Annotated in this window: 110 protein-coding genes, 3 tRNA genes, 1 other RNA gene, 2 pseudogenes and 1 riboswitch (2 of these 117 running past the window's edge); of the genes and pseudogenes, 52 read left to right on the plus strand and 64 right to left on the minus strand. The window is 65.0% G+C overall.

What is annotated here, in order from left to right; all coding sequences use genetic code 11:
• From F562_RS0111975 to F562_RS0112005, 7 genes and pseudogenes are all read right to left on the minus strand, one after another.
• Positions 1-142: the beginning of a hypothetical protein gene (locus F562_RS0111975; RefSeq protein ID WP_018157207.1), read on the minus strand. The gene continues 965 nt to the left of window position 1, outside the view; the window shows 142 of its 1,107 coding nt (coding positions 1-142); its start codon is at positions 140-142; its stop codon lies beyond the left edge, outside the window.
• A complete protein-coding gene (locus F562_RS0111980) occupies positions 135-2,183 on the minus strand; it encodes a Z1 domain-containing protein (RefSeq protein ID WP_018157208.1) in 2,049 nt (682 codons plus the stop codon). Before F562_RS0111980 ends, F562_RS0111975 begins: the two co-directional genes overlap by 8 nt.
• Positions 2,180-3,469 carry a sigma factor-like helix-turn-helix DNA-binding protein gene (locus F562_RS0111985; RefSeq protein ID WP_018157209.1) on the minus strand — a complete coding sequence of 430 codons (1,290 nt, stop codon included), beginning with the start codon at positions 3,467-3,469 and terminating at the stop codon, positions 2,180-2,182. Before F562_RS0111985 ends, F562_RS0111980 begins: the two co-directional genes overlap by 4 nt.
• A gap of 397 nt (positions 3,470-3,866) precedes the next feature.
• A pseudogene (locus tag F562_RS21375) lies at positions 3,867-4,091 on the minus strand (IS1634 family transposase); the annotation flags it as partial.
• Positions 4,092-4,280: 189 nt separating this feature from the next.
• Positions 4,281-5,090 carry an ATP-binding cassette domain-containing protein gene (locus F562_RS0111995; RefSeq protein ID WP_018157211.1) on the minus strand — a complete coding sequence of 270 codons (810 nt, stop codon included), beginning with the start codon at positions 5,088-5,090 and terminating at the stop codon, positions 4,281-4,283.
• Positions 5,087-6,076, minus strand: a complete 990-nt coding sequence (locus F562_RS0112000; RefSeq protein WP_026181229.1) for an ABC transporter permease — start codon at positions 6,074-6,076, stop codon at positions 5,087-5,089. Before F562_RS0112000 ends, F562_RS0111995 begins: the two co-directional genes overlap by 4 nt.
• 2 nt (positions 6,077-6,078) lie before the next feature.
• Entirely contained in the window at positions 6,079-7,107 is a 1,029-nt protein-coding gene (locus tag F562_RS0112005; RefSeq protein WP_018157213.1) for a substrate-binding domain-containing protein, read from the minus strand.
• Positions 7,108-7,263: 156 nt separating this feature from the next.
• Between F562_RS0112005 and F562_RS0112010 the strand changes: the two genes are divergently transcribed.
• The 3 genes from F562_RS0112010 (at position 7,264) to F562_RS20240 (ending at position 10,014) form a co-directional block, all read left to right on the plus strand.
• A complete protein-coding gene (locus F562_RS0112010) occupies positions 7,264-8,310 on the plus strand; it encodes a LacI family DNA-binding transcriptional regulator (RefSeq protein ID WP_018157214.1) in 1,047 nt (348 codons plus the stop codon).
• Positions 8,307-8,936, plus strand: coding sequence for a nucleoside/nucleotide kinase family protein (locus F562_RS0112015; protein ID WP_018157215.1), 630 nt, complete (start codon positions 8,307-8,309; stop codon positions 8,934-8,936). The genes F562_RS0112010 and F562_RS0112015 overlap by 4 nt, the downstream gene beginning before the upstream one ends.
• Before the next feature lie 85 nt (positions 8,937-9,021).
• On the plus strand, positions 9,022-10,014 hold the full coding sequence (locus F562_RS20240) for an OmpA family protein (RefSeq protein ID WP_018157216.1): 993 nt from the start codon (positions 9,022-9,024) through the stop codon (positions 10,012-10,014).
• Between the two features lie 19 nt (positions 10,015-10,033).
• On the opposite strand, the gene F562_RS0112025 is transcribed toward F562_RS20240, so the two are convergent.
• Positions 10,034-11,020, minus strand: a complete 987-nt coding sequence (locus tag F562_RS0112025; protein WP_018157217.1) for a Bug family tripartite tricarboxylate transporter substrate binding protein — start codon at positions 11,018-11,020, stop codon at positions 10,034-10,036.
• 109 nt (positions 11,021-11,129) lie between these two features.
• Here F562_RS0112025 and F562_RS0112030 point away from each other — a divergent pair, with 109 nt between their 5' ends.
• The gene (locus F562_RS0112030; protein ID WP_018157218.1) at positions 11,130-12,728 is read left to right on the plus strand and encodes a sensor histidine kinase; all 1,599 of its coding nucleotides are present in this window, start codon (positions 11,130-11,132) and stop codon (positions 12,726-12,728) included.
• Between the two features lie 17 nt (positions 12,729-12,745).
• On the opposite strand, the gene F562_RS0112035 is transcribed toward F562_RS0112030, so the two are convergent.
• Complete coding sequence (locus F562_RS0112035; protein WP_018157219.1) at positions 12,746-13,996, minus strand: ATP-binding protein; 1,251 nt, start codon at positions 13,994-13,996, stop codon at positions 12,746-12,748.
• Between the two features lie 156 nt (positions 13,997-14,152).
• On the opposite strand from F562_RS0112035, the gene F562_RS0112045 reads away from it, so the two are divergent.
• Positions 14,153-14,836 carry a response regulator gene (locus F562_RS0112045; protein WP_018157220.1) on the plus strand — a complete coding sequence of 228 codons (684 nt, stop codon included), beginning with the start codon at positions 14,153-14,155 and terminating at the stop codon, positions 14,834-14,836.
• 18 nt (positions 14,837-14,854) lie between these two features.
• On the opposite strand, the gene F562_RS0112050 is transcribed toward F562_RS0112045, so the two are convergent.
• Positions 14,855-15,241: a universal stress protein gene (locus F562_RS0112050; protein WP_026181230.1), complete on the minus strand. Its 387-nt coding sequence runs from the start codon at positions 15,239-15,241 to the stop codon at positions 14,855-14,857.
• A 185-nt stretch (positions 15,242-15,426) separates the two neighbouring features.
• Between F562_RS0112050 and acs the strand changes: the two genes are divergently transcribed.
• The 4 genes from acs (at position 15,427) to F562_RS0112070 (ending at position 20,271) form a co-directional block, all read left to right on the plus strand.
• Complete coding sequence (acs, locus tag F562_RS0112055) at positions 15,427-17,403, plus strand: acetate--CoA ligase (protein WP_051080237.1); 1,977 nt, start codon at positions 15,427-15,429, stop codon at positions 17,401-17,403.
• Positions 17,404-17,526: 123 nt separating this feature from the next.
• The gene (gene nhaA / locus F562_RS0112060; RefSeq protein WP_018157223.1) at positions 17,527-18,837 is read left to right on the plus strand and encodes a Na+/H+ antiporter NhaA; all 1,311 of its coding nucleotides are present in this window, start codon (positions 17,527-17,529) and stop codon (positions 18,835-18,837) included.
• An 81-nt stretch (positions 18,838-18,918) separates the two neighbouring features.
• Positions 18,919-19,320, plus strand: a complete 402-nt coding sequence (locus F562_RS0112065) for a phage holin family protein (protein WP_018157224.1) — start codon at positions 18,919-18,921, stop codon at positions 19,318-19,320.
• 36 nt (positions 19,321-19,356) lie between these two features.
• Positions 19,357-20,271, plus strand: a complete 915-nt coding sequence (locus tag F562_RS0112070) for an alpha/beta fold hydrolase (protein WP_018157225.1) — start codon at positions 19,357-19,359, stop codon at positions 20,269-20,271.
• Between the two features lie 14 nt (positions 20,272-20,285).
• On the opposite strand, the gene F562_RS0112075 is transcribed toward F562_RS0112070, so the two are convergent.
• Positions 20,286-20,927, minus strand: a complete 642-nt coding sequence (locus tag F562_RS0112075) for an NUDIX hydrolase (protein WP_018157226.1) — start codon at positions 20,925-20,927, stop codon at positions 20,286-20,288.
• Positions 20,924-21,661 (minus strand): endonuclease III, encoded by a 738-nt coding sequence (gene nth / locus F562_RS0112080; protein ID WP_018157227.1) that lies wholly within the window; start codon positions 21,659-21,661, stop codon positions 20,924-20,926. Before nth ends, F562_RS0112075 begins: the two co-directional genes overlap by 4 nt.
• A 103-nt stretch (positions 21,662-21,764) precedes the next feature.
• Between nth and F562_RS0112085 the strand changes: the two genes are divergently transcribed.
• The gene (locus F562_RS0112085) at positions 21,765-22,442 is read left to right on the plus strand and encodes a Crp/Fnr family transcriptional regulator (protein ID WP_018157228.1); all 678 of its coding nucleotides are present in this window, start codon (positions 21,765-21,767) and stop codon (positions 22,440-22,442) included.
• A gap of 18 nt (positions 22,443-22,460) precedes the next feature.
• Here F562_RS0112085 and F562_RS0112090 read toward each other — a convergent pair whose 3' ends face one another.
• Complete coding sequence (locus tag F562_RS0112090; protein ID WP_018157229.1) at positions 22,461-23,264, minus strand: MBL fold metallo-hydrolase; 804 nt, start codon at positions 23,262-23,264, stop codon at positions 22,461-22,463.
• A 152-nt stretch (positions 23,265-23,416) separates the two neighbouring features.
• Here F562_RS0112090 and F562_RS19005 point away from each other — a divergent pair, with 152 nt between their 5' ends.
• Entirely contained in the window at positions 23,417-24,253 is an 837-nt protein-coding gene (locus F562_RS19005) for a lysozyme (RefSeq protein ID WP_018157230.1), read from the plus strand.
• Here F562_RS19005 and F562_RS0112100 read toward each other — a convergent pair.
• Genes F562_RS0112100 through F562_RS0112115 form a run of 4 tightly spaced genes read right to left on the minus strand, consistent with a single transcriptional unit; the run spans position 24,250 to position 27,111 of the window.
• Positions 24,250-25,146: an NUDIX hydrolase gene (locus F562_RS0112100; protein WP_018157231.1), complete on the minus strand. Its 897-nt coding sequence runs from the start codon at positions 25,144-25,146 to the stop codon at positions 24,250-24,252. The two genes, F562_RS19005 and F562_RS0112100, sit on opposite strands and share 4 nt — an antisense overlap.
• A gap of 5 nt (positions 25,147-25,151) precedes the next feature.
• The gene (locus F562_RS0112105) at positions 25,152-25,616 is read right to left on the minus strand and encodes a RidA family protein (protein ID WP_026181231.1); all 465 of its coding nucleotides are present in this window, start codon (positions 25,614-25,616) and stop codon (positions 25,152-25,154) included.
• An 8-nt stretch (positions 25,617-25,624) separates the two neighbouring features.
• The gene (gene sp36 / locus F562_RS20805; protein WP_018157233.1) at positions 25,625-25,783 is read right to left on the minus strand and encodes a Sp36 family protein; all 159 of its coding nucleotides are present in this window, start codon (positions 25,781-25,783) and stop codon (positions 25,625-25,627) included.
• Between the two features lie 41 nt (positions 25,784-25,824).
• Complete coding sequence (locus tag F562_RS0112115) at positions 25,825-27,111, minus strand: NAD(P)/FAD-dependent oxidoreductase (protein ID WP_018157234.1); 1,287 nt, start codon at positions 27,109-27,111, stop codon at positions 25,825-25,827.
• Positions 27,112-27,231: 120 nt separating this feature from the next.
• On the opposite strand from F562_RS0112115, the gene F562_RS19010 reads away from it, so the two are divergent.
• The 3 genes from F562_RS19010 to bagB are packed head-to-tail and all read left to right on the plus strand — an operon-like array spanning position 27,232 to position 30,158.
• Positions 27,232-28,005: an alpha/beta hydrolase family protein gene (locus F562_RS19010; RefSeq protein ID WP_169333384.1), complete on the plus strand. Its 774-nt coding sequence runs from the start codon at positions 27,232-27,234 to the stop codon at positions 28,003-28,005.
• 11 nt (positions 28,006-28,016) lie between these two features.
• The gene (bagA, locus tag F562_RS0112125; RefSeq protein ID WP_026181233.1) at positions 28,017-28,988 is read left to right on the plus strand and encodes an ATPase BagA; all 972 of its coding nucleotides are present in this window, start codon (positions 28,017-28,019) and stop codon (positions 28,986-28,988) included.
• Positions 28,989-30,158 (plus strand): ArsA family ATPase, encoded by a 1,170-nt coding sequence (gene bagB, locus F562_RS0112130; RefSeq protein WP_018157237.1) that lies wholly within the window; start codon positions 28,989-28,991, stop codon positions 30,156-30,158.
• 6 nt (positions 30,159-30,164) lie between these two features.
• On the opposite strand, the gene F562_RS0112135 is transcribed toward bagB, so the two are convergent.
• Complete coding sequence (locus tag F562_RS0112135; protein WP_018157238.1) at positions 30,165-30,482, minus strand: WhiB family transcriptional regulator; 318 nt, start codon at positions 30,480-30,482, stop codon at positions 30,165-30,167.
• A gap of 258 nt (positions 30,483-30,740) precedes the next feature.
• Between F562_RS0112135 and F562_RS19015 the strand changes: the two genes are divergently transcribed.
• Both F562_RS19015 and F562_RS0112145 read left to right on the plus strand, forming a co-directional pair.
• Positions 30,741-33,074, plus strand: coding sequence for a transglycosylase domain-containing protein (locus F562_RS19015; protein WP_018157239.1), 2,334 nt, complete (start codon positions 30,741-30,743; stop codon positions 33,072-33,074).
• Between the two features lie 317 nt (positions 33,075-33,391).
• Positions 33,392-33,859 (plus strand): hypothetical protein, encoded by a 468-nt coding sequence (locus tag F562_RS0112145; protein ID WP_018157240.1) that lies wholly within the window; start codon positions 33,392-33,394, stop codon positions 33,857-33,859.
• Between the two features lie 444 nt (positions 33,860-34,303).
• Here F562_RS0112145 and F562_RS0112155 read toward each other — a convergent pair whose 3' ends face one another.
• Positions 34,304-34,759, minus strand: a complete 456-nt coding sequence (locus F562_RS0112155) for a GatB/YqeY domain-containing protein (protein ID WP_018157242.1) — start codon at positions 34,757-34,759, stop codon at positions 34,304-34,306.
• Between the two features lie 71 nt (positions 34,760-34,830).
• Here F562_RS0112155 and F562_RS0112160 point away from each other — a divergent pair, with 71 nt between their 5' ends.
• Positions 34,831-35,766, plus strand: a complete 936-nt coding sequence (locus F562_RS0112160; RefSeq protein ID WP_018157243.1) for a metallophosphoesterase — start codon at positions 34,831-34,833, stop codon at positions 35,764-35,766.
• Here the strand turns inward: F562_RS0112160 and F562_RS0112165 are convergent.
• The gene (locus tag F562_RS0112165) at positions 35,763-37,199 is read right to left on the minus strand and encodes a short-chain fatty acyl-CoA regulator family protein (RefSeq protein WP_018157244.1); all 1,437 of its coding nucleotides are present in this window, start codon (positions 37,197-37,199) and stop codon (positions 35,763-35,765) included. The two genes, F562_RS0112160 and F562_RS0112165, sit on opposite strands and share 4 nt — an antisense overlap.
• 130 nt (positions 37,200-37,329) lie before the next feature.
• On the opposite strand from F562_RS0112165, the gene prpC reads away from it, so the two are divergent.
• The 7 genes from prpC to F562_RS0112205 all read left to right on the plus strand — a co-directional run bounded on the left by prpC (position 37,330) and on the right by F562_RS0112205 (position 43,397).
• On the plus strand, positions 37,330-38,475 hold the full coding sequence (gene prpC, locus F562_RS0112170) for a bifunctional 2-methylcitrate synthase/citrate synthase (protein WP_018157245.1): 1,146 nt from the start codon (positions 37,330-37,332) through the stop codon (positions 38,473-38,475).
• A 46-nt stretch (positions 38,476-38,521) separates the two neighbouring features.
• Positions 38,522-40,000, plus strand: a complete 1,479-nt coding sequence (locus F562_RS0112175) for a bifunctional 2-methylcitrate dehydratase/aconitate hydratase (protein WP_018157246.1) — start codon at positions 38,522-38,524, stop codon at positions 39,998-40,000.
• Positions 40,001-40,007: 7 nt separating this feature from the next.
• Positions 40,008-40,871 carry an isocitrate lyase/PEP mutase family protein gene (locus tag F562_RS0112180; RefSeq protein ID WP_018157247.1) on the plus strand — a complete coding sequence of 288 codons (864 nt, stop codon included), beginning with the start codon at positions 40,008-40,010 and terminating at the stop codon, positions 40,869-40,871.
• 69 nt (positions 40,872-40,940) lie between these two features.
• Positions 40,941-41,014: transfer RNA gene (locus F562_RS0112185), tRNA-Pro, on the plus strand.
• A gap of 363 nt (positions 41,015-41,377) precedes the next feature.
• On the plus strand, positions 41,378-41,845 hold the full coding sequence (locus F562_RS0112195) for a DoxX family protein (protein WP_018157249.1): 468 nt from the start codon (positions 41,378-41,380) through the stop codon (positions 41,843-41,845).
• A gap of 363 nt (positions 41,846-42,208) precedes the next feature.
• Positions 42,209-42,892, plus strand: coding sequence for a hypothetical protein (locus F562_RS19020; RefSeq protein WP_156822640.1), 684 nt, complete (start codon positions 42,209-42,211; stop codon positions 42,890-42,892).
• Positions 42,893-42,908: 16 nt separating this feature from the next.
• Entirely contained in the window at positions 42,909-43,397 is a 489-nt protein-coding gene (locus tag F562_RS0112205) for a hypothetical protein (RefSeq protein WP_018157251.1), read from the plus strand.
• Positions 43,398-43,585: 188 nt separating this feature from the next.
• Here the strand turns inward: F562_RS0112205 and dinB are convergent, their stop codons facing one another.
• Together dinB and F562_RS20245 are read right to left on the minus strand one after the other, a co-directional pair.
• The gene (dinB, locus tag F562_RS0112210; RefSeq protein WP_018157252.1) at positions 43,586-44,773 is read right to left on the minus strand and encodes a DNA polymerase IV; all 1,188 of its coding nucleotides are present in this window, start codon (positions 44,771-44,773) and stop codon (positions 43,586-43,588) included.
• A 62-nt stretch (positions 44,774-44,835) separates the two neighbouring features.
• The gene (locus F562_RS20245) at positions 44,836-46,038 is read right to left on the minus strand and encodes a DUF2207 family protein (protein ID WP_051080168.1); all 1,203 of its coding nucleotides are present in this window, start codon (positions 46,036-46,038) and stop codon (positions 44,836-44,838) included.
• 151 nt (positions 46,039-46,189) lie between these two features.
• Here F562_RS20245 and F562_RS0112220 point away from each other — a divergent pair, with 151 nt between their 5' ends.
• The gene (locus F562_RS0112220; RefSeq protein WP_026181237.1) at positions 46,190-47,857 is read left to right on the plus strand and encodes a long-chain fatty acid--CoA ligase; all 1,668 of its coding nucleotides are present in this window, start codon (positions 46,190-46,192) and stop codon (positions 47,855-47,857) included.
• Between the two features lie 24 nt (positions 47,858-47,881).
• Here the strand turns inward: F562_RS0112220 and F562_RS0112225 are convergent, their stop codons facing one another.
• The gene (locus tag F562_RS0112225; protein ID WP_018157254.1) at positions 47,882-49,465 is read right to left on the minus strand and encodes an acyl--CoA ligase family protein; all 1,584 of its coding nucleotides are present in this window, start codon (positions 49,463-49,465) and stop codon (positions 47,882-47,884) included.
• Positions 49,466-49,629: 164 nt separating this feature from the next.
• Between F562_RS0112225 and F562_RS0112230 the strand changes: the two genes are divergently transcribed.
• Positions 49,630-49,884 (plus strand): type II toxin-antitoxin system Phd/YefM family antitoxin, encoded by a 255-nt coding sequence (locus F562_RS0112230; protein WP_018157255.1) that lies wholly within the window; start codon positions 49,630-49,632, stop codon positions 49,882-49,884.
• On the plus strand, positions 49,881-50,333 hold the full coding sequence (locus F562_RS0112235; protein WP_018157256.1) for a type II toxin-antitoxin system VapC family toxin: 453 nt from the start codon (positions 49,881-49,883) through the stop codon (positions 50,331-50,333). Before F562_RS0112230 ends, F562_RS0112235 begins: the two co-directional genes overlap by 4 nt.
• A gap of 58 nt (positions 50,334-50,391) precedes the next feature.
• Here F562_RS0112235 and F562_RS0112240 read toward each other — a convergent pair whose 3' ends face one another.
• The 8 genes from F562_RS0112240 to F562_RS0112275 form a co-directional block, all read right to left on the minus strand.
• A complete protein-coding gene (locus tag F562_RS0112240) occupies positions 50,392-51,447 on the minus strand; it encodes an aspartate-semialdehyde dehydrogenase (protein ID WP_018157257.1) in 1,056 nt (351 codons plus the stop codon).
• 5 nt (positions 51,448-51,452) lie between these two features.
• A complete protein-coding gene (locus F562_RS0112245; RefSeq protein WP_018157258.1) occupies positions 51,453-52,496 on the minus strand; it encodes an aspartate-semialdehyde dehydrogenase in 1,044 nt (347 codons plus the stop codon).
• Positions 52,493-53,767 carry an aspartate kinase gene (locus tag F562_RS0112250; RefSeq protein ID WP_018157259.1) on the minus strand — a complete coding sequence of 425 codons (1,275 nt, stop codon included), beginning with the start codon at positions 53,765-53,767 and terminating at the stop codon, positions 52,493-52,495. The genes F562_RS0112245 and F562_RS0112250 overlap by 4 nt, the downstream gene beginning before the upstream one ends.
• A gap of 120 nt (positions 53,768-53,887) precedes the next feature.
• Positions 53,888-54,589 (minus strand): cache domain-containing protein, encoded by a 702-nt coding sequence (locus tag F562_RS19030; protein ID WP_051080169.1) that lies wholly within the window; start codon positions 54,587-54,589, stop codon positions 53,888-53,890.
• The gene (locus tag F562_RS0112260; RefSeq protein ID WP_211206453.1) at positions 54,576-55,448 is read right to left on the minus strand and encodes a FadR/GntR family transcriptional regulator; all 873 of its coding nucleotides are present in this window, start codon (positions 55,446-55,448) and stop codon (positions 54,576-54,578) included. The genes F562_RS19030 and F562_RS0112260 overlap by 14 nt, the downstream gene beginning before the upstream one ends.
• 133 nt (positions 55,449-55,581) lie before the next feature.
• Complete coding sequence (locus F562_RS0112265) at positions 55,582-56,154, minus strand: DUF5063 domain-containing protein (protein ID WP_018157262.1); 573 nt, start codon at positions 56,152-56,154, stop codon at positions 55,582-55,584.
• A complete protein-coding gene (gene recR / locus F562_RS0112270; RefSeq protein WP_026181239.1) occupies positions 56,147-56,746 on the minus strand; it encodes a recombination mediator RecR in 600 nt (199 codons plus the stop codon). Before recR ends, F562_RS0112265 begins: the two co-directional genes overlap by 8 nt.
• 60 nt (positions 56,747-56,806) lie before the next feature.
• Positions 56,807-57,529 carry a flavodoxin family protein gene (locus F562_RS0112275; protein WP_018157264.1) on the minus strand — a complete coding sequence of 241 codons (723 nt, stop codon included), beginning with the start codon at positions 57,527-57,529 and terminating at the stop codon, positions 56,807-56,809.
• A gap of 71 nt (positions 57,530-57,600) precedes the next feature.
• On the opposite strand from F562_RS0112275, the gene F562_RS0112280 reads away from it, so the two are divergent.
• Positions 57,601-57,864 (plus strand): glutaredoxin family protein, encoded by a 264-nt coding sequence (locus F562_RS0112280; protein ID WP_018157265.1) that lies wholly within the window; start codon positions 57,601-57,603, stop codon positions 57,862-57,864.
• An 8-nt stretch (positions 57,865-57,872) separates the two neighbouring features.
• On the opposite strand, the gene F562_RS19035 is transcribed toward F562_RS0112280, so the two are convergent.
• Positions 57,873-59,567: an ATP-binding cassette domain-containing protein gene (locus F562_RS19035; protein WP_211206454.1), complete on the minus strand. Its 1,695-nt coding sequence runs from the start codon at positions 59,565-59,567 to the stop codon at positions 57,873-57,875.
• The gene (locus F562_RS21060) at positions 59,509-60,075 is read right to left on the minus strand and encodes a P-loop NTPase family protein (RefSeq protein WP_211206455.1); all 567 of its coding nucleotides are present in this window, start codon (positions 60,073-60,075) and stop codon (positions 59,509-59,511) included. The genes F562_RS19035 and F562_RS21060 overlap by 59 nt, the downstream gene beginning before the upstream one ends.
• Positions 60,076-60,158: 83 nt before the next feature.
• Here F562_RS21060 and F562_RS0112290 point away from each other — a divergent pair, with 83 nt between their 5' ends.
• Positions 60,159-60,566 (plus strand): hypothetical protein, encoded by a 408-nt coding sequence (locus F562_RS0112290; protein ID WP_018157266.1) that lies wholly within the window; start codon positions 60,159-60,161, stop codon positions 60,564-60,566.
• Between the two features lie 9 nt (positions 60,567-60,575).
• Here F562_RS0112290 and F562_RS0112295 read toward each other — a convergent pair whose 3' ends face one another.
• The 6 genes from F562_RS0112295 to F562_RS0112315 all read right to left on the minus strand — a co-directional run bounded on the left by F562_RS0112295 (position 60,576) and on the right by F562_RS0112315 (position 66,464).
• Positions 60,576-61,244, minus strand: coding sequence for a lysophospholipid acyltransferase family protein (locus F562_RS0112295; RefSeq protein ID WP_018157267.1), 669 nt, complete (start codon positions 61,242-61,244; stop codon positions 60,576-60,578).
• A 48-nt stretch (positions 61,245-61,292) separates the two neighbouring features.
• Positions 61,293-63,584 (minus strand): DNA polymerase III subunit gamma and tau, encoded by a 2,292-nt coding sequence (locus tag F562_RS0112300; RefSeq protein WP_040385889.1) that lies wholly within the window; start codon positions 63,582-63,584, stop codon positions 61,293-61,295.
• A 28-nt stretch (positions 63,585-63,612) separates the two neighbouring features.
• Positions 63,613-63,709, minus strand: an RNA gene (gene ffs / locus F562_RS20615) — signal recognition particle sRNA small type.
• A gap of 50 nt (positions 63,710-63,759) precedes the next feature.
• Entirely contained in the window at positions 63,760-64,509 is a 750-nt protein-coding gene (locus tag F562_RS20250) for a LytR C-terminal domain-containing protein (RefSeq protein WP_169333385.1), read from the minus strand.
• A 235-nt stretch (positions 64,510-64,744) separates the two neighbouring features.
• Positions 64,745-64,834, minus strand: a tRNA-Ser gene (locus F562_RS0112310).
• A gap of 52 nt (positions 64,835-64,886) precedes the next feature.
• The gene (locus F562_RS0112315; RefSeq protein WP_018157270.1) at positions 64,887-66,464 is read right to left on the minus strand and encodes a helicase HerA-like domain-containing protein; all 1,578 of its coding nucleotides are present in this window, start codon (positions 66,462-66,464) and stop codon (positions 64,887-64,889) included.
• Between the two features lie 163 nt (positions 66,465-66,627).
• On the opposite strand from F562_RS0112315, the gene F562_RS20255 reads away from it, so the two are divergent.
• From F562_RS20255 to F562_RS0112335, 4 genes are all read left to right on the plus strand, one after another.
• Positions 66,628-67,149, plus strand: coding sequence for a LytR C-terminal domain-containing protein (locus F562_RS20255; RefSeq protein ID WP_083915541.1), 522 nt, complete (start codon positions 66,628-66,630; stop codon positions 67,147-67,149).
• A gap of 1 nt (position 67,150) precedes the next feature.
• Positions 67,151-68,041 (plus strand): ABC transporter substrate-binding protein, encoded by an 891-nt coding sequence (locus F562_RS19050; RefSeq protein WP_018157272.1) that lies wholly within the window; start codon positions 67,151-67,153, stop codon positions 68,039-68,041.
• Positions 68,042-68,072: 31 nt separating this feature from the next.
• Complete coding sequence (locus tag F562_RS0112330; protein ID WP_018157273.1) at positions 68,073-69,374, plus strand: alpha-hydroxy-acid oxidizing protein; 1,302 nt, start codon at positions 68,073-68,075, stop codon at positions 69,372-69,374.
• A gap of 44 nt (positions 69,375-69,418) precedes the next feature.
• Positions 69,419-69,508, plus strand: a tRNA-Ser gene (locus F562_RS0112335).
• 36 nt (positions 69,509-69,544) lie between these two features.
• On the opposite strand, the gene F562_RS0112340 is transcribed toward F562_RS0112335, so the two are convergent.
• From F562_RS0112340 to F562_RS21380, 6 genes are all read right to left on the minus strand, one after another.
• Positions 69,545-70,729: an IS481 family transposase gene (locus F562_RS0112340; RefSeq protein WP_040385895.1), complete on the minus strand. Its 1,185-nt coding sequence runs from the start codon at positions 70,727-70,729 to the stop codon at positions 69,545-69,547.
• 123 nt (positions 70,730-70,852) lie between these two features.
• Positions 70,853-71,170: a hypothetical protein gene (locus F562_RS20810; protein WP_026181241.1), complete on the minus strand. Its 318-nt coding sequence runs from the start codon at positions 71,168-71,170 to the stop codon at positions 70,853-70,855.
• 87 nt (positions 71,171-71,257) lie between these two features.
• Positions 71,258-71,866 carry an ATP-binding cassette domain-containing protein gene (locus F562_RS19055; RefSeq protein WP_018157276.1) on the minus strand — a complete coding sequence of 203 codons (609 nt, stop codon included), beginning with the start codon at positions 71,864-71,866 and terminating at the stop codon, positions 71,258-71,260.
• Positions 71,863-72,708 carry an ABC transporter ATP-binding protein gene (locus F562_RS0112355; RefSeq protein ID WP_018157277.1) on the minus strand — a complete coding sequence of 282 codons (846 nt, stop codon included), beginning with the start codon at positions 72,706-72,708 and terminating at the stop codon, positions 71,863-71,865. The genes F562_RS19055 and F562_RS0112355 overlap by 4 nt, the downstream gene beginning before the upstream one ends.
• Positions 72,705-75,377 carry an ABC transporter permease family protein gene (locus F562_RS0112360; protein ID WP_156822642.1) on the minus strand — a complete coding sequence of 891 codons (2,673 nt, stop codon included), beginning with the start codon at positions 75,375-75,377 and terminating at the stop codon, positions 72,705-72,707. Before F562_RS0112360 ends, F562_RS0112355 begins: the two co-directional genes overlap by 4 nt.
• 307 nt (positions 75,378-75,684) lie before the next feature.
• Positions 75,685-75,990 (minus strand): transposase, encoded by a 306-nt coding sequence (locus F562_RS21380; RefSeq protein WP_211206456.1) that lies wholly within the window; start codon positions 75,988-75,990, stop codon positions 75,685-75,687.
• A 431-nt stretch (positions 75,991-76,421) separates the two neighbouring features.
• Between F562_RS21380 and F562_RS20260 the strand changes: the two genes are divergently transcribed.
• Together F562_RS20260 and F562_RS0112375 are read left to right on the plus strand one after the other, a co-directional pair.
• Positions 76,422-77,480: an HIRAN domain-containing protein gene (locus F562_RS20260; RefSeq protein ID WP_169333386.1), complete on the plus strand. Its 1,059-nt coding sequence runs from the start codon at positions 76,422-76,424 to the stop codon at positions 77,478-77,480.
• A gap of 130 nt (positions 77,481-77,610) precedes the next feature.
• Positions 77,611-78,270 carry a hypothetical protein gene (locus tag F562_RS0112375; protein ID WP_018157279.1) on the plus strand — a complete coding sequence of 220 codons (660 nt, stop codon included), beginning with the start codon at positions 77,611-77,613 and terminating at the stop codon, positions 78,268-78,270.
• Between the two features lie 290 nt (positions 78,271-78,560).
• Here F562_RS0112375 and F562_RS19070 read toward each other — a convergent pair whose 3' ends face one another.
• On the minus strand, positions 78,561-79,358 hold the full coding sequence (locus F562_RS19070) for an alpha/beta fold hydrolase (RefSeq protein WP_018157280.1): 798 nt from the start codon (positions 79,356-79,358) through the stop codon (positions 78,561-78,563).
• Between the two features lie 110 nt (positions 79,359-79,468).
• Here F562_RS19070 and F562_RS0112385 point away from each other — a divergent pair, with 110 nt between their 5' ends.
• Genes F562_RS0112385 through F562_RS20265 form a run of 10 tightly spaced genes read left to right on the plus strand, consistent with a single transcriptional unit; the run spans position 79,469 to position 87,676 of the window.
• The gene (locus F562_RS0112385; RefSeq protein WP_018157281.1) at positions 79,469-80,509 is read left to right on the plus strand and encodes a DNA polymerase IV; all 1,041 of its coding nucleotides are present in this window, start codon (positions 79,469-79,471) and stop codon (positions 80,507-80,509) included.
• Between the two features lie 35 nt (positions 80,510-80,544).
• A complete protein-coding gene (locus F562_RS19075; protein ID WP_018157282.1) occupies positions 80,545-80,961 on the plus strand; it encodes an ArsR/SmtB family transcription factor in 417 nt (138 codons plus the stop codon).
• Positions 80,961-81,863, plus strand: coding sequence for a cation diffusion facilitator family transporter (locus F562_RS0112395; protein ID WP_018157283.1), 903 nt, complete (start codon positions 80,961-80,963; stop codon positions 81,861-81,863). Before F562_RS19075 ends, F562_RS0112395 begins: the two co-directional genes overlap by 1 nt.
• 32 nt (positions 81,864-81,895) lie before the next feature.
• On the plus strand, positions 81,896-82,291 hold the full coding sequence (locus tag F562_RS0112400) for a TOBE domain-containing protein (RefSeq protein ID WP_026181243.1): 396 nt from the start codon (positions 81,896-81,898) through the stop codon (positions 82,289-82,291).
• Positions 82,288-83,085 (plus strand): molybdate ABC transporter substrate-binding protein, encoded by a 798-nt coding sequence (gene modA / locus F562_RS0112405; protein WP_018157285.1) that lies wholly within the window; start codon positions 82,288-82,290, stop codon positions 83,083-83,085. Before F562_RS0112400 ends, modA begins: the two co-directional genes overlap by 4 nt.
• On the plus strand, positions 83,082-83,891 hold the full coding sequence (locus tag F562_RS19080; RefSeq protein WP_018157286.1) for an ABC transporter permease: 810 nt from the start codon (positions 83,082-83,084) through the stop codon (positions 83,889-83,891). Before modA ends, F562_RS19080 begins: the two co-directional genes overlap by 4 nt.
• Positions 83,888-84,967 carry an ABC transporter ATP-binding protein gene (locus tag F562_RS0112415; protein WP_018157287.1) on the plus strand — a complete coding sequence of 360 codons (1,080 nt, stop codon included), beginning with the start codon at positions 83,888-83,890 and terminating at the stop codon, positions 84,965-84,967. The genes F562_RS19080 and F562_RS0112415 overlap by 4 nt, the downstream gene beginning before the upstream one ends.
• A 15-nt stretch (positions 84,968-84,982) precedes the next feature.
• On the plus strand, positions 84,983-85,945 hold the full coding sequence (locus F562_RS0112420; protein WP_018157288.1) for a threo-3-hydroxy-L-aspartate ammonia-lyase: 963 nt from the start codon (positions 84,983-84,985) through the stop codon (positions 85,943-85,945).
• A 32-nt stretch (positions 85,946-85,977) separates the two neighbouring features.
• A complete protein-coding gene (locus tag F562_RS0112425; protein ID WP_018157289.1) occupies positions 85,978-86,748 on the plus strand; it encodes an enoyl-CoA hydratase-related protein in 771 nt (256 codons plus the stop codon).
• 34 nt (positions 86,749-86,782) lie between these two features.
• Positions 86,783-87,676 (plus strand): GNAT family N-acetyltransferase, encoded by an 894-nt coding sequence (locus tag F562_RS20265; RefSeq protein ID WP_018157290.1) that lies wholly within the window; start codon positions 86,783-86,785, stop codon positions 87,674-87,676.
• Here the strand turns inward: F562_RS20265 and F562_RS0112435 are convergent.
• Complete coding sequence (locus F562_RS0112435) at positions 87,671-87,985, minus strand: EthD family reductase (protein WP_018157291.1); 315 nt, start codon at positions 87,983-87,985, stop codon at positions 87,671-87,673. The genes F562_RS20265 and F562_RS0112435 overlap by 6 nt on opposite strands.
• A 62-nt stretch (positions 87,986-88,047) precedes the next feature.
• Here F562_RS0112435 and F562_RS0112440 point away from each other — a divergent pair, with 62 nt between their 5' ends.
• Positions 88,048-88,818: a thioesterase family protein gene (locus tag F562_RS0112440; RefSeq protein ID WP_018157292.1), complete on the plus strand. Its 771-nt coding sequence runs from the start codon at positions 88,048-88,050 to the stop codon at positions 88,816-88,818.
• Positions 88,819-88,903: 85 nt separating this feature from the next.
• Here the strand turns inward: F562_RS0112440 and F562_RS0112445 are convergent, their stop codons facing one another.
• The 4 genes from F562_RS0112445 to F562_RS0112460 all read right to left on the minus strand — a co-directional run bounded on the left by F562_RS0112445 (position 88,904) and on the right by F562_RS0112460 (position 94,971).
• Positions 88,904-91,063, minus strand: coding sequence for a bifunctional metallophosphatase/5'-nucleotidase (locus tag F562_RS0112445; RefSeq protein WP_018157293.1), 2,160 nt, complete (start codon positions 91,061-91,063; stop codon positions 88,904-88,906).
• 93 nt (positions 91,064-91,156) lie between these two features.
• On the minus strand, positions 91,157-92,179 hold the full coding sequence (locus F562_RS21385) for an ABC transporter ATP-binding protein (protein ID WP_018157294.1): 1,023 nt from the start codon (positions 92,177-92,179) through the stop codon (positions 91,157-91,159).
• Positions 92,180-93,820 carry an ABC transporter permease gene (locus F562_RS0112455; protein WP_018157295.1) on the minus strand — a complete coding sequence of 547 codons (1,641 nt, stop codon included), beginning with the start codon at positions 93,818-93,820 and terminating at the stop codon, positions 92,180-92,182.
• A gap of 86 nt (positions 93,821-93,906) precedes the next feature.
• Positions 93,907-94,971, minus strand: a complete 1,065-nt coding sequence (locus tag F562_RS0112460) for a thiamine ABC transporter substrate-binding protein (RefSeq protein WP_018157296.1) — start codon at positions 94,969-94,971, stop codon at positions 93,907-93,909.
• 54 nt (positions 94,972-95,025) lie between these two features.
• Positions 95,026-95,129: riboswitch (TPP riboswitch) on the minus strand.
• A gap of 89 nt (positions 95,130-95,218) precedes the next feature.
• Here F562_RS0112460 and F562_RS0112465 point away from each other — a divergent pair.
• Together F562_RS0112465 and F562_RS0112470 are read left to right on the plus strand one after the other, a co-directional pair.
• A complete protein-coding gene (locus tag F562_RS0112465; RefSeq protein WP_018157297.1) occupies positions 95,219-95,521 on the plus strand; it encodes a DUF4235 domain-containing protein in 303 nt (100 codons plus the stop codon).
• Positions 95,522-95,524: 3 nt separating this feature from the next.
• On the plus strand, positions 95,525-96,883 hold the full coding sequence (locus F562_RS0112470; RefSeq protein WP_018157298.1) for an amidase: 1,359 nt from the start codon (positions 95,525-95,527) through the stop codon (positions 96,881-96,883).
• A 15-nt stretch (positions 96,884-96,898) separates the two neighbouring features.
• On the opposite strand, the gene F562_RS0112475 is transcribed toward F562_RS0112470, so the two are convergent.
• Positions 96,899-97,312 (minus strand): PPOX class F420-dependent oxidoreductase, encoded by a 414-nt coding sequence (locus F562_RS0112475; protein ID WP_018157299.1) that lies wholly within the window; start codon positions 97,310-97,312, stop codon positions 96,899-96,901.
• Positions 97,313-97,426: 114 nt separating this feature from the next.
• Between F562_RS0112475 and F562_RS0112480 the strand changes: the two genes are divergently transcribed.
• From F562_RS0112480 to F562_RS0112490, 3 genes are all read left to right on the plus strand, one after another.
• On the plus strand, positions 97,427-98,530 hold the full coding sequence (locus F562_RS0112480) for an NAD(P)-binding domain-containing protein (protein WP_018157300.1): 1,104 nt from the start codon (positions 97,427-97,429) through the stop codon (positions 98,528-98,530).
• 13 nt (positions 98,531-98,543) lie between these two features.
• Entirely contained in the window at positions 98,544-98,816 is a 273-nt protein-coding gene (locus F562_RS0112485; protein ID WP_018157301.1) for a VHS/ENTH/ANTH domain-containing protein, read from the plus strand.
• Positions 98,817-98,909: 93 nt separating this feature from the next.
• Complete coding sequence (locus F562_RS0112490; protein WP_018157302.1) at positions 98,910-100,763, plus strand: acyl-CoA dehydrogenase; 1,854 nt, start codon at positions 98,910-98,912, stop codon at positions 100,761-100,763.
• Positions 100,764-100,861: 98 nt separating this feature from the next.
• Here the strand turns inward: F562_RS0112490 and F562_RS0112495 are convergent, their stop codons facing one another.
• The 11 genes and pseudogenes from F562_RS0112495 to F562_RS21390 form a co-directional block, all read right to left on the minus strand.
• Complete coding sequence (locus F562_RS0112495; RefSeq protein ID WP_018157303.1) at positions 100,862-101,533, minus strand: 3-oxoacid CoA-transferase subunit A; 672 nt, start codon at positions 101,531-101,533, stop codon at positions 100,862-100,864.
• 136 nt (positions 101,534-101,669) lie between these two features.
• On the minus strand, positions 101,670-102,155 hold the full coding sequence (locus F562_RS0112500; RefSeq protein WP_156822643.1) for a hypothetical protein: 486 nt from the start codon (positions 102,153-102,155) through the stop codon (positions 101,670-101,672).
• A gap of 178 nt (positions 102,156-102,333) precedes the next feature.
• Entirely contained in the window at positions 102,334-102,666 is a 333-nt protein-coding gene (locus tag F562_RS0112505) for a hypothetical protein (RefSeq protein WP_018157305.1), read from the minus strand.
• Positions 102,663-103,922 (minus strand): MFS transporter, encoded by a 1,260-nt coding sequence (locus tag F562_RS0112510; RefSeq protein ID WP_018157306.1) that lies wholly within the window; start codon positions 103,920-103,922, stop codon positions 102,663-102,665. The genes F562_RS0112505 and F562_RS0112510 overlap by 4 nt, the downstream gene beginning before the upstream one ends.
• Positions 103,912-104,538, minus strand: coding sequence for a hypothetical protein (locus F562_RS0112515; RefSeq protein WP_156822644.1), 627 nt, complete (start codon positions 104,536-104,538; stop codon positions 103,912-103,914). The genes F562_RS0112510 and F562_RS0112515 overlap by 11 nt, the downstream gene beginning before the upstream one ends.
• Before the next feature lie 198 nt (positions 104,539-104,736).
• Entirely contained in the window at positions 104,737-106,473 is a 1,737-nt protein-coding gene (locus F562_RS0112520) for an ABC transporter ATP-binding protein (protein ID WP_018157309.1), read from the minus strand.
• Positions 106,470-108,110, minus strand: coding sequence for an ABC transporter transmembrane domain-containing protein (locus F562_RS19090; protein WP_018157310.1), 1,641 nt, complete (start codon positions 108,108-108,110; stop codon positions 106,470-106,472). The genes F562_RS0112520 and F562_RS19090 overlap by 4 nt, the downstream gene beginning before the upstream one ends.
• Complete coding sequence (locus F562_RS0112530) at positions 108,107-108,919, minus strand: ABC transporter ATP-binding protein (RefSeq protein ID WP_018157311.1); 813 nt, start codon at positions 108,917-108,919, stop codon at positions 108,107-108,109. The genes F562_RS19090 and F562_RS0112530 overlap by 4 nt, the downstream gene beginning before the upstream one ends.
• The gene (locus F562_RS0112535) at positions 108,916-109,992 is read right to left on the minus strand and encodes a FecCD family ABC transporter permease (protein WP_018157312.1); all 1,077 of its coding nucleotides are present in this window, start codon (positions 109,990-109,992) and stop codon (positions 108,916-108,918) included. The genes F562_RS0112530 and F562_RS0112535 overlap by 4 nt, the downstream gene beginning before the upstream one ends.
• On the minus strand, positions 109,989-110,696 hold the full coding sequence (locus F562_RS19095; protein ID WP_245553645.1) for a FecCD family ABC transporter permease: 708 nt from the start codon (positions 110,694-110,696) through the stop codon (positions 109,989-109,991). The genes F562_RS0112535 and F562_RS19095 overlap by 4 nt, the downstream gene beginning before the upstream one ends.
• Before the next feature lie 49 nt (positions 110,697-110,745).
• Positions 110,746-111,036 (minus strand): annotated as a pseudogene (locus F562_RS21390) (iron chelate uptake ABC transporter family permease subunit); the annotation flags it as partial.
• Between the two features lie 77 nt (positions 111,037-111,113).
• On the opposite strand from F562_RS21390, the gene F562_RS0112545 reads away from it, so the two are divergent.
• Positions 111,114-112,193 carry an ABC transporter substrate-binding protein gene (locus tag F562_RS0112545; RefSeq protein WP_018157315.1) on the plus strand — a complete coding sequence of 360 codons (1,080 nt, stop codon included), beginning with the start codon at positions 111,114-111,116 and terminating at the stop codon, positions 112,191-112,193.
• Here F562_RS0112545 and aroQ read toward each other — a convergent pair.
• Positions 112,181-112,449 carry the 3' portion of a type II 3-dehydroquinate dehydratase gene (gene aroQ, locus F562_RS0112550; RefSeq protein ID WP_018157316.1) on the minus strand. The gene runs 187 nt beyond the window's last position, so the window shows 269 of its 456 coding nt (coding positions 188-456); the start codon falls outside the window, past its right edge; the stop codon is at positions 112,181-112,183. The two genes, F562_RS0112545 and aroQ, sit on opposite strands and share 13 nt — an antisense overlap.

The following is a 112,449-nucleotide window of genomic DNA, read 5'->3' on the forward strand; positions in this document are numbered from 1 at the left end:
CCATCTCCAGCAGAGTTGCGAGCTCGGCAGTGTCCTTCGTCCGGCGCGTCTCTGGAATTCGTGGATTCTCCGGGTCGAGACGCAGCGCCGAAAGCGGAATGCTCCCAGAACGACCGGCACTCACCGGCAGGGACTCAGACATTCGATTCCTTTCGAACAACGAGACCGGAGCCGAGGTAGACGGCCAGGGCCAGCACCTCGCCTTCGTCTTCATGGTTCCGTACTTGCGTGCGGTGGATCTGGATCACAATCTGATTCGGCTCGTGCTCGACGTTCTCAACGAATCGGTCTCCCGGATAGAAGTCGCCATTCGGCTGTGGCTTGAGGTCGCGGCCCTGGAAGAGATTGACGAACCCGAGGTCACCTGACCATTTGCGCTTCCGAGGTTCGTTCCCATCCTCCATCAGCATGATGGTGGCCTTTTTCAGGTGGGCAAAGCCTCGCACCAGGGCGTCGACAAACTCCTCGTGTAGCCACCCCGGGCTGTAGCTCGGCCGCGCCCAGTCCCTGAGCAGGTTCTCGAGGGGTTCGACCGAGTCGAGGTAGACCGTTCTGAATGCCAGTCGGCCCTGCGGAGTGTGGGGAGCGCTCATGAGGCCGAGGTGCTCGAGCAACGCGCGGTTGTGGGCGGTGTCCACCGACAAGCGCGAAGGCGTTCGCATCTGGTGCCATCCCAACCCCATCGTCGAGAGTGCGGTCACTACGCTCGATCGGGTTGGTGTCATTCCTTCCGGCAGTAGAAGGCCGATCTCCCGAGCCCAGGTGTGGACGGAGCCACCGTTCTCGACGTGGTCGCGCAGGCGAGCTCGCAGGTCCTCCTCGGTGTGGACGACCTCCGTCAAAGACCGGATCGTCTTCTTGCTTGCGAAGAACTGGCAGTACGGCAGGAGATCGCCGCGGTATCCGAATGCTCGTGCCCGCTGCTCGAGTGTGTCGACCTGGGGACTTGCAGGTCGGTTCATGTAGGTCACGGTCAGTCCTTCGACTGTGAATCCGCGGTCGAGTTTGTTGCCCCCTACGAGGATGTGAATCGGCGAGACGTGCCAGTCGACCTTGTTGACGTCGGCCGTGCTGTTGACGAGCCAAGTCATCGCTTCGGAGATGACGACCTTGAGCTGGTGGACGAAGGTGGAGTCATCCACATCGCCGGCTCCATTGGCCACGATGCGGTTGCGCTCCTCGGTTATCGCGTCGGGGATGGTGCTGATGTCGTCCGCAACGATCGTCTTCTTCCACTGTTCGAGCTGGCGGCGGACCAGGAACTCATACCTGGCTTGGACATCGTTGCGAGCAGTTGAGTGCACGAGCATGCTGATCGGCGGGCTTGCCGCATCGTGGAGGAGCAGCAGCGCAGACCCGGCAATGAAGGCCGAAAGCGCGTGGTACAGGCTCTTCTGCAGCTGGAGTGGCGGCGTTTTGGATGCCTGTTCGTCAAGCAGCGGAACGTTTCGCACGACGCGATCAGCGTTGTCGATGAAGAACTGCTTGCCCCCGGTGTACCCATTGCCGGGAGTGAGGAACTCGACGTGCTGCGGGCTGAGGATGTCCGCGGCGTCCAGGAGGAGGGGCGCGTAGGGAGTGGCTGTGTATTGAACGTAGAGGTGACTAGGTACGGACTTCCGGAGCTCTCGGATGGCTGCGTAGGTGCTGCTCTCAGCATCCTTGCTCGTGTTCAGAGACGACTGATCCGCCTCGTCGTCGATGATGAGGACGCGCAGGTCGTCTGGGATCTTCTCCATTTGCTTTGCCACGGCGCGGATGCGCCCTGCGTGCTTCAGGACGGGGATAAGGCACACCCTTCCCATGTCGACGAACCTTCGGAGCTTCTTCCCGGACGTCTCGCTCGCAGGGTTGGTCTCGCTGATCCACACGTAGTCGGACCGCGTTGTGATACCCAACGAGGCTTCCAGACGGTCGCTGTTCTGGTCGAGCAGAAGGTTGGTGGAGCCGAGGAGCGCAACGATCACCTGATATCCGACGTCCGCCGCAGCCGCGGCGAGAGCGGTGATGGAGGTGGTCTTTCCCGACTGCACATAGCCGAGAGCAAGGACCGTCGACTGTGACGAAGTGCCCTCCGCTGGACCCTGCTCCAGGATCTCCTTCACGGCGTGCCATATGCCGGCGCGGGTCTCTTCGTCGATGGATGACGCGAGCACCCCGTCGAGCCTTTCGATCTCGCTCATCCAGCCACATCCCCCTGCGCGAGCGCGCGTCGCTTTACCTCAGTCCAGGACCCAAACCGGTTGCGCAGCGTCTGAAACGACGGGCCGTCGGGAGCGAACGCGCGCTTCCACTCATCGAAGCGACGTGCGGAGTTCGGTGAATCGGGGTCGAGCAGGTACCGCCGAGCGATCTGAAGCAGATCGTCGTCAGACCATCGAGATTCATAGTGCGGTCGCATCGTCTGTCCCGTCACGACACCGGCGGCCTCGCATGCCGCCGTCCAAGACTTGAACCGCTGCCCGATACGAGGCATCGAAGGCCCCTTGACCTGTCCCTGTGCCACCAGATCGGCATAGGCGTTCGCCGTCAGCGGGAACTCGTACAGCGCGGCCTCGCGGATCGCATCCAGGATCGCGTCGTCTGACCAATGGCTCTCGTAGTTTCCAGTTACGTGCAGCCGCAGGTGGGCGAGCTCATGCGGCCAGAACTTGGAGACGTCGCCCGCCTCGGCACCCGTGGCCTCAACGACCTCCGCAACGGTCATGGGCCCGCGACCTTCCAGCGCGCCACGGACCACCGCGGCGATGGCCTTTTCGTGGTCGTGCTGGGCGGCCAGTGCCGCCGCCGCTCGCAGATCGCGTACTTGCTCGGCGCTCGGACCCCCATACTTCATGAGCAGCTGCCGAATCCGCTCGCGGGTCACGCCATGGGCAGCGCCGATCTCATCGAGGGTTTCCCCGCGCCACCGCCGATCGATCATGTCTGCAACGTGCGGCGGCGCTGGCGGCGGCGGAATCACCCCGTCCGGTGCCCAGGCGTACGCTTCGCGACCAATCTTCACGAAACGGCCGTCGGCCTTGGCCAGGGTTCGCAAACTGTCGCGCACATCCCCCTCAGGCGGGACGATCTCAAGTCCGTCGAAGACCTCCTCGTAGACCTGGTTGACTGTCATGGCGGTCCCGCTGTGCGCAATCACGACCTCAAGGACAGCCTCGCCGATGACCTGGCGTTGGGCACGAGCCTTCGCTCGTCGCCCACCCTCAGGGAAGCCCTTGGTCCCGCCCTCCGCGACGGTCCCGCCCTCCGCGACTCTGGGAGCGGCGATCTTTGCACCGCTTAGTCGCTCGTCTCGGCATCCGCGGCACTCACCAAAGCGGGTTCCCGGCCGGCCGCTCACAGTCGGAAAGCACGCAGTGGGCTTGGCCTCCCCACATGGTCCCGAACACATCCGCACCGCGTCTGGGGCCGTCGGGAAGAAGAGGTCGGCAGTGCGGTCGCTCGCATCGACGTCAGCTTTGTCGGCCACGCTCCAGCCCCCCGTTCAGCCCTTCAACTGTTGACTTCCGCCACAGTAGTGGTGTGGTCCGACTGAATGGTCGAAACCCGGAAAGTTAGCTCGGAGTCAGGGCAGGATGTCGGGGCTCCCCCACCAGTCCCCCACAGAGACCAATTGGGACGGATCCCCGGGACCACAAGAATGACAGAAACCGCAGGCTGAACTGCGGTTTCTCGTGGTGGAGCCTAGGGGGCTCGAACCCCTAACCCCCTGCTTGCAAAGCCATATGTTAGGTCGCATCATGCGACCTGAGCTCTGCCATTTGTCTTAGTGCCTTGGCCGCGGGTCTGCGAGGGCGTCGAGGACGGCCTGCTGTTCGGCGGGGATCGCGGGCGGGAAGGTCTGCTGGGAGCCGTTGATGCTGATGACCGGTGATCACCGAGGGGCCGACCCCGGCGGTTCCGGGACTCAGATCGAGCTCGCCCTGCTCGGGGTGCATCTTGTGCCGTGCGGTCTCCAGCAGCGCCGTGAGCTCACCGTCGGTGTGAGCCGATCCCAGGTGCTCGATAACCCGGTCGCGGCCACCAACCCGCTCAGCAATCTGGACCGCGGTCGCGCCCGAGCCAGTCTTGACCTTCCGCACGAACACCACGCGCCGACCCTACCCACCCGCTTAGTGGGTCAACTCGACCAACAGCAAGCCCCTGACCAGCACAAACGCCGTCCCGAATCGCCAGATCGCCCAGAGTGGCACGAGTCAGGTGCGCGCGGGGCACCGCGACGCGTACGGCCGCGGCCCCTGACAAGGGACCGCGAGCCGTTCGTGCGTCTAGACGGATCTCTACTGCGGCACTTGCGCGGCGCCGGTGATGAACGACACCACGTCACTCATCGTGACGTCGGACGGCTTGACGATGCCGGCCCGCGTACCGAGACGGTGGACGTGGATGCGATCGGCGACGTCGAAGACGGCGGGCATGTCATGGCTGATCAACACCACCGGGAGACCGCGTGCGCTGATGCGCTGAATGAGGTCCAGCACGTGTCGGGTCTCTCGCACGCCAAGGGCCGCAGTGGGCTCGTCCATGATGACGACCTTGCTGCCGAACATCGCCGCCCGCGCGACGGCGACTGCCTGACGCTGGCCGCCGGAGAGCGCTTCGACCGGAACGGTGATGTCTTGGACGGTGCCAATGCCGAGCGCGTCGAGCTGGCGTCGGGCCTCTTCACGCATGCCTTTGCGGTCCAGAAAACCCAACGTGCCGAGGAGTCCTGAGCGTCGTTGCTCGCGACCGAGGAACAGGTTGTTGGCGATGTCCATCGCTGAGGCGACGGCCAGTTGCTGATAGACCGTTTCGATGCCCAAGGCGCGCGCTTCGTTGGGGCTGCGGAAGGTGGTCGGGACGCCATCGAGCAGGATCTCGCCTTCGTCGGGAGTGACGGCGCCGGTGATCGCCTTGATCAGGGTCGACTTTCCGGCCCCGTTGTCGCCAACGACGGCGAGCACTTCGCCCGGCAATAGCTCGAAGTCAGCGCCGTTCATCGCCGTGACATGGCCATACCGCTTGACCAGCCCGCGAGCCTCCATGACCGGCACGACCGTGTCGGTGTTCGCCTCGCCCTGCTGATCGTTCGCTGTGGTCGGTGTCATGACTTGACCCTCCTGGTCGCCTGGTCGAACGCGACAGCCAGGATGACGAGCGCGCCAGTTGCAAGGTTCTGATAGTTGCCGTCGATGCCCAGCGCGGTGAGACCGCTGCGCAGCACCGCCACGATGAGCGCCCCGACGACCGTTCCCCAGACGCTGCCGCGCCCACCGAACAGGCTGGTTCCACCGATGACCACTGCGGTGATGCTGTCCAGGTTCGCGGTCTGGTAGGCGTTGGGATCGGCAGTGGGCGTTCGACCTAGCGCCAGCCACGCGCCGATGCCGTAGATCAGTCCAGCAAGGGCATACACGCTGAGCAGAACGCGGTTGACCGCGATACCGGTCAGCCGGGCGGCCTCCGGCGCGTCGCCGACGGCATAGACGTGCCGTCCCCAAGCCGTCTTGACCAACATGATCCAGACCAGCAGGAAGAGCAATCCGGCCACGATCATGCCGACAGTGAAGGGGTAGCGCCCGAAGAGATAGCGCGTCGTGCCCATCCAGCGCAGGATGCCGTCAGGGACGCTCGTGGTCGTGCCGCCCGAGTAGAGCGCGCCGACCGCGGTCACGATCGTCAGCATGCCCAGGGTCACGATGAACGGGGGTAACCGCAGGGAGGTCACCAACAGCCCCGACAGCGTGGCCACACCGACGCACCCGGCCAAACCGACCACGAGTGCGAGCACTCCGTTGAGTCCGCCGGTGACCAACTGGGTCATCAACAACGTGCCGAGCACCAACGTCGCGCCATTGGCCAGGTCGATACCGGCAGTCAGGATCACCAACGTCTGCCCTAAGGCCAGCGTCGCGATCACCACGGTCTGCTGCAGGATCAGGGAGAAGTTGGGAATGCTGGCAAAGGTGTCGGTCGACAGTGAGAAGACCACGATGGCAGCCACGAGGGCGGCGGCCGGCCCCAGAACAGGGCGGCGGGCGAAGAGGTCACGCCAATTAGTACGGCCCGCTGACCCCGCAGTAGTGCTCGTCATGATCAGCCCCAGCAATTCTTCAGGCCCCAGGCGGAGTCCTTGGAGGACATACCGGGGAGCGGCTTGTCGGTGATGAGTTGAGCGCCGGTGTCAACAAAGCCCTTGGGCGTCTCGCCCTCTTTGGCATATTTGATGACAGCCGAAACTCCTTGCTGCGCCATCGTCTTCGGGAACTGCATCACGGTCGCGGCGAACTTTCCCGACTTCACGTCCTTCACGCCAGAGCAACTGCCGTCGATGGCGCCGATCGTGACCTTGTCGGTCAAGCCCTTGTCCTTCAGCGCCTGGTACGCGCCGCGCGCCGCTGGCTCGTTGATGTTGTAGACGACATTGACTTTGGTGCCGACCCGCTGCAGCAGGTTCTCCATCTGCTGCTGCGCCTTGCTCTGGTCACCTTGGGTCAGAGCCGCGCCGATGACGGCCGGTGATTTCGCCGATAATCCCATTCCGGCAAGGAAGCCACTTCGTCGCTGCTTGCCGACCGCCGAGCTGGGGTCAAGGTCCATGGTCACCAACTGGGGCGAGGTCTTGCCCATGCTGGCTTTGACGTACTTGCCAAGGACGCGACCCGCGGCCGTGTTGTCGGTCGCATACGTCGCGCTGACCGCATCCTTAGGGTCTGTCTCGGAGTCAAGAGCGATCACGACGATGCCTTGCTCCTGAGCCTTCTTCAGCGCACCGATGACTCCGCCGGAGTTACTCGGGGTGATGAGGATTCCTTTGACCCCCTGCTGCACCAGATTCTCAATCGCAGCGACCTGGCCATCGTTGTCGCCGTCGAACTTTCCCGAGAGCGCGATCAACTCCCCGCCCTGCTTCTTAGCCTGAGCCCGAGCAGAGTCGCGCAGCTTGACGAAGAAGGGGTTGCTCTCGGTCTTCGTCACCAAGCCAACCTTGATCGGCCCGTCGCCACCGCCATTGCTCTCAGCCAGCGGTCCGTTGGTGGGGACTTTCGTACAGCCGGTGACGGTGGCACCGACGACCAGGAGGAGCGCGACATGACGTCGCGCTCGCGGGGGAGTAAACCTCATGGTTGACCTCGATCGTCCTTCGGAGACCGGCGCCTTCGGCAGCGCTCAGTCACGCCCTTGGAGTGACGCGACTCACACGCTAGGGCGACTCACCACGCAACACCATGCGTTGCGCAACAGATTGCCAAACTCACGTATTTAGCGGAGATTGCCCCTATGCCCACGCCCAGGAAGCGCGTCCGGCTCCGGGATGTTGCCGACCACGCCGGCGTGTCCACGAGCACGGTGTCGCACGTCATCAACGGGACGAGATTCGTTGCGCCAGAAACGCGTACGGCCGTCACCGCGGCCATGGAAGTCCTCGAATTCCAGGCGCCTCGAACCGCTGGGCTTTCCGGTGGCGCGGGCGGCGGGCGCACCGTCGGTCTCGTCGTCACGGGGGCCTCCAACCCCTACAACGGTGAACTTCTTCAGGGCGTCGAGCAGGAAGCCGTGCGCAACGGTTTCGCGGTTATGTTGTGCGATTCGCATGACGACCCGCGTCGAGAAGCGGACGGACTGACCACACTGGTCAAGCACGCCGTCGACGCCATCGTCCTGGCACCCACCGCAGACTGGCAGGAACTCGCGCTGCCGATCTTGCGTAAGCACCAACGACCCTTCGTCTTGGTCGACCGCTCCAGCGAGGTGCGCTGCGACCAGGTCAGCACCGAGAACGAGGCTGTCTCGGCTGCCTTAGTCGAGCACCTCACCGATCTCGGCCACCGCAGGGTGGCGATGATCGCCGGCATCGAGGGAATCTCGACCACGCGGGACCGCGTCAGTGGTTTTCGTGCCGCGTTGACTTCGGCGGGGGTCGACCACGAAGCGGGACAGGTCGTCCCGGGTCACAGCAGCGTGGCCGGCGGCCGGGCCGCAGCGCTTCAGCTGCTGGGTTCGGGCAATCCTCCAACGGCCCTCTTCAGCGGAAACAATGCGATGACCGTTGGCATCCTCTTGGCAATCAACGAGCTCAGGCTGAGCATCCCCGACGGCATCGCGGTCGTCGCGTTCGATGACTTCGAGTGGGCGGACGCCATGACGCCGGGCCTCACCGCCGTTGCGCAACCTTTCTTCGCGATGGGCGCCCAAGCGGTCCAACTCCTAATGCGCCGGCTCACCGACCCGATGGCTCCCCGCCGCACCATCCGCCTCCCCGCGGAGGTGGTTCACCGCACGTCCTGCGGGTGCCCCCGTCTCGACTGTCCGAAGGACCGCTGGTGACCGACCTCGACCTCGCCGTGCGTGATCTCATCCACCACCACCGCCCCGGAGAACGCGTGATCCTCGGCATCGCCGGGGCACCCGGATCGGGCAAGTCCACTGTCGCGGCGCAGATCGTCGCGCGCGCCCAGGCTGGTGGGATCCGGACCGTCTTAGTGCCGATGGACGGCTTTCACCTCGCCCAGGAGGTCCTGGACGCCCGAGGCCTCTCCGACATCAAAGGCGCGCCAGTGACCTTCGATGCCGCGGGTTATGTCGCCATGCTCCAGCGCCTGCGCGAGCGCCCGTCAGAGACGGTCTGGGCTCCCACCTTCGACCGCGCACTCGAGCAGGCGGTCGCTGGGTCCATAGCCGCAGAACCCGACGTGGACCTGGTGGTGACTGAGGGCAATTACCTTCTGCTTCAAGAAGATCCGTGGTCACAAATCCGGAACTTGCTCGACATCTCGTGGTTCTTGGACCCTCCGTCTGAGGACGTACGCCGCGCACGGCTCATCGCCCGCCACGTCGCCTTCGGTAGCACACCCGAGCACGCACAGCGACGCGCGGATGGACCCGACGGCGGTAATGCGGCGCTGGTCGCGCAAAGCCGTGCCCGTGCGGGTTTGGTCATCAACGGCCGATAACCACCGCGCACGGAACCGGCGGACGCGGCTGCGCGTCGGACTCGAGTCGTTCGCCAAGTCTCGTTCGCCAAGTCCAGGAGTCCCCATGCGCCGCACATCCCAGATCACTGCCGCCGTCACAGCCCTTGCCGGCGTGATGACGCTCACCGCCTGCCAAGACACTGGCGCAACGTCCACGGCTCCTACGGAGACCTCCAACGCTTCCTCTGCTGGCGTCACGACCGGATCAACCACGGCAGGCGATGTCGGACCGGACGGTACCGATGCCGGACGACGCGAGCACCTGACCCAAGACGGTGGATATGTCCTTCAGGGCTCGACCATCACCTTCGTGTATCGCAACGGTATGCGCCACGCGGTCGATCTCGGCCAGGACATTCCCGAGGGCGACGTGAGCCTGCCGACGAGCAAAGGCAGGCTCCTGATCAACCAGAGCGGTGCCACCCTGACCACGGCGCGCGGAGTCACGACGGTCAATCGCCAAGGCGTGGGAGCCGTTGCCGACGCGACGGGCGTCGTGCTCGTCGCGGCTGACGGCAGCACTACGTGCGGCAACAGCAAGGGAATCCAGTTCGTCGGCTCGAACGGCAGTAAGGGTGCACTCGACACAGGGGGCTATTTCTATGCCGAGAAAGACGGAACCCAGGTCTCCGGCGGCAAGAGCCCTGCGGTCAACTCACTCGCGGGGCGATTTACCGTCTGCAATGTCGGCAACACCTCGAGTGTCGACCTCTACTCCGACGTCCTGTTCCGCTTCGACAGCGCCGAGCTCACCCCGGCGGGGCGGGCCGTCATCGAGAGCGCAGCCCGCAGCATGCGTACGAGCGTCAAGGGCAAACCGGTCAATCTCGTGGGACACACGGACAGCAAGGGGAGCGCGACGTACAACGAGACACTTGGCAAGCGTCGCGCCGACGCGGTCGCCGCTGAACTCAGTCAGGACATTCCGGGCATCGATCTGCGGGTACGCAGTGCTGGCGAGACGGAGCCGGTGGCCGCCAACGTCACGTCCGACGGCCAAGACAACTCCGACGGACGAGCCAAGAATCGCCGCGTCACGATCTCCTGGACGAGGTGATGGTCACCCCTCGTCCCGCTCAGGGCAGGTCGAGGCCATCCATCACTCGCCACATCCGTCGGTCTTGCGACCGCAAATAGCCCGCGAACTCATCGCCCGCCAACCATGAATCGCTCCATGAGCGCGACTCCATGGCCCGTTTCCAGGCCGTCGAATCCCGCATCTGGCGCACGATATGCACCATCTCGCGCCGTCGGGTGGCACCGATCCCCGGTGGGGCGAGCAGACCGCGCCAGTTGGTGAAGGTCAGGTCGACACCTTCCTCCCGCAGCGTCGGAATGGCGGGAAGGGTGGGTTCACGCCGCGCTCCCGAGGTCGCAAGAAATCGCAGCTGCCCGTTGTCTACCTGCGCCTGGAACTCGGCCATGCCACTCGTGGCGAAGTCGATCCGGCCACCCAGGAGGGCAGATAGCAGTCGCCCGCCCCCGTCATAGGTCCGGAATGACACCGAGCTCGGGCTGATCCCGACCGCGCGGGCCAATTCCATCGCGAAGACATGGTCGGGCCCGCCGGGGAACGAACCACCGCTCACGACCAGCGCGCGCGGGTCAGATCGCCATGCAGCCAGCAGTTGGGGCAGCCGTCGAAAGGGCGAATCCGCCTGGACCACAATGCCTTCCGGCTCACTTAATAGCCGAGCGATTGGCGTCGCATCGGCGACTCGGGCAGCACTCTTCTGCGCATAGGTCGCTCCGATCAAGCCCAACCCCATCGTCATGATCAGGTTGCCGTTACCCCGCTCGTTGAGCAATCGGGACAGTCCGACCGCGCCCCCGGCTCCGATGACGTTGAACACCTCAACCCGCCCGGTGGCCCCGCTGTCCTCGAGCTGCATTGCCACCGCACGGCCGGTCTGGTCATATCCGCTGCCGGGGCTATTCGGGACCATCATCCGAAGCTCGGAGGACGCCCCGCCCGCCCCGCGTGCGCACCCGGCAACGGCAGGTGCCATGGCCAGGGCTGGTCCGGCGGCCAGAAGGCGGCGTCGGGTCAGTCGACTGGTCATGAATCTCGGCCTCTCGTGGTTCGGGTGCTTCGTGGCCCGGCGTACGGTTCGATGGTCTCGCACACATGCCCCGCCGACCCGCCGGATGCCAGGAAGGGGGTGAGGTCGGATGACGCGCCGCGGTCTTCGCCATGGTCCCCGAACACTCGCCGGGCAATTCTTGATGCTTCAACTCGTCGTACTCGGACTCGTGCTGGCCGCCGTCGCGGTGGTGACCGTGCAGCAGTCGACCCAGGACTTCCGCGCCACGCGCAGCACCCGCATGGTGGCGGTCGCCGAGAGCCTCGCGGCAGCGCCACTGGTGCGAGATGTTCTGGCCGAAGACCGCAATCCGCGCCAGCTCGACGGCGAGATCGCGCGCGCCACCTTGTTGTCCGGTGCACGGCAAGTGCTCATCCTCAGCGCGGGCGGCACCGTCGAAGCGGCGTCGGACCCCGCCGCCAACGGCACCGAACCACAGCTGGGATCTCCTGCCTCGCAAGGGCGTTCGTGGACAGGCGACCTCGAAGTCGATGGGCGACGTTCAGTCGGCGGGCAGGCTCCTGTCCTGGACGACAGCGGTCGCACCATCGGCGCAGTCCTGGTCTCCGAGGAATACCCGTCGTGGTGGTCCCAGTTGGTCGGGTCGGCGCCCGACCTGCTGCTCTTCCTTGGCATGGCGGCACTCCTGGGCAGCGCTGGTGCGTATGCCCTTTCGCGCCTGATCCGGCGCCAGACCCGCGGCCTGGAACCGGTCGCGATCGCCAGCCTCGCCGACCACCAAGAGGCTCTTCTGCGCGGCATCCGGGAGGGCGTCGTCGGGGTGGACCGGGACGGCGTGTTCACCGTGGTCAACGCCACCGCGACCGAACTGCTCGACCTGCCTTCCTCGTCCACCGGGAGCGCCGTGGCCGACCATGCACTTCCCGAACACGTCCGTGACTTCCTCACCGATCCCGCAGACAGCGCCAGCACGGTTCTGGTCCACCAAGGCCGCGTCCTTGTGCTCAACCGCCGACGGGCGCTCGACGCCGGGCGGTTCGTCGGGACTGTCACGACCTTTGTCGACCGCAGCGACTTGGTTGCTCTGGAGAGCCAGATCGCGGCGCAGGCCAGCATCACTGAGACGCTGCGCGCGCAGACCCACGAGTTCGACAACCGGCTGCACACCATCTCCGGGATGCTCCAGCTCGGGGCGTACGACGACGTGGTCGGACTGGTCAGCGACCTCAGTCGACAACGCACGGAGATCTCCGAAGCAGTGACCCGCGTCATCCGCGACCCGCGCGTCGCGGCGCTCGTGATCGCCAAGACGTCTGCCGCCGCCGAAGCGGCCATCGAACTGCACCTCGAGCCGGAGACCGACCTTCCACGCCTTGCCCCCGAGCACGCAGCCGACGTCCTCACCGTGCTCGGCAATCTCATCGATAACGCCCTGGACGCCACGCGCGGGCATGGTGGCGAGGTTTCCGTACGCCTGCGCCATCGCGAGCAAGGCAACGTGACCGAGGTCCGAGTCGCCGACACCGGACCCGGCATCGACCCCGCCCACCTGGGAAATGTCTTCCTGCGGGGCTGGTCCACCAAGCCGTCGGACGCGGTCGGACGAGGAGTCGGGCTGGCGCTGGTGCGCGCGGTGTGCGAGCGCCATGGCGGTAACGTCGAAGCGATGAACGGAGACCACGGTGCGGTGTTGACCGCGGTCGTGAGCGGAGCTGGGCAGCCATGACATCCGACGACCGCCGGTCAGGGCCCGAAGGCCCCGATCGGGATGACGTGCACGCCGTCGGGGCGGAGGCCACCGGCGCCGGTGCTGGTGATGACGCCGAGGCAGGACGGCTCACCTTGCCGACTCGTGTCCACCTTGGCCTTGAAGCGCAGTAGTGATGCGGCCGCCTCATCGACGGCCTTGGGGTTGAGCTTGACCTCGAAGGCTCCCCACGAATTGGGTCCGACGCTGACGATGGCGTCGACCTCGTGGCCGTCGGCGTCTCGCCAGGAGTCCACGCGGGCGTCGAGCAGTTGGGCATAAATCCGTAGGTCGCGGATGACGAGAGCTTCGTAGTGGAGCCCCAACGCCTCGAGATCGTAGGTGAGGTCGCTCGTGCCGATGCCGAGCGCTGCGGTGCCGATGGACGGGTCGGCGAAGTAGCGAACCGGCGCAACGCGAAGGCGGGCGCGCGACCTCATGTGGGGAAGCCAGGCCGGGGAGTTGTCGAGGAGGTGAAGTCGATCGAGGGTATTGAGGTACGCGGTCAAGGTTTCCTTGGCAATCGGCCCGCCCTCTCCGCCGACGTCCCTCGCGAGTTCAGCGGCCTTGGTGGCCTGCGCGACGGACCTCCCCAAGGATTCGAGGAGCCGGCGGAGGTTCGAGGGGTCGCGGCGTGAGCCGAGCTTTTGGATGTCGACCTCGACGAGATTGGTGAGGTAGTCACGAAGCCACCGCCGGGCGCTGGCTTCGTCGGCATCGACCAGTTCGGGCCATCCCCCGACCACGATGCGCTTGAGCAGTTCCTCGAAAGAAAGGTGCGTGTCGAGGCCCGTCTGCGGCTGCCCCTTCAGGAGAGCGCGCAGCGACATCTCTCCATTCGAGTGGCCTGACTCGAACAGGCTCATCGGACGCATCTTCATGACGGAAAAGCGCCCTGCCCCTGAGTGTCGCGACGCGTCGTCTGTGGGCGTCGCCGATCCGGTAAGGATGAAAAGACCCTTACCTGGGCGATCGTCCACCTGGCGCCGGACCCGGTTCCAGATCAACGGCGCGACCTGCCACTCATCGAACAGGATCGGAGTGGAGCCTTCGAACAGCCGATCCGGGGCAAGGTCCAGCAACTGGCGAGCCCGCTGGTCCTCGTCGAGACGGATGACGGTCCGGGCGTGCCGGGTCGCCGTCGCGGTCTTGCCGCAGGCCTTCGGGCCCTCAATCAGGACCGCGCCGATGTACCCAAGTCGCTCCACGAGCTCCTGGTCGGCGATTCGAGGGTGGTAGGTCTCCATGGTGTCATTCTACCTTTTGCAGAAAATCTAACTGTCTTTCTGCGGAATGAGCGTTCGACTCTTTGTAGTGTGCGAGGGCCATGGCGGTAACGTCGAAGCCATGAACGGAGACCACGGTGCGGTGTTGACCGCGGTCGTCAGCGGAGCCGGGCAGCCATGACATCCGACGACCTGCGCGTCCTCATCGTCGATGACGACACCTGGATCGCGGCTCTCCATCAGAAGTTCGTCGAACAAGCCGGTGGGTGCGTCGTGGTGGGCCTGGCACATCTTGGCGCCGATGCCCTGCGACTCGCCATCGACGAGCAGCCGGACCTCGTCCTGCTCGACATTCATCTACCTGACCGGTCTGGACTTGAGGTCCTCCGCCAAATGCGCTCAGCAGGAGTCGCCGCCGACGTCCTGATGGTGACGGCTGATCGCGAAGCCGAAGCCGTCCAACTGGCTCGCGCTAGCGGAGCCACCGGGTACCTCGTCAAGCCATTCACCCAGGACGAACTTCACGAGCGCCTGCGCGAAGTGCGCCGAGCCCGCAAGCGCCTGCTCGGCCTGAGTGCCGCAGCCCAACCCCAGCAGGCGGATATCGACCGGGTCTTTGGCGTGGCGTCGCACCAGCCGGTTCCTGCGCTCCCCAACGGACTCAACCGCACCACCGCGGACCTGGTCCTCAAGGCAATCGACGAGGGTGAGTTATCTGCGACCGAGTGCGCCACGACGCTGGGTCTGGCCCGGGTGACCGCACGTCGCTACCTGGAGTACTTCGTGGACAGCGGCATGGCAGTCGCACGCCAGCAGTACGGCAAAGTCGGCCGACCCCAGCGTTACTACACCCGCGCCTAACTGCCAGCGCGGGTCGGCTCAGGGCCGTATCGATAGCACCGGACAGGGCGCGCCCAACAACACCTGCTGGGCGATGGAACCCAGGACCAATTTGCCGACCGGGGTACGACGGCGCAAGCCGATCACCAAGAGGTCCGCCTCGAGTTCGACGGCCGCCTCAATGATCAGCCTCGCGACGTCTGGGCCCTCGAGCTCTCGGACCTCGTGTTCCACCCCGGACGCGGCGACCTCAGCCGTGACTTGTTCCCAGGTGCGGTCGGCGGCGCGCCAGGGATCAACCATGCGGTCGCTCTTGGCTCCGTGCACCACCACCAGGCGCTCACCGCGCGAAGAGGCTTCTTGGATACCTCGGGTGAGGGCGGCGTCGCCTGCATCATCGGGCGCGTAGGCCACTAATACCGTCACAGTTTCCTCCTCGCCGGCGAGTCCCGGCTGACAGTGGTCATCTCAGATTTGGACGAGTTGTGGCCCATCGGACCACGGCAGCACGCTGCGTGACTAGCGTTGTGCCACGAGTCGGTCGGCCCCGCCGCGACGATGGCTGGGAGTCGCTGGCTCGTGCAGGAGCTGAAGACGAGGAAAAGGAGTTTGTGGTGACGCAGGACAGCAGCGCCAAGACGTACGCCCCTGACGAGGCATTCACAGCGCAGGCGGTGGGTCAGTCCACCCTGTTCGACGATGCCGAAGCCGACCGCGAAGGGTTCTGGGCCACGCAAGCTCGCGAGCGCATCAGTTGGAGCACTGACTTCGACCAGACCCTCGACTGGAGCAACGCCCCATTCGCTCGGTGGTTTGTCGGCGGCGAACTCAACGTCTCGTACAACTGCGTCGACCGCCATGTCGAGGCAGGCAACGGAGAGCGCGTCGCGATTCACTTCGAGGGCGACCAGGGCGACACCCGCACCATCACGTACGCCGACCTCCAGCAGGAGGTCAGCAAGACCGCCAACGCCCTCGCCGAACTGGGCGTCGGCAAGGGTGACCGGGTCGCGATCTACATGCCGATGATCCCTGAGACGGTCTTCACGATGTTGGCGTGCGCAAGGCTGGGCGCACCGCACTCCGTAGTCTTCGGCGGGTTCGCTGCTGACGCGCTGCGCACCCGCGTCATCGATGCTGAGGCCAAGGTCGTGGTCACCACCGACGGGCAGTGGCGCCGCGGCAAGCCCGCACCGCTGAAGGCAACGGTCGATGAGGCACTGGCCGTCACCGAGGGCAAGGAGGACGCCGACTCAGTGACGAACGTCCTGATCGTGAAGCGGACCGATTCGCCGGTTGACTGGGTCGAAGGCCGCGACGTCTGGTGGCACGAGTTCGTCGACGGTCAGAGCGCTGAGCACACGCCGGAGCCGATGGACTCCGAGCACCCACTGTTCATCCTTTACACCTCCGGCACCACCGGGAAGCCCAAAGGCATCCTGCACACCAGTGGTGGCTATCTAGTGCAGAACGCCTACGCCAATGCTGTCGTACACGACGTCCACCCCGAGACCGATGTCTATTGGTGCACCGCTGACGTCGGTTGGGTGACCGGCCACAGCTACCTGGTCTATGGCCCGCTCGCCAACGGCGCCACTCAGGTGGTCTACGAGGGCACGCCCGACACCCCGCATCAGGGACGGTGGTGGGAGATCGTCCAGAAGTACGGCGTCTCCATCCTCTACACCGCGCCCACGGCGATCCGGACGTTCATGAAGTGGGGCGATGACATCCCCGCGAAGTACGACCTGTCCTCCATCCGGGTACTCGGCAGCGTCGGAGAGCCGATCAACCCCGAGGCATGGCGTTGGTTCCGCGACCACATCGGCGCAGGCAAGGCCCCCATCGTCGACACCTGGTGGCAGACCGAGACGGGAGGCATCATGATCAGTCCGCTGCCGGGAGTCACCACTCTCGAGCCGGGCTCGGCGCAGCGTCCGATTCCTGGCATCAAGGCCGAGATCCTCGACGACGAGGGTCAACGACTGACCGACCCGGGCGCCGTGGGATACCTGGTGCTCACTGAGCCGTGGCCCGGAATGTTGCGGACGATCTGGGGTGACGACGAGCGCTACAAGGACACCTACTGGAGCCGCTTCGGGCCGGAGTTCTACTTCGCCGGCGACGGTGCGCGCTACGACGAGGACGGCAACATCTGGGTCCTAGGCCGCGTAGACGACGTGATGAACGTGTCCGGCCACCGCCTCTCAACAGCCGAAATCGAGTCAGCGTTGGTCAGCCACCCCCGGGTTGCCGAGGCCGCCGTCGTCGGCGCGACCGATGAGATGACCGGCCAGGCCGTCTGCGCCTTCGTGATCCTGCGCTCGGAGGGCGCGGATGCGGGCGGCGCCGAGGGCGAGGAACTCATCCAGGAGTTGCGCAGCCACGTCGGCAAGGAGATCGGACCGATCGCCAAGCCGCGCCAGGTCATGATCGTCCCCGAGTTGCCCAAGACCCGCTCGGGAAAGATTATGCGGCGCCTGCTGAAAGACGTTGCCGAGAACCGCGAGGTGGGCGACGTGAGCACGTTGGCCGACTCCTCGGTGATGAATCTCATCCAGGACGGCATGGGCAAGCCCGCCTCATAAGACACGCGGCGCACCGTCGCCCACCCGCGGTTAGGGTGGGCGACGGTGTGCCGGGAAGTCTGGTCGGCCATCCACGCGGGTGACCGGTGGATGCTGTGAACGAGTCCGACCCGAAAGGCCCTCATGACCGAGAAATCCAGCCAGAACCGTCTATTCAGCCGCGGTAGTTGGCCCGAGGCACAGCGCATCGCCGAGCGGCTCCGCGCCGACACCGTCGGCGGGGTCTTGCTCCTGGTGGCCTCGCTCGCGGCTCTGGTATGGGCCAACTCGCCCTGGCGCGACGCGTACACCTCGCTCGGCCAAGCCCACCTCGGCAAGGACTTCCTCGGACTTCACCTCGACCTGAGCCTGGCGCACTGGTCGGCGGACGGCCTGCTCGCGGTGTTCTTCTTCGTCGTCGGGCTCGAACTCAAGCACGAGTTCGTCGTCGGGGACCTCAAGGACAAGCGCCGGGCCGCGGTGCCGATCATCGCCGCAGCCTGCGGCGTCATCGTCCCCGCGCTGGTCTACGTCCTCATCAACGTGGTCGGCAACGGAGATCTCGCGGGGTGGGCGATCCCGAGCGCCACGGACATCGCATTCGCCGTCGCGGTGCTGGCTGTCATCGGAACGCACCTGCCCAGCGGTTTGCGGTCCTTCCTGCTGACGCTGGCGGTGGTGGATGACCTCATCGCCATCCTGATCATCGCGATCTTCTTCACCGAGGAGATCAAGATCGGCTTCCTGCTGGGAGCCCTCCTGCTGGTTGCGCTCTTCGGCTACCTCGCGCACCGTGGCGTGCGCAAGCCGCTCATCCTCATCCCGATCGGCGTCATCTGCTGGGTCTTCATGCTCAGCTCGGGGATCCACGCGACCATCGCCGGAGTGCTCCTCGGGCTGGTCGTCCCGGCCGCGACGAACCGCTTCGGAACCCCGGCCCTGTGCACCGAGTGGGCGCACCGTTGGCAGCCGATCTCGGCCGGACTCTGCGTGCCCATCTTCGCCTTCTTCGCCGCCGGAGTGACCTTCATCGGGGGCGGGTTCACGACGGCGCTGTCCAACCCGATCACGCTCGGCATCATCTTCGGTCTGGTGCTCGGCAAGGTGATCGGCATCTTCGGTAGCACCTTCCTCCTGGCCAAGTTCACCAAGGCCGACCTCGACAGCGACCTGTCCTGGTCGGACGTGTTCGGCATGAGCCTGCTCGGCGGAATCGGCTTCACGGTCGCGCTGCTGGTCGGCGAACTCGCCTTCGGCACCGGTAGCGAGGCTGACGAGTTCGTCAAGATCGGTGTGCTGACCGGCTCGTTCGTGTCGGCCATCCTCGGAGCCATCGTGCTGACCCGACGCAATCGGCACTACCGGACCATGCACGAGAAGGAGACAGTCGACTCCGACTCCGACGGCATTCCCGACGTGTACGACGATCAGCCCAACACCCCGAACAATCTGTAGGGTGACAACGAAGTAGGGTCCTGTGCAGTCCCTTCCCGGGAGCCGCACACGGCTCCGTACCCGGCCACACCAGGAGTAAAGATGGCAGAGCACACCAACGGTGCCGAGCGCACGCTGGGGCAGCTCGTCGCCGACGCGTCGTCCGACCTGTCGGGCATCGTCAAGGGCGAGCTCGATCTGGCAAAGATCGAGCTGAAGTCCGAGGCGCAGAAGGCTGGCAAGGGCGGAGCGATGCTCGCCGTCGCAGGAGTCCTTGCCCTCTACATGCTTGGCTTCTTGCTGACCGCCGGGGCGTGGGGTCTGTACGCCGCGGGGCTCTCCCCCTGGCTCGCGTTCTTGATCGTGGCGCTGGTGCTGCTGGTGATCGTTCTGGTCCTTGCCCTCGTCGGCAAGAAGCAGTTCGACAAGATGCAAGGCGGGCCCAAGTCGGCCATTGATAACGCCCAGAAGACAGTGCAGGCAGTTAAGCCCGCCAAGGGCTGACTGGCCACGCGCCTCTAGACGTCGTCGGGGACTTCCATGACCGAAGACGTCTCGAGCGTCCTGATTGACGGACCCTGGAACCACCGCATGGTGGCTGCCAACGGCGCACGTTTTCATATCGCCGAGGCCGGCACTGGCGGACCCGACCGCCCGCTGGTGCTGTTGCTGCACAGCTTTCCCGAGTTCTGGTGGGCCTGGCGCCATCAGATCCCCGTTCTTGCCGACGCGGGCTACCGGGTTGCGGCCATGGACTTGCGGGGTTATGCCGCCTCCGACAAACCACCGCAGGGTTACGACACGTTCACCCTGGCGGCAGACGCGGCGGCCCTGGTCCGGTGTCTCGGCGAACGTCGAGTGGTGGTCGTCGGGCACGGTTGGGGTGGCTGGATTGCGTGGGCCATGGCGACGATGCAGCCGGATGTCACGACCGCCGTGGCCTCCTTCGGGATGCCGCACCCCCTGGTCATGCGGCAAAGTTCAGCACGCGTCCCGGCTCAAGTGCGGGCCAACCGCTATCTGCACTCCATGCAGATGCCGTTCGTTCCGGAGCGCCAGTTGGTGGCTGGGCCGCGCTACACCCGCAGGGTGATGCGCGCGTGGTCTGGCAGCGACTGGCCCGCGGAGGACCTGGTCCAACGCTACGCGGCCGCGCTCACCCTGCCGTTTGTTGCGCATTCCTCGGCGGAATACTTCCGTTGGATCGTACGGTCGGTGCTGCGCTCCGATGGCCGCCGATTCGTCAATCGGCTGAGTCAACAGAGCCGACTTCCCACCTTGTTCGTCCACGGTGAGGACGACGGATGTGTCCTCCCGGCGTCGACGCTCGGGTCGCAGACCTACTGTCGCGGCCCATACCGCGAGGTTCGGCTACCAGGCGTCGGGCATTTCGTGCCGGAGCAAGCTCCCGAACGCACCAATGAGCTGCTGCTTCAGTGGCTCGCGACGATCTGAAGGACGCGGCGCCGCTAGCGCAGGAAGCGCTGGGGTACCGGCCTCTCATCCTCGAGGTTCCACGGCACGGTGAGTCCCGCGACGTCAAAGAACTCACTGAGCACGATGGCCGTGAAGCCCCAGACGTAGAGATCCCCCACTTCGAACGCTGGCGCAGCGAACTCTCGCGCTGGATGCACGGCCATGAAGCGGTGGGCCGGATCGAGCAACTCGGCTATCGGCACCACGGCGACCCGTTCAACCTCGGCGGCGTCCACCACTCCGACCGGCCGCGGTCGCGCCCACCAGCCGAGCACGGGCGTTACAGAGAAGCCGGTCACGCTCAGCGGAAGCTGCGGCAGCAAGCCAACGACCTCGACGCCAGCCGGATCGACACCGACCTCCTCCTGGGCCTCGCGAAGGGCTGCCGCCACCGGTCCGTCGTCGGTTGGGTCGACGCCGCCGCCAGGAAACGACACCTGGCCCGGGTGCTGGCGCAGGGTCTGCGCGCGTTCGGTCAAGACGACGGTCACGCCGCGGGCGGATGGCCCGAACAACATCAGCACGGCTGACTCCCGACCACCCGTCAGATGTGCACTACGCCGCACGAGGTCGATGTCCTCGGCCGCCGTATCGGCAACACGTTGCAGCCAGTCCGGGACCGTCACCTCCGTCACGACGGTCCAGCCACGGCGCCCGGCGCCAACTCAAACTTCAGCAACGCCGCGGCCTTCTCCGGATCGGTCTCACCGATGCCGTAGGACGGGCACCAGCGCGCGACCGGGCAGGCACCGCACGCCGGTCGCTTGGCGTGGCACATCCGTCGGCCATGAAAGATCAGCACATGACTGAGCATGACCCAGTCCTTACGTGGGAACAGGTCGCCCACCGCGTGTTCGACCTCCACCGGGTCGGTGAGCTCGGTCCATCCAAGTCGCCGAGCCAACCGCCCAAAGTGTGTGTCGACGGTGATCCCAGGAACGCCAAACGCGTTGCCCAACACCACATTGGCCGTCTTGCGGCCGACGCCAGGGAGCGTGACCAGGTCTTTCAGCCGGACGGGAACCTCACCGTCGTAGCGCTCGAGGAGGGCCTGGCCAAGCTTGAGGACGGAGTTGGTCTTCGCGCGATAGAAGCCCGTCGGACGGAGGAGCTCTTCCATCTCACTCCGGTCGGCGCCCGCAAGGGCGGCGGCGTCTGGATAGCGCCGAAACAACTCTGGAGTGACCTTATTGACCCCCACATCGGTGGTCTGCGCCGACAGAATGGTGGCCACCAACAGCTGCAGCGGAGTGTCGAAGTCCAGTTCGCATCGTGCGTACGGGTAGGTCTCACCGAGTACGCGATAGATTTTTCGGGCTCGCCGGGTCAGGCCCACGGGGGTCTCGGCCTGGGTATCGAGGGGGTTCACTCCCCCGACCCTAAGCCGTTCCACTGACACCAGGTGACCCCCGGCATCGAGGCATCTGGCGGGTGACCGCTACTCAGCCCCGGCTCATGGCAGGATGTGTGACGTGGACCTCGATGTACTGCGCAAGGCGCCCTTGTTCTCAACCCTTGACGACGAAGCGGCCGAGGCTCTCCTTGCCTCGATGACGCGGACTCAGTGCGTGCGTGGCACCGCGCTGTTCGACGAAGGAGAAGACGGTGACCGGCTCTATGTCATCGTCGAAGGCAAGGTCAAACTCGGACGTACCTCACCGGACGGTCGCGAAAGCCTGCTCGCCATTCTTGGTCCCGGTGAAATGGTCGGCGAGTTGTCCCTCTTGGATCCGGGTGCGCGTACGGCCACCGCGACGGCGGTAGCCGACTCGGAGTTCGTGGCCCTCGACCACGCCGAGTTCACTAAATACCTCACCGAGCGCCCTGCCGTGGCAGTCAGCATGCTCGGTGCCCTCGCGCGACGGCTGCGACGCACCAACGAGGCGCTGGGCGATCAGGTGTTCACCGACGTTCCCGGTCGCGTCGCCAAGGCGCTCCTCGATCTTGCCGACCGCTTCGGACGACCCAGCGACGAGGGTGTTCTCGTCGCGCACGACCTCACCCAAGAAGAACTCGCTCAGCTCGTCGGCGCCAGCCGCGAGACGGTCAACAAGGCGTTGGCTGACTTCGCCGGACGTGGATGGCTACGCCTCGAAGCACGTGCCGTGCTGCTGCTCGACGTCGAGCGTTTGCAGCGACGCGCCCGCTGATCCCCCGCGGGGTACGACTCAGGCTGGTTCGCCGAACGTCCGCAGGTACTCGATCTGCGCACGCACGGTGAGCCGGGCCGCGGGCCACACGTCCTGAGGAACGTCCGCGTAGACCTTTTGCACGACCGCCTCGACCACGTCTTCGGTGCTACCGGCCTGCTGGGCGCCGTCGTCCAGACAGGCGGCGACCTGGTCGAGGCGGCGACGACGATGGTCCCGGTAGTGCTCCAGTAGCGCTGCCGGTTCCGTGACGACCGGACCGTGGCCTGGCGCGATGACGTCGACAGGCGCCAGTGCCGCCATGCGCTGCAAGGAGTTCAAATAGGCGCCGACTTCGCCGTCGGGGTAGGCAACGACGGAGGTTCCCCGTCCTAGCACCATGTCGCCGGTCAGCAAGACCCCGTCATCCGGCAGGTGGAACGAGATCGAATCGGCCGTATGACCGGGTGTGTGGACCACTCTGATGTCGACTCCGCCAACCGCCAACTGCTCCCCGTCATGAAGCGGATCACCGATGCCCGCTCCGCGCACCGGAGCCCCGGTGAGTTCAGCCCACCGCTGCGCGGCTTCGGTGTGATCGAGGTGGCTATGCGTCAGCAACGTGAGCCCGACGCGCGAGCCCAGCGACTCCACATGATCGAGGACGGCCTTCAGGTGGCCCTCGTCTCGCGGCCCCGGGTCGACCACAGCGACCGCGTCACTGCTGGAATCACCCAGGACCCATGTATTAGTGCCATCAAGAGTCATCGGCCCCGGATTGGGCGCCAAAAGAGCATTAACCCGAGGCGCTGCGTCACCTCGCCACGGTTCACTGTCGGTCATTGCTCCACCGTAGGCCAGGCGTTTGGGTGCACGCTCCGCGGTCGCAGCCAAGACTGAACCTTTACGTTCTGTTGACTCGCCGTTGAATCACCATGCCTTAGCGTGGAAATGCCCGTCGGGGGATCCCGTCCCTTCCATTTGAGGTGTTTCGCATGGATATCACCCGTCCGACTTTGGCTGCCCTGGCCACCGCATTGACATTCACCTTCGCATCCACCACATCCGCAACCGGCGGCACAGTTGAGCCCCATCAGAAGTCAGAAGCTGAGCGTGCCGGCATCGCCCAAGAAGGTGACGCCTTCATGGGCTGGAACAACCCCGCCGAACCCAAACGGTCCAGCAGCCAAACCAGCCCGGGCCGCGCCGCTGCCGCGTCAGTTGAGGGCATTGACGTCTCCAAGTGGCAGGGGAACGTCGACTGGAAGGCCCAATGGGGCCTCGGCCACCGATTCGCCTACGTCAAGGCAACGGAAGGCACCTACAACAAGAGTGCGACTTTCGCCCAGCAGTACAACGGGTCGCACGACGTCGGCATGATCCGCGGCGCGTACCACTTCGCCAACCCGACGGACTCCAGCGGCTCGGTCCAAGCCGATTACTTCGTCAAGAATGGAGGCGGCTGGAGCAGCGACGGCAAGACTCTTCCTGGTGTCCTCGATATCGAATGGAATCCATACGAAGGCAATGACTGCTGGGATATGTCGGCCTCGGCGATGGTGTCCTGGATCAAAAGTTTCACCGCGCGCTACAAGACACTGACTGGTCGAGACGCCGTGATCTACACCAACACCAATTGGTGGAAGCAGTGCACCGGAAACTCCAGCGCCTTTGCAAAGAACCCCCTGTGGATCGCGCGCTACAACTCCACGGTGGGCACCCTGCCCGCGGGGTGGAGCACCTACACCTTCTGGCAGTACACCGATACGCCGATGGATCAGGACGTCTTCAATGGCGACCTCACTCGGCTCAAGGCACTCGCGAAGGGCTAGGTCGGCTCGCTGTTTTCCGGCAGCTGGGCCCGCAGCACCACTGAGTCGCCCTCAACCACTGGCTCTGGCATCACGCGGAGCACCTGTGGCTGATGAGCGACGAACGCGGCGGCGCTGCGGGCCCGTCCGACGCGCTCCACATTGACGATGGTCGGCGGCATCATGCGGTCCTGTTGTGCGGCAACTCTGGCGAGCGCGTCCTCGGGACGCACCCAAGCCACCTGATCGGCTTCGGTGGTTGCATCATCAGCGATCTGCCCCGTGGGGAGCAGCGCGGCGAAGAAGTAGGTGTCGTAGCGCCGCGGTTCAAAGGGTGGCGTCACCCAGTGATCGCGCAACGACAACAGGTCCGAGCGCAGGACCAACTTCCGCCGCGACAGCATCTGGGCGAGGGATTGTTCCTTGGCCAGGAGCGCAGCTCGTTCGGCAGCCCACTCGGCTGCTGTGAGATCTCCGACGACTGAGTCGGCGTGGGGCCCTGCTAGCAGGACCCCACATTCTTCGAAGACTTCTCGGACGGCCGCAATGACGAGTTGCCGGGCGACGGGTTCGGCGACATCGATCCGCGCCGCCCATTCCTGCGGGGACGGGCCTGCCCACGGGATCGCGGTCTCGGCGTCCCGCGCGTCCACGCCACCGCCCGGAAAAACCCACATCGAGGGAGCGAACTCCATCGTGGGCACCCGGCGGATCATGAAGACCTCGACACCAGAGGCGCCACTGGATGCGCTGTCAGGCTCGCCGTCGCGGACCAGCAGAACCGTCGAGGCCAGCCGCGGCGGCACGATGTCCACCTGCTCTCGTGGGTTCGCGAGGTGGGCGCTGGCCTTCTCGGAGAGCCCGCGGCCGACCCGGAAGTCGCGAGGGCGAGCACCCGGGTCGGTCGCACTCATCTCGATCAGTCCTGAACGGCGACGATGACTTCGACCTCAACGGGTGCGTTGAGCGGGAGGGCGGCCACACCGACAGCGGAGCGAGCGTGAATACCCTTGTCGCCAAACGCTTTTCCGAGGAGTTCGCTCGCGCCGTTGATGACCTGCGGCTGGCCGCTGAAGGCGGGGTCGGACGCCACGAACCCGACGACCTTGACCACCTGGACCACCTTGTCAAGATCACCCACCACGGATTTCACCGCAGCGATCGCGTTGAGCGCACAGACCTGCGCGAGGTCTTTTGCTTCCTCGGCGGTGACCTCAGCGCCGACCTTGCCTTCGGTCACGAGCTTTCCGTCAACCATCGGCAACTGGCCGGAGGTATACACCAGGTTGCCTTGCTGCAGCGCCGGGACATAGGCCGCCACCGGCGTGACCACCTCGGGCACGCTCAGTTCGAGGTTGGCGAGGTTCTGCTCAACGGTCGACATCAGATCAGTCATCCCTTCGTTCGCTTGAGGTAAGCGACCAAACCATTCCCGTCGGGCCCTGGCACCACCTGCACCAGTTCCCATCCGTCCTCGCCCCACTGGTCGAGGATCTGCTTGGTCGCGTGAATCATGAGGGGGACGGTTGCGTACTCCCATTTCGTTGCCATGGGGCCACGCTACCGACGTGGGTCGTCCTCGCGCGGCGCGGTCAGCGGGTTGGCTTGAACGGCTGCAGCTCTGGGGTGGCCTGACCGGTGACCATCTGGTCGGCGAGCATCTTGCCGGTCAGTGGGCCAAGAGTGATACCCCACATGCCATGACCACCATTGGTCCAAACCCGCGGTACGGCCGTCTGGCCCACCACGGGCAACCCGTCGACGGTCACCGGACGCGACCCCACCCAGACGTCCCGACGATCTTCGAAGTCGACACCGGTCAGGAGGCCGCGCGCAGATTTCACGATCGCGTCGACGCGATCAATCGACAGGGGTGCATCGGCCTGCTCGAAGGCCATGGTCCCGCCTACGCGCAACCGGTCGCCGTACGGCGTGCAGGCCACCCGCTCAAACGGGAAGTAGATCGGGCCCGCGACGGGGCGGTGGCCCTCTTCTGGAATGCCCACCGACATCGAGTACCCACGGCCGGCGCGCATCTGAACCCGGACGCCGCAATCGCGCGCCAGGTCGGGCAACCACGTGCCGGTCGCCAGCACGACGCCGTCGCCGCTGATCGGCTCACCAGAGACCATCTCAACGGTGACACCCCGCGGGCCGTGCCGGAGGGCGTGCGCGTTGGATCCGACGACGATGCGACCGCCGCGTGCTGCGACTGAGGCGCTCAGCGCCTCGACATAAGCGCCGGGGTCGATGTAGCGCTGGCCAGCAATGCGGATCGCCTTCTCGACCTGATCGGACACGATCGGGTGGCTGGCCCGCAGCGTTGCGTTATCGACTTCGCTGGTTTCCAGTTCCAGGCCGGCATCGTGAATGAGCTCAATCTCGTGTTCAAGCCCGGATGCGTCGCCCGCGCGCAGGAAGGCGGCCATGATGGGCGCCTCGTGGGACGTCGCCTCGACACCACCGTTTTCCAGTTGGTCGAAGGCACTCAGGGCGCGGCTATTCACCGGCACGAACTTCTTCATGGTGGCCATCCACTGGCCCGGGGTGCACCGTCGTCCGAACCCGATAAGGAACCTCATGAGCTGAGCGTCTGGCTTCAGCGGGAGGTAGAGCGGCGAGTCGGGGTCAAGGACAGCCTTCAGGCCGTACTTCAGCACCGAGGGGTCAGATAGGGGTACCGCTAGTCCGGGTGAGAGCCATCCGGCATTGCCCCAGGAACTCCCGGCTGCGATCCCACTGCGCTCGACGACGGTGACCCGCACGTCGTGCTCTTGCAAGAACCACGCGGTCGATAGTCCGACCATGCCGCCGCCGATCACCACGACGTGTGGTTGACCGCTCCCCGCCACTGGACGAAGACGCTCCACCTGTGCCATGCATACCTCTTCTCAAAGCCACCCCGAACGCCGTTGTCCGGGAACCGTGTGCCGCTATGGCCGCTGCACGTCAGCGAGCGTGTCATCCTTCACCTCCAACGCGCCAGTAGGGTCGTTCGGGTGAGCACTCGACTCGAGCGGCTGGGCTCTTGCGCCTCCGCTCCGGCCCGGACCATTTCGTATGGCCAAGACCCTGATCAGGTCTACGACGTACGCGAGCCGCGGCGCCCGCGCGAGGTGACGGTCCTGCTGATCCACGGTGGGTTCTGGCGCCCCGCCTACGACCGTGCCCATACCGCTGCCATGGCAGATTCGTTGGCAGGTAACGGTTTTCACGTTGCGGTCGTCGAATATCGCCGGGCGGCGCGCGGTGGCTGGAACCAGATGCGAGAGGACTTGGTCAGCGCGACCAGGTCCATTCGGCACGAGGCGGACCTGCCCGACCCGCTGCTCACGATGGGTCATTCCGCCGGTGGGCACCTTGCGCTCTGGTTGCAACACCACCCTGTTGCGGACGGACTCCTCGGAACGGTGGCTCTCGCGCCGTGCGCGGACCTCAGGCGGACGTACGACCTCAATCTCGGCGACGGGGCAGCGCAGGCACTCATGGGGTCTGCACCGGACGAGGCTCCTTCAGAGTGGCTGGCCGCCGACCCCGCACGGTGTGGTCAGCCACCGGCCCCGGTGCGCATCGTGCACGGTCGCGCCGACACCATCGTTCCGCTGGAGGTCTCCCGTGCCTACGTCGACCACGTGGGAAGCGCCCACGTCAGTCTCGACACCGTGGCTGGGGCAGGTCACTACGACGTGATCGATCCGGAGTCGGCAGCGTGGGGACGGGTAGTCGAGGCAACCTCGGCGGGACCACCTTCGCCCACCACACTCACCACGTAGGCTCCGATGGCATGACAGGCCCGCGGCTCCACATCGTGAGCGGAAAGGGCGGCACTGGGAAGACCACGGTGGCCGCCTCCTTGTCCACTGCGTTGGCCCGGGCAGGACAACGCGTCCTGCTGTGCGAGGTGGAGGGCCGCCAAGGCATCAGCCAGACGTTCGATGCCCCGCCGTTGGGGGCCGAGGAGGTACGCATCGCGCGGGGTTGGGGAGACGGTGAAGTCGTCGGGCTGTCCGTCGATGCCAAGAGCGCCCTCCTGGAGTACCTGCACCTGTTCTACAAACTCGGTCGCGCGGGCGGACTTCTGGAGCGATTCGGCGTGATCGACTTCGCCACCACCATCGCTCCTGGCGCGCGGGACGTCCTGCTCATCGGCAAGGTTTATGAAGCCGTGGGGCGTACGCCAACCAAGCGTCGCGGGCGCTCCTACGACGCCGTCGTCTTGGACGCTCCGCCCACCGGTCGCATCGGACGCTTCCTCAACGTCGGGGAAGAGGTTGCCGACCTGGCCAAGGTCGGCCCTGTCCGCCAGCAGGCCGACTCAATCATGACCATGTTGCGCTCGCCACGCACGATGGTCCATCTCGTCACGCTGCTCGAAGAGATGCCGGTCCAAGAAACTCTGGAAGCCGTCGAGGAACTGCGCGCCATGCACCTCACCGTCGGGTCCGTGATCGTCAACCAGGTGCGCGAGAGTCCGCTGCGCTCCGAGGCCATGGACGCGCTGCACGAGCCGGATGGGCCAGCACCGCTCGTCGATGACCTCACGAACGCGGGCCTACGTGTCGGCCCGGTCTTGGTCGACGGCCTCACCCAGGCCGGGCGCGACCTTTCAGCTCGGCTCGATCTGGAGGGCCGCGAGCGCCAGCGGATTGCCGAGCTGGAGCTGCCGACCTACGAACTCCCCCTTCTGCCACACGGCATGGACGCTGGCGGCTTGCACGAACTTGGCGAAGCACTCACTGAGCAGGGACTGGTCTAGATGCACACGGCTCCTCCCCTCGATGCCGACCACCTTCTCGGCGACCTCGACCTGCGCACCATCGTGTGCTGTGGCTCTGGCGGCGTCGGCAAGACGACCACCGCGGCCGCGCTAGCCGTACGCGCCGCTGAGGCCGGGCGGCACGTCGCCGTCCTCACCATCGACCCCGCACGACGCCTTGCCCAGGCGCTCGGCCTGGAAGAGATGGGCAACGAGCCCACCGCGGTCACCACGATCGACACCTCAGCCGGTGGCAGCCTCGACGCGATGATGCTCGACATGAAGCGGACCTTCGATGAGGTCGTCATGACTCACGCGGACGCGGACAAGGCCGAACAGATCCTCGCGAACCCCTTCTACCAAGCGGTATCCAGTTCCTTTGCCGGCACCCAGGAATACATGGCCATGGAGCGACTCGGCCAACTCATCGCCGAGCAGGTCGAAGGGCAGCCGCGCTGGGACCTCATCGTGGTCGACACTCCGCCGTCGCGTTCAGCCCTGGACTTCTTGGACGCCCCCAAGCGCCTGGGGTCGTTCCTGGACGGCCGCTTCATCCGGTTGCTGATGGCGCCGGCGCGGGTCGGGGGCCGGGCCTACGTCCGGGTCATGTCGGTCGGCATGTCGGCGGTGACCAGCGCGATGACCAAGATTCTGGGTGCCCAGCTCCTGCAGGACGCCCAGACCTTCGTCGCCGCGCTCGACACGATGTTTGGCGGGTTCCGCGAGCGCGCCGACCACACCTATGCGCTCCTCAAGGACCCCGGGACCGCCTTCGTCGTGGTCGCCACCCCCGACCGGGACGCGCTGCGCGAGGCGTCCTACTTCATCGAGCGCCTCGCCGAGGAGGACATGCCCCTGGCCGGCCTGGTGGCTAACCGGGTGCAGATGACTTATGTGCCATCGCTGTCCGGCTCGCGGGCCATCCTCGCCGCTGAGTCGCTGGAAGGATCCGAAGACAACGGATCTGGCACCTGGAGCGCAGCTGACACCGCCAGCCTGTTGCGCTTGCACGCCAACCTCGATGACCTCGGACGCCGCCATGCGGCGGCAATCGGCCGATTCATCGCAGCCCACCCGACTATCCCGCTGGTTCAGGTGCCGACGGGCGCTCACGACATCAACGACGTCGACGAGTTACGAGAGATCGGCGGCTACCTCACCGGAGACTAGGGAGGATCAACGCTCCTTGGCTTCGGCCAGTTCGTCGGCGCGCGCGGCCTTGAACAGGCTGGCCCACGACGGGACATCCGGGCGGCGCCGCAGCAGGGCGCGGCGTTCACGCTCAGTCATGCCGCCCCACACGCCGTATTCGGTGCGGTTGTCGAGTGCGTCCGCGAGGCACTCGGCGACCACCGGGCACCGTTGACAAATGACCTTCGCAGATTGCTGCGCCGCTCCTTTGGCGAATAACTCATCGGGCGCTCCGTTTCGGCATACGGCCCGAGCCGTCCAATTCGCGTCCCACACCTTGGGGTCTGGCAGCACTGCTGTCATCGTCTTGGTCCTCCTGTCATGTCATCCGGACGGGCATCCGGATGCCTCCCCCACGGGAGAGGTCCCGAGGTGACTCTACGAAGGTGTGGCCCAGATCACCAACCCTTGGAGGGGTGCACAAGGTCATTTGTTATGAACTAGTTGCCTTCCTCACCCCCAAAAGGGTCTGAGATGTGTATTCGGCGGTCGAAGATGTGCTTCCGGCGCGCCTAGATCTGTGTCCAGGGAGTCGCCAGGGTCGCGGGTTACGCTGGAGCTATGCCGTCAGAATCGCGTGTCGCCAAGGTGCTCAGCCTGCTTGGAGCCTTCGTCGCGACCTCCGTGGTCCTCGGTCTCTTGGGTGCTGGCCTCGTTTTGCCTGCTGTCGGCGCCACGGGCCAGGCGACCAAAGAGGGCGTCTCGATGTTCAAGAACTTGCCGGGCGAGTTGGAGGTCAACCCCCTCAACCAGCAGTCCCGCATCCTTGCCATCGACGGCAGCACCATCGCGACGCCGTACGACGAAAACCGCATCGTGGTTCCGATGTCGAAGATCGCGCCCGTGATGCGCCAGGCGCAGGTGGCTATCGAAGACCACCGGTTCTATGAGCACGGCGGCGTGGACCCCGAGGGGATCATGCGGGCGTTTGCCTCTAACGCGGTGAGCGATTCGACCCAGGGCGCCTCCACGCTCACGCAGCAGTACGTCAAGGTGGTCCTGCAGGACCAGGCGCTCAAGCGTGGCGACAAGGACGCAGCCGCCGATGCCGTGTCGCGGACCGGCACCGAGGGATACCTGCGCAAGTTGCAGCAACTGAAGTTCGCGGTCTCGCTCGAGACCAAGATGACCAAGGACCAGATCCTCGGCGGCTACCTCAATACCGTCTATATGGGCGACCAGACCTACGGTGTCGAGGCTGCGGCTCGCAACTACTTCAACGTCTCGGCCGCCAAGCTCAACCTGCAGCAGGCCGCCACCCTGGCGGGCGTGGTTCAGCGCCCCGGCGCCACGGACCCGATCCGCAATCCTGAGGCAGCCAAGGCTCGCCGCAATGTCGTCATCCAGCGGATGGTCGAGCAGAAGATGGTGACGCCGGCCGAGGGCGAAAAAGCCAAAGCCAGCCCGCTGGGGCTCAAGGAGGGCGGGCGGACTGACCAGAGCTGCGCATCCGCCAAGTACGCCTATTACTGCTACTACGTCCAGACCTGGTTGTCTCAGCAGCCTTCCCTGGGCAAGACGCCCAAGGAACGGATGCAGAAGCTGCGTAGTGGCGGCTTGATCATCCAGACCGCGCTGGACCCGAAGAAGATGGCGATCATCGACCGGGAGATCAAGAAGCGGGTTCCGGTTGGCAACGCACAGGACGTGCAGTCCTCAGCCGTCATGGTGGAGCCGGGCACCGGACTCGTCCAGGCGATCGGCCAGAACACCGAATACAGCAACTCCGGAGGTTCGGGGAAGACTTCGGTCAACTACTCCGCACCCTCCGGCGGTACCTCGGCAGGATTCCCGGTCGGGTCGGCTATCAAGATCTTCGCGATCGTCGAAGCCCTGAAGCAAGGTCGCTCGATCAACTCCACGATCAACGTGCCCCGGATGACCGCGAAGAGCGACGAGGGGTCGCCTCGCGCAGTCTTCACCCGCAGCTTGTTTAACGACGACTGCGGTCTGGGGTCAAGCGAGTTGTGGAAAGTCGGCAACTCCCACGCCTCGCCCGCTGGGCCGATGAAACTTGACCGGGCCACCGGTGAATCGGTCAACACGGCCTTTGCGCAACTCACCGGCGAGCTCGGGGCCTGCAAGGTGCGCGACACCATGACCCAACTGGGATTGACCCGGCCCACCGGCGCCCCGATCAAGGCCACCCCGTCCAACATCGTGCTCGGCAGCGACAGTTCTTCGCCGCTGGCGCTGGCCAACGCGTACGCGACCATCGCCGCCGACGGTAAAGAGTGCACCCCGCGCCCAGTGCGTGCGATCAAGACTGCCCAGGGCAAGGAAGTACCCGTCGAGGTCGCGCCGTGCAAGCAGGTCCTCAGCAAGGACGTCGCGCGCGGGACAGCGCAGCTCTTCCACGCGCCGTTCACTGAGCGTCTCGGCACCGCCCGCAAGGTCAAACTTGCAGGCGGTCGGGACGCCTTCGGCAAGACGGGAACGACACAGAACGCCATCGCGTCCTGGTTTGTCGGGTCGACGCCACAACTGACAACAGCGGTGTTCGTCGGACGCGCCAACAACCAGAAGCCCATGAAGGGGATCTCGCTCGGCGGCAAGTACTACCCGGACTTCATCTTCGGAGACACCATTGCCGCGCCGATGTGGAAGGAGATCATGGACGCCACGCTGAAGGGGACACCGAAGAAGTCTTTCCCCAAGCCAAGCGGCTCCATAGCTCAGAACTCGGACAGCGACACTGAGGTCCAAGTGCCGAACACGGCAGGCATGACGCCCGACCAGGCCCAGTCAGCGCTATCGGCCGTCGGACTGGTGCCCATCGGGCCGTGGGGTGACAACGCAGTTGGTGGCTCCAACCCCAAGGCCGGCACCGAGGTGAAGGCAGGCACCCAAGTGCGCCTGCTGACACCGGCTCAATACAGCCGCGATTCAGAGTGATCCCCCGTCCTCGGGGCTAGAGAAGCGCTCGCTTAACGGCCGCCGCGATCCGGCGCTTCTTGGCTCGAAGCAGGCCAGCCCGGTGACGTCGCCAGTTAGGAACTCGCTGGTGTTGTCCCACCACAACCCAGTCTGGGTGCACTCCGAAGGTCCACCTGGATACGGCCGCAGCATCTGTTTCGCTATGGCAATCACGAACGTGGCGTCGATATCCAGTACTGCCGTCGCGCCAAGTTACTCCTCCGCTATCCCTTGACACTCCAGCGCAGGAAAACCTAAACTGATTCCCGTTATACAGATCTCGGGAGGATTTAATAATGCGCTCAAAATTTCTGGCAACTGCTTCGATCGTCGCCTTGTCTGCCATGGTCACACCTTCGGTCGCCCAGGCATCATCGATCACAACTTCTCCGGCGGCAAATGCTTCAAACGCAAGCACTGCAATCACCGAAGAGCAGATTCGGTTCCTTGAAAGGATTGGGAAACCCACTCTCGACGAGATTTCCCGCACTCAGGCGAAGAACTCGGCATCAAGGGCTTTCCCGATCGCGGCAGTCGCTATTGGTGCCGCCGCGTGGTGCGCCAAGGGAGCGCTTGCGAGCGTGCCAACCTCGGTGATCGACGACGTTGCTAATGGAGGCGAAGGCACGGACTACGTCCGAAACGCAATCATTGGCTGCATCGGTGGGGAAATCGGCGGCTTCGTATGGAAGGTCCTTCCGGGGGCAGTCAAGAAGAAGGCCGTCGAACTGGTCGCGGCGTTCATTATTAAGTACATCCGGTAGCCCCATTGAGTTCAGCGGTGCCTTTCATTTTACTTGCACTATTTGGTTTACTTCTGGTCGCATGCAGTCTTATGCTCATCACCGCGCGACGCGGGCTCGTGTGCTCCCCTGAAGACGGGTACGACTATGTGCCTGAATCCGTTCGCTCTAACCCGGACTTGGCTGCGCGCGCAAACTCCGACGTAGGTCGCCACGCTACGTACGGCGCGCTTCTTACCCTTGCGCCCATCGGCTACGCGGTTTGGATGCTTGTGCGGGATGAAGTTGGGGAGACGCCAACCAGTGTCCTCGTGGCTGCCGCAGTGTATGCCGCGGTTATCGGAATGGTGATACTGCTTCCCTTCGAGCGGATGAAGAACTGGTAAGTCGACACCGATGCGGGCGATGACCTCGCGCGTGAAGCACCGGAAGCCTCAGATGATTCCCGCGGCAGGACGGCCGTCATCAACCCGCGAGCGCTCGCTTGACGGCCGCCGCGATCCGACCGCCCTCGGCGCGACCGGCCACCTTGGGCTGGACGAGTTTCATCACCTGACCCATCTGTGCCATGCCGGTCGCACCCGATTCCCGGACCGCCTCGGTGGCGAGCCGGTCGAGCTCGGCGTCATCGAGTTGTGCGGGGAGGTAGCCCTCCAACACGGCAAGTTCGTTGCGCTCGCCGTCGGCGAGTTCTGGGCGGTTCGCGCCGTCGTACGCCTCGGCCGCCTCGCGGCGCTTCTTGGCTTCCTTGGTGATGACCTTCAAGACGTCGTCGTCGGAGAGTTCCCGTGCTTCGGTGCCCGACACTTCAGCGTTGCTCACCGCCGTCAGAGTCATCCGCAAAGTAGCGGTGCGCACCTGGTCGCGTTCGCGCATGGCGGAGGTCAGGTCGGAACGAAGTTGGCTCTTGAGGTCACTCATGCCGTGATTGTCTCCTACCGAAGCCGACACTGCAGACGGGATTTTCAGGGGAGCCTGCGAAGATCGCTCGCATGCCATCTCTGCAACGTGCTGCCGCCGCCACCGTGGGCGTCGGCGCAGCCAGCCTTGCGTGGGCTTCGCTGGTCGAGCGTCACCTCTACGCGGTACGCCGCGCGGTCCTTCCAGTCCTGGCCCCTGGGTCACGCTCGATCCGGGTGCTGCACCTATCCGACCTGCATCTGGTCCCCCGGCAACAACACCGCACCGACTGGGTCCGTTCGCTCACTGGCCTGTCTCCCGACTTCGTCGTCAACACCGGGGACAACTGCTCGGATCCGGATGCCGTACCCGCGGTGCTGCATGCCATGGAACCTCTGCTGGCGGTGCCTGGCGTCTTTGTCCTCGGGTCGAACGACTATTACGCCCCGGTCCCCAAGAACCCGTTCCGGTATCTCATCGGTGGCCACAACGGCCCCGGTGATTCAGCAGAACCCAATTTGCCCGTCGATCGCCTCATCGCGGGCTTTGAGCAGGGTTGGACCAACTTGAACAACCAGCGCGCCGAGGTCACCGTGCGCGGTGTCGATCTGGATCTGGTGGGCGTGGATGACCCGCACATTGGTCGGGATCGCTACGCCGAGGTCTCCCGTCGCGCCGACTCGGGTGCGGGTCTCACCCTTGGCGTTCTGCATGCGCCGTACACACATGTGCTGGACCCCATGAGTGCCGATGGCGCACGGCTCATTCTGGCTGGGCATACGCACGGGGGGCAGGTGGCCGTACCCGGCTTTGGCGCCTTGGCGACCAACTGCGATCTCGACCTGCGCCGCGCGAAGGGCGTCTCCCGTTGGTGGCCCGGGGCCAACGGTCAGCGCTCCGCCCACGCACCGGAGAACGCGTCGTGGATGAATGTCTCCGCGGGACTAGGCCACAGCAAGTACGCGCCGGTTCGGTTTGCGTGCCGCCCGGAAGCCTCGCTCCTGACGTTGGTGCCGCGCTCGGCCTAGCCTGCGTAGGGGTCGCGCGGCTCCGGCTCGTGCACATACGGAAAGAGCTGTGCCCGGTTTTCATCGACCTGAAGTTCCCGCCCCGCAAAGGGGAAGGCGCGCTGCGGGCAGGCGGGTCGTTCGCAGACTCGGCAACCCATGCCGATGGGTGTTCGCGCGCGCGGGTCATCGAGGTCAAGACCATCGGAGTAGACCAGTTCAGAGGCGTACGCCAGGTCGCACCCGAGGCCGACGGCGAACGTCTTGTTGGGTGCGCGAAAGCCGCCGACGGTGCTGGTGACCGTGCGCGCGACCCACAGATAGGCGCGCCCGTCGGGCATCTCGGCCACCTGCCGCAACAGTTCGTCCGGCCGGGAAAAGGAGTCGTAGACCGTCCACAACGGGCAGGTACCTCCCGATTGCGAGAAGTGGAATGGCGTCGCCGACTGCCGCTTAGAAATATTGCCGGCACGATCCACGCGGACCAGTGCGAAGGGCACGCCTCGGCTGTCGGGCCGCTGCAGGGTGCTGAGGCGATGGCAGATCGTCTCGAAGCTCACTTCACACCGCTGCGACAGCAGGTCAATGTCGTAGCGAACTCGTTGCGCGGCCGCGAGGAAATCGGCGTACGGCAAGACCAGCGCCCCCGCGAAATAGTTCGCCAGGCCGATTCGTGCGAGGCGACGGGTGACTGGGCTTTCCATCAGTTCGTCGGTCACCAGGTCATCGATGAGACCTGACACCCGCAACAGTGCGATCTGGCTCGCGGCCTGAAAGGCCTTCTGGTCTGGGCGCAGTTCGTCGGCGATGAGCAGCGTACGGCCGTCCGGATCGAAGCGTCGCTGGCCCTTCACGAGCGAGCGCGGACGTTCCAGCACGTCGACACCAAGGCTGTGCAGGTGCCGGCTCAACTGGTCGTAGCGCTGCCGCGGCACCAGCCCCAGCTCATCGGCCAAGGCCTCGGCATCGCGGTCAAGTTCGTCGAAATAGTTGCGGTGGTGGGCGAAGTAGTCGCGCACGGATTCGTACGGCATCACGGAGGCAACCGGGCCACGTTGGTCACCGAGCCGGGACTCCAGTGCCTCGATGCGCCCCAGGTCACGGCGTCGAGTCGCGCCCAGCCGCAACATCGCGTCGGCGACGTCGGGCATCTGGTCGGCGACCGCCCGAAGGTCAGACGTGGAGGGCCGGGTGAGTTCCGGTTGCGCAGCGAACAGGTCGACCAGAGCCGCGGCAGTGCGCGCCTGTTCATCGGCCGACAACGCCTGCGCTTCGATGCCGAGCACCTCAGCGAGCCGCAGCTGGACGTGCGGGGTGAGCGCGCGGCGATTGTGCTCGATCTGGTTCAGATAGCTGGCCGAGATGCTGGCCCGGCGCGCGAGTGCAGCCTGACTCAGCCCGGCCCGCTCCCGCTCCCGGCGCACCACGAAGCCCGCAAGGTCACTGGTCGCCATAGAGCCACCTTCACAATCTTTACAAGTTGGAGCATCGAACTGTCCGATTTTCGCACTGCGTCTGGGCTTTCGCAGACCAATCACAGTGCATATGTTGTGAAGAGTCCCATTCACGAACCGAGGAGTCGCCATGACGACCGAGACGCCCAAGCCTAAGAAGTCCGTCGCACTGTCCGGCGTGGCCGCGGGAAATACCGCGCTGAGCACGGTCGGACGTCACGGCAACGACCTGGCCTACCGCGGCTACGACATCACCGACTTGGCGGAGGCATGCACCTTCGAGGAGGTTGCGCACCTGCTCATCCACGGGACGCTCCCGACGGCCGCCCAGTTGGAGCAATACACCAAGCAGTTGAAGGCATACCGCGGCCTTCCGTTGGCCGTACGCGGCGCACTAGAGGCACTGCCGGCCGCGAGCCACCCCATGGACGTACTACGGACCGGTGTGTCAGTGCTGGGCTGCGCGCTTCCGGAGCAGGAGGACCACAGCGTCGCCGGCGCTCGGGACATCGCCGATCGGCTCGTTGCCTCGCTCGGCTCGATGTTGCTCTACTGGTACCACTGGTCCAACCATGGGCGTCGGATCGACGTCGAGACCGACGACGCGTCCGTGGGCGGGCACTTCCTGCACCTGCTGCACGGCACGCCGCCCTCCGATGAGGCCGTCCGCGCGATGCATACCTCGCTCAATCTGTATGCCGAGCACGAGTTCAACGCCTCGACCTTCACCGGCCGCGTCGTCGCTGGCACCGGCTCGGACATCTACTCCGCGATCACCGCAGCCATTGGCGCGTTGCGCGGACCCAAGCACGGCGGCGCCAACGAGGCAGCCCTCGTTATTCAGCAGCGCTACGACAGCGCCGATGAGGCCGAGGAAGACATCCGTCGCCGCATCGCCGAGCGCGAGGTCGTCATCGGATTCGGCCACCCGGTCTACACGACCTCCGACCCGCGCAACTCGATCATCAAGAACGTTGCGCTCGAGCTGTCCGAGGCCAACCAGGACCGTCGCATGTTCGATGTCGCTGACCGGATCGAGTCGGTGATGATGGAAGAGAAGAAGATGTTCGCCAACCTCGACTGGTTCAGCGCGGTGGGCTATCGGGCGCTGGGCATTCCGACGGCGATGTTCACCCCGTTGTTTGTGATCTCGCGGGTCACCGGCTGGGCGGCGCACGTCGTCGAGCAGCGTTCCGACAACAAGATCATTCGCCCCAGCGCCAACTACATCGGCCCGGACCCCCAGACGTTCGTTCCGCTCGACGCCCGGGTCTAATAGGCCACGCCGCTCTCTCCCCAGCCCAAGACAAAGATTGGCTCCGATGACTGCAGCATCTGACACCTCCGCTCCCACCGGCCGTACGTGGGATGACGTCATCGTCGACATCGTCGACTACGCCCGTGACGCCACGATCGACTCTGACATCGCACTCAACACGGCCCGCAACATCGTGCTCGACGCCATCGGGTGTGGGCTCGAGGCCCTCGAATACCCCGCAGCCGTCAAGATGCTCGGGCCGATCGTGCCGGGGACAACGGTTCCCCACGGCGCGCGAGTGCTCGGGACCTCGTTCGAACTCGACCCGGTGAAGGCGGCGTTCGACAACGGCGCGCTCATTCGCTGGCTCGACTTCAACGACACCTGGCTGGCGGCCGAATGGGGCCACCCCAGCGACAACCTGGGTGGCATCCTGACCGTTGCCGACTGGGTGTCCCGCACCAACGTCGCCGAGGGCAAGGCGCCTTTGACGATGGAGGACGTCGTCATCGGTGTCGTCAAGGCGCACGAGATCCAGGGCGTGCTCGCGTTGGAGAACTCGTTCAACAAGGTGGGCCTCGACCACGTCATCCTGGTGAAGGTCGCCACGACGGCGGTCGTGTCGTCGCTCCTTGGCCTCGACCGAGACCAGACGCTTGCCGCGGTGTCGCAGGCGTTCGTCGATGGGCAGTCGTTGCGCACCTACCGGCACGCGCCCAACGCCGGCAGCCGCAAGAGTTGGGCCGCGGGCGATGCGACGAGCCGCGCCGTACGCCTGGCACTGATCTCCAAGACTGGCGAAATGGGCTACCCGAGCGCGCTCACCGCGCCGACCTGGGGTTTCTACGACGTCAGCTTCGGCGGCAAGCCCTTCACCTTCCAGCGTGAATACGGCAGCTATGTCGCCGAGAACGTGCTGTTCAAGATCAGCTACCCGGCCGAGTTCCACTCCCAGACCGCTGTTGAAGCCGCGCATACTCTCAAGGCCCAGCTCGATGAGGCGGGCAAGAGCGCGGAGGACATCGAATCGGTGAGCATCCGGACGCACGAGGCGTGCATCCGGATCATCGACAAGCAGGGTCCGCTGAACAACCCCGCCGACCGCGACCACTGCATCCAATACATGGTCGCCGTGCCGCTGATCTTTGGTCGCCTGACCGCCGCCGACTACGAGGACGACGTCGCGGCCGACCCTCGCATCGACGCACTGCGCGAGCGCATCACCTGTGTGGAGGACCCGGCCTTCACGACCGACTACCACGACGCCGAAAAGCGCAGCATCGCCAACGCACTCACCGTCACGCTGAAGGACGGCACCGTGCTGGACGAGGTCGTCGTCGAGTACCCGATCGGGCACCGCCGTCGCCGCGAGGAGGGCTGGCCGCTGCTCGAGCAGAAGTTCCGCACCAACTTGGCCCGCCGCTTCGACAGCGCACAGCAGGAAGCCATCCTGGCAGTCTCGCTCGACCACGAAAAGCTCATAAGCACACCGGCGCACGAGTACGTCGACCTGTTTGTCACCGACGACTCGCAGGGGGCGTGAGCACCTGATGTCGACTCGTACAGATCTGCGCGCCCTGACCGAACAGCGTTCTGGCTTGGTCGTCCCCGGGTCGTTCAACGCGTTGTCGGCCAAGGTCATCGCCGACCTCGGCTTCCAGGCGACCTATGTCACCGGTGCGGGCGTCACCAACATGTCGCTCGGCCTGCCCGACCAGGGCTTCATGGGCCTGGCCGAGATCGCCGAGCACACCGGCCGCATCCGGGATGCGGTCGACCTTCCGCTGTTGGTCGATGCTGACACCGGGTTCGGCAACGCGCTTAATGTGCGGCACGCGGTCAAGGTGCTCGAACGCGCCGGCGCCGACTGCATCCAGCTCGAAGACCAGGTCAATCCCAAGCGGTGCGGCCACTTCGACGGCAAGGCCGTGGTGTCCAGTGAAGAAGCGGTCAGCAAGGTCAAGGCTGCGGTGGAGGCGCGTACCGACCAGGATTTGATGATCATGGCCCGCACCGACGCGGCTGCGGTCGACGGCTTCGATGCTGCGGTGGAGCGTGCCCGCGCCTTCGGTGAGGCTGGCGCCGACATCCTGTTCGTGGAAGCGATCAAGGACCGGGAACAGTTGCTGGCATTGCCGGGCCTGCTCGACAAGCCGCTCATCGCCAATTTGGTGATCGGCGGCAAGACCCCGATCGTTTCGGCCGCCGAACTAGGCGAGGCGGGATACGCCATCGTGCTCTACGCCAACGCCGCCCTGCAGGGCGCGGTACATGGCATGCAGGGCGCCCTGACCGCACTGCGCGACAACGGCCAGATCACCGAAGATGACAACCTGGTGATCCCGTTCGCGGAGCGTCAGCGACTCGTCGACAAGGACGCCTGGGACGCGCTCGACCAGCGCTACAGCAGCTGATTGGTCCCGATTTCATCGGACCCGACCACTGCGGGTATCGTGTGCTCTCGCGCCCTGTGGGGCGTGAGACGGGGTGTGGCGCAGCTTGGTAGCGCGCTTCGTTCGGGACGAAGAGGTCGCAGGTTCAAATCCTGTCACCCCGACCGTCTGAAACGGCCTCTGACCTGCGAAAACGCGGGTCAGAGGCCGTTTTGTTTTGAGGTGTGGCCTGATCCTGCCTCTGGTGGTGCAACCGCGGTCCATTGAGCGCGCTTGCACCACCAACTCCTCATTCACGAGACGTGTGAGTTCGCTCCCATCGAGAGACTCGTCAGCACTGTCCGAGACAAGAGTGCTCCGACGCCCAGCTTTGACGACGGTCTCGCTGCTCTCGTGCTGGCCGAGGCAGCCATGAGGTCGGCCACCACCGGCGCGACCGTGTCTTTACCAGCCACAGGACGCGGCGCCTCGAGCCGAGCGTTGACCTAGCTGACCTCCAACCTTCACCTCTTTGATGGGTGACTGTCGTGGGAACCTTGAGCGTGACCACCTGGATCAGAGGGACAGCCCAAGTCGTGTTGGCGGGCTTTTTGCTCTTCGCGGGACTAGCGCATCTCACCTTTGCACGCACCGAGTTCTACGCACAGATACCACCGTGGATGCCCGGCGATGCCGACTTCATCGTCGTCGCCTCGGGGGTCATCGAAATCATCGCTGGCGCTGCCGTACTGCTGTCTTGGCGCAATCCGACTCGGGCCTGGGCTGGGTGGGCCGTCGCCGCACTCTTCGTCGCGGTCTTTCCAGGGAACATCAGCCAGTTCGTCGAGCAGCGCGACGCGTTCGGCCTGACCACGGACTCGGGCCGGGCCATCCGTCTGCTGTTCCAGCCGCTGCTCATAGCCTGGGCACTGTGGTGCACGGGTGCGTGGACGTGGTGGCGCCGACGCCAGGCTGCGACCGCCGCAGACCCACAGGCCAGTGGTAAATCCGGATAGGCGACGCGAGTTCGCTCGTCGTGCAGATCAGTGATGACCCACGCCCGGGCGCTCATGGGTCTGGTGCTGGCCCGCACCAGCCGACAGACGGCGTATGGGGCGCAAGCTCGCTCGTAGTCCGCCAGCCACTGTCGATCGGCCCAACTGCCCATGGCTTTAATCCGCGGGTCGAGGGTTCGAATCCCTCCGGGCCCACTGCAGGTCAGGCCGGAGAAGTTTCCTCTAGGGGAAGGTCTCCAGGTCGGTGTTGACAGCAGCTTTGACAGCAACGCGGCTGTCCGGACGCAACGGTTTATTGTGCTGACAGCAACGCACGGTGAGCTTGCCGAGCGACAGGCGGACACCAACGGAGGTGCCATCCTCATGGCAGCAACACCAAGCAAGCCCGGCGCACTCACCCTCGATCAAGTTCACGAGGTGATGTCCGAGCTCTCCCGTCAGCGGCCAGTGTTTCACTCAGAAGCCGACTTCCAGCATGCCTTCGCGCAGCTGCTCGTGAAAATGCACACGAGCCTCAACGCCCGCCTGGAGATCCCGTACAGGGTCATCGGTTCATCGGATCTCGGCCCGCGCACCGTCGTTGATCTCTTCTGCAGCGACGCCGCTGGAGGCGGGCTCACTGCGATTGAGTTCAAGTACAAGACGCGGAGATGGTCCGGAAGCGTCGACGGGGAAGACGTTCAACTCCTGCACCACTCCGCAGCAGACCTCGGCCGCAGGTACTTCGTCAACGACGTCTCTCGCCTTGAGCGTTGGTCCCAAACAGATGGTGGCACCGCCTTCGTCATCTTCCTGACGAACGACGAATCGTACTGGTCTGCTCCCACCAGACGCCATCCGACCAACGACGCTGCCTTTCGGATACATGAAGGCGTGGAGCTGGCCGGCGAACTCCGGTGGGCGAACGACATGTACCCGGGAAACACCCGCACGCTCAGGGGACGCTTCCCGATGCTGTGGAGTGAGTTCTCGAACCTCAGCGACTACGGCAGCGGACAGACGAAAGGCAACCAGTTCCGCTATGTCGTCGCGGCTGTCGACGGTTGAGTGAGACCTTAAGGCGATGGAGTGGACCAGGGAAGGCCTCGAGGGCGACGGCTTCAGTGGCTTCGTGCGTTTTGGTGATCTGCTGGGAGCAGAGGTCCCGGCGGTGCCGGGGGTGTACGCCGTCGTTCGACAGCCCGTTGGCGAACCCGAGTTCCTACTGAGCAGCTCCGGCGGACGGTTCAAGGGGGAGGACCCAAGCGTCTCCCGTGAGCGACTTGATGCCGAGTGGGTTCCAGGCTCGGAGGTCGTCTACATCGGCAAAGCATCTGGTGGTGCAACTGGTCGACGAGGTCTGCGCAAGCGGCTCGACGAGTTCCGTCGCTTTGGACATGGCGAGCCGGTCGGGCACAAGGGTGGTCGTCTCATCTGGCAGCTCGAGGAGAGCGACACTTTGCTCGTTTGCTGGAAAGAGACTGCCGTGGAGCCGGCGCTCGTCGAGAGTGCGATGCTCCGTAAGTTCACGACCGAGTTCGGACGCCTACCGTTCGCGAACCTCCGCAACTAGAAGCGCGATTTCGGTCCTGTAGCGCGGTTGCCGATCAGTTTCGAATGAGGCGGAAGGTCACCCCACATGGATTTGTCGGGGGAGATCAGCGTTCATCGCCGCGTGCGAGAGCCCGTGGAGGAGCCAGTCGCCGGAAGCTTCCGGTTGTCATGCGAGGAATCGGGGTCATCGGGGAGGCGGTGTGCATGTCAGTCCGGCAGGAGCGGAACGGAGGGACCAAGTTCGCGGCCCACCAAGGTCCCGCGGGTCAATGCCCCGGAACCAAAGCGATCGCGTACCTGATCGACCGATGCGTCCAGTGCCCCGGTGTCGGGCTCCCCCACCGGCAGGATGAGTTGCCCGGCGTCGTAGTCCAAGTTGCCGAGCGCCACACCCAACAGCGTGATTCCGCGCTCCTCAATCATGGGCATCGCGGCCCGCAGGAGATCCCGCCCACTGCGCAACACCTCCTCGGTGCGGTCCGTCGGATGCCACTGGGTATGCGAGCGCGTGACCCGGGTGAAGTCATCGAAGCGCAGCCGCAGGGTCACCGTACGGGTCGTACGCTCCGCTGTTCTGAGCCGCCGACACACTCGATCGCACAAACCAGCAAGCACCCCGTCCAGTTCCGCCGCGCTACGCCGACGCCGCCCTAACGCCGACTGCGCACCGATCGACCGGCGCTGGGTGCGCGCGCGCACCGGCCGCGGGTCAACCCCCAGCGCAAGTCCATGCAGGTGGCGGCCAGCCGACGGACCGAGCAACTCCACCAGCCGCGCTTCGGGGAGGTCGGCAATCTGCCGCACGACGCGTACGTCAGCCGCGTGCAATTTCGCGGCCGTCACCTTGCCGACACCCCAAAGACGTTCGACCGGCAACGGGTGCAGGAAGTCGAGCTCGTGGTCAGGCTCCACGACCAGCAGCCCATCGGGTTTGGCCGAGGCGCTGGCAACCTTCGCCAGGAACTTTGTACGCGCCACTCCCACCGAGATCGGCAGCCCGACCCGCTCAGCGACATTCGTGCGCAGAGCATGTGCGATCTGCTCCGGCGTCCCCGAAATACGCCGCAGGCCACCGACGTCGAGGAACGCCTCGTCGATCGACAAGGCCTCCACGATCGGCGTCGTGTCGTGGAAGACCTCGAACACCGCCTTGCTCGCCGCGGAGTAGGCCGACATCCGCGGCCGAACCACGACAGCCTGCGGGCACAGTTGAAGTGCCTGGCGCCCGCCCATCGCGGTGCGTACCCCAAAGGCCTTGGCTTCATAGCTCGCCGCCAGCACCACACCGCCGCCCACAATCACCGGGCGCCCCTGAAGCGAGAAGTCATCACGCTGCTCGACGGAGGCATAGAACGAGTCGAGATCAGCGTGCAAGATCGTCGCGTCGCCGGGCATAGGCGCAGCCTTCCACCGAGGTAGGACATGCGCGCCCCAAGCGAGTGCCGTACGCGGTCGACTCAGGGCCCGGAGCCTCCCCCGCCGTCAACGCCGCCACCGCCCCCGTCAAAGCCTCCGCCGTCAAACCCCCCGCCACCTATCCCTCCACCGTCGCCGCTACCGCCGTGCGATCCGGCGTCCAAGACACCGGGGAGGTCGCCCGGCGGACCAGAATGTCCGGCCGTTCCTGCTACGACGCTGTCCAGGCTCAAGCCGTCCTCCCCGCCACATCCTTCGATCAGGTCGTCGCACATGTCCACCGGCCCGCCGGCGGGCAGCGTCGACCCGCCGACATAGAGCATGGCCAACGACGTCGGTGTCATCGAAGGCTGAACCAGGTTGCGCTTATCCATCTCTGGCAGCGCCTTGGCGTCGAGCGGTGCCCAGTCCAGTCGCCCTCGCCAGGCATCCTCGAGGTCGAAGGCCACGAGCCACGCCAACAGTTCGGGCTCCGGCGGGCGTCCGCCCGGCGAGACACTGCCCGCGCCGACAGCGAGGAGGTGGGCACGCCACCCGAGGCACTGGATCGTCAACGCGGTGCCCTCGGCGGTGCGTCCCGCTCTGGATCGGCGGGAGACCAGAGCGAGTATGACCACCGCGGCCAGCCCGAAGATCCCACCGAACAACACTTGACCGAATAACGTCGGCGCCATGATTACCGCAGCGGGCACGAAGAGCCAGACCGGCGCAGACTCGCGAGGACGCCACCAACGCCGCCCACGTGCGCGCAGAATTTCCTGAGCGACTTCCCGCAACGGGGTCTTCAGGTCGTCGTACAGGCTCCTCAGCGGAACACCTTGCGGATGTCCAGCGGTCGCGGCCACGACCGCTGCTTGCGCGGTGGTCAGTCCGGAGCGACCACCGGCGAGCAGTCGCTTCGAGCCATCCGACCCGGTCACCAACTCCAGCGCCCCACGGCCGACCATGTCCAGCACGAACGCCGAAAGATCACGGCGCTGCACTCGCCCGGACAGGATCAATCCGACCTCGGCCGGACTGACGCCTTCGGGCGGCTGGACTCGCACGGGGATCTGAGCGAGCGCCACGCGCGAGTGTCCCAACCGGACGGGTGAGCGGTCGCGTTCGGCCCATCGGACCAGCTGTCCAGGCGACCCGTCGGTCCACCACTCGTGACGGGCCGGTCGGCGAGTCCAGATCAGCCACGTGAGGGCCGCCAACAGCAGACCGCCCAAGATCAAACCGACGCTCGCGATCATGTCCATGCCGAGGCCCTCCTGCCCGTCCAGTCACCACCCAGCATGCCGTGCTCCGCAATCCAGTGCCAGGTCTGACGTCGGGAGCCCACTGTTTCGCGCCGGAGCGGGTTGCGACATATGGGCAGCGTGAGTGACGTCGACCTGGCAGGCTCATGCCATGAAGAGCACTATGCAGACACCGCCCCTGCTCATTTCCTCGCTCCTGCGCTTTGGCACCACGGTGCACGCGAAGAGCAAGGTCCACACCTGGACCGGTGACGGCGCGCGCACCACGACCTTTGGTGAGGTTGGCGTCCAGGGTGCGCAACTCGCGCACGCCTTGCGCAGGCTCGGGATCACCGGTGACCAGCGCGTTGCGACGTTCATGTGGAACAACGCCGAACACCTCGCCGCCTATCTCGCGATCCCCTCCATGGGAGCGGTGTTGCACGCGCTCAACATTCGTCTCTTCCCCGAGCAGTTGATCTATACGGCACGTCACGGCGGCAGTGAGATCGTCATCGTCGACAACACGCTCGCAGAGCCCTTCGGCAAGCTTCTCGCTCACCTCCCAGAGATTCGCCACGTCATCGTCAATGGACCGATCCCTGACGACGTACGCGCCGCGCTGGCCGAACCAGAGCATGTCGAGGGAGTGCACGACTACCTCGAACTCATTGCCAACGAACCGCACGAGTTCGACTGGCCGACTGATATCGACGAAAACGACGCCTCCTCGATGTGCTACACCTCCGGCACCACGGGCAAGCCCAAGGGCGTGGCGTACTCACATCGCAGCAACTACACCCACGCGATGGGATGCGCTGTGTCGCTTGGCTTTTCGGCCGAGGACACCACGCTGGTCGTCGTGCCACTCTTCCACGCCAACGCGTGGGGCTTCCCCTACATCTCGATGGTGACCGGCAGTTCTCTGGTGATGCCCGACCGATTCCTGCAGCCGGAGCCGCTGGCGCAGATGATGGCCGAGTTGAAGGTCACCTGCGGGTCAGGCGTGCCGACCATCTGGAATGGACTACTGCAGCACCTGGATTCGGCCGGAGGCGATGTGTCGAGTTGCCGCATCCTGATGTCAGGCGGGTCCGCGTGTCCGCCGGCGCTCATGACATCGTTCAAGGAGCGCTACGACGTGGACATGATTCAGGGTTGGGGCATGACCGAGATCTCGCCGGTCGGGAGCCTGTCATTCCCGCCCGCGCACACCGAACCGGGCTCAGAAGACGACTGGAGTCACCGCAGGAGCCAGGGCAAGATCCTGCCCGGCATCGAGGCGCGCCTCGTGGGCGACGATGGTGTCCAACCGTGGAACGGTGAAGCGGTCGGGGAGTTGGAGATTCGCGGCCCGTGGGTAACCGGCTCCTACTACTCCAACGGCAGCGAGACCGACGAAGAACTCGCAGATATGGAGTCGAAATTCGACGACGGCTGGCTGCGTACCGGCGACGTCGGAACGATGACCGAAACCGGCTACATCAGGCTGTCCGACCGCTCCAAGGACGTCATCAAATCCGGTGGCGAATGGATCAGTTCGGTCGACCTGGAGAACGCGATCATGGGCCACCCGGCCGTAGCCGAGGCATCGGTCGTCGGCGTACCTGACCCGAAGTGGGAAGAGCGCCCGTTGGCCACCGTGGTCATCAAGGAGGGCCAGGAAGCCACTATGGCCGAGTTGCGGGACTATCTCTCGGACAAGGTCGCAAAGTGGCAGATCCCCGAGCGGTGGGCGCTTATCGAAGAGGTGCCCAAGACCAGCGTCGGCAAGTTCGACAAGAAGTTGCTACGCCAGCGTTACGCCGACGGAGAGCTGGACGTCCAGCAGCCATCGTGAGCGCCGTGGCGCGGAGTGGACCGCTCAGCCTTGAACCCGGGCCCCGCGCCCGGACCACTCCGCGTCACGCAGCTTGAATTTCTGGATCTTGCCAGTGGAGGTCTTCGGAAGTTCTTCAACGACCTCGACCGCGCGCGGCGCTTTGTAGCGTGCGATCTGCTGCTGCACGTGGTTGATGAGTTCGTCCTCAGCCACCTGAGCCCCGGCCTTGACCGTGACAAACCCCTTCGGACGCTCGCCCCACTTCTCATCCGGTACGCCAACGACCGCCACCTCCAACACCGCCGGGTGGCTCATCAGGGCCTGCTCGACCTCGACCGTGGAGATGTTCTCGCCGCCGGAGATAATGACGTCCTTGGCGCGGTCTCGGATCTGTAGGTAGCCGTCGGGGTGCATCACCGCGACATCGCCAGAGTGAAACCAGCCGCCTTCGAACGCCGTTGCCGTCGCCTCGTCGTCGCGGTAATAGCCGAGCATGACGTTGTCGCCGCGCATGACGATCTCACCGAGGGTTTCCCCGTCTGCTGGTACGTCCTTCATATCGGAATCGACGACGCGGGCGGTCTCTGCAGTGATCATTCCCACGCCTTGGCGGGACATCAGCCGGGAACGCTCCGTGGCGTCGATCTCCGCCCACTCCGGCTGGAACTCGCACACCGTGTAGGGGCCATACGTCTCGGTGAGCCCATAGACGTGCACCACCTCGAAGCCCATGTCGTGCACTTGAGCGAGCGTGGTCGGGCTCGGCGGTGCGCCCGCAGTGGTAATGAGCACCGGCCGTTCCAAATCACCAGCGCCTTCAGTGTTGAGGATCGTGGTGATGACGGTCGGCGCAGCATTGAGATGGGTCACGCCGTGGTCGCGGATCGCCGCCCAGATCGCGTCGCCGCGCACTTCGGGCAGGCATACGTGCGTGCCACCGATCGCCGTAATCGCCCATGGCGTGCACCACCCGTTGCAGTGGAACATCGGCAACGTCCACAGGTAAATCGTCTGCGTCGAGTGTCGTGAGTGCAGCAACTCGCTCAGTGAGTTGAGATGGGCGCCCCGATGGCTGTAGACCACGCCTTTGGGTCGGCCGGTCGTGCCTGAGGTGTAGTTGATCGAGATCGGCGCGAGCTCGTCCTCGACCCTCCAGTCGAGGTCGGGCACGTCCTCGCCTGGCGCGTAATCGTCGAAGGACTGCCAGCCATCGCGTTCCTCTCGGATCATGATCCGCGTGAGGTCCAGCCCATCGGTCGCGGCATCAACGAGGTCGTACGTTGCCGGCCCGGCCACGACGATCTTGGCGCCGGAATGCTCCACGATGTAGCGCACCTCCGGCGGCGCCAGTCGGGTGTTGACTGCGACGAGGACGCCTCCAGCAAGAGGGACGGCGAAGTGCGCCATGAGCATCTCGGTGATGTTGGGCAAGACGAAGGCCACTCGGTCGCCTGCCTGAACTCCCATCTGGTGCAACGACTTCGCCATCCGCTGCACACCCTGGCCGAGGTCGGCGTACGTCAACCGCTGGTCGCCGTCGATCACGGCGGTCTTGGTTGGCCATACCCGGGCCGAACGTTCCAGATAGGACAGCGGAGTCAGTGGCGTAGTCGAGACAGCGTTCATGGCCCCAGCCTAGGGGGGCACGCGCATCGAGTAGGGGCAAATGAGGGGTGTTTGCGGATCAACACCCCTCATTTTTCCCTAGTCGACTCCGGGTAGGTCACGGAGCGAGCCTCGGTTATGTTGTGGCTATAGTTGGTTATAAGAATCTAGCCACAGGAGTCCCCATGAACGTCGGCGTACGCGAACTCAGAGACACCTTGAGCCGACGCCTCGCCGAGGTTCGAGAAGGACACACGATCACCGTGACCGATCACGGTCGCGCCGTGGCCCGGATCGTGCCGGTTGACGGGCCCACCCGCCTGGAGCAGCTCATCGCCGAAGGCCTGGCGCGCCCGGCGAACACGTCGAAGCAGCAGGCCCCCCCGCCGATCCGCACCCAGGGCACCGTGAGCGACCTCATCGACGACCAGCGCCGTTGATCGTCTACCTCGACACCTCGGCAATTGTCCCGCTTCTCGTCGCTGAACCGGGAAGCACAGCATGCCAAAGACTTTGGAATGACGCCGACATAGTTGCGTCCAGCCGGATCGCGTACGTAGAGGCTGCTGCGGCACTCGCCCAAGCCGAACGATTGGAACGGCTAACCCCCAGCGAACACGATGCTGCACGCTCACTCTTGGACCAGGTGTGGGACGAAGTCGCAGTCATCAACGTCGACGCAGCGGTAACTCGCCATGCTGCGCGGATCGCGCGAACCATGGCGCTACGCGGGTACGACGCCGTGCACTGTGCCTCCGCGGAACTCCTCGCGAGCGATGAGTTAGTCGCCGCCACCGGCGACCACCGACTCCTTCAGGCATGGCGCGACCTGGGTCTTGCCACGTACGACACCGCGACGCTCGCGGGGCCATCGACTAGGGACAAATGAGGGGTGTTGGCGGGTCAACACCCCTCATTTGTCCCTGGTCGATGGCGACTCGCGCTAGCTACTCCTGCGCGATCGCTTCGGCGATCTGAATCATGTTGAGGGCCGCGCCCTTGCGCAGGTTGTCGGTGCATACGAAGAGCTCGAGTGAGCGCGGGAAGTCGGGGCTGCTGCGGATACGCCCGACGAAGGTCGGGTCGGATCCGGCGACGTCGACGGGGTTGGGCCAGTCCTCGTTTTCAGGATCGTCCAACACCACGACCGAGTTCATGCCCTCCATGAGAGTCTGGCGCGCCTCGTCGGCGCTGATCTTTCGCTCGAAGGTGGCATGCACCGACAGCGAGTGCGCAGTCAATACGGGCACCCAGACCGTGGTGGCCGCCATGCGCAACTCCGGCAGCCCAAGCACCTTGCGCGCCTCACGTCGCATGCGCGCCTCTTGTTGCGACCAACCCTCGGAGTCGAGCTCGCTTGTGACCGGGACGACGTTCGCGGCGACCGGGGCTGGGAACGGCGACACCGTGTCGAGGTCAAGCAAGTGACGAATATCCCCTGGCGTCAATCCAATTGAACGCTGCCCGGCAAGTGAATCGGTCTCCGCCACCAGTTGAGCCGTACCAGCGTCGCCATAACCCGACACGGCCTGCATCGCGGTGACGATCGCCCGATTCAGACCCCACCCTTGGTGTAAGGGGCCGAGCGCAGTCAAGAAGGCCGTGGACGACGCGCTCGGACTGGCGACGATCCCCCGGGGGCGGTGGTGGATCTGCGCGGGATTGACCTCTGGAACCACCAGGGGAACGTCCTCGGCAGCACGGAACGTCGGCGAGCAATCGACCGCGGGCACCCCCGCGGCAACAGCCATCTCGGCAACGCTCTCGGCGACATCGTCGGGCACTGCAATGATCGCCACGTCGGCACCGGCGAACAACTCTGGTGAGACGGCTCTCGTCACGAGCTCTTGGCCGTACGCCGAAACCCGTTGGCCAACGTGCCGACTCGACGCGGCGAGGCGTATCTCACCCCACACCAGACTCCGCGTTCCGAGAGCCTGCAGGACCGCTCGACCGACTGCGCCGCTCGAGCCAACGATCACCAGCGTGGGGCCGTCGACCATCCTGGTCACCCCTCCGTGGCGAGAAGTTCTGCGATCTGAACGGTGTTGAGGGCTGCGCCCTTTCGCAGGTTGTCGTTGCTCACGAACAACACCAGGCCCTTGTTGTCGGGCACCGATTGGTCCTGTCGGATGCGTCCGACAAAGGACGGGTCGGCGCCGGCGGCCTTCAACGGGGTAGGCACTTCGTCGATCTCGACTCCTGGCGCAGCGGCCAGGATCTCGCGCGCCTGGTCGGCCGTGATGGCCTGATCAAATTCGGCGTGGATGGCGAGCGAGTGACCGGTAAAGACCGGAACACGTACGCACGTGCCAGCAACCCGCAGATCAGGCAGGTCGAGAATCTTGCGCGACTCGTGCCGCAACTTTTGTTCCTCATCGGTCTCACCCGAGCCGTCGTCGACAATCGACCCGGCCAAAGCAAGGACGTTGTAGGCGATGGGCTCGACGTATGCCTGTGGCTGCCCAAGGTCGACCGCGCTGCCGTCGTGCGCGAGGCCTTCCATCTGGTCGGCGCCGCTGCGCACCTGATATGCGAGTTCTTCGACGCCTTTAAGACCAGACCCTGAAACCGCTTGGTACGTCGCGACATTCAGCCGTTGCAGCCCGGCCGCCGCCGCGAGCGGCTTGAGCACCGGCATGGCCGCCATCGTGGTGCAGTTGGGGTTGGCGATGATGCCCTTCGGGCGGTTCGCGGCAGCATCGGGGTTGACCTCCGACACCACGAGCGGCACCTCGGGGTCGCGGCGCCAAGCGGAAGAATTGTCGATGACCGTGACGCCTGCCGCAGCGAACCTCGGTGCGAGCGCCTTAGAGGTGGAACCACCTGCGGAGAAGATCGCGATGTCCAGTCCCGCCGGGTCAGCCGACTCTGCGTCCTCGATCGTGACGTCCCGGTCCTGCCAGGTAATCGTCTTCCCGGCGGAGCGGGACGAGGCAAAGAGCCTCAAGTCACCGACGGGGAAGTTGCGCTCGGCCAGCAGCCGCAGCACGACGCCACCGACCTGACCTGTGGCGCCCACAACGCCGACGTTGAGAGTGTCGTTGCTCATCGTCCAGAACCTCCATAAACCACGGCCTCGCCATCACTGGAGTCGAGCCCGAATGCGGTGTGTACGGCGCGTACGGCCTCGTCGAGTTGATCATCCCGCGTGACGACCGACACCCGAATCTCCGAGGTCGAGATCATGTCGATATTGATTCCCGCGTCCGCGAGCGCCTGGAACAACGTGGCGCTCACCCCGGGGTGGCTGCGCATACCCGAGCCGACCAACGACAGCTTGCCGATCTGGTCCTCGAACTGCAGTGAGCCGAAGTCGATATCGTCCTTGGCACGCTGCAGAGCCTGCACGGCCCGCTGTGCGTCTGCCTTGGGACACGTGAACGAGATGTCGGTTGTGCCCGTGCCGATGGCCGACACGTTCTGCACGATCATGTCGATGTTGATCTCGGCACTGGCCACCGCATTGAAGACCTGCGCGGCCTTTCCCGGCAGGTCTGCCACGCCAACCACCGTGATCTTGGCTTCGCCTCGGTCGTGCGCGACTCCGGCGATGATCGGGGCTTCCATGTCGTCTCCTTCGGACTGCGAGGGCGGGAGCACCCAGGTGCCCTCGTGGTGGCTGAACGATGACCGCACGTGAATTGGTAGATCAAAGCGGCGCGCGTATTCGACGCAGCGAAGCATGAGGACCTTGGCGCCAGAGGCGGCCATCTCCTGCATCTCTTCGTTGCTGATCCGGCTCACCTTCTGCGCCGAGGGCACGATCCGCGGATCCGCGGTGAAGATCCCGTCGACATCGGTATAGATCTCGCACACATCGGCCTTGAGCGCGGCGGCCAGAGCGACAGCGGTCGTATCGGAGCCCCCACGACCGAGCGTCGTGATCTCCTTGGTTCCCTCGCTCATGCCCTGGAAACCGGCGACGATCACGATGTGGCCAGCGTCCAGCGCGCCCTGAATGCGTCCGGGCGTGACATCGATGATCCGGGCCTTGCCGTGGACGTCATCGGTGATCACGCCGGCCTGCGACCCGGTGAAGCTGCGGGCCGAGTCGCCGAAGTTGGCGATCGCCGTACTGACCAGCGCCATGGAGATGCGCTCCCCGGCGGTCAGCAGCATGTCCATCTCGCGCTCCGGCGGCGACGGGCTGACCTGCGCGGCCAGGTCGAGCAACTCGTCGGTGGTGTCTCCCATGGCCGACACCACGACACACACCGAGTTTCCGGCCTTCTTGGTCTCGATGATGCGGCGCGCGACTCGCTTGATGCTGTCGGCGTTGGCGAGGGACGATCCGCCGTACTTTTGGACGATCAGGCTCACGTGGGCGCTCTCAAGTAGTTCGGGAGAGGGAACCCTTATTCTAGGTCCCGTCCCGCTTTGCGAGACTTCGGGGGACCAGATGGCGGGACATCGCGGGATCTGCCAGGCGCCGCCACGCCGTCAGGCTTGCGTACGCACCGCAACCCGCCACGGGACATCCGGCAGCCGACGAACCTGTGCCTTCGGGGGTACGCGCTTCATGAGCGAGCCGACCAGCCACTTCCCCGATGTCGACAGCACCACCCGGTCTTCGTCGGACAGGACGACGAACTCGGCGACGTCGCCAGCGAGTTCACTCAGCACCAACTGCTCCAGCTTGGTCACTGCCAAATCACCACCCGCGACTCCGACGAAGCGACCCTCGGCTTCGATGGGTGCAGACATCGTGAACACGTAGCGATCGGTGCCGTGGACATCGACATATGGGCCTGCGATGCCGGGCTGGCCCGTGCGGCGTACGTTCACAAACCACTCAGCGGACAGGTAGTCATAGAACCCCATGCTGCTGCGGTTGAGGTCGAACTCCAACCGTCGGGGCTTGTCGCCCCCATCATGCTGCCACCACTCCAGGAACAACTCGGCATCTTCGACGGCCTCCGGAGCCACGACCACCCCGAGACCCAACTGAATCGCGCCCTTCTCCCCCAGCCGGGTCGCCACCAGGTCCCGCAACGGCGCTAGGGCGGAACGAGGCACTGGCAGGCCCTCTTCAGCGACGCTGCGCGCCAACGCGTTACGTACCTCGTGCACCGGGGCGAAGGCGCGCTCTACGACACCGTGCACCACGTCTGCGACCCGGTCCGCCACCTCACTCTTCATCATGGCTGCCCGCCTCCTGTCGACTGAGACTCATTCGCTGATTCACTAGCGCCCGCACGGAGGCCTCCACCGTTCGCTCGACGAGGTCCCGCGCGGTCGCACCGTCGCGCCGCTCAATGGCCTTAACGGTCGCGCGGTGGCCCCGAACGGCGGCGCGAAACTCTTGAGTCGGTCGATTCACACCGAACGACACTTGCCCCAATTCAGTCTGCAGTTCGATCTCTTGTTGAGTCAGGCGCAAAGACTGGGCCGCGACTGCGAGGCCGATCATGAAACGCCCTTCGGAGCGCCGCTGCTGGAGGTGGTCCTCAGCGCTGGCGAGCTGGTCCAGTAGGTCACGGAGCCGGTCGAGATCGCGCGCCCCCGCGCGCTCGGCAGCCAGCCGAGCGGACGTGCCTGCTACGGCCATCCGCAAGTCGCCCAGGGTGCGCAACTCTGGCGTTCCGATTTCGGTGAGGCGCGACCTCGCCAAGGTCCGCAATGCTGCCTCGTCCGCACGCACTGAGGTGCCACCCCCGCGCCCTCGACGAGTTTCGAGAAGTCCGCGAGCCCGCATGTCGGCGAGCGCGTCGCGAAGAGTCACGGTGGAGACGTTGAGGGAAGCCGCGAGCGCAGACTCCGGGGGCAACTGCTCACCGTCCTCGAGGATGCCCAACGCGATCGCACTCGCGAGTCGACGCACGACAACCACCCCGCGCCCCACCCCGTCGTCGACAGGCGCGAACACCGCTTGCCGGGCATCGCCGGTCAACATCCGCACGTCATGCACCTCCTGATCGCCAGAGATTAGCGCGAACACCTTCCATAAAACCCTTGCCCATTGAACTATGAAGTCATAGGTTTCAAGTGCCGACCAGATCATGGCGGAATCTACTGAGGTCGAATGTTCACAGGGTGGCATTCGGCTTGGCGACCACGGTGGGTTTGTGTCCCCCTGCCCTGGGGCACGAGCCCACCGTGAAACTTCGTCGACAACCGGCCGAGTTAGCTGACGCTCAAGGATGTAGCGCGTCGAACTCCGCGTCTGCGACGGTGTCTTCATCGGCATCGAGCCGAACGTGACCCATGATCGTCAGCACCGCGCGTAATGCCGCACTGGCGCGTACGCCCCACTCGGATAGGTAGGAAAACTGCCACCACCACATGGCCTCGACCGGGCGGCCGCGTTCGTAGTGGGCAAGACCGTGCTCCAGCGCTGACACGATTCCCGTGAGGTCATCACTCACCGACCCGCGCCCGACCTCGACCGAGGTCAAGGGATCAATCAAGTCGGCGTAATCGTCTAGCCCCTCAAGGACATTCGCAAGGGATGTACGCAGCGCATCCTGGTCGTCCTCGCGGCCGGGATCAGGCTCGAAGCGCTCGACAGGAAGCACGTCTTGGATCGCGCCGAGGCGAGCGCCGGTGACCTGCACCTGGCTCAGCACCAACAACAGCAACGGCAGCGACTCCGGGCCAGCTCCAGAGGCAATGCCTCGAACGGCTCCAATGAAGTCAACGGCGTCTCGCGCCGTCTCCTCGGCGAGGGTCTTCAGGTCATCGCGTGGATCCGTGTCCTGTTCAGGCATGCATCAACCTCCGCCCCTCGAATGCCCGGCCGAGAGTCACCTCGTCGGCGTATTCCAGATCGCCGCCGACCGGGAGGCCGCTGGCGAGTCGACTGACTTTCAGTCCCATCGGCGAAACCAGCCGGTTGAGATAGGAGGCCGTGGCCTCGCCCGTCAGGTTGGGATTAGTCGCCACGATCAGTTCGCCGATACGGCCATCGGAGAGCCGCTTGACCAGTTCGGTGATCCGCAGGTCGTCGGGTCCAATGCCGTCGATGGGACTGATTGCCCCACCGAGTACGTGGTAGCGCCCCTTGAACTCGTGCGTGCGTTCGATGGCGTTGACGTCCTTCGAGTCCTCGACTACGCAGATCTGAGTGCCGTCGCGCTCGGGGTCCAGGCAAATGCGGCACTGCTCGGACTCGGCGACGTTGAAGCAGGTCTCGCAGAAGCGCACCTTGTCCTTGACAATCGTCAGTACCTCGGTAAGCCGCTGAACGTCAGCCGGATCGGTCTGCAACAGGTGGAAGGCGATGCGCTGCGCCCCGCGCGGCCCGATGCCGGGCAGCCGGGTCAGTTCATCGATCAGGTCCTGGACCACACCTTCATACACATCTGTGAGGGTAGTCCCTGCGCCGAAAATGCTGGCTGCCGACGCGACCGTGGTCCTAAGTTAGCGGTACTCCGGGTTGGCAAACCCAAAGTGCGTGCCGTCGTCCCAAGCCGTCCGCACATTGCCATAGGTCGGCATACCGCCCGCCGCTTTGAGCATCGCTGCAGCGTGCATGAGGTTGTAGGTCATGAAGGTCGTGTTGCGGTTGGTGAAGTCGTTCTGCGGTCCGCCGGAGCCTTCGTCCAAGTAGGACGGGCCAGGTCCCGCTTCGCCAATCCAGCCTGCGTCGGCCTGCGGCGGGATCAGGTAGCCGACGTGTTGCATGCTGTAGAGCACATTCATCGCGCAGTGCTTGATGCCATCTTCGTTTCCGGTGAACAGGGCGCCGCCCACCTTGCCGTAGTAGGCGTACTGCCCGGCGGCGTTGAGTTCGCCCGAGTTTGAATAGAGCCGTTCGATGACCTTCTTCATCTCGGAACTGTTGTCTCCCAACCAGATCGGGCCCGCCAGCACAAGGATGTCCGCCGCCATGATTCGCTCAGACAACTGCGGCCACTCGTCGGTCGCCCAACCATGCTCAGTCATGTCGGGGTAGACGCCACTCGCGATGTCATGATCAACCGCGCGAATCACGTCGACCTGTACGCCGCGCGAGCGCATGAGGTCGGCGCTCGCGTTCACCAGGCCGTCGGTATGACTGGGCTCGGGCGAGCGTTTCAAGGTCGCGTTGATGAAGACTGCGCTGAGTCCGTCGAAGCGGGGTCCCTCAGGGGTGGAAGTCATCGATTACTCCGTTTCACCAGACGTCGGATTGAATATCAGGCAAGGCCCGAATTCACCTCAAGGAGACCATCATGACTGCCTCGATCAACGCCGCTGACGTCACGGTCTACTGGCGACCAGGCTGCCCGTTCTGCATGGCGCTCCGAGCGAGCCTGAAGACGGCACGTATCGACGCGACCTGGATCAACATCTGGGAGGACGAGGAGGCCGCCGACGTCGTTCGGGCGGCGAACAACGGCAACGAGACTGTCCCGACTGTTGTCGTCGGCGACCAGACCATGACCAACCCATCGTTGGGCCAGGTCAAGAAGGCACTCGCCGCCTCGGCAGGCTGAGCGCGCGTTCACCCGGACGGGCGGGCCATAGGTAGCCCCTCGAACAACACCTTCCCGCCGTGCCGCCCCGGCCCCGGGCCGAGTTCGATCATCCAGTCGGCATGGCGGATGACGTCACCGTTGTGTTCGATCACCACAACGGTGCTGCCGTGATCGATCAACCTGTCGAACACCTCGAGCAGACCGGCAATGTCCTGCGGGTGTAGGCCGGTGGTGGGCTCGTCGAGGACATAGGTCGTGGCATCGCTGGCTCGACGCAGTTCGCGTGTGATCTTGACCCGCTGGCACTCCCCGCCAGACAGGGTGCTGAGCGGCTGCCCGAGGCGCAGATAGCCCAGACCGACATCGACGAGTGGCTGCATCGCCTGTGCGACGGTGGGCTCCGGCAGGCACCGAAGTGCCTCGGCGACCGGCAGCTCCTCGATGTCGGAAATGGAGAGTCCGCCTACTCGATGCTGCAGGACCTCGGCTCGGAAGCGCTTCCCTTGACACTCCGGGCAGGTAGTCCGCTGGCCTTCCATGAAGGCGAGATCCGTATAGATCACGCCCGCACCACTGCACTCTGGACAGCCACCGTCGGAGTTGGCGCTGAACATTTTGACGGGAACCCCGTTGGCTGTTGCAAAGAGCCGGCGGATAGCAGTCGCGACCCCGGTATAGGTCATGGGACTGGACCGGCGGGTAGCGCTTACGGGGCGCTGGTCCGCCACGACCGATTCATGCTGGGCAACGAATTCGCCCATGAGGCTGGACTTCCCCGAACCCGCAACGCCGGTCACCACCGTCATTCGCCCGCTCGGGATATCGACCGTCACGTCGCGCAAGTTGTTGGCACGTGCGTGCTTGATCCTCAGCATCGAAACCGGCGCTGACCTCGACTCGTGCGCCTTCGCTAGCGGTTCTGCCTTGAGAGCACGCCCAGTGCAGGTATTCGACTGCAGGAGAGCGGCGTACGACCCCTGGAAGGTCAGGTGTCCACCGTCAGGTCCAGCGGCGGGACCGATCTCGATCACTTGGTCGGCTGCCGCCATGACCATCGGGTCGTGCTCGACGACGAGCACGCTTTTACCTCGGTCCCGGATCTGCCGCAACAGCCGGATCACCCGCTCCACGTCGCTCGCATGAAGTCCGACGGTGGGCTCATCGACGACATACGTCATGGAGGTCAGGCTCGATCCAAGATGGCGTACGAGCTTGACGCGCTGCGATTCCCCACCCGACAGCGTGGTGGTGGAACGCTCCAGACTCAGGTAACCCAGTCCGACAGTCACCAAGGCCCGCAGGCGATCTGACAGTGCCGAGACGGCCGGCGCAACGCGTGAATCGTCTAGCTGTGAAGCGAAATCTGCCACTTCGCTGACCTCCCATCGGGCGAGTTCCGGGAGGGTGCAGCCTGCGACAGTGGCAGTCCGCGCTGAGGCGGCGAGGCGTTCACCGTCGCAGTCCGAGCACACCTCAGAACGAGTGAACTGACCGATCACCGACCGTTTGCGCTCGGAAAGATTGTCAGCTGTGCCTAGATAGATCCGCTCGAAGCGCTCGGCCACACCTTCGAAGTCCCTGGGAAGCGAGCGCCCAAGCCGACCATCGTCACCATGGAGCAGCGCATGACGTTCACCCTGCGTCCATTGACGAACTGGCAGGTCAGCATCGAATCCGGCACCTTCGGCGAGCTGCCGGAACCAGTACTGGTTGGAGCCCATATCCCGGCAGCCGAATGGCGCCTTCCACCAGCGAACGGTCGAGATCGAGCAACCGATCCAGCGCAACCTGTACGACCTCGCCAAGCCCCGAACATGTCGGGCACATTCCGTGAGCATCATTGAAGGAGAATCGATTTGACTCGCCGACATGCGGTTCGGACAGCCGAGACCAGATAAGTCGCAGGTAGGCCCAGGTGTCGGTGATCGTGCCCACAGTCGAGCGAGCGTTTCCGCCGATTCGCTTCTGGTCAATGACGATGACCGGCGATAGCCCCTCGATCAGGTCGACGTCGGGGCGCGACCAGTGCGGCAGCCGGTTACGCACAAAAGGCGGGTACGTCTCGTTCAACTGGTACCCGGCCTCCGCCGCGATGGTGTCAAAGACCAGGGATGACTTGCCTGAGCCTGAGACGCCGACGATGACCACTAACTGGTCGCGCGGAATGTCTAGATCGAGTCCAGCCAGGTTGTGGGTGCGGGCCCCACGGATTCGTATGTGATCGGCCATGCTCGCGAAGGTAGGTCGCAATCCGGACAACGACGTACCGCTATCACCAAGACATCCCACGGTCCATCTCTTATGGTGGCCGCATGTTCTCCCACCACCAGGGACGCATCGGACTGCACGTTCGGGGTGCGCACTTGACCACCAGCGTCCAGGTGCGGGTCGACGATCAGCCAATTGACGTCACCACACCGTCAACCCTGATCACGGTGGCGCCAGGCCGACACGTTCTGGAAGTGAACGGGCTGGAAGGATTTCTGACCACGTTCGGTAAGGCTCGCCTCGACGTGTACGTCGCACCGCGCCAGCACGTGGATGTGTTTTATGCCGTGCCCCACACCTTCATCTCCAAAGCGCGGATCGGCTTCGTCCCAGTCAACCGGGCCTGGGCACTCGACTGGCGAGAACTTGCCCTCACCTGCGTCGCCACGATCGGCCTGCTTCTCCTGGTCGGCATAGTGCTGACCGTCTGGAATACGTTGACCGGCGGCTAAGTCGACCGCCTAGGTCGTCGGTGGGTGCTCGTTGTATTCGCCCGCGAGTTCCTGGCCGGAGAGCTCGTAGATCGCTGACATGATCTGGTCGGTCGCTTCCCGGCGAGCTCGACCTGCAGCCACGCCAGCAAACGCCTCGCGGAAACTCAGTGGTTCTCCAAAACGTACGGTCGCCTTGGCCAAGTGAAAACGGTTGCTGCCCACCGGCTGAACGTGTTGGGTTCCTTGCAGGCCCACCGGCACGACGGGAACATCGGCTTCCAGCGCGAGGTACGCGACGCCGGTCCGGCCCCGGTAGAGACGGCCATCGCGCGAGCGGGTCCCTTCGGGATAGATCCCAAAAGCTTCACCGGACCGCAGCACCTCGAGGCCGGCCTCCAGCGATTTCTGCGCTGCGCGGGTGTCATCCCGATCGACCGGAATCATGCCGGTCGCGGTCATCCACGTCTTGATCGCGTAGCCCTTGGGGCCCTTGCCCGTGAAGTAATCCGACTTGGCCAGGAAATGCACCGGTCGTGGCGCGCACGCCGGGATCGCGACACTGTCCACAAAGGACAGGTGATTACTCGCCAGGATCACGCCACCGGTCAGCGGAACGTGATGGGCGCCCTCAATGGTGGGGCGCCACACCGCGCGCAGGGTCGGCGCGACGACGGCGCGGGAAGCGAGATACAGCATGGTGGGGCCAGCCTAGCCAGGTCGCGCCGCGAACCTCCCGTCCTCGGTTCAGCCCTCGGACTCCTCCGCGATGATCGTGCCGCCAAGCACGCTTTGGACCACGGGCAACCCGACGTCCGTAGCGTCTTCGACGCTTTCATCGTTGAGGTCGACTGCGGTGTCGTCGGCTGAAGGCGAACTCGCCCGCGACGTGGCGGCCGCGCTTTCTTCTCGGGCTCGTTGCTCAGCACGCTGGCGAGGAGATTGGGTGGGCTGGGCAGGTGCCGCGGGGGTCGGCTCTGGCTCCGCTGGCGCGTCAGCTGGTGCTGTGGAAGCCCAGTCAGGTGGCGGTCCCGCCGGTGAACTCCAGGAGTCGCGCGAATCGGCGTCCCACCCACCGGGCGGCGCCGCTCCGCCGATCTGCGCGGCAGCTTCATCTTGCGCTGGCGGTTGCGGGCTGGTCGTTGCTGGCGGCTGCGCCGGTGAGGAATCAACTGCTGGGGGCGCGCTGGTGCCTGCGGGCGGCGACCCTTCGTGCACCTGCGCCTCGACACGAGTGTTGACGCCAATCGCGTCGAGTACCGCCTGGTGCACAACATCTGGGTGCTGGCCGCGGCGGAAGGTGTCGGCGAGCGCCTGAGTCGAGGTACCCAGGAGCAACCGCTGCCCGTCGTAGTCCACGACATGCGCATGCTGGCTCAGCAACGCCCACGTCACCCGCCTGATGTGGAAGATCTTGTCGAGTACGTCTGGCCATGCCCGCCGGATCGCATCGGTGTCAATCGATCCTGGCTGGTGTGGTGTAGGAGTCTCGACAGGCTCGACCGGCGTGGGGGACGCGGAGCCGGGATGGGTGGCGGCGGCGCTGGCTGGGTCTGGCGGGAGTCCGGGCGAGGCGCTAGCCGAGCTCGGGCGGATGGTTGCGTCGCCGCCACCCGTCCCGGCGAAGCGTGCGCCGGGGGTGGGCTCGACCGGGGTCTCGACAGGCTCGACCGTCGTAGGCGGCTCGACCGGCGTAGGCGGCGCGACCGGCGTAGGGGGCTCGACCGGCGTAGAGGGCTCGACCGGCGTAGAGGGCTCGACCGGCGTAGAGGGCTCGACCGGCGTAGAGGGCTCGACCGGTGTGCTCGGCGCGACGGGCGTGGTCTCGATACGGCTCGCCCTAGGGGGCTCGCCTACTCGACCAGCGTTGCCGGACTCACCGAGATCGAGACGCCGCTCCAGCCGGTCCAGGCGGGCGGCGTAACCCTGCTCGCCGGAGGCTGCTGGCAGCAGGATGCGCGCCGCGATGAGCTCGAGCTGAAGGCGCGGCGCGGTGGCACCGGTCATCTCGGTCAGTCCGGTGTTGGCGATGTCGGCGGCGCGCGACAGTGCGCCAGCGCCATAGGCGGCAGCCTGCTGGCGCATCCGCTCGATCTGATCCTCAGGCACGGTACGCAGCACCTGAGCCGCACCGTCAGGGACGGCAGCCACCACGATGAGGTCGCGCAAACGCTCCAACAGGTCCTCGATAAATCGCCGCGGGTCATGCCCCGACTCGATCACCCTGTCAATCTGTCGGAATACCGCAGCGCCATCGTGTGCGGCGAGCGCATCGATGACCGCATCGAGCAGTTCGCCGTCGGTGAAGCCCAGCAGTGCGGCCGCACCCGCGTAGGTCAACCCCTCGTCCGTGGACCCAGCGATGAGTTGATCGAGCACGGAAAGCGAGTCACGGACGGAGCCGCCACCGGCACGTGTGACGAAAGACAGGACACCCGGCTCAACGCGTACGCCCTCGCTGTCGCACAGCGATTGCAGGTAATCCGATAGCAGGCCGGGCGGGACCAGCCGGAATGGATAGTGGTGGGTCCTCGAGCGAATAGTGCCGATGACTTTTTCTGGCTCGGTCGTGGCAAACACGAACTTCACATGCTCGGGCGGCTCCTCGACGATCTTCAGCAGCGCGTTGAAGCCCTGCGGCGTCACCATGTGCGCCTCGTCGATGATGTAGATCTTGTAGCGCGCTTGGGCCGGACCATAGGACGCCCGCTCGCGCAGATCGCGCGCGTCGTCGACGCCACCATGGCTCGCAGCGTCGATCTCAATGACGTCGATGCTGCCGGACCCGTCTCGTGCGAGCGCGACGCAGGACTCACATTCGCCGCACGGCGTGGGTGTTGGTCCCTGCGCACAGTTGAGGCAGCGAGCCAGGATGCGCGCGCTCGTCGTCTTGCCGCAGCCACGCGGCCCGCTGAACAGGTAGGCATGCCCGGTCCTGCCGGTGCGCAGCGCCTGCATGAGCGGCCCGGTCACGTGGTCCTGCCCGATGACGTCGACGTATGTCTCTGGGCGGTATCTGCGGTACAGCGCGGTGGTCACATCGATGACGATATCTGCGGCAACAGACAAGAGGGACCCCCCGTGCACCCGGAAGAGCTCACCTACCCTTGCTGCATTCCTGCCCTGGGGGAGTTCGGAGAGGTACCGCCACACGGGGGGCCGGAGATAACTCTAGGTGACGCTCGGACACCGCGCGAACTGACCTCGTCGGCCTTTAACAGCCCTTGGGCGGTGTCGGCTTCTTAGCCGGGGGCGCAGTCGCCTTGGCGACCGGAACGAGCGAGGTGAACTTGCTGCCGAGGATGGCGTCGACGTCGGTTCCCTCCCGCCTGTCTTCCTGAAGACGCGCATCGGGGAACTGCAGGGCCATCCGCCGAGCTGCCGGTTCGCCGCGTTCACCATGGCGAATCAACACCACGTCGTTCGGGAAGTACGACCCGCCGGGATCATTGCCCGATTCAGCGATTTTGAAACCGCGCTGCTTCAGCAGTTTGGCCGTATCGCCAGCAAGACCAGGCTTGTAGGTCGTGTTGTAGATGTTGGCCGTGATCGCCGAAGGCGCCGGCGGCGGAACGGGCTTGAGTTTGAACTGCGTGCCGATCAGCAGGTCGACGGTGGGGTCGGTGCGTTCATCTTTGACCAGCGTGGGGTTCTCGATCTCGGCGGCGACGGTGAGGGCGATCTGTCGGCCGGCGGGGCCGTACCGAATTTCAGCGGTCTTGGGTTGCGCGTTGTCGGTGAGGTCCTGGTTCGTGGTCTCCAGCACATTGAACCCGCGCCACTCAAGCTGCGTCGAGGTATCGCCCGCCAACCCGGCCTTCGAGCCCGCGTTGACGACATTGAGGTAGATGGTGTTGTGCTTGATGGAAGCAGCTGGTTCGGGCACCGGCTTAGGGCAGGAAGGGGTCGGCGTCGCCGCGTCATCCGAGTCGCCGCTGCAGGCAGCCAAGAGGGTGGCCGCCATGGCCACCGCCACCAAAGGCCCTGCGACTCGACCGCTACCCCGCATCACACCCACTTCGCCTCACTCGCCCCCGATGGTTAGTTGCCGCTCTAGTGTGACCGACGTCCGCGCTCATCGACGACAGGCCCACGCATTTTCGGGCGCAACGTGTCGAACACCACCCCTTCGTCGCTCGGGACAACGCCGGGACGTACGACAAACGGCTGAGACCGAAGTCCCAGCCGTTTGTCGACAATGGCGGAGGATGCGGGATTTGAACCCGCGAGGGGTTTCATCCCCAACACGATTTCCAATCGTGCGCACTAGGCCACTATGCGAATCCTCCGTGGGCGAGGGTACCCGAGCGCCCGCCACACCGCGAATTCTGGTGGCGTACGTCAACGGCGACGACGCGCGGTCCCGAACAGACTGCGGGTGATCTCGCGGCCGATGACCGTGCCGGCTGAGCGGATGGCGGACTTGAAGGCGCTCGACCCGACGACCTTCTCCACCATTCCGGGGTCTTCTTTCTCAGCTTTCTGCGGAGCCTTCTTCGGTGGCGCCTTCTCTTCCGGTGCCTCGGCGGTATCCGCTCCGGCAGCAGCCGGTTCCTGCTCGCCGTCGGCCTTGTCGAGTCGCCCAGCCAACAGTTCGTACGCCGACTCCCGGTCGACGGCCTCGGCGTATTTCTCCCCCAGCGGCGACGCCGAAATCACACCGTCGATGGTGGCGTCCGGCGCGGGCGCCATGAGCGACTGCGGTGCCCGCATGCGGGTCCAGGCGACAGGTGTCGGCGCGCCTTTCTCAGACAGGACTGTCACGACGGCCTCGCCGGTGCCGAGTTCAGTGAGCAATTTCTCCAGGTCGTAGGAACTCCGCGGGAACGTGCCCACCGTCGCCTTCAGCGCCTTGGAGTCTTCGGGGGTGAACGCGCGCAACGCGTGCTGGACCCGGTTGCCGAGCTGCCCCAGCACTCCTGACGGAACGTCCTTGGGCGTCTGGGTGACGAAGAAAATACCGACACCCTTGGAGCGAATAAGGCGCACGGTCTGCTCGATCGAGTCGAGGAAGCTCTTGGACGCGTCCTCGAAGAGAAGGTGCGCCTCGTCAAAGAAGAAGACGAGTTTGGGCTTGTCCGCGTCGCCGACCTCGGGCAGGTCCTGGAAAAGATCTGCCAGCAACCACATGAGGAAGGTCGAGAACAGCGCCGGACGGTCCTTCACCGACGGCAACTCAAGGCACGAGACGATGCCTTTGCCCTCGACCACCTTGAGCAGGTCGGTGGTGTCGAACTCTGGCTCTCCGAAGAATGCGTCGGCGCCCTGGTCGCTGAAGGCGATCAGTTCGCGCAGAATGACCCCAGCCGTGGATGAGGAAAGCCCGCCCAGGGACTTGAGATCCGCCTTGCCCTCATCGGAGGTGAGGTGTTGGACGACGGCGCGCAGGTCTTTGAGGTCCAGCAGCGCTAGGCCGTTCTTGTCGGCGTAGTGGAACACCAACCCAAGGCTCGACTCCTGGGTGTCATTGAGACCGAGGACTTTGGACAGCAAGGTCGGACCAAAGGCGGTGATGGTGGCGCGAATCGGGATGCCTTTGCCCTCGCCGCCCAGCGCGAAGAACTCCACCGGGAAGGCCGTGCCGGCCCAATCCTGGCCGACGTCCTTGGCGCGCGAGGCGACCTTGTCGTTGCTCTCCCCGGCCGCCGCGAGACCTGACAGGTCACCCTTGACGTCGGCGAGAAACACCGGGACGCCCTGGGCGGACAACTGCTCAGCCATCAGCTGCAAGGTCTTGGTTTTGCCCGTGCCGGTGGCGCCTGCGACGAGTCCGTGGCGATTCATCATCGCCAGCGGGAGGCGTACGAGCGCCTCGGGGTGCGCGGTGCCATCGATGACTGCGGCACCAAGCTCAAGGGCGCCGCCCTCGAATTGGTAGCCAGTGGTGATCTGCTCTAAGGGGCTCGTCTCATCGCTCACATCATGACCTTAATGCGCACGGGGCCACGGTCGGCAGAGCCGCGCACAGAACCGGCAACTACAGTGACCCCGTGAAGTTTCAGGTGGTGGGCGGGGGCGCCCCCTTCCGACGCGGGGACCAAATGAAGCCCTGCCTGCGGAAGTCAAAGCAACGGGCAGTGTCATGAGCGTCCGCCGAGAAACCATGACCGGGCTCGAACGCGCCCGGCAGCGACGTCGCCACCGCAGCATCGCGGTGCTTATCATCGCTATCGCCATGGTGTTTGGCGGGTTCGGGCTGTCCTTGGCCTACTGGGAGGGCTGGGTCGGAGGCTCGGCAAGCCCAGAGCCGACCTGCACCCCCACGACCTCGACTCCGCCACAGGGGCGGTTCACCGTCAACGTCTACAACTCGTCCGACCAGTCGGGCGCCGCTGGCGACCTGAGCAAGGCGCTGGAGAGCCGGGGCTTTGACCTCGGGGTTGTCGGAAACGACCCGTACAAGAAGAAGCTCAGCAATGTCGGTGAGATTCGGTTCGGCCCCGAGGGCGAAAAGCTCGCCAAGACTCACCTCGCGACGCTCATTCCCGGTGCCAAGCTGATGCCCGATGGCCGCACGGGCACCAGCGTCGATGTCGCCATTGGTGAAGAGATGCCCACCGTTGAGGTCAACTCGGAGACCGCCAGCCCGGACGACGGCTGCTGAGATGCGGGTCGTCTCGCTGCTCCCATCGGCGACCGAAATCCTCCACGCCGTGGGCGCCGCGGACCAGGTCGTCGGCGTGACCTTTGAGTGCGACAGTCCCTCCTCCGCACGCCGAGACGCAACCGTGGTGTCGACCTCGAACCTTCCGACCGGGCTGACACCCGCCGAAATCGACCGAGCCGTACGCACCCGCATCGCCGCCGGGGAGGATCTTTACCGTCTCGACCGGGCCGCCTTGAGTGACCTGGATGCCGATCTGGTCGTCACCCAGGACCTCTGCGCCGTGTGCGCCGTTGACGTCTCGGAGGTTCGAGACGCCCTTGATTTCCTTCAGTGCCGCGCCGATGTTCTGACCACCGACCCGCACACATTGGACGAGGTGTGGGCCTCTATTGAGGCAATCGGTGAAGCGGTAAGTCAGCAGGAGGCGGCCGCGGCGCTCGCACGGTCCCTTCGCGAACGCATGACGCGCGTGGGCAAGCTGGTGGCGGGGCGGGACGCCGTGCGCTGTTTGGTCTTGGAGTGGTCGGACCCGCCGTTCGCGCCAGGACATTGGGTACCCGAGATGGTGTCCGTTGCAGGGGGTCACAGTGTGTTGGGCGAGGCGGGCGTGAAGTCGCGCGCCACGAGTTGGCGCAGTGTCGCGGCCGCAAACCCCGACGTCATCGTGGTCGCGCCCTGCGGGTATGCCCTCCCAGAGTCGACCCACATCGCTCAGGACCTACTCCTCACGAACAATCTGCCGGACCGGTGTGAGGTGTGGGCCGTGGACGCCAATGCCTCCTTCGCGCGGCCCGGCCCCCGACTGGCCGACGGCGTCGAAGCGCTGGCTCGGATCATGCACCCCGATCTTGGGGCGCCGGATGCGAGTTTGGCGACTCGATTGCGCTGACTCCAGGCACATTTCGCGCGGAGAGCGCACGATGGACCGCATGAGTGAGTCGTTCGGTCGCCGGATCCAGAGCCACATTTACCGTCGAGGCGTGCTCGGGCACCTGCCAACAGTGCCCGTACACCCTGACCGCCTGCAGAAGAAGGCTGCGCATGCCATGAGCAAGACCGCGCGGGCCTACGTCGAGGGCGGAGCGGGTCGCGGCGACACGATGCGGGCGAACCGCGAGGCATTCAACCGGTGGCGGATCGTGCCCCGCATGATGCGCAACACCACGGTGCGCGACACCTCGGTCGAACTGTTTGGCCGAACACTTCCGTCGCCCTTCCTCACCGCACCGATCGGCGTGGCCGAGATGGCGCACACCGACGCCGACTTGGGGTTGGCGCGAGGCGCCCGCGCGGCGGACGTGCCGGTCATCATCTCGACCCAGGCCTCCCACTCGACTGAGCAGATCGTCGCCGAGATGGGCGACCATCCGCGGTGGTTTCAGTTGTACTGGTCATCCGATGACGCGTTGGCCGAGAGCCTGGTCCGGCGGGCGGAAGCGTCCGGCTGTGAGGCGATCGTCGTCACCCTCGACACCACGATGCTTGGGTGGCGACCGGAGGACCTGGATCACGCCTGGCTGCCTTTCGCCCGGGGCATGGGGATCGCTCAATACACCGCCGACCCGGTGTTTCAGGAGCGCGTACGCGCCCGAGTCGCCGAAGGCGCAGATGGCGGCGGCGAACCACTCCCCCGCCCACGTCCGGGCGCTCTGAGGTCGCTCGCGACGCTTTCGCGAACCTACCCAGGGGCCTCCTGGGAGAACGTGCGGTCACCCGAGCCGCGCGCTGCCGTCGAGACGTTCTTGCGTCTCTTCTCTCGTCAAGACCTCACCTGGGATCGGCTCTCCTGGCTGGCCGAACGCACGTCACTGCCGTTGCTAGTCAAGGGAATTCAGCACGCGGACGACGCCGCGCTCGCTGTTGAGGCCGGCGCCGAGGGCATCGTGGTGAGCAACCATGGCGGGCGTCAGGTGGACGGCGCCGTCGGCTCCTTAGACGCCCTGCCTGGCGTGGTCGAGCGCGTCGGCGGACAGGTTCCTGTCCTGTTCGACAGCGGGGTGCGCTGCGGTGCGGATGCGTTCAAGGCGCTCGCCCTGGGCGCCGACGCGGTCTGCATCGGACGCCCGTGGGTGTACGGCCTCGCGCTGGGCGGCGCTGATGGCGTACAGCAGGTGCTCGAATCCTTCCGGGCGGAACTGGAGCTCACTATGGGCTTGGCCGGAGTCACCTCGCTTGCGGAGGTCAACACGAGCGCACTCGAAGCGTCTGGGGTGCAGGTGTAGCGCCGATTCGGCGTCCCGCCACCGCCTCAGGTAGCCTTTCCGGCGGTGGCGTGTCCGAGCGGCCTAAGGAGAACGCCTCGAAAGCGTTTGTGGGCGCAAGTCCACCGTGGGTTCAAATCCCACCGCCACCGCCAGTGTGATGTCTCACGACATCTGCAAGGCCCGAACCCTCATTGAGGGTTCGGGCCTTGTTGGTTTTGGGGTTGGTAGTCCTTGGTGGGGTCGAGGGTGAGGCGGCGGATGATTTCGCCGGTTTGGGCGTGGGCGATGGTGATGTCGAGGTCTTGGACCAGGAGGAGGACGGGTTGCCCGTTGTGTGCTCGGCCGATGCCGATGTGGTGAAGGCGCCCGCGGTGTCGGAGGGTGACGGTTCCTTCGTTGACCTTGTCGGTGCGGACGCGATTGTGGGTCCGGGGCGTGGGTTCGTTACTCGGGCCGGCTTTGGGTCGTGCGTGGTAGGCCGCGGCGGGGGTGCGTCTGTGGAGCGCGCTGTGTGGGCGTTGGTGGTTATATTCCTGACGGAATCGGTCCAGCAGTGTCTGTAAGTCGGCGAGGGTGGTTGGCTGCTGGGGTTGGTTGCGGAGCCATTTCTTCAGGGTCTGTTGGAAGCGCTCGATTTTGCCCTGGGTTTGTGGGTGATTTCCGCGCCCGTTTTTCTGGGTCACGCCCAGGGCAGCCAGGGTGTGTTCGAAAGCGTTGCGGCCGCCGCGGACTCCGACGGCGGCGTGCCGGACGGTGTACACCATCCCGTTGTCAGTGAGCGTGCTTGCGGGGCAACCGTGTTCGGTGATCGTGGCCTGGAAGGTGGCTAGGACGATCTGGCCGGTGATCCGGGTATGGGCGCTGATGTGCAGCGCCATCCGGGAGTGGTCATCTAGCCAGGTGATGATCTCCACATCCTTGCCGCCGGCCAGGCGGTAGTGGGTGAAGTCGGACTGCCAGCACTCGTTTGGTTGCTCGGCCTGGAACCGGATATACGCCGATTTTGGTTTTTTCTTCGGCTCGGGTCGGATGCGTCCTGCGCGGGTCAGGATCCGAGCGATCGTGGCCCGTGAGGGTGGGGTGTGCCCGGCTTGTTCGAGGTGCCAGGCGATCGTTGCTGGCCCGGCGTCGTGACCGGCCTGAACGAGCCGGTCGCGTTCGGCCAGCACGGTCTCGATCATCGCTTCAGGGGTCGCCGAGGCGTTCCCTTTCGGGCGGCGCGAGCGCGGCTCGAACGCTGCCTGGTCTTCAGCGCGGTAGTGGGCCATCCACCGCGACACCGTTGGCTCAGGGACCTCGTACCTTCGTGATGCCTCCGCCTGGCTCAGGCCCGTCTTCAGGATCGCGGTGATGACCAGCTTCCTCTTCGTCACCCGCCAATCGGACCGCACCCACGACTTTCATATGTCGTGAGACATCCCTTTCACATGTCCTGAGACTCAACACCACCGCCACCGCCAGTGTGATGTCTCACGACATCTGCAAGGCCCGGGCCCTCAGTGGGGGTTCGGGTCTTGTTGGTTTTGGGGTTGGTAGTCCTTGGTGGGGTCGAGGGTGAGGCGGCGGATGATTTCGCCGGTTTGGGCGTGGGCGATGGTGATGTCGAGGTCTTGGACCAGTGACATGTACCCGGTTTGCCGGATAGATGTCAGATTCGGCAGTAGCCCCTTGGCGATCTGCTCCCAGAAACGCTGCCTCGACCTGCCGTTGAAGCTTCGGATGCCCAGGCGGGCGTTACTTGGGCCGGATCGCTCGATCTGCTGCTTGCTGACGACGTACCACTCAACACCTCCAGAACGGGGGCGTTGCGACAACCAGCTGAATCCGCCCTCCCGGACGAAACAAGAGCGGCATCAAACCCGTGACGGTTCACAACCGGACTCCTCCCAACTACAAGCGGCTCAGATGCTCGGCACTCGCGGTGAGTCGAGGTCGATCAGGACGTCCGCGGTGCCTTCCAAGGACTCTGCCGCACTGGCGGTGATCACCACGACGCGATCAGAGGCTGCGTCTCGGAGCAGTGCCAGGATGCGCCGTCGGTTGGCGGCATCGAGCGCACTGGTCGGATCTTCGGCGACAATTAGCTGGGCACGTTGAGCCAGTCCTCTGGCCACTGCTACCCGTTGCTGCTGTCCGCCCGAGAGTTCTTCGATCAGTCGGTCCTCCTGGTCGGCCAGACCAACGTCGCGAAGGATCGATTGAGATCGCTCGATCGCTTCGTGCGGACGAACCCCGTGCGCGATCAGGGGGACCGTGAGGTTCTCGAGTGCGGTGAGGGTCCTTGCCAGTTGGTTGTCCCGAGGGATCCAGGCGACGAGGCTGGGCTCCGGCACGCCGTGCAAGGTGCCGGAGGCAGGGGAGACCGCTCCGCCGAGCGTGAGTGCGAAGTCATGGGTCTCGGCGTCCGATGCCCCGACAATGGCGACGAGCTCACCGATTCCGATACTGGCCGTCACCGGTGTGCCTGCCGTGCCTGTGGTCAGGATGTCTCGTAGCTCGATCATCGTCATTCCGGGGAGCCTGCCTGCCATCGACGAACCACCAGATGGCGATCCTCGCCGCTGGCCTCGTTCGCCACTTGAACGGTTGCACCGGGCGGCCAGTCCTCCAGGACCGCGTCCGGCAGCGGAAGAGACCCATCCGGAGCAATGATGGCGATATCGACTCCTGCCTCCGCCTGACCGCCGACACGACCGTCGCGGATCGTGACGGTCCGTTGCATCGAACGCGCCAGGACCGGGTCGTGGGTCACGGTCAGGACCGTGCTGCCGATCTCTGTGTTCAGGCGGTGCAGCGCATCAATCACTCGGCCCGTCTCGTCAACCCCTAAGGACGCCGTCGGTTCGTCGGCCAGGAGCAGACCTGGCGCGCTTGCTGCTCCGACGCACAGCGCAGCCAGTTGTGTCTGCGCCGGGGAAGCTTGGTGCGGCATGAGACCCGCCTCTGCCTCATCCAAACCGACCCAGGAGGTCAAGGTTCGTGCCGTGGGCACGTCATCACGCTCTTCGACCTGGGCCAACTCGATGTTCTCGCGCAGGGTCAGGTGCGGAATGAGGTTGGCCGCTCCACCTTGCAGCACGAGTCCCAGTGCTCGTCCGCGCAGCTTGTCGATGTCGGCCACGGAGAGCTGATCGAGCCGATCCGAGCCGACCGTAATGGTGCCCGCAGTGGGGCGGTCCAAGCCCGCCAGCAGCATGAGAAGCGTCGACTTCCCGGCACCGGACGGGCCGAGCAGTGCCAGGGTCTCGCTGGCGGCGAGGTCCAAATGAACACCTGACAGCGCTGCGACGTCCTGCCCGTCACTGCGGTAGATGTGCACCAGGCCGCGAACGCGGACGTCGAGGCCTCTCATGACTTCTCCTCCCTCACCCTGGTGAAGGTTCGGATCCCGATCACGCCCACCGCAGCCGTCACCGCGACCGCTGCTGTTGCGCCGATCAACGATCCGAGCAATGGAGGTGTCCGGCTCGCGATGTCGTACGGCGGCGGTTGCGAGAACCACGGCACACCAGGAGCGGCCAGCCATACCCCGACCCATCCGAGCGCGGCGCCGATCACGATCGGAACGGTCATGAGTAGCACCTCGGCTCGACCGGCCCGACCGATCACTGCCGAGGGAACCTGTGCCGCCCGAAGCGCGCGGGTGTCCTCGGCTCGACCACGTGCCTGAGCCGAGAGCGTTGCCAGCAGAACCAGACACGCAACGATCACAGCGCCAAGCGCAACCAGCACACCCAGCTGCAGACCGTACGCCGACGCCGACTGATCCAGCTCGCTCTTCACCTTCGACACGCGCTCGTCGATGACGAACCCGAATCCCGCGTCCTTCAGGTCGCTTTCGGCACGCTTCAGCAGAGCCGGGTTCTGGGTGGTCGCCCAAATCTCCGCGCTGAGCGAGGGACTCGCGACCGCGTCAGCGAGCAAGGGCCACAATGAAGTGATGAACGTATGCTCCTCGGCCCCAGGGATCAACGGCACGGACGCGATCGTCTCGAAGTCCTTGTCTGCGACCGCCAGCGCCGGTGCAGAGAACTCCGAATCGCCCTCAACAGGCGGGGACCAGTGCGCCACCGCGGCCGGAAGAGCACCCTGCGGAGAGGTGCCGGTCCGAAGTTTCGCCCATGGGTCGCCTCCCCCGGCGTCCAGCGCGATACGGCTCATGGCCCCCGGGTCACCGGCCAGCACGACAGGTCCGTCACTGTTGCCCGACCGCATGCGTAGGACAGGAGTCATCACCTCATGCTTCGGGTCCAGCCGGTCGATGATCTTGACAAAGTCTTTCGGGTCCCCGTTCGAGTGGTAGTTGGTGATCGTGAGCCGCACCGGCGCACCGACCTCGGCTTCCGCCGCGTGCTGGCGATTGATCTCGCCCAGCTGAAGTGCCCCGATCCCGAAGGTCACCATCGCCCCCGCCGCCGTCAACGCGAGCACGATGTTGCGGGTCGATGAGCGGCGCGACAAGCTCGTCAGCGCCAAGAGTGTGGCGACGCGACCTCGGCGCAACACCCGTGCGGCAACTCGTCCGGCGATCGGAACCATGAGCCCACCCAGGACCAGACCGACAGCCAACGCCATCGCAATCGGCGTCACCAGCACGGGCGGCCCACTCAAGGTGCCGGTCACCACTGTCGCCATCATGCCGACCGCGAGGGTGAGCAGCACCGTCTCTCCGACCGAGAGGCGCCAGCGCCGCGCCCGGGGCTGGACATCCCGCAACAACCCGGCGACGGGTCGACTCACCAACCGCCGAATCAACCACGTCACCGTGCCCAGAGTCAGCACCCACACCGCAGCAGCGACGGCCAATGCGCTCCAGCTCCACCCACCGGCGGTCCCCGACATCCAGGTGCTCCGGACCAGCCAGTCGAGGGCGTACGCCGCCCCCAGGCCGATAGGCAGTCCGATCACCACCGACGGACCCAGCTCTCGCCGCAGCACCATCGCCGCACCCAGTCGGCCAGGTGCTCGCAGCCGCATGAGCGCCACCTCGCGTCGCCTCTGAGTCAGCATCGCCCGCACCACAATCCACGTGAGCACCGCCTGCAAGACGACCAACTGCGCGAGCAGTAACGGACCGATCATGCGGAGCTGCTCCACGTCCTTGCCGACGTGCTCATCCACGGTGGACACCTGCTCAGTCACCGAGGTGTCCAAGGTGCCAGACGCTGCACGCTCCTGCGTCGTGGCCAGCGCCGACCTCGCCTGATCGAGCCGGTCATACGAGAACGCGCCTTGCGACAACGAACGATTCACCGTGGTCTCCACGTCCGCCCACCCCACAGAATCCGGCGAGTCGCGTGTGCTCCGGGACGGTTCCGTACCGCGCGGGACATGATCGGGCATCGCTCCCGCGAACGTCGTGGCATCCACCAGCCAGTCGTGACTGCGCACCCTGGAGCCGTCCGGGCGGACGTCGACGGGCACATCGGACACATCCAGCCCACGCCAGTACCCGGAGTGACCGCTCTGTGAAAACACCGCCCGTACCGTCAGGGTCCGATTGACCCGATCCCTGTTACGGGGAAACTGCACGACTCGGTACTGATCTCCCACCTCAAGACCCAGCGCCTTGGCCGAGGCTCGCGAGATCGCGACATCGAAGCGCCTCGTTGGGCATTCGCCCGCAACGATCTGAACGCGCTGACAGAACCCATCACGCGCCAGCAGTGTGATTCGATGCCCAGCATCTGGAGGCAACGGACCCACGTCGACGCGGTACTGCCCCACGACCGGACCCGCGAGGCCATCCCACTGCTCCCCGACCACCGGCGCCAGCTCCTCGATCGGCACGCGCCCATCGGTCCCCACCGCGCGCGCCTCCACCGAACGGCCGAGATCACCCAACGCACTTACCCGGTTGTCGACCATCGCCCTCGCCACCGAGTTCGTCACGAGCGGGATCATCGCTGCCATCGCCACAAGGCCAGCGACCACCGCCGCCAGCACGACTAACTGTACCCGGCGAGCCCCCGCCGCAGCGCGCGCTGAGTGTTGGTATACGCGCGCCACTCGCCGCTTCATCGATACCCCCTAGGTTCGACCAATGGACAGACCCCCATAACTACAGCTGCATCGAACCACGTGCACGCAGAGCAAGGCTCGTCAGCGGACTCGGCATGAAAGACCACTCGGAACCGACCTTCCGCTGAATCTCCCAGTGAAGTTCCCCAAGCAAGCCGAGCCCCCAGGAATAAGGAGCATTCTGAGGCGGCACAGCCGTGCCCGGGTGACCTTCAGTGTCAGAGCGCAGAGACAGTGCGTCATCCACGAGCGCGAGGCTCGCAGAGTAGTCGACATCAAGGATCCGGCCAACCTCAAGAAGCCAAACTCAAGAATAGGCGGCTACGCGGCGCAGGCCTCGATCTCCTGCTCCAGCAGCCGGTTCCGGCGCCGCAAAATCACGAAGTTCAGAAGACCCTTCACGGGTCATGCCGGGCCGGGCACCGTCTTCGACGTCGGCCTGGTGCGTCCAGTTCGTCAGGCAGGACTCGGAGATCCCGAAGTCCGTCGCGATCTGGGAGACCTTCTGGCCCGGTTCACGATTCCGTGCGACACGGACAGCGTCGTCACGGAACTCTTGAGGGTAGGAGCGGGCGTGATGCACATCCTTCCCTGCGACCCTCTCCAGCGCCACAGATCATGTGACACCTTTCCGCGCATCAGCCCCGTGCGACAGTCGCCCGCCCCGCTATTCACGCCGCTGAAGCCAGATCGCCCCGCTACATGCTGCCACCGCACGAGCACGCCGGCCTGGGAACCGTCGTCAACAGCAGTGGGAAATCGCTCCTGCAAAGTCACGCATCCGCGCAGGTCAGAGCACTTGTGTCGCCAGCCCGCCAGTGAAAAACCCCGGTTTTCCCGGGGTTTTTTGCTGTTCTGGGGCGGGCCGCGTACGCACCCCGCCAGCCCGTTGAGTCGGCGTGTCGTGCTAGTGCCACGCCCCTGGGACTAGCACGACACGCCGACTCAGCGCGCGCTCGGGCGCAAGCGGTCCCGCGTGGCGTGGGATGAATCAGTTTGACTGAACTCGGCACCCTGAGCGCACTGGTTGGTCATCATCAGATGATGCATGGGACAGAATCACAATCGTTCCGCCTCTGGTGTCGGCGGAGTTGGCCTAACGTCAGTGTCGCCGGGGAGATCTACCACCAGGACCAGATCCGAGAAATACTTGGCGCCGGACTGAACAACAGCCAGGAGTACACGGGCACCGCCCTACTGGTGCCGGAGCCGACCAATTCCCACGACCCGTTCGCGGTCCAGGTCCTGGTCGAAGGGCACCGTATCGGCTACCTACCGGCTGAGCTGGCGAGCGTGTACCAGCCGGTCCTTGCCAGGATCGTCGGCGAGGGCCTGACGCCGACGACGGACTGTCGCATATGGGCATGGGAACGCGACGAGTGGACCGGCACCGACCGCCGCGGACGTGACGTCTACGAGGCCTCGATTCACGCAGACGCATCGGTATGCCTCGATTCCCCATGCCTGCTGGTTCCCGTCAACACCGCCCCGGGCGAGCCTCATCGGATGCTCCCCGACGGGTCGGCGATTCAGGTACGCGGTGAGGAGAAGCACCTCGAGGTCCTGGCGCCCCTCGTGGGTGACGATGGTGAAGCGTGGGCACACGTCACGCTTGAGGCGAAACCAGATGCGACCAAGCCCACTCTGGAGATCTCCATAGATGGGGCAACTATCGGTGAGCTCACGCCCACGATGAGCGCTAAGTTCCTCCCTGCTGTCGAGCACCTCGCCACCGAGGGGGAACTCACTGCTGCCAAGGCACTGCTTCGCGGCAACAGCGTCAAGGTTGAGGCGACGCTCTATGCGGCCAAGGCGCACGAGTTGCCGCCCGCTTGGTTCAGCACGACGCCGAGCCCCGCCCCAGACACATCATCGAGCCCAACGCTGACGACGGGCCACGCCAGATATCGGTCTGAGGAACTGCTTGGCTCGACCGCGGAAACCTTCGAAGTGCCACCGAAACCCACGGCGATTCGCTTCAACGCGCCACCCGGGTGGCCAGCTCCACCAGGAATGTGGGAGCCCTGGTCCGGCTGGCGACCACAGTCCGACTGGCCAGTTCCACCCAAGGACTGGCAATTCTGGGTCCCAGACACAACCTGACGCGCAGGTTTGGGGCGAGGGGTCGTGCTGCGCTACGCGCAGTAGTGTCAAACGCGGCGAGGCGCCACTGGGTGCTCCGATACGTTGGTCCTGTGGACAGCCGGAGACTCGCAGTGCGGAGGGCCATGGAATGGCAACAGCGTCAGCTCTCGGTGCGACACTTGCCACCGGCGTCCTCACGACAGCGACTGCGCTCTACGTCGGATGGAACCCACACCGCCGCACCAAGCAGGCTCTCGATCTTCGACAGTCCCTGAGCGGCCACCCCGATGAACACCTTCGCGAACGCTGGGATTTGCACTGCGCGGATCTGATGCGGCGCGAACTCCGCCGCATTGGACTCTTCTCTCGGGCAGTCCGCGGAGCCCTGTTGTGGCTCGGCGCACTCCTTGCGGTCGGCGCGGTCGGCGCCGCGCTGGCATTCACCACGCCCACCGCGCCCTCGCAGGATGCGACCGCGGCCTTAGCGTGGCTATTTGTCTTGGGCTATTTTTCGATCATCACGTTTGTACTCCGTGCAGGGATACCAACTCCCGGCGCCGAGTGGGAAGACCTTCGGCGACGCGCCCTCAGGCGTGCGGTACGTCGGAAACGAGCCAAGAAGTGGCCCGCCGGGTTGGGTCGTGCGTTCCTTACCGTCGAGGACATGCTCAACAAATCTTGGTGGAGACGACATTGGCGACAGCGGAGAGCAACGCAACTATGCGACCTTCGAATTCAGCTTCGAGAGCTTTCCGGGGCATCTACGCCGACCACCGCCAGCGAACGGGACAAGCAGGGCAGCCCGTGACCCGCGCTTGAGGGACGGACCGTAGTTCCTCGACGCCCTGGGAAATCTAGACGGAACCGGTGGGAACTCGCCGGAGAAGTCTGGATAGCCGCAGGTCAGGACTTTGTGTCGCCAGCCTGCCAGTGAGATACCCCGGTTTTCCCGGGGTTTTTTGCTGTTCTGGGGCGGGCCGCGTACGCACCCCGCCAGCCCGTTGAGTCGGCGTGTCGTGCTAGTGCCACGCCCCTGGGACTAGCAGGACACGCCGACTCAACGCGCGCTCGGGCGCAAGCAGGCCCTCAAGACCGGGCTCAGCCGGCGACAGAAGCGCGCTCCACCTGTCGCTGAATGAGGCGCACCACCCGTTCCGGGTCGTCCACCATCGGCACGTGGCCGCATCCCGGCCACCGTTCGACCGTCGCGCTCGGGAGAGCCCGGGCCGCGCGGTCGGCTTGCCGTGGAATCAGGAGGCGGTCGTCAGTTCCCCAGACGATCGTGACGGGAGTCGGAATGTCGCGTCCGACATGGGTTTTCGAGGCGCGGATCAGCAGGGGCCAGAACCCGGACGACTGACGCAAGTTCAGGCTGTCTTTGTAGGCATCCTCGGGCGTCTGGCGGCGTGGATCCGAGTAGAGCGCTCGGAACGCCACGGCCCGAAGACCAGGTCGCTGGGAGACCGCCGACAGGACGCGGCGCGGTGCCATGGAGGCCAACTTCAAGGCCAGAAGTTGCGGCATGGCGATGCCCAGCAGTTCCCGCTGTGTGCCGAACCCGGCGGGCGAGATTGCGGTCGCACTGACCACCGCGGCCCGGCGAGCCAACTCCAGCGCGAGGAAGCCGCCGAGTGAGTTGCCCACGACGTGCGGCCGGTCGACCTCCAGCTCGTCGAAGAGTTCCTCGAGCTGGTCAGCAATGCTGTCCAAGTTGTACGTATGTGGCGCCGTTGGCGCTGATGAACCCCCGTGGCCGGGCAGATCGACGACCACCACATCGCAATGCTCGCTCAGCATTGCGGGGACCTTGCCCCATGCGTTCCCGTGGTGGCCAAGGCCGTGAATCAGGACAACAGGCTCGCCCTGACCGGTTCGTGTGTAGTTAATCGCGCTCATGGTAACGCGACCGTAACAACTGGAACGGGTTCATGGCGAGTATCGGGTTCAACTCCTTCCCGAGCGCAAGAAATGTGGGGCCGCCGCGGACCACGCCGCACAATGCAGGCATGACCGCGTGGGTGCTGCATGTCGACATGGACCAGTTTCTTGCTGCCGTCGAGATGTTGCGACGCCCTGAACTCATCGGCACACCGGTCGTGGTCGGCGGGCGGGGTGACCCGACCGAGCGCGCGGTCGTGTCGACGGCTTCGTACGAAGCGCGCGAGTTCGGCGTCCGGTCGGGAATGCCACTCAAGATCGCGGTACGCAAGTGCCCTGAGGCGACCTTCCTTCCCGTGGATTTTCCGGTCTACGAAGCGGCCTCTGCGCAGGTGATGGCTACGTTGCGGGACTTTCCCGGCGCGACGATTCAACCGCTGGGGTGGGACGAAGCGTTCGTAGGAATCGACACCGACGACCCGCGAGCCAGCGCAGTCGCCATTCAGCGCGCGGTGCACGCTGCCACTCAACTCGACTGCTCGGTTGGTATCGGCGACACCACCATTCGGGCGAAGAACGCGACCGACTTCGGCAAGCCGCGCGGAACCTTCCGGCTCACCAAGGACAACTGGCTGGATGTCCTGGGAGACCGTCCAACTCAAGATCTCTGGGGTATCGGCAAGCGCATCTCAGAACGCTTGGCATCATTGGAGATTCGCACAGTTCACGATCTTGCCGCCGCGCCTGAGGAGGTGCTGGCCGCAGAGTTTGGGCCTCGCACAGGACCGCATATTGGGAACCTCGGTCGTGGATTTGGGCCCAACATCGTCGATGACACACCGTGGGTCGCGCGTGCGCACGGCCACGAGACGACCTACCAGGAGAACCTGGCCACCCCACAGCAGGTCCAGGACGCATTGCGGGTCCTAGCTCAACTGGTCGTTGCCGATCTCCAGCGCGAAGAGCGCCCATGCCAGCGGATCCATCTCAAGGTGCGGTTCGCGCCCTTCTTCACCGTGACCAAGGTCCGCAAGCTTCCCGAACCGACGTACGACCTCGATGTCATCACCGACACCGCTGAGGCGCTCTACCGCTCGCTCGAGGATGCTCGGCCCGTGCGGTTGCTCGGTGTCCGAGGCGAGATGGTGCCGCCCCCTGGTGGCTATTAAACATCGTCGACTTCCGTTATCATCGGTAGATGCCGATGATAAGTGAGTCCTCCGAGACCGAGCTTGCGGAGTCGATCAGCCCCGCCGCGCTCTTCCGTGCACTGGGTGACCCCGGGCGCCTCACCCTGTTGCGGCACCTACTTCTGAGCGAACACAACGTGCGGGAGCTCACCGAGCATCTTGGGCTCGCCCAGTCGACGGTGTCTGGTCACCTGGCCTGCTTGCGCGACTGCGGCCTGATCACTTCCCGCCCCATCGGACGCTCCTCGGCCTATGCGGTCACCGAACCCACGCTCGTTGCGGCCCTCTTGAAGGAAGCCGACCGCCTTCTCGGCGCTACCGACGACATGGTGGTCGAATGCCCCACGGCCAGCGGCGGGCATAAGCGCCATCGCTGCCGTACCCGCGGGTCTTGCCGGATCTGCCCACACACGGCTATGGCGCATTCCTGATGGGTGCCGGACACAGTCATGGGCATGGGCATGCCGGCGCTCGCCATCGGTGGCGGCTTGCGGCCGCCTTCGGCTTGGTGGCGACCTTCTTTGTCATCGAACTCGTCGTCGCGATGACCTCCGGGTCCCTCGCACTCCTTTCCGACGCTGGCCACATGGCCGCTGACGTCGTTGCGCTGGGCGCGGCGTTGATGGCTACCCGCATCGCGACCCGACCCGACAACACCGGGCGACGGACGTACGGCTCCTACCGCGCCGAGATCTTTGCGTCTGGCTTTACGGTGCTGCTCATGATCGGCCTGGCGATCTATGTCGCCATCGAGACCTTGCGGCGCCTGGGCGACACACCCGAGGTGGCCGCCGGCCCCATGCTGGTGGTGGGAGCACTCGGCCTGCTGATCAACCTCATCAGTCTGAGCCTGCTGCGCGCGGGAGCCAGCGAGAGCCTCAACGTCAAGGGCGCCTACTTCGAGGTCATCGCCGACACCGTGGGCTCGCTGGGAGTCATCGCCGCAGGCATCCTCGTGAGCCTCACCGGGAGCTCCTGGTGGGATACCGCGATTGCTCTCGGGATCTCGCTCTTCATCGCGATTCGGGCGGTCATCCTCGGTCGCGAGGTGCTGGCCGTTCTCGGCCAGCACGCCCCGCCTGGAATCGACCCTGATGACGTCGCTCAACGCCTCAGCGAGGTCGAGGGGGTATCCGACGTCCACGACCTGCACGTGTGGGCGTTGACATCCGGGATGAATGTGGCGACCTGCCACCTCATGACCGACCCGCAGACATCCAGTGGCGATGTATTGATCCGCGCCCGCGAAACGCTTCGCTCCGATTTTCATATCGAGCACGCCACATTGCAGGTCGAACGCAGCGCGTCGGAGTGCGACGAGATTACCTGGTAGATCACCGCATCTGCGGTATAGGGTGCGCAACTATGACGCAATTGCGGATTCCACAAGCAGCCAGCCTGTTAGGCGTGAGTGATGACACGATGCGCCGCTGGTGCGACTCCGGCAAGGTCGAAGCGACCACCGATAGCAACGGCCGCAAGGTCGTGGCGGGGGTCGAACTGGCCCGAGTCGCCCAGGAAGTCGCTCGCGGAGGTGGCCACGACGATCCCGCGCCGTCCTCCGCCCGCAACAGGTTCACCGGTCTTGTGACCGACGTACGCCGCGACACCGTGATGGCTCAGGTCGAGCTGCAGTGCGGGCCGTTTCGCGTCGTATCACTCATGAGCCGAGAGGCCGCGGACGAGCTCGAACTCCAACCGGGGTCGCTGGCCACCGCAACAGTCAAGTCAACCAATGTCATCGTGGAGGTCCCCGCATGAAGCGAATGAAGTGTTTTGCAGCAGCAAGCGTGACTGCTATCGCGCTCGCCGGGTGCGGTGGCAGCGAGAACGAGCCATCGACTGAGTCCTCCGCCGCACCTGACTCGGCCGCCGCCATTTCGGGCAAGATCACCGTCTTTGCAGCAGCGTCACTGAAGGAGTCCTTCACAACCCTGGAGAAGGACTTCGAGAAGTCCAACCCGGACGCCGACATCGTCTTCAGCTTTGGTCCTAGTAGCGGCCTGGCTACCCAAATCACTCAGGGTGCACCAGCCGATGTCTTCGCCTCGGCCGCCCCCAAGAACATGGAGCAGGTGACCTCTGGGGGCGACGCCAAAGGCCCGAAAACCTTCGCCACGAACCAGATGGCCATCGTGACGCCGCCCGACAACCCGGGCAAGATCACCTCGTTGTCTGATCTGGCGAAGGCCGACGTCAAGACGGCAATATGCCAGCCTCAGGTGCCGTGCGGAGGGGTCGCCGCCGAGGTTTTCAAGAAGTCCAAAGTCAGGGTGAAACCGGCGACCGAAGAGGTCGACGTCAAGGCGGTGCTCACCAAGGTTCAACTTGGTGAGGTGGACGCTGGAATGGTCTACGTCACCGATTCCAAGGCGGCCCGTTCCAAGGTCAAGACGATTGACCTCACCAAGTCCCAGAACGCCTCGACCCAGTACCCGATTGTGCAGTTGACGAAGGCGCCAAACGCCGCGGGTGCCAAGGCCTTCATCGACCTGGTGCTCTCCGACAAGGGCCAACAGGTTCTCGCCAAGGCGGGCTTCTCCGCACCTTCATGACGCGAAAACCACCCACCGCCGGGCGCCCGCCGTGGGCGCTCGGCGTCCCGGCTGCGATCGCGGCCTGCTTCCTGCTGATCCCCCTAGCGGGATTGCTGGTACGCGCGCCATGGACCGACATGCCGCGACTGCTGACCACTGCCGCGGTCCTGGACGCGCTTCGCCTGTCGCTGGTCAGCGCCACCTGCGCCACGGTGCTGTCGCTGATCTTCGGCGTACCCCTCGCCTGGGTCTTGGCTCGGGCACGAGCCCGCGGCCTCACCTTGCTGCGCGCCTTGGTCACCCTCCCCATGGTCATGCCACCGGTTGTGGGCGGTATCGCGCTCCTGCTCGCCTTCGGGCGGGAGGGCCTGATTGGACGCTGGCTGGATGCTTGGTTCGGTCTCACGATCCCGTTCACCACGACAGCGGTGATTCTGGCTGAGACGTTCGTGGCGATGCCATTCCTGATCGTCAGTGTCGAAGGCGCCTTGCGCTCGGCCGGTCAGGAACTCGAGGAAGCCGCCGCCACTCTCGGCGCCTCGCGGGTACGCACCGCGCGCCTGGTCACCCTCCCCGCAGTCCTTCCCGCTCTAGTGGCCGGATCGGTGTTGTGCTGGGCGCGTGCTCTTGGCGAGTTCGGCGCCACCATCACGTTCGCGGGCAACCTTCCGGGTAAGACCCAGACGATGCCGCTGGCGGCATACCTCGAGATGCAGCGCGATCCAGAGGCAGCGGTTGCCGTATCCCTGGTCCTGCTCGCGGTCAGCATCATCGTGCTGGTCGGCCTGCGTGACCGCTGGTGGCCTAGTGGGGCAACCCGATGAACGCCACGTCACTGCGGGGAACGGCAGCAGCGGGCGGATTCGCCATGGACTTGGACCTCATCCTCCAACCGGGCGAAGTCGTCGCAGTCCTCGGTCCCAACGGCGCGGGTAAGACCACCCTGCTTCGCAGTCTTGCAGGGCTAAATCCATTGCAGTCAGGTCAAATTCGCATCAGTGATCGAATTGTGGACGACGCTGACGCCGGAGTTTTCGTCCCACCAGATCAACGACAGGTCGGGCTGGTCTTCCAGAACTACCGGCTCTTTCCGCATCTCGACGTTCGCGACAACGTCGGTTTCTCTACGCGTGCTCGGGGCGGGTCCCGGTCTGCTGCGCGAGCCAGTGCGGAGCCATGGATCGCGCGCCTCGGGCTCAGTGACCTGGCTGACCGCCGACCGCGACAACTCTCTGGCGGGCAGTCGCAGCGAGTGGTGATCGCCCGAGCTCTGGCTTCCGACCCAGAGTTATTGCTCCTGGACGAGCCACTGGCCGCACTCGATCACCGCACCCGTACGGACGTGCGGGCTGCGTTGCGCGACCACCTCAGCGCCTTCGCCGGACCCGTCCTCATCGTGACGCATGACCCCATCGATGCCATGGTGCTGGCGGATCGCTTGATCGTCATTGAAGGCGGTCACATCGTCCAGGACGGCCCACCAGCCGAAGTCGCACGTCGGCCCCTGACGGGCTACGTCGCCCGACTAGTCGGGTTGAACCTGTATGAAGGCCAACAAAATTCGGCTACCCCGTCGATCCAACTCACCGGCGGTGGCGAGTTGCACGCCACCGCGGGCGACGAGCCGATTCCTGATGGCCCCGTCATGGTGACGGTGCGCCCCACCGCCATCAGCCTGCACCGCGAGCACCCGGGGCCGGGCAGTCCGCGCAATGTCTGGCCAGGGCAGATTGACGGCATCGAGACCCTGGGCGATCGGGTCCGACTCTCGGTGAGCGGTGCGCCGCCCGCAGTCGTCGATCTCACCCCAGATGCCGTGGTTGACCTTGATCTGCGGATCGGCCGAGACGTCTGGCTCAGCGCCAAAGCCACCGAAGTACTGGCCTACCCAGCGCGCTGACGGCAGACTGGGCGCGTGAACCTTCCCACGCCTGATGACGTCGCCGCAGCCGCCGACCGGATCAGGGGTGTCGCGCACCGCACTCCGGTGATGACTTCCACCCGCCTCAACGAACTGCTGGGGGTTGAGGTCTTTCTCAAGTGTGAGAACTTCCAGCGGATGGGCGCGTTCAAGTTTCGGGGGGCATACAACGCGCTCTCCCAGTTCGACCAGACTCAGCGCGAATCCGGGGTTGTCGCGTTCTCCTCTGGGAACCACGCCCAAGCGATCGCCCTCTCTGCGCGCATCCTCGGCATTCGCGCAACGATCGTGATGCCCACCGACGCGCCCGTGATCAAGCGACAGGCGACTGAGGGCTACGGCGCGCGCGTGGTCACATACGACCGGGCGGCCGAAGACCGCGAGGCAATCGGCCTGGCACTGGCGGAGAACGAGGGCGCCACCCTCATCCCGCCGTTCAACCACCCAGACATCGTTGCGGGACAAGGCACTGCGGCGCTCGAACTATTCCAAGACGTGGCCGACCTTGACTCCGTGCTCGCGCCAATGGGTGGTGGTGGACTCGTCACCGGCACCTGCCTGGCCGCGCAGTCCGCGGCACCCGTGACGCAGGTTTTCGGAGTGGAACCCGCGGCAGGCGACGACGCCAAGCGCTCGCTCGACGCCGGCCGCATCATCCAGATCCCCACTCCTTCAACCATCGCCGACGGCGCGCAGACTCAGGCCATGGGAGAAGTGACCTTCGCCCTTGCGAAGCAATACATCGCTGGTATCGAAACGGCGACCGATGACGAACTGGTCACCCAGATGGCCTACCTCGCCAGCACCCTGAAGATCATGGTCGAGCCCACCGGATGCCTGGGTCTCGCGGCTCTCGCACGCAAGCCGGAGGCATACGGCAAGCGCATCGGCATCATCTTGAGCGGCGGCAATGTCGACATGGCCAGGTTCGTCGAGTTGGTGGGCCAGACCGCCTGACGGGCCACGATCAGCGGCGTACGTTGGTGACCATGACCGAACGCGCTGTGACTGTGACGCACCAAGGCTCCGTCGCTCGGGTGACGTTGACCAATCCAAAACGTCGAAACTCGCTGTCGGAGAGCACTCTTCGACAACTCAAGAACGCCCTGGACGAGGTCGCCGCCTCCGGGGCCACCGGTGTCGTGCTTCAGGCAGAGGGCCCCGTTTTCTCCGCGGGGCACGATTTCGGTGACGTCGCGGCTCGCGACATGGTCGGCGTACGTGACCTGCTCGCGCTGTGCCAATCCGTAATGGAACGCATGCACTCGATGCCTCAGGTGGTCGTGGCCAGGGTCCACGCGCTGGCAACCGCGGCCGGATGCCAACTGGTCGCCTCAGCAGACCTAGCGGTTGCGGCAGAATCGGCCGGTTTCGCGCTCCCGGGAGGCAAGGGTGGGTGGTTCTGCCATACGCCCGCCGTGCCAGTAGCCCGCGCCATCGGCCGCAAACGCCTCATGGAGATGGCCCTCACCGGCGATGTCATCGACGCGTCGACCGCGCTCGACTGGGGTTTGATCAACCAGGTCGTGCCCGATGCCGATCTCGACGCCGCTGTCGATGAACTTCTCGCGCGCGCCACTCGAGGCAGCAACGCGTCCAAGGCGTGGGGCAAACGCGTGCTGTATGCCCAGCTCGACCATCCCGAAAGCGATGCCTACGCCATGGCCGCCGAAGCGATGGCCGCCGCGTCACAATCTGCCGGTGCACGCGAAGGCATGACCGCATTTCTAGAGAAGCGCCATCCAGAGTGGACGGACTAGTGGCCGGCCGGCCGAGTAGCAACGCAGCGCTGTCGTGTCGCTGACTCTCGCTCCCGTCGCCCCCGACGACTTCCCCGCGTGGCTTGCCATGCTCCGCGATCGATTGACCGGATTGATTGCCGTGAGCGCGGTCGGTCGGGTCCCGGAGGAGGCCGCCGAGGCGCTGGAGCGGGCCTTACCCACCCAGCCCGACACTGGTCTGCTCTGGGTTCAGCGAGGCGACCAACGCGTCGGACACGCGTGGGTGGCCGACAGTGCCGGCGTGACAACCGTGCGCGACATTCGGTTGGACGACCTGCAGGACGCGGACGAGCTTCGCGCCCTTCTTGTGACACGCGCTCAGGCGGCCGATTCGACTGCCCTTGAGGCACATTGGACGGCGGATGACCCGTCGCACGCAGCATTCATCAACGATGCGCGCTTCGAGGCGGCCTCGACCAACATGGCGTTGCCGCTGACCGAGTTGCCAATGGCTCCGGACGTCACACTGCGGCCTATGACAGTCAACGAGTACGCCGACTGGTGGGCCGTCGACCACGAGGAATACATCGCCACGCGGGTACGCAACGGTGAGTCGCCAGAGGTCGCGCGGCGTACAGCCGACGAGCAGAGCGCCCAGATGCTCCCGGACGGTCAGCACACCCACGGACACTCGTTCTCGGTAGCCGAAGTTGCCGGTGACCGAGTCGGCATACTGTGGCTCGACCTGCGCGCGGCGTACGCCTTCGTCTTCCAGGTCGAGGTCGAGGCGTCCGCACGGGGTCGCGGCTACGGGCGGGTCATCATGAATGCTGCCGCTCACACCGCCCACCGCGCAGGTAAGCAGGGCATTGCCCTGAACGTCTTCGGCGACAACGTCATCGCCCGCCGCCTCTACGACAGCCTCGGCTATCAACCGATCCAAGGCGGCGTACGCATGGTGCTATGACTCAGACGTGATCTCGCTGACCTGCATCACCGGCTGGACGTCGGTGTAGTTCGCGATGTCGGCGAGCACCTCTTTGGCGACTGGCCCAAAACCGGAATTCCAGGCTTCGACGCTGTCGGCCACGAACCAGCAGGAGGCCACGAACGGCGCCTCGCCCCGGCCGCCGTCGCTCAGCCCGCGCTCAACGCCCCATGAGCGAACCGCCTCGCCTACCTGCTCCGCGACCCAGGGCACGTGCCGGTTCCGGTAGTAGTCGTGGTCGAACCGCGCGCCCTCGGCGCGGGGGTACAAAACGCTGACCTTGATCACGCGAACTCCTTTTGCTGATGGTGTTCGCCAGCGTACGCACCGACATTGCTTAGGCTGCGTCTATGTCGGCGTACTTCGTTCCACTGGGCCCCCTCACCTTCCGACCTACGGAACTCACTCAGGGGGCCTGGCGCGATGACGAGCAACATGTCTCGATCGTGTGCGGGCTGGTCGGCCATGTGCTGGAGCAACACGTGCCACGCCCCGAAATGGCATACAGCCGCATCACTTTCGAGATCTTCGGCCAAGTGTTGCGTGAGGACATGACCTTCGAGGTCGCCACCATTCGCCCCGGGCGAACCATCGAACTGGTGGAAGTCACCGGCACCTGCGGCGAGCGCACCATCCTGCGGGTACGCGCCTGGCGGCTAGTCACCTCTGACACCTCATCGGTCGAAGGAGTCGAACTCCCGGCGATGCCGGCCCGCAGCGCGACAGAGCCCCGCGATGTCGCAGCCGAATGGGGTGGGAAGTTCTTGAAAACTATTGAGTGGCAAGCTATTCCAGGTGGGCGCGATGGGCGCCGCCAGGTCTGGGTTCACACCGCGGTTGACCTTGTCGAGGGCGTTCAGGCTGGCCCGCTTGCCCGCTTCCTGTCACTCATCGACATTGCCAACGGCATCGCAACTCGGCAACGCCCGGGAACGATGATGTTTCCCAACGTCGAACTCACCGTGCACCTGTTGCGCGAGCCCGTGACAGAGAACGGTTGGGTCGGCCTCGACACCTCAGTCACGTTTGGCGACTCGGGAATCGGCATCACTCATACCGTCCTCAACGACAGTCTTGGGCCGGTCGGTATGGCGACCCAGAGCCTGACGTTGCGCCTGTGATTTGAATTCGCAGGCGCTGCGGTTCGCTGCGGTGCCAGGTCATGACACCGCAGCGAACCGCTAGCAACGATGCAGCGAAGTGACGTCAGTTCTCCATCCGGCGACGTGCGAGCAGGTATGCGCCACCGAGCAGGGTGACCGACCCGGCGACCCCGATGAGCGTGGCGCCGTTGCTCCCGTCGCCCGTCAAACCCGTCTCCACGGGAGGACCTGAAACGGTGCCGCTGGGGTCGCCCGGCGAGCCCGTGCCCGTGGGGTCACCCGGCGAGCCCGTCGTCGTGCCGGTGGGCGACGGTCCATCCGCAGCCACGACCTTGACGGGAAACAGCACCGTCGTCCCGGTTTCGGTCAGTCGCACCTTGACGAGAGCGTTTCGACTCGGCCCCGTCGCGGTCAGATCAACCTTCAGCTCGCCGTCCCGCGTCGGATAGGGCGGAGCATCCAGACGCACGGCCTTCGCCCCGATCTCACCGGAGTAGGGGCCATCGTCCACCCAGGCCAATCCTTGGGTGTTTTCATTAGGGTCAGTCGTGGACATGTTGAAGCCTGTGAGGGTGAAGCTGAACTCCTCGCCCGCCTTGACCTCAGTGGGCTGGTCGGTCACGGCCACGGCGTGCTTTTCGTACGGCGGCCTGATCGGGCTGTTCTCCTTGATCCACTCCACGAACAATGACTGGTCGATCAACCCGGAGTCGCGGGTATTCGTGCCTTCACCAAAGGTGGTGAAGTTGTCGCCACCGTCGAGCAGGAACGAGTTCGAGGCGATCGTGTAGGTCGCCTTCTCGTCCAGTTCCTTGCCGTCGACCATCACCGTGGTGATGCGTTTGCCATCCCCAGCATTCGGGTCATAGGTGTAGGTGACGTTCTCGGACAGGCCGAGTTTGAGGAACGGGCGCGATGAACCCTCTGGCTGCCACTGCTCCTCCAGCACCTGCTTGATCTGGGCTCCCGTCAGATCCTTGGTGACGATCGTGTTGTTGAACGGCATGATCGTTGCGGCATCGGCGTAGGTGATGGCCTCGTCGTTTCCACCGAGGTCAGCCCGCACGCCGCCCGGGTTCATCACGCCGATATCTACGCCGCCAGGGCGACCGGGCTTGTTGATGGACTCGACATAACTCTGGGCGATCAGATTCGACAGCCTCGACTCCCGCATCCGGTTGTCGGGAGTGCCGTCGTCATTGAGTGCCCTAGTGATCGGCGCGGTCTTTGTGCCGATCTTCTCCTTGCCAATCTGTTCGGCACGCTTGTTTGCGGTGTCGACGATCTTGGCAGTGGCGGTGTAGCGCGGGTCTGCCTTACATGCCTCGGTTGGCTCAGTCACCTCGCGATTCGTCATCGAATACTGCGTGACCTCGTCGCGGGCCGGGTCATATCCGAGGGTCAGTTGGCCAAGGTGACTGGCGTAAAAATCAGTTTGAATCACCGGACGAGTTCCCGTGCTCGCCGGCCCATCCCACGCGTACTTCTGGTGAGTGTGCCCCGTGAAGATCGCGGCCACCTTCGGCGACGTCTCCGTCACGATGCTCTTGAACTGAGCGTTGGAGGACACCTGGCTCTCAAGGGAGGACTCCCCGCTCGGTGCGCCCTCGTGATATTCGGCGACGAGTACGTCGGCCTCACCATTCGCGGGATCACCATCGGTCAGGTCAGTCGCGACTCGATTGACCGCTGCCACCGGGTCGCCGAACTCCAGCCCTTTAATGCCGTCTTTAGCGACCAGTGAAGGCACCTCACGTGTGACCGCACCGATCACGCCGATCCGGACGCCGTTTTGCTCGACCACCTTGTATCCGGGGAGCACCGGGTCGGTCGTGCCCGCGCGATAGACATTCGCCCCGACGTACGTCCAGTCGGCCCGGTCCTGTACCCGGCCCTTGAGGTCACTCAGTCCGCCGTCGAACTCGTGGTTGCCGACTGCGGAGACCTTGAGGTCAAGGCTATTGAGATAATCGATCGCCGGCTCATCATCTTGTGAGGCTGACTCAAAAGGTGTCCCGCCGACGTTGTCTCCGGCGGACAAGAACGTGGTGCCTGGAACCTCGCGCTGCACCGTGGTCACGGCGCACGCAAAGTCTTTGGTGAAGTGTCCGTGGAAATCGTTGGTGTTGACCAGACTGAGCTGGGTCAACGCCGGGTCGATCGGCTGATCCCCCACGTTGGTGGCTGCGTGCGCTGGGGCGACCATCAGGGCGCTCAGGGCAAGCGATCCGCCGCAGGCAGCGAACTTCCGGGCTCGATTCATCGTGTCCTCTTTCGTGACAGAAGCCGGATCGACTCCACAGCGAGCCAGGATGCCGTTCTTCGGGTCCTCATGGGGCCGGATTCGCAGAATTGCTCACCTTTCGTCCGGGAGAATCGCGACCCCCGAAGTCTGCACTCGCAGGTTGAGCCGGCTTCCAGCCGCGGGGAGAGTCGAACCCATGTCGCCTACGGCATCAACCTCTGAACCCGAGTCCAGCCGCACCCGCAGCCGAATGACGTCGGCTCCCTGCGCTGCCGAGACGACCGTGGCGCCATGTCCTCCGCTGGGATCCCAGCGCAACGCTTGTGGCCGCAACGCCAAGCGCTCGGCCCGCTCATCGATGGCTCGCGCCTCCGCTCCGCTCAACACCGAGGTGTATCCCAAGAACTCCGCTGTCTGAGCCGACTCAGGCATCCGCCACACGTCAGCGGTCGGGCCTTCTTGCACGATGCGGCCAGAGCTCATGACGGCCACCCGGTCGGCCAGTGTGAACGCCTCGTCGTGGTCGTGCGTGACGACCACGGCGGTGGTTCCCGACTCGATCAGGATGCGCCGCAGGTCCGACCCGAGCCGGTCCCGCAGCGACCGATCAAGGGCAGACAGCGGCTCATCCAGCAACAAGACACGAGGGGAGGCTGCGAGCGCCCGCGCCAGCGCAACCCGTTGTTGTTGGCCGCCGGAAAGCGTTGCTGGTCGTCGTGATTCAAATCCGCCGAGACCAACGATCTCGAGCAGTTCGGCCACCTTTGCGCTGACCTCCTGGCGGGGGACTCGCTGCCGGCGCAGTGCGTACGCGACATTCCCTGCCACGTCGTGGTGCGTGAAGAGTTGGGCGTCTTGAAACATCAAACCCACGCGACGGCGGTGGGTCGGAACCGTGGTGACGTCGGCATCCCCTATTCGCACCGTTCCCTGCTCGGGAGCCTGCAGACCTGCGATGACGCGCAGCAAGGTGGACTTCCCGCACCCGGAGGGACCCAGGACGGCTGTGACGCGCCCCGCCTGCACGGACAACGACACATCGTCAACGGCCGCGAGATCCTCGAATCGGACCGTGACGTGCTCGACCGCCAGTCCTGTCTCAACGGCTCGATTCGTCAATCTGGTTTCAGCCATCTAGAAGCTCCCAAGAGATCCGACGCGAAGGCGCTCCACCAGGCCCATGATGGTGACCGTCACAAGCGCCAACACCACGGAGGCCGCGAGCGCCATCCCGAAATTGTCGCCGCCTGGTCGGCCGATCAGCGTGTAGATCACGACGGGCACGGTGGGCCGGTCGGGTCGCGCCAGGAAGGCGGTCGCGCCGAACTCGCCCAACGAGATCGCCATCGCGAACCCGGTCGCCGCCAGAAGCGGTCGCCACAGGACAGGCAGGTTGACCGAGCACCAGGCCCGAACCGGCCCCGCGCCAAGGGTGCTGGCGGCCTCTCGGGGACGGGGATCCAACGAGCGCAGCACTGGGGTGAGCGTGCGGACAACGAGGGGAAGGGCGACGATCGCCTGCGCTATCGGGATAAGGACCGGTGAGCTTCGCAAGTCGAGGGGCGGGCGATCAAGGGTCACCAGAAAGCCGAATCCGACTGTCACTGCGGAGATTCCGAGCGGAACCATGAACGCCGAGTCCAAGAGGGCCAACCCGCGACGTGATCGTCGAGTTCGACCCCGGCGGGACACCACGATTGAGACGAGTACGCCCAGGATCATCGCGAGAACCGTGGCATCCAGTGCCGTACGCCACGAGTTGGCCATGGCCTCGGTCACCGGAACGATCAGCGCATCGGTGGCATCTGGTGTCGCCAGATGACCATAGTTCTCCAGCGACCACCGCCCCTCGACACGCAACGACCGGACCACCAAGGTGCCAATGGGCACCAAGATGAAGGCCATCGCGAGGGCGGTGATAGCCACGGGTACGGCGTCGCCACGCGTGGTTGCGCGCCCTCCGGAGGTTTGGCCCGAGCGTGGGACGGCTCGCTCCCGACGAGCACGCATCGCCTCGGTGACGGCTAGTAGCGCCAGGACAGCAACCAGTTGAAGCAGGCTGAGCATGGCGGCGGCCTGCAGGTCAAGGAAGTTGGCCGTGAGCAGATAAATCTCGGTCTCAATCGTGCTGTAGCGCAGCCCACCGAGCGTCAGGACGATGCCGAATGCGGTTGAGCAGAAGAGGAATACAACACTCGCCGCGCTCAGAACGGCGGGAGCGAGCGAGGGAAGCGTGACCGTCCGAAAGACCTGCCAGGGTCCGGCGCCCAGGGACGCCGCAGCATCCTCGACCCGCGGATCCAGGCTCTCCCACATCCCGCCGACGGTGCGCACCACGACCGCGAGGTTGAAGAAGATCATCGCGAGCAGAATGGCGATCCACGACCCGTCGATTCCTAGGAAACCCAACGGCCCTGACGGGCTCAACAGGGTGCGAAAGGCCACTCCGACCACCACGGTGGGCAACACGAACGGCATCACGACGACCGCACGCAACAGCCGCCGCCCCGGAACGGCTAGCCGGTGCAAGACGTAGGCCATCGGCAGCCCGATCAGCACGGTGACCACCGTGGCCAGGGCCGCCATCCACACCGTGAACCACAGCACGCGATGCACGCGGGGACGGGTGAACACCTCAAGCGCCTCGCCCACGGCCCAAGCACCCTCTGGTCGCAGGCCTTTGAGGAGCATCCCGGTCACCGGCAGCACGAAAAAGACCGCCAGGAAGGCGAGCGGGATCAGTGCCGCGAAGGCGAAAGCGACCCGGCCCCCCAACGCCGGTCGACCCCCCAACGCCCGTCGACCCCCCAACGCCGGTCGAGCTTGTCGAGCTTGTCGAGACCCCGCCCGTCGAGCCCACGTCACTGGGAGGTGATCTCCTGCCACGACCGAAGCCACGCTGTCCGGTTCTGATCAATCTTCTGCGGGGACACGGTGATCGGCTTGCTCGACTGTTTCGCGAAGTTCGCCCAGTCCTTCGGCAAGGTGATCTGGTCGTTGACCGGGAAGACGTACATGTTCTCCGGCAGCGACTCTTGGAAGGTCTTGCCACTCATCCAGTCGATGAGCGCTTTGGCACCCTTGACGTTCTGTGCCCCCTTGAGGATTCCGGCGTACTCCACCTGCCGGAAGCAGGTGTCGAGGAGCGCCCTGCTGGAGGTCTTGCCGTTCTTGACGGTAAAGGCCGGCGAGGTGTCGTAGGACCAGACGATGGGCCGGTTGCCCTTCCCGTCACCTTGACTGAAGTCGACGTTGTAGGCGTCTTCCCAGCCGCTGGTGATCTTGACGCCATTGGCGACCAACTTCTTCCAATATCCCTGCCACCCCGACTCGCCGTACGCGCCCACCGTGGCCAACAGCATCGCCAGACCAGGCGAACTCGTCGGCGCCCCGGGCACGACCGTGAGGTTCTTGTACTTGGCCTTCGTCAGGTCACCCAGAGTTTTCGGCGGCGCAATGTTCTTCTTCGCGAACCAGGTGGTGTCGATGTTGACGCAGGTGCTCGCGTGGTCGATGGGCGTGAGTTCCTTGGCCCCCTTGCCCTCGATCAAGAACTCCTTAGCGCTGGGTGCCATGGCGGGCGAGGCGTACGGCGTCAGCACGTCCTTGCCAGCGACCCGGGTGGCGTAGGTGTTGTCGATGCCGAAGGCCACATCGCCGAGCGGCTTCTTCTTCGTGAGGACCAACTTGTTGGCGACTTCACCGCCATCGCCACTCTTGGAAACCTTGACCCGATAGCCAGACTTCTTCTCGAATGCCTGCAGCAGTTTCTTGGGAACGCTGAACGAGTTGTGGGTGACCAGCGTGACGGTCTTGGTGCCGCCTGCGGTTTCCGGGCCGTCCGTGGGGTCCGACTCACTGCCGCTGACCGAGCAACCCGTCAGGACGAGCGCGGTCGTCACCGCAATCGCGAACGTCTGCCTCATGATCGTGCGTCCTCTCGGTGAGAGGGGTCTCGCTCAGGCCGTGGTCTGACCCGAACGAGGAGATGCTCGACTTCCTCCACCGGTGCTAGCCGGGTCAGGTTCGAGGGTCTGCGGCGGACCGCACTCTCAGCGCGTGGAGCGCTCCCCTGTCGTGTGCCTCGACGGTACACCGCAGACTGTGAAAGTCTCGACCCCAACTGGTGAACTGGCCGATGCGCAGGCACGGCCCTCGAACGAAAGGCGGACGATGGGCGACGCAGTGTGGAAGGTCATGGCAATTGCCGCAGGCCTGGTCGGAGCGAAGGCCGCCAAGAAGGCCATCGACTCCACCTGGAACGCGGCAACCGGCAACGGCCCGCCGACCAATCCGGCCGACCCGGACATCTCATGGAAGGAAGCGGTGGGCTTCGCGATTGTTTCCGGTGCCATCGCCGGGGTAGCCCGGACGATCGCCCAGAAGCAGGCGGCCGACTTCTACATCAAGTCCGCTGGAAAGCCGCCTAAGGCGCTGCAGGCGGACTCCCTCAAGGGCGAGGCCAAGGTCAAGTAGGCCGTGCGAGACTCGCTGGCCTGGCGATCCGCCGCCGAGTTGCTCGCCGAGTTCTCCTCCGGCACCAGCACGCCGGTCCAGGCTCATCAGGCGGTTCAGGAGCAGATCGCTGAGCGCGAATCTGAGCTCAACGCACTGTGGCACCAGGATGCCCCTGAGCGGGTTCTGGCCTGCGCGCAGGAAAGCGCACGGCGGTGGGAGCAAGGTACGCCGCGCGGGGCGCTGGACGGCGTACCCGTCACGGTGAAAGAAAATGTGGCCCGCGCTGGCATCCCGATGCCTGCTGGTTGCGCCGGTGTCACACCGACAATCCCCGACCGCAACGCGCCCATCGTGGAACGCATCGAGGCAGCGGGCGGGATCATCATCGGCTCGACCGTGATGCCCGACTGGGGAATGCTGTCGTCCGGAGTTTCCTCGCTGCATGGCATCACGCGCAGTCCGCTGAATCCGGCCTGGACGACGGGCGGTTCGAGTTCGGGGGCTGGCGCCGCCACCGCGGGTGGTTATGGCCCGCTGCATGTGGGCAGCGATATCGGTGGTTCGATCAGGCTCCCAGGGACGTGGCTTGGCATACCGACGTTGAAGCCGACGTCCGGGCTCGTTGCCCTGGACACTCCCTATCCCGGTCGGTGCGCCGGTCCGATGGCTCGCACGGTCGACGACCTGTCCTTGCTGCTGTCGGTCATCGGACAGCACGACGCCCGCGACTGGACCTCCTCCGGTGGGCCGCGTTCGGCTCCCGGGTGGGACGGCATCGACGGCCTGCGGGTCGGGCTCCTGCAGGACGCCGGATGCGGCCCGGAATCTGATGCAGAAGTGCGCGCGGTCGTCGATCGTGCCGCGGCGACTCTGACCGCGGCGGGCGCACGCGTCGAACCTGTCGACTCGTGGATGACTCCCGACCTGCTGGCTCGCCTGGACACCTTTTGGCGGGTGCGGTCCTATGTCGATTACGCGGCCCTGACCCGCGATCAGCAGGCCAAGGTCCTCCCGTTCATCGCGCGCTGGGTCACCGCGGCGCAGGACGTTTCTGGTGCGCGCCTCATGGAATGCCATCGCGCCATGGATGAGATCGCCAAGGCGACGACGAAGGCGACCGCGGCGTACGACATCCTGCTGTCCCCGGTCGCCCCCATGGCTGCCTTTCCCGCGGAATGGCCTATGCCGTGGGGAGATTCGGACGAAGGCATGGCCCACATCGGCTTCACGGTGCCTTTCAATATGTCCGGGCAGCCCGCCGCAACCGTGAACGGTGGATTCACCGGCGATGGTCGGCCCGTTGGCATCCAAATAGCCGGACAACGATTCGCCGATGAGGCCATCCTGAAGATCGCTCGCTGGTTCGAGTCAGGGTCCTGATCCGCCGGGACTCTCTCAGGCCCCGACCGCAGTCACGTCGGTCACGATGATCGCTGCCCGTGGCTTGCGGCCCGGCAGCCGCTCCATCACCGGCTCGACCAGGTTCATGGCCCGATACCACCAGCCGTACTTCGCGCCGATCGCCTTCTTCACGCGCATGATCGCGGCCGCATCGCGGTGCACGCTCGCGCTGCCGGTGAAAGTCGGCGCACCCGGAACGACGTTTCCGCGGACATCGCACGGTCGCAACTCCACTCGCGCCGTATGCGCCAACCGTTTGGTCTTCCCCGTCTGATCGACGCTGATGATCAGAAGGTCTCCCGCGTCAGAGGCGATCCAGACCGGCGAGGGAACCGCGATTCCGTTGCGGCGGAAAGTGGTCAGCTGAACGTACTGTTGCTGGCCGATCAGCGCGGAGTTGTCATGCATAGGGTGTCCCGTCTGGAGGGGCGAAGGACCCAAAGCGGGCGTGACGCCGACATTACCGCGCGGCCCGCGGCTGAGCCTCGGCATAACCGTTGAGCGTGCGGCGTTGGCCCGTGCGTGCAGGCATACGACTCTGTGGTCATTGGCGCCGGGCAGGCGGGGCTGTCGGCGTCCTTTCACCTTCGGCGGCTCGGCGTCGACCATGTCGTGCTCGACGCCGATCAAGGGCCTGGCGGTGCCTGGCAACACCGCTGGGATTCGCTCACGATGGATGACGTTCACGGGGTCGCCGACCTGCCCGAGGCCCCTGCACCCGCCCGCGGTACGGAGCGGGCGAACGTCGCGATCCCGGACTGGTTCGGTTCATACGAGCGCCGCTTTGAGCTTCCGGTCGTGCGCCCCGTACGGGTCGAGCAGGTAACCCGAGAGGACGGCTTACTCGTCGTCCATGCTGGGACCGACGTGTGGCATACCCGAACCCTCATCAATGCGACTGGGACGTGGAGCCGGCCGTTCGTGCCGCGTTATCCCGGCGCCGAGACCTTCAGCGGTGAGCAGTTTCATACCGCGCGTTATCCCGGCGCTGAGCACTTCCGCGACAAGCGGGTGCTCGTGGTGGGAGGAGGTGCCTCGGCGGTGCAATTCCTCGGCGAGGTCCGCCCCGTCACCGAGACCATCTGGGTGACCCGTCAGGAACCGATCTGGCGAGATGAAATCTCCGAGTTCGACGGCCGGGCGGTCATTCGCGCCGTGCAGGAACGCGTCTGCGCGGGGCTCCCCCCGCGGTCCGTGTCCAGCGTGACGGGTATCGGCCTGCGCCCACAGGAGCGCCGAGCGCAAGAGCTTGGCGCCTATCACCGGCGTCCAATGTTTGAGCGGATCGAGCCGGACGGGGTCGTCTGGGCCGACGGCTCGCGCGAACACGTTGACGCCATCCTCTGGGCCACCGGATTCCGCGCTGCGCTGGGTCATCTGCGCCCGTTGCACCTGCTCACTCCGCAGGGCGGGGTGCGGTTGGTTCCGAGCAGCCAGGACGTCCAAACCGCGACGGCCGTGGTCGAAGACCCCCGGGTGCATTTGGTCGGGTACGGTCCGTCCGCGAGCACGATTGGCGGCAACCGGGCGGGGCGCGCCGCTGCCGTAGCCGTACGCCAGTTGCTGTCCCCTACCAGCGGCGGCTCGCAACCGCCGAATATTCTGGTGGATTGCACAATTCCCTAGAGCGGAGGCAGACATGGTGATGGAGAAGTTATCCCGCACGGTTGGCATGCCGCCGAAGTACAAGTCGGCCGGAAAATTCGTCGCCAACACCCTGACCGACCAGGGTGCTTTTGCCTTTCTGAGCGACGCGGACTTTGTCGAATTTCGGAGACTGTCGGACACGGGTTCCTGGCGTCGTGCGTCTCACGAATATCGACGGGTAACCGGGGACGACATCCCGACAAGTCTTTATGCGACAGCGGTGACGATCGCGGTCCGCGACTCTGAAACCAGCGGCGGCTTGTAGGCGCCGATTCGCTACTTACACCTGAAGTTGCGCTCTTCTACTCACGGGTAGGTAGACTCGTACTAGCGAGTAACTTCCGGGAAGGGGTCAGTGGTGGGTCATTACAAGAGCAATGTGCGTGATCTGGAGTTCAACCTGTTCGAGGTGTTCGGCCGCGATGAAGTCCTGGGGGCAGCCCCGTACGACGAGGTGGACGGCGACACCGCGCGCGAGATGCTTCGGCAGATGGGGCGACTTGCCGAGCAGGAGTTGGCAGCGTCCTTCGACGATGCCGACCGGAACCCGCCCGTCTTTGACCCCAGCTCAAGCAGCGTCGCGATACCCGAGTCTTTCGCCAAGAGCTACCAGGCCTATGTCGACGCCGGCTTCTGGTCGATGGACGTCCCGGGCGAGCTTGACGGCACCGTGGCCCCTCCCTCGCTGAAGTGGGCCATCAACGAAATGGTGCTGGGGGCAAACCCCGCGATCGCCATGTATGCCGCGTCCTACTCGTTCGGCAAGCTGCTCTACATCCTCGGCAACGACGAGCAGAAGAAGATGGCACGCTGGATCATCGAAAAAGGTTGGCACTGCACGATGGTGCTGACCGAGCCGGACGCCGGTTCCGATGTGGGCGCCGGGCGCACGAAGGCGACCCAGAACGATGACGGCACCTGGAACATCCAGGGCGTCAAGCGCTTCATCACCTCGGCCGAATCCGACATGGTCGACAACGTCATCCACTTCGTGCTGGCTCGACCCGAAGGCCACGGCCCAGGCACTAAGGGGCTGTCCCTATTCATCGTGCCGAAGTTCCACGTAGACCTAGAGACCGGCGAACTCGGCGAACGCAACGGCGCCTATGTCACGAACGTCGAACACAAGATGGGCCTCAAGGTTTCGACGACCTGCGAGCTCACCTTCGGCGACAAGGAGCCCGCCACTGGCACCCTGCTCGGCGACGAGCACAGCGGCATCGCGCAGATGTTTCGCGTCATCGAGAATGCGCGAATGTTGGTGGGTACCAAGGCTATTGCGACCTTGTCGACCGGTTACCTCAACGCGCTGGAGTACGCCAAACAGCGCGTCCAGGGTGCCGACATGACGACTCCGGCTAAGGATGCGCCGCGGGTGACGATCACCCATCACCCCGACGTCCGTCGTTCGCTGATGCTCCAGAAGGCGTACGCCGAGGGATTGCGTGCACTGGTGCTGTTTACCGCCACCCAGCAGGACATCGTGGATGCCGAGCAGATGCGTACGGGCCAGGAGACCATTGCGCCTGACTCCCCGGCGTACCTCGCACAGCGAGTCAACGACCTGCTCCTGCCGATCGTGAAGGGCGTCGGTTCTGAGCGGGCGTGGGTGTTGCTCGGCACCGAGTCGCTGCAGACCTTTGGCGGGTCGGGCTTCTTGCAGGAGTACCCGATCGAGCAGTACATACGGGACGCCAAGATCGACACGCTGTACGAAGGCACCACCGCAATCCAGGCGCTCGACTTCTTCTTCCGCAAGGTCATCAAAGACCAGGGTCAGGCCATCGGCTGGCTGGCCCAGGAGATCGCTCAGACCGTCAAGGGTGGGGGCGGCGATGACGCCCTCCGCGGTGAGCGGGAGTTGCTCGGCAAGGCGGTGGATGACTTCCAGGCGATCTTGGGTGTCATGGGCGGCCACGCCATGGCCGCGATGGAGCAGGCGCCGGAGGCATACAAGGTCGGTCTGAACTCGGTGCGATTCCTCATGGCCGCTGGCGACGTCGTCATCGGATGGCTCCTGTTGCGCCAGGCCGAGGTGGCGCAGGCGCGCTTGGAGGCCGGTGACGCAGGCAAGGACGAGATGTTCTACACCGGCAAGGTCGCTGCCGCGAAGTTCTTTGCGCAGACGGTGCTGCCGCGCCTTGCCTCCGACCGCGCCATCGCCGAGAGCGTCAACCTGGACATCATGGAGTTGCCCGAAGCCGCGCTCTAGTCCACGCCGGTCGAGCCCGCCTCATCGACTAGCGGCGAATGCACGGTCCGGACAAGGTCACACTCTGCGTATGCCGCCGGTCGACGGCTAGTCGAGGCTCAGGCCGGCGGGTTTGGCGTGAAAATCCGGTCGACGAATATCCCTGGGGTGACGACGACCTCGGGGTCAATCGCCCCGGTCTCGACGACCTCACGGACCTCGACCACGGTGGTCGTCGCGGCTGTCGCCATGATCGGGCCGAAGTTGCGCGCGGTCTTGTGGTAGAGCAGGTTTCCGCTGCGATCGGCGACGTCGGCTCCGACGAGCGCGAACTCCGCCTTGATCGGGAATTCCAGGACCTGCCCCACCCCGTCGATGATGCGGGTTTCTTTCCCTTCGGCAAGCGGCGTGCCATAGGCGGTCGGAGTAAAGAACGCGCCGATTCCCGCACCTGCTGCTCGAATTCGCTCCGCGAGATTGCCCTGTGGCACAAGCTCCAGCTCGAGTTCGCCGGATCGATAACACTCATCGAAGTGCCATGAGTCAACCTGGCGAGGGTAGGAGCAAATGACCTTGCGAACGCGGCGCTGCTTGATGAGCTGGGCGATACCGACCTCGCCGTTGCCCGCGTTGTTGCTCACTACGGTGAGGTCAGTCGTCCCGTTGTCGATGAGCGCCTCGACCAACGTCATGGGCTGCCCCGGCGCCCCGAAGCCACTAATCAGGACGGTGGCCCCGTCCGGGATGTCGGCGACCGCCTCGCCCGCATCGTCGTAGACAGCCGCAGTCATGGCGCATCCTTCTCAATCGTCGAGTGCGGTGGTCACCCGCCTCGCTTGATCGTACGCAGGCCCCACCCGCCGACCGCAGGGACAAACGCGAAGCGGCCTCCCCCTCCGGGAAGCCGCTTTGCGTAAAACTCGCCGATCAGGCGATAGCGCGGCGCGCATAGCGGCGCGGACGCTCGGCCTGGCAGAGCCGACTGATGAATCTGTCCGTCAGCAACGGGCTGCGCGCGAACAGGTGAACACCACGTCGTGCGCCCGATTGACGCAACCCACGCAGGGTTTCTGCCAGGCCACAACCTTCGCCAAAAAGATCGAAGAAAGGATGTGGGTCGTTCAGGAGAAGAACCGTCACCGAGTCATCAACCCGGTCCAGAGCCGCAACGTCCTCAATCAGCCGACGCGCATTATCGGCCGACGTCGCGGTCTGCACTCGCGAGATGTCGCCCTCCAAGCGGGGATACTCATCCAGCGGGCAGGTCACCGCGGCAGCAATCCAGTCATTGCCGCCCCCTCGCATGAGATCGCGAAGAACACGCTCAACCTCTGTGACCTCGGCACCAACCGAAGGACCAGCCAGGAGCGCACGAGCCGTCACACTCGGACTCGTCATCACCGTCATCGTCATGCTGCTCCCCTGTTCCTCGTTGGCCTGCCCTCGCACGAGGACGTTTATGCCGCGGAGTTGTATCACCTGGATGTGAAACATCTTGTCAATAGATCATGGACCATGATCGTCGTCGCGGCAACGAGTTGCGGATCTAAATTTGGTTCGATTTTGGTCAAGAGTTGGTAAACCCGATGGTCTACGGGCGGGGGCGGGGGCCCGGCCGACGGTTCGCAGGCTCGGTTCGTTCGACGTACATCGCCGTGAGCCGTTCGTCCAGATCGCCGACATCACCATCAAAGAAGTACTGGGGTTCGACCGGACAGACATGCAGGATCCCGGCGAGCAACTCCGCGGACAGCTTCGGCACCTGACCGTCCGGAAAATTGAGCAATCGGTACGCGTGCTGCGGAGAACAACCGACCCCGATACTCCTCAACTCCGCGCTCAGCGAGTTGCCGTTCAGGCCGTATGCACGGAGCAACGCGGCGAGCCGCGCAGAGAAGTCGGGCAACGCGACGAATGCGGTCATGCCGCGCGAACCTCCTTGGGCGCGATCGTCCAGACCAGAATCGCCAAGAGCACGACCCCGAAAGTCACGATTGCTGTCTCGACACCAATTCCGGTGGCGAGGAAACCGAAGAGGAGGATGCCGACGCGGTCAGATTGCTTGGCGATCGCGATGACAGCGCCAAACCGTCCTAGCACCGCCTCCCCGCGAATCTCGGCATCACGTTGGACCTGACGCGTCGTCCACCCTGTGAGGCACGTGCCACCTGCCGCCATGAACGCCCCGCTTAGGGCGCTCAGGAGCACCATCACTTGCCATTGGGCACCGCCGAGCAGACCTATGAGGATCACGCACCACGCCGCGCCAAGGAAACTCAACAAACCAGTCCTGGGCATGCGCCGCACTCGATGCACCTGGCTGCCGTACGCGACCGTTCCGATGAAGAGCCCCGCGAAGAGCCCAGCGAGCGACCACGTGAAGGCCTCGGAGGGCAGGTCGTGATCACGAACGAGGAAGGGAATTCCGGCGACGACAGCGCCCTCAATCATTCCGCTGGCGACTGTCTGCGCCAAGATAGTGCGTCGAATAACCGGGTGGCTCCAGATGATCTCCAGTCCTCGGCGGAGTCGCTTTCCAAAGGGCTCGGCTGCCACCGCCCGCCGCGCGGAGGCGCTGACTCTGTCTGGGGCGCGGGAATACACGATAGTGAACAAGAGGACAGCCAATACTGACATCGCAACCGCAATTGCGGTGACCGCAGTGCGACCACTCGCCGTCGCCGTCAGTGTGAGGCCACCGATCACAATCCCGGCCAACTGAGCGATGCGCTGCCCCGTCGCCTCTGCCGAGCGACCGGCGGGCGCAGCTTCCGGCGGCAGGAAGGTCGTCATATATGTCGACACTGCAGGCTCGTGCAAGCCCCCGATTCCGTTGAATGCCAAGGCTGCGATCGCAAGTGCGGCTAGCCCAGCACTGTCTCCAAACACCAACCAGCCAAGAAGGATGGCAGTGCGCAAGACCGTCGTAACGACCACTGTTCGCCCCTGGCCGAGTTGATCGGTGAGCGTTCCACCAATCGGTGCCAGCAAGAGCGCTGGAACGATGCCAGCCGCAATGACCATTGCCCCGATGGCTGGCGAACTTGCACTCGTGCCGAGCCAGAGAAGCATAGCGGTCCAGAGCCCGGTGACCGTGGCATCGGCAATCGCCGCGATCCAGTAGATCTGGAACTGGGAGTGGCCAGCGACCTGACGCAGGCTCCAGGTGTCAACGCTCACGTGATGACGGTTCTAGAGGGAACATGTGGGAGAAGAGGAAAGCAGGTCGATAGGTGGCTTCAGGGTCCGGGCTCTCGTAATTCTGCCGCGCCCGTCGGTGCCAGCGCTCCGCTAGCGCCTCGATCTCAGCGTGGAGCTCATCGAGGTCAGAATCGGACATCGACACCAGGATGCGCTCGGCGCTGATAGCCATTCGCCGCAACTCGGCAGGGTAGGCGTCCCAGTCACGTCGCCAGTCACCTAACGCGATCATCTGGTGCTGGGCGACCACACCCAGCCACTCGACATATGTCTTGTGGTCCTCCGCGTCCTCGCTCTGGGCCAGTTGGGTGATGTCGAAAGAACCTCGAATGACCTGCCAGTGGGCCCACCGGTCTTGCGTGGCATCGAGATCGCGTTCGATCAATTCGAGGTCTCTCAGCGCGAGGAGGTGCCCGACGGTCTCCTTGGTCGAGAGTCTGGTGTGCTTCGCGAGCACATGAGCCTTCTCCGGGCCGTGCGCACCCAACACCAAAAGGGTGCGATATCGGCCAACGTCGAGCAGACCTCGTACTCGCTCACGGGTCACATCGGGGAGAACGACCTGTTCAGAGCCTGACTGCCATCTCAAGGACACAAACGCCACCGTAATCGAATTGGCGTGCGATAAGGGTGCCAGGCCGTGGCACATTTGGGTAAGATCACGTATGCGCTAAGTGCGCGAACGACCTATGAGGAGGCGTCGGACATGAGCACATTCGACTCCAGCACTGGCTGGTGAACTAGTCCACTTCCGGCCTCCGCACATCCGTGCGGGGGCCGGAATTTTGTCCCCCTATCGCCCACGCGACCACGCCTCCCAAAGACGCGCATAAGTCCCGCCAGCGGCCACCAGTTGCTCGTGCGTACCGTCTTCAACCACTCGCCCGTCGTGCATGACCAGGACTCGATCGGCCGACTGCGCCTGGGTGAGGCGGTGAGCCACGACCAGGGACGTACGACCGCGCGTGACCGCGAGCGCGGCTGTCTCCAGGTGGCGGGCGCCGGCGGATCCGGCCTCGGCCGTCGCCTCGTCGAGCACGATCACCCCAGGGTCGGCCAGCGCGATCCGCGCCAAGGCGAGGTGCTGGGACTGCGCTGCGGTGAGGGGGTGCCCGTGTTCACCGACGACGGTGTCGAGCCCGTCAGGTAGGTGCCGAACCCAGCCAGTCGCGCTGACGTTGTCGAGTGCCGCCCAGAGTTCGTCGTCGCTGGCCTCCGGACGGACCAGGTTGATGGACTCTCTGATGCTGCCCGTGAAGACGTGGATGTCCTGACTGACGACGCACACCCGCTGCCGGACATCGACCTGTGCATAGGGGCGGTCGTTGAGCAGTACCGAGCCTTTCGCTGGTTGCAGGACACCCCCGACGATGGATCCAAGCGTGGTCTTGCCCGCTCCCGTCTCGCCCACCACCGCGACGCGCTCACCGGCCTCGAGTCGCAAATCGAGCGGGTGCAGGACGGGCCGCCCTGCGACGTACGCATGCTCCAGGCCCCGAAGTTCGATCGCCTCGGCAGACCCAGTGGGGAGAGCCTCGCGCGCTGCCGGAGGAGTCATCAGCGTGACGCCGATGAGCCGGGACAAGGAAGCGCCCGCCGATTGAACCTGGTCGAAGAGCATCATCAGCGCGCCAATGGGGTTGAACAGGCGGTGGAAGTACAGCGCCGCCGAGGTGACGGCACCCACCGTGAACCAGTCGCTGCGTACCCCGAAGAAACCCACGGTCAGGATGCTCAACAACCCCACGAGCTCGGACATGTTGTTGCGCGTTCCAAAACGGGTGAGGAGCCGAAACACCGTCTCGGCGATGCCGACAGTTCGCCACGAAGTGCGCTCAACGTGGCCGCGCTGCACATCCTCCAGCGCGAACGCCCGCACCGTTGGCGCGGCGCTGATGCCATCCACCAGGGCCTGTGCGCGTTCACCCTGCGCGATACGTTCCTCGCGATAGAGCGGAGCCGATCGCGGGAGATACCAGCGCAAGCCCAAGAGGTACAAGGGCGCCGCCGCCAGGCCTGCCAGGCCGAGCCGCCAGTCGAGGGCGAACAGTCCTGCGGTGGTGAACGCCACGGCAATCACCGAATTCACCACGAGCGGAAGCACTTCCCCCAGCGCTTCGGTGACCGTCCGGACGTCATCACCGACCCGGGACAACAGGTCGCCCGTGCCTGCGCGCTCCACCCGTTCGGAATCTAGATCAAGGGCGCAGGTCACGACTTCTTCGCGCAGATCGGCCAGCGCGGGCTCCCCGGCGCGACTCATCAGCGACACCGCCAGCATCATGAAAACGCCTGCTGCACAGGCCGATCCGGCAATCCCAAGGACCAGGGGAACCACGCGATTCTGGTCGGTGCTCACGTCGTCGACCAACACACCGAGCAGCCATGGCGGCACCATCGTGGCCAGACCCGCGAGCAGGAAGGCCGCGACCGCACCGCTGGTAGGAACCCAGTAGCGACGCAGCAAACGCAGGGTTCCGCGTACGGTCTCGCGGCGATCGGCGATCGGCAGCAACTGGTTCGTTCTCACAGTTGCACTACCCGATCCGACACGGCCAGGTGCGCCGGGCTCGTGGTAATCAACAAGGTCGAGCGGGTGCTCCCGACCTCATGCCTGATACGCCGAATACCCTCGGCGATGCGTTGCTCAGTCACTGCATCGACGGCGCTCGTCGGGTCGTGCAGGACCAACACCGGCGGGTCAGCAGCGAGCGCCCGGGCCAACGCGATGCGCTGCTGCTGGCCTCCTGAGAAGGTGCGTCCCTTGGCCGTCACTTCCTGTTCGAGGCCATCGGGGTGCAAGTCCACGACGTCATCCGTGGCCGACGCGAGGAGGACGTCCGTGAGGTACGCCTCCGGCAGGCTCCCCAGCAGGTCGATATTGCTGCGCAGGCTGCCCGCGAACAGGTCGGTGTGATGCGGGTTGACCAACATCACGCGACGTCGCTCAGAAATACGGTGCTCGGCCAAATTCACACCCGCCAGGGTGACCTCGCCGCCGGTTGGCTGCCGTTCGCCCGTCAGAAGCCCGACGACATCGCTTGCCGTCGCTGGATCATCGACTGCAAGAGCCACCATCTCGCCGGGTGCGACGTGGAAGGTCACGCCGCGAACTGTGGCACCGTCCACCTCTTGGAGCGCGACCATTGGAGCGGGCGCCTCGCATCCTCGCTCGCCTGAGTGCAGGAGCGGCGGCGACGCCAGGAATGTGGCGATCCGGCCAGCAGAGGCGTACGCCATCCCGATCTGGGCCCCGACATGGCCCAGGCCAGTCATCGGCTCGGCCAAGAACTGAGTCAGCCCCACCACGGCCACCAGTTGGCCAATCGTGACGTCGCCCGACACCGCACGTTGGCCGGCGACCAGGGCGACCACGGCGAGGAACACTCCGCTGGTCGTGAGCGTGATTCCTTGCATCACACCGTAGGACGTTGTGGTCCTGATACTCGCGTCTCGGGCCAGTTGCGACCGTTTCGCGTAGCGCTCACTCGCGGCGCTCTCGGCGCCGATGCCCTTCAGGATCCGCAGCCCGCGAATGAAGTCGGTGGCCAGTCCGCTGGCACTCGCGATCTGCGCCTGCTGCGCAGCGCTGCGGCGCGAGATCACGGGTGTCAGGATCTGGACCAGGCCCAGCGAGATCGGGACACCGATGAGCACGACCAAACCAACAACAAGGTCGGCCCGCAATAGGACGACGGCGCTCAGGATGATCGATCCGGCAGCGGCGAGCGAATAGCCCAGAGACCGAACGACCGACCCCACATGCTCGGCATCACTGGTCGCGAGGGACAAGACCTCCCCGGTCAAGCTGGTCGACCGCACTCCGCGCGGATGAAGCGCGTGCTCGGCAACTTCACCACGCAACTGATGGGTTTCGTACTGCATGACCCGGAACCCGATCCGCGCACCGAACCGGTAGGACATGCTGAGCACCAGGAACAACGCCACGAAAGCCGTACCCCACCAGACCATGGCGGTGCCGCTTCCAGTAGCGACCGCCCGGTCGATCACCACCCCGATCAACACCGGCACCAACGCCTCGCACAGTTGCCACTGCATCAGCAGTGCACAGTAGGCCGCCAGGCGGCGGCGATGCCTGCGCACCATACGCAGCAAGATGCCGCGCGCCGAGAGTGTCTGGTCAGTCTGAGCGGTCTGCGCTGTCATACAGCGTCAGCCGGGCTCGGAGTCTTGGACCCGGTTGGCACGATGATCGGAGCGGCCCCGGTGGGATCGTCGACCAGAATCGCGTCGAGGCCGAACACCTCCTTCAGCAGGTCGGTCGAGACCACGTCGCGTGGTGCGCCTTGGGCCACAATCGCCCCCGCATGCATGACGACGAGTTGATCGCTATACCGCGCGGCCAAGTTGAGATCGTGCAACACCATCACCACGGTACGGCCCTGTTCCCGGTTCAGCCGCGCCACGAGTTCCAAGACATCGACCTGGTGCGCAAGGTCGAGGTAGGTCGTGGGCTCATCCAGCAGCACCAGGTCGGTGTGCTGAGCCAGCGTCATCGCAATCCACGCGCGTTGTCGCTGCCCGCCGGACAAGGATTCCAGCGGCCGGTCCTTGAACTCATAGGTTGAGGTCCAGGCAAGTGCCTCATCGACGGCAACCTCGTCTCCGGGCGACCACTGACGGAACCACGTCTGGTGGGGATGACGCCCCCGCGTGACCAGGTCGCGAACCAGCAAGCCCTCGGGCGCGAGCGGCGCCTGCGGGAGCAATGCCAACTCGCGAGCGACCTCCCGACTGGGGCGATCGTGGATCGATTGACCGTCGAGCCACACCGTGCCCGCCTGCAAAGGCAGCAACCGGGCAAGAGCCCGTAAGACGGTCGACTTTCCGCACCCGTTCGGACCGATGATGGTGGTGATACGGCCGTCGGCAAGGTCGAGGCTGAGGTCACGGGCTACTACGTGGTCGTCGTAGGCGATCGTCAACGACTCCGCGCGAAGTCGGCTGGTACTCATACAGATCGCTTCCGGTTGTAGCGAAGGAGCAGAAAAATGAAATAGGGCGCACCAATCAGCGACGTCACGATCCCCGCGGCCAGCGGCGTGGGCAGCAGGACCCGCGACACCAGATCGGCGATGACCACCAGGGTCGAACCCACCAGCAGTGAACTCACCAGTGGCGGGGTCGCAGTATGGGCAATCCTGCGAGCCAATTGCGGCGCCACGAAGGCGACAAAGCCCAGCGGGCCGACGCCGGCAACAGCCGTCGCGGCCAGCAGCACCGCGCCTAACAGAAGGACGGTTTGTGCCCGGTCGAGGCGCACGCCCAGGCCTTTGGCGGTATCTCCGCCAAGCGCAATCGCATGCAATGTCGGACGCAACAGCAATGCTGTGGGTACGCCAACCACCAGGGCCAGGACGATCGGCGTGGCTTCGACCCAGCCGCGGTTGTTGAGCGATCCGGTCAACCACAGTTGGGCATGGACGGCGCTCTCGAGGCGAGCGGTCACGATGAGGTAGGAGGTCACCGCCGTCAGCGCGGCGCTCACTCCGATACCCAGCAAGATGAGTCGTTGGCTGTCGGCGCCACCACGCCCCGACAAGCTCAGCAACAGCATTCCCGTGAGCAGGCCACCTACCAAGGCTGACGCGGGGAGGCCAATCCGTGCCATGAGGTCCGTACCGACTTCGCCGGTCTGGCCCGCCACCAGGATCAAGAAGCCCACCGCACCCACGGCCGCCCCGGCATTGACCCCAATCACGTCGGGGCTTGCCAGGGGGTTACGCGCCAGGGTCTGCACCAGTGCGCCAGACAGGCCGAGCGCCGCCCCGGAGAGCACGGCAACGGCAGTCTGAGGCAGCCGCAACTCGTACACGACGAGGTCGGTCGCCATGGTGCCGCGACCCGTCAGCGAGCGGATCACCTCACTAAGGCTCAACTCGGGGTCGCCGTGGGCAATGCCCAGGCATACCGCCAGCACCAGAGCCGCAGACGCTCCGACGGCGACCACCGCCGCCCGCAGATTAACTCGCCAGGACACCGGGCCGAGGCGTACGGCAGGCACTGCCTGCTTAGTCAACGCGCTCATAGGGAGATCGACTTTCGACGACGCACCAACACCACGAAGAGAGGACCGCCGACAAGCGCCATCATGATGCCGACCTGCACTTCAGCCCCGCCCGCGACCACCCGACCCAGGATGTCGGCGGAGGTGAGGACAACCGTGCCGATGAGCGCGGAATACGGCACCACCCACCGATAGTCGACACCGACGAGAAAACGCGCGATGTGCGGAACGACGAGACCGACAAAACCAATGGGACCGCATCCGGCCACCGCCCCACCGCACAAAAACATGATTGCCAGGATGCCCAGTGCCTTCTGCCTGGTCGGGTGTAGTCCGAGAGAACTCGCGACGTCATCGCCGAGTTGCAGCAGGTTGACCCCGGGTGCCGCCAGGAGCGCGAGCACTGCGCCCACGGCGATGAATGGCAGCACCTGCCAGAAGACTTCCATGCCGCGGCCGGCCGCTGACCCCACGACCCAGAACCGGTAGGAATCCAAAGTCCGAGCCTCCGAGGTGATGATGGCGCTGGTCAGGGCTCCCGCCAACGCGCTCACCGCAGCCCCTGCAAGCACCAACGTCGTGGGATTGGGGCCGCCGCGGGTGGACCCAATCAGAAACACGAGCCAGGAGGCGATGCCAGCGCCGATCATGGCGAACCAGGTGTATTGCAGTCCCGCGTTGATGTTCGCGAGATAGATGCCCAGCACCACGGCGAAGAGAGGCACCCGCACTAACGCCCAGGAGTCCAGGGTCGGCCAGAGGATTTCGGGTGTACCCCTGCATCAACGCTCCGGCTACGCCGAGCGCCGAACCCGTGATCAGCAACAGCAACGTGCGCGGAAGCCGCAGCCCGTTGACGATGCCATCGGCTTCGCTTCCGTCGGGCTGGAACAGGACCTGGACGACCTCTGACGGCGCGAGCATCTGATTACCCACCATGAGGCTGAGCAGCGCTCCACCAACCACGACAACGGCGAGGAGAACCAGACCCCGAGTTGCGTGAGGAGCCGATCGCGAGGACGCCGTATGCGCGACGGGAGCGGGTGCGTTCGTAACGGCGGGCATGCATCCATCCGGACAGTCTGGTTAATTTAGGCTAGGTTAGCCTAAATTATTGATGTCTTTGCTGCTGGAGGCCACCCGTGATTCTTGCCCGCCGTTCTCTCCTACTCGGGGGCTCAGCGCTCTCTCTGGCCGCCCTCAGTGCGTGCCGAGCTACTGAGGAGAACTCAGGATCTGCAACCGGTAACACCTCTGCACAGCCCACTGCTGGCGACGAGTTCCCCGTCACGATCGCTCACAAGTTTGGCGAGACCACCATCACCAAGCGTCCAGAGCGCATCGTGCTGGTCGGCTTAGTCGAACAGGACATGCTGCTCGCTCTTGGCATCGTCCCCGTTGCCGTCACTGAATGGCTGATGGGCGCGAAGGACGAGATCTATCCGTGGGCGCGGCCTCTCTTGAACGGCAAGCCAGCACCCGTAGTCCTCTCGACTGCCGACGGCATCCAGATCGGCAAGATCGCTGGACTCAAGCCCGATCTGATCCTGGGCAACTACGCAGGAGTGACCTCCGCCGAGTACGCCAAGTTGTCCAAAATCGCACCGACCGTCGCTCAGCCCAAGGAGTTCCTCGACTACGGCGTGTCCTGGGACGCCAATGCGCTCATCGTGGCGAAGGCCGTCGGGCAGTCCGCCAAAGGTAAGAAAATCGTTGCCGACACACGCAAGCAGATCAAAGACGCAGCCGCTGCGCATCCTGAGTTCAAGGGTAAGTCGTGTGCCGTCACTAGCGCCTACGAGGGCATCTACATCTACGGCCCCCAGGACCCCCGTACCCGGCTGATGTCCGACCTTGGCTTCGTTTTTCCCGACAAGTTCAAGGACATCGGCGGTGGAAAAGAATTCGGCGGCTCGATTAGCGCCGAACGGACGCGCGAGGTCGACTTCCAGGCGGCTGTGTGGGTCTCCTCAGAAGCAGAGGTCAACAAGGCGACCGGTGGCCTGTGGAAGCAGACCGAGGCTTCCAAGAAGGGCCGCGCGGTCTATATCCCGTATGCCACCAAACAGGGTGAACTGACCACGACCTATTCGGTCGCATTCAGTTTCTTGACGCCGTTGAGCATCCCCTACCTGTTGAAGAGCTTGGTCCCGCAGTTGGCGGCCGCCGTGGACAGCGACCCCGCGACGAAGGTGCCCGGCCCCAAGCCCTATTCCGCCTGAGGGCGGGCGGTGAGCGCGTGGAGTCGTCGTAGGGCCAGTTCATAGCCCTGAGGTCCGCATCCCACGATGACGCCGCTGGCGATGTCCGACAGATAGGAATGCTGCCGAAACCCCTCGCGCGCATGCACATTCGAGATGTGAACCTCAATGAACGGCGCGTCACAGGCCGCGAGCGCGTCACGTAGGGCAACTGAGGTGTGCGTGTATGCCGCCGCGTTGACGATGAGGCCATCGACGTTCCCGCGTAGTCGCTGCA

The sequence above is a fragment of the Demetria terragena DSM 11295 genome, assembly GCF_000376825.1.
Taxonomy (GTDB): domain Bacteria; phylum Actinomycetota; class Actinomycetes; order Actinomycetales; family Dermatophilaceae; genus Demetria; species Demetria terragena.

Excerpts from the sequence above, each read along its gene's own strand:
- F562_RS0111980 (WP_018157208.1), bottom strand. The coding sequence starts at position 2,183 with ATGAGCGAGATCGAAAGGCTCGACGGGGTGCTCGCGTCATCCATCGAC.
- F562_RS0111995 (WP_018157211.1), bottom strand. The coding sequence starts at position 5,090 with ATGACACCGACCACAGCGAACGATCAGCAGGGCGAGGCGAACACCGAC.
- F562_RS0112000 (WP_026181229.1), bottom strand. The coding sequence starts at position 6,076 with ATGACGAGCACTACTGCGGGGTCAGCGGGCCGTACTAATTGGCGTGAC.
- F562_RS0112005 (WP_018157213.1), bottom strand. The coding sequence starts at position 7,107 with ATGAGGTTTACTCCCCCGCGAGCGCGACGTCATGTCGCGCTCCTCCTG.
- F562_RS0112010 (WP_018157214.1), top strand. The coding sequence starts at position 7,264 with ATGCCCACGCCCAGGAAGCGCGTCCGGCTCCGGGATGTTGCCGACCAC.
- F562_RS20240 (WP_018157216.1), top strand. The coding sequence starts at position 9,022 with ATGCGCCGCACATCCCAGATCACTGCCGCCGTCACAGCCCTTGCCGGC.
- F562_RS0112025 (WP_018157217.1), bottom strand. The coding sequence starts at position 11,020 with ATGACCAGTCGACTGACCCGACGCCGCCTTCTGGCCGCCGGACCAGCC.
- F562_RS0112030 (WP_018157218.1), top strand. The coding sequence starts at position 11,130 with ATGACGCGCCGCGGTCTTCGCCATGGTCCCCGAACACTCGCCGGGCAA.
- F562_RS0112035 (WP_018157219.1), bottom strand. The coding sequence starts at position 13,996 with ATGGAGACCTACCACCCTCGAATCGCCGACCAGGAGCTCGTGGAGCGA.
- F562_RS0112045 (WP_018157220.1), top strand. The coding sequence starts at position 14,153 with ATGACATCCGACGACCTGCGCGTCCTCATCGTCGATGACGACACCTGG.
- nhaA (WP_018157223.1), top strand. The coding sequence starts at position 17,527 with ATGACCGAGAAATCCAGCCAGAACCGTCTATTCAGCCGCGGTAGTTGG.
- F562_RS0112065 (WP_018157224.1), top strand. The coding sequence starts at position 18,919 with ATGGCAGAGCACACCAACGGTGCCGAGCGCACGCTGGGGCAGCTCGTC.
- F562_RS0112070 (WP_018157225.1), top strand. The coding sequence starts at position 19,357 with ATGACCGAAGACGTCTCGAGCGTCCTGATTGACGGACCCTGGAACCAC.
- F562_RS0112090 (WP_018157229.1), bottom strand. The coding sequence starts at position 23,264 with ATGACCGACAGTGAACCGTGGCGAGGTGACGCAGCGCCTCGGGTTAAT.
- F562_RS19005 (WP_018157230.1), top strand. The coding sequence starts at position 23,417 with ATGGATATCACCCGTCCGACTTTGGCTGCCCTGGCCACCGCATTGACA.
- F562_RS0112100 (WP_018157231.1), bottom strand. The coding sequence starts at position 25,146 with ATGAGTGCGACCGACCCGGGTGCTCGCCCTCGCGACTTCCGGGTCGGC.
- F562_RS0112105 (WP_026181231.1), bottom strand. The coding sequence starts at position 25,616 with ATGTCGACCGTTGAGCAGAACCTCGCCAACCTCGAACTGAGCGTGCCC.
- sp36 (WP_018157233.1), bottom strand. The coding sequence starts at position 25,783 with ATGGCAACGAAATGGGAGTACGCAACCGTCCCCCTCATGATTCACGCG.
- F562_RS0112115 (WP_018157234.1), bottom strand. The coding sequence starts at position 27,111 with ATGGCACAGGTGGAGCGTCTTCGTCCAGTGGCGGGGAGCGGTCAACCA.
- bagA (WP_026181233.1), top strand. The coding sequence starts at position 28,017 with ATGACAGGCCCGCGGCTCCACATCGTGAGCGGAAAGGGCGGCACTGGG.
- bagB (WP_018157237.1), top strand. The coding sequence starts at position 28,989 with ATGCACACGGCTCCTCCCCTCGATGCCGACCACCTTCTCGGCGACCTC.
- F562_RS0112135 (WP_018157238.1), bottom strand. The coding sequence starts at position 30,482 with ATGACAGCAGTGCTGCCAGACCCCAAGGTGTGGGACGCGAATTGGACG.
- F562_RS19015 (WP_018157239.1), top strand. The coding sequence starts at position 30,741 with ATGCCGTCAGAATCGCGTGTCGCCAAGGTGCTCAGCCTGCTTGGAGCC.
- F562_RS0112145 (WP_018157240.1), top strand. The coding sequence starts at position 33,392 with ATGCGCTCAAAATTTCTGGCAACTGCTTCGATCGTCGCCTTGTCTGCC.
- F562_RS0112155 (WP_018157242.1), bottom strand. The coding sequence starts at position 34,759 with ATGAGTGACCTCAAGAGCCAACTTCGTTCCGACCTGACCTCCGCCATG.
- F562_RS0112160 (WP_018157243.1), top strand. The coding sequence starts at position 34,831 with ATGCCATCTCTGCAACGTGCTGCCGCCGCCACCGTGGGCGTCGGCGCA.
- F562_RS0112165 (WP_018157244.1), bottom strand. The coding sequence starts at position 37,199 with ATGGCGACCAGTGACCTTGCGGGCTTCGTGGTGCGCCGGGAGCGGGAG.
- prpC (WP_018157245.1), top strand. The coding sequence starts at position 37,330 with ATGACGACCGAGACGCCCAAGCCTAAGAAGTCCGTCGCACTGTCCGGC.
- F562_RS0112175 (WP_018157246.1), top strand. The coding sequence starts at position 38,522 with ATGACTGCAGCATCTGACACCTCCGCTCCCACCGGCCGTACGTGGGAT.
- F562_RS0112180 (WP_018157247.1), top strand. The coding sequence starts at position 40,008 with ATGTCGACTCGTACAGATCTGCGCGCCCTGACCGAACAGCGTTCTGGC.
- F562_RS19020 (WP_156822640.1), top strand. The coding sequence starts at position 42,209 with ATGGCAGCAACACCAAGCAAGCCCGGCGCACTCACCCTCGATCAAGTT.
- F562_RS0112205 (WP_018157251.1), top strand. The coding sequence starts at position 42,909 with ATGGAGTGGACCAGGGAAGGCCTCGAGGGCGACGGCTTCAGTGGCTTC.
- dinB (WP_018157252.1), bottom strand. The coding sequence starts at position 44,773 with ATGCCCGGCGACGCGACGATCTTGCACGCTGATCTCGACTCGTTCTAT.
- F562_RS20245 (WP_051080168.1), bottom strand. The coding sequence starts at position 46,038 with ATGGACATGATCGCGAGCGTCGGTTTGATCTTGGGCGGTCTGCTGTTG.
- F562_RS0112220 (WP_026181237.1), top strand. The coding sequence starts at position 46,190 with ATGAAGAGCACTATGCAGACACCGCCCCTGCTCATTTCCTCGCTCCTG.
- F562_RS0112225 (WP_018157254.1), bottom strand. The coding sequence starts at position 49,465 with ATGAACGCTGTCTCGACTACGCCACTGACTCCGCTGTCCTATCTGGAA.
- F562_RS0112230 (WP_018157255.1), top strand. The coding sequence starts at position 49,630 with ATGAACGTCGGCGTACGCGAACTCAGAGACACCTTGAGCCGACGCCTC.
- F562_RS0112240 (WP_018157257.1), bottom strand. The coding sequence starts at position 51,447 with ATGGTCGACGGCCCCACGCTGGTGATCGTTGGCTCGAGCGGCGCAGTC.
- F562_RS0112245 (WP_018157258.1), bottom strand. The coding sequence starts at position 52,496 with ATGAGCAACGACACTCTCAACGTCGGCGTTGTGGGCGCCACAGGTCAG.
- F562_RS19030 (WP_051080169.1), bottom strand. The coding sequence starts at position 54,589 with ATGATGAAGAGTGAGGTGGCGGACCGGGTCGCAGACGTGGTGCACGGT.
- F562_RS0112260 (WP_211206453.1), bottom strand. The coding sequence starts at position 55,448 with ATGATCTGGTCGGCACTTGAAACCTATGACTTCATAGTTCAATGGGCA.
- F562_RS0112265 (WP_018157262.1), bottom strand. The coding sequence starts at position 56,154 with ATGCCTGAACAGGACACGGATCCACGCGATGACCTGAAGACCCTCGCC.
- F562_RS0112275 (WP_018157264.1), bottom strand. The coding sequence starts at position 57,529 with ATGACTTCCACCCCTGAGGGACCCCGCTTCGACGGACTCAGCGCAGTC.
- F562_RS0112280 (WP_018157265.1), top strand. The coding sequence starts at position 57,601 with ATGACTGCCTCGATCAACGCCGCTGACGTCACGGTCTACTGGCGACCA.
- F562_RS19035 (WP_211206454.1), bottom strand. The coding sequence starts at position 59,567 with ATGGGCTCCAACCAGTACTGGTTCCGGCAGCTCGCCGAAGGTGCCGGA.
- F562_RS21060 (WP_211206455.1), bottom strand. The coding sequence starts at position 60,075 with ATGGCCGATCACATACGAATCCGTGGGGCCCGCACCCACAACCTGGCT.
- F562_RS0112290 (WP_018157266.1), top strand. The coding sequence starts at position 60,159 with ATGTTCTCCCACCACCAGGGACGCATCGGACTGCACGTTCGGGGTGCG.
- F562_RS0112295 (WP_018157267.1), bottom strand. The coding sequence starts at position 61,244 with ATGCTGTATCTCGCTTCCCGCGCCGTCGTCGCGCCGACCCTGCGCGCG.
- F562_RS20250 (WP_169333385.1), bottom strand. The coding sequence starts at position 64,509 with ATGGCGGCCACCCTCTTGGCTGCCTGCAGCGGCGACTCGGATGACGCG.
- F562_RS20255 (WP_083915541.1), top strand. The coding sequence starts at position 66,628 with ATGAGCGTCCGCCGAGAAACCATGACCGGGCTCGAACGCGCCCGGCAG.
- F562_RS19050 (WP_018157272.1), top strand. The coding sequence starts at position 67,151 with ATGCGGGTCGTCTCGCTGCTCCCATCGGCGACCGAAATCCTCCACGCC.
- F562_RS0112330 (WP_018157273.1), top strand. The coding sequence starts at position 68,073 with ATGGACCGCATGAGTGAGTCGTTCGGTCGCCGGATCCAGAGCCACATT.
- F562_RS19055 (WP_018157276.1), bottom strand. The coding sequence starts at position 71,866 with ATGACGATGATCGAGCTACGAGACATCCTGACCACAGGCACGGCAGGC.
- F562_RS0112355 (WP_018157277.1), bottom strand. The coding sequence starts at position 72,708 with ATGAGAGGCCTCGACGTCCGCGTTCGCGGCCTGGTGCACATCTACCGC.
- F562_RS0112360 (WP_156822642.1), bottom strand. The coding sequence starts at position 75,377 with ATGAAGCGGCGAGTGGCGCGCGTATACCAACACTCAGCGCGCGCTGCG.
- F562_RS20260 (WP_169333386.1), top strand. The coding sequence starts at position 76,422 with ATGCATGGGACAGAATCACAATCGTTCCGCCTCTGGTGTCGGCGGAGT.
- F562_RS0112375 (WP_018157279.1), top strand. The coding sequence starts at position 77,611 with ATGGCAACAGCGTCAGCTCTCGGTGCGACACTTGCCACCGGCGTCCTC.
- F562_RS19070 (WP_018157280.1), bottom strand. The coding sequence starts at position 79,358 with ATGAGCGCGATTAACTACACACGAACCGGTCAGGGCGAGCCTGTTGTC.
- F562_RS0112385 (WP_018157281.1), top strand. The coding sequence starts at position 79,469 with ATGACCGCGTGGGTGCTGCATGTCGACATGGACCAGTTTCTTGCTGCC.
- F562_RS19075 (WP_018157282.1), top strand. The coding sequence starts at position 80,545 with ATGATAAGTGAGTCCTCCGAGACCGAGCTTGCGGAGTCGATCAGCCCC.
- F562_RS0112395 (WP_018157283.1), top strand. The coding sequence starts at position 80,961 with ATGGGTGCCGGACACAGTCATGGGCATGGGCATGCCGGCGCTCGCCAT.
- F562_RS0112400 (WP_026181243.1), top strand. The coding sequence starts at position 81,896 with ATGACGCAATTGCGGATTCCACAAGCAGCCAGCCTGTTAGGCGTGAGT.
- modA (WP_018157285.1), top strand. The coding sequence starts at position 82,288 with ATGAAGCGAATGAAGTGTTTTGCAGCAGCAAGCGTGACTGCTATCGCG.
- F562_RS19080 (WP_018157286.1), top strand. The coding sequence starts at position 83,082 with ATGACGCGAAAACCACCCACCGCCGGGCGCCCGCCGTGGGCGCTCGGC.
- F562_RS0112415 (WP_018157287.1), top strand. The coding sequence starts at position 83,888 with ATGAACGCCACGTCACTGCGGGGAACGGCAGCAGCGGGCGGATTCGCC.
- F562_RS0112425 (WP_018157289.1), top strand. The coding sequence starts at position 85,978 with ATGACCGAACGCGCTGTGACTGTGACGCACCAAGGCTCCGTCGCTCGG.
- F562_RS0112440 (WP_018157292.1), top strand. The coding sequence starts at position 88,048 with ATGTCGGCGTACTTCGTTCCACTGGGCCCCCTCACCTTCCGACCTACG.
- F562_RS0112445 (WP_018157293.1), bottom strand. The coding sequence starts at position 91,063 with ATGAATCGAGCCCGGAAGTTCGCTGCCTGCGGCGGATCGCTTGCCCTG.
- F562_RS21385 (WP_018157294.1), bottom strand. The coding sequence starts at position 92,179 with ATGGCTGAAACCAGATTGACGAATCGAGCCGTTGAGACAGGACTGGCG.
- F562_RS0112460 (WP_018157296.1), bottom strand. The coding sequence starts at position 94,971 with ATGAGGCAGACGTTCGCGATTGCGGTGACGACCGCGCTCGTCCTGACG.
- F562_RS0112465 (WP_018157297.1), top strand. The coding sequence starts at position 95,219 with ATGGGCGACGCAGTGTGGAAGGTCATGGCAATTGCCGCAGGCCTGGTC.
- F562_RS0112475 (WP_018157299.1), bottom strand. The coding sequence starts at position 97,312 with ATGCATGACAACTCCGCGCTGATCGGCCAGCAACAGTACGTTCAGCTG.
- F562_RS0112485 (WP_018157301.1), top strand. The coding sequence starts at position 98,544 with ATGGTGATGGAGAAGTTATCCCGCACGGTTGGCATGCCGCCGAAGTAC.
- F562_RS0112495 (WP_018157303.1), bottom strand. The coding sequence starts at position 101,533 with ATGACTGCGGCTGTCTACGACGATGCGGGCGAGGCGGTCGCCGACATC.
- F562_RS0112500 (WP_156822643.1), bottom strand. The coding sequence starts at position 102,155 with ATGACGATGACGGTGATGACGAGTCCGAGTGTGACGGCTCGTGCGCTC.
- F562_RS0112505 (WP_018157305.1), bottom strand. The coding sequence starts at position 102,666 with ATGACCGCATTCGTCGCGTTGCCCGACTTCTCTGCGCGGCTCGCCGCG.
- F562_RS19090 (WP_018157310.1), bottom strand. The coding sequence starts at position 108,110 with ATGACAGCGCAGACCGCTCAGACTGACCAGACACTCTCGGCGCGCGGC.
- F562_RS0112530 (WP_018157311.1), bottom strand. The coding sequence starts at position 108,919 with ATGAGTACCAGCCGACTTCGCGCGGAGTCGTTGACGATCGCCTACGAC.
- F562_RS0112535 (WP_018157312.1), bottom strand. The coding sequence starts at position 109,992 with ATGAGCGCGTTGACTAAGCAGGCAGTGCCTGCCGTACGCCTCGGCCCG.